Genomic DNA, 113,016 nt, shown 5'->3' with positions numbered 1-113,016 from the left:
TGGCATCAACATCATGCAAACGCGCGCTTTCCAACACCAGAAACCCGCGCAACCGTTTGCCGCCTTGCGTGGCATACCCCATCGCACGTGTCACATCGATATCGTCCAGCGCACCCAGAACCAGATCGAACTGGGCCTGAATACGCGCGGCATCCTGCGCCAGAATTTCACGAAACATTTACTGACCTTCGACAGGCGTTGTCCCGGTGGGCTGACCATCCGCGTCCAGAGTGATCGCGGCCACTTTCTCCTCGGCGCGCTTCAACTCATCCTCGCAGCGTTTCTTCAGCGCCGCCCCACGTTCATAAAGGGCAATCGACTGATCCAGTGCCACGTCGCCGCGCTCCAACTGGCCCACAACGGCCTCAAGCTCTTTCATCGCTTGTTCAAACGTCATCTGATCAACGGGGGTCTCGGTCATCTTGCTGCCTTCATCAGTTCTTCCACATGGGCGCGTGTCGCTTCGGCCAATGCGTTCAGATCATACCCGCCTTCCAGAGTCGAGACGATACGTCCCTGACACAGCTCATTGGCGATCTTGCACAGCTGGGCTGTGATCCAGGCAAAATCACCGGTGGACCAGTTCAGATTGGCCAAAGGATCATCCTGATGCGCGTCAAAACCCGCCGAGATTATGATCAATTCAGGCTTGAACGCTCGCAAACGGGGAAAGGCCTGCGCCTCATAGGCAGCACGCATCTCACCACCACCTGTTCCGGGGGCCAAAGGGATGTTCAAAACAGTTTCAAAGGCACCGGTCTCATCGGGCCGGCCCGATCCGGGCCACAGCGGCATCTGCTGGCTGGTGATCACCAAAGCGCGCCGCTCATCCCACAGCAGATCCTGCGTGCCATTGCCGTGATGCACATCGAAATCCACCACCGCTACACGGTTCAACCCGTGATGATCCAACGCGTGCTTCGCCGCCAAAGCCGCATTGCCAAACAGACAAAACCCCATGGGCGTCTCGGATTCCGCATGGTGCCCCGGCGGGCGAATGGCACAAAACGCATTCGTCGCCTCGCCGCCCAGAACCAGATCAACCGCACGAACCGCCGCCCCTGCCGCGCGATAGGCCGCATCCAGCGAGCCGGGAGACATGAACGTATCGCCGTCAATCTGGGCATAGCCCTCGGTTGGGCGCGTTGATTGTATATCGCGAATATGGCTTTCGGGATGCACCCTCAGCAAATCATCATCCGCCGCCATCGGCGCTGTGACCCGCTTCAGCTCCAACCCCTCCAGCGCATGCAGCACGTGCTCCAACCGTGCCACTCGCTCGGGGTGACCCTCGGGCGTGACATGGTTCAGGCAATCGGCATGGGTCAAAAGCGCTGTGGTCATCGGGATCCCATCTTCATCTGGCTAAAAATATCCTCGCCGAAGGCAAAAATCGCCGCACAGCGGCACACTCAATCCGGCGCCAGCATATAGCCCGCGCCACGAACGGTCTGCAAATAACGGGGCTGTTTCGGGTCCTGCTCGATCTTGCGGCGCAATCGGGTGATTTGCACATCCACCGCCCGTTCCTGCGCCTGCCCTTTGTCGCGGCCCAGATCCTCGACCAGTTTCGCACGGCTGATCGCCTCACCCGGCTGGGCCGAGAAGATCTTCATCAACTGGCTTTCCGTTGCCGTCAGACGCACCGGGTCTTCGCCCTGCCACATCTCGCCCCGTTCGATGTCGTAACGGATCGGGCCCAGGTTCAGGATCTTTGCAATGGCCTCTTGCGCGGGTGCTTCCGGCATACGCCGAAGGATCGCATTGATCCGCAGCAACAACTCCTTAGGCTCAAACGGCTTCGCCAGATAATCATCCGCACCGGCCTCAAGCCCCGCAATCCGATGCTCGGTCTCGCCTTTGGCGGTCAGCAACAGGATCGGTGTGGCATTTGTTTCCCGCAAAGACCGCGTCAGGCTGACTCCGTCTTCGCCAGGCATCATGACGTCCAGAACAATCAGATCAAAATCCAGCCCCGACAAGACCCGCCGCGCATGTGCGGCATCCCGCGCTGACGTCACCAGAAACCCGCTGCGCACCAGAAATTTCTTGAGGAGGTCTCGGATCCGCTCATCATCGTCAATGATCAGCAGATGGGCGTCCTGTTCGCTCATGAAGTCGTATCCCGCAATTTCGTGTAGGCATGACGCATATCAGCATCCATCATCGCTTCAAGCACTTTGCGAAAGCCCGCCACCGCATCCGGGCCTGCATCCTTATAGGCTGCCCGCATTCTCGCACGTTGCGCATCTGACAATTTCGCCTCCAACGCCTTTCCTTGTTCTGTTAGAAATAGGTGGCGTTCGCGTTTGTCCACTGTTCCGACCCGGCTTTCGACCAAACCATCATCGATCAGACTGCGCAGGACCCGGTTCAAGGATTGCTTTGTCACACCCAAAATCGCCAACAGATTGTTCACCGTTGTGCCCGGCGCGCGGTTGATGAAATGGATTGCCCGGTGGTGGGCGCGGCCGTAGGCCATCTCGGTCAGAATGCGATCGGGATCGGCGGTAAAGCCGCGATATGCGAAGAACATCGCCTCAATGCCCTGACGCAGCTGCTCATCCGTCAGAAACAAAAGGCTTTCACCGCCAAAGGCTGATGAGGGCCGGGTATCAGACATGGTTTGCCTCGTAGGTTTTGCGCCTCAGCTTATGTCAGTGATATTGACATTCCAAGGGCGCAGCGGTATCGAATCGCAGTTTTTGAGCAACATTATGTCCGAAACGGACCTAAATGACGCAACAATCGGAAAACGTGCCGGTTCAGGAGGATAGCATGGCGGGATATGACGATCGTGACGGAACCATCTGGTTGGATGGCAAGCTGGTACCCTGGCGCGACGCCAATGTGCATATCCTGACCCACGCAATGCACTATGCCTCTTCCGTGTTCGAAGGAGAGCGCGCCTATAACGGCAAGATCTTCAAAAGCCGCGAGCATTCCGAGCGCCTGATTGCTTCGGCCGAGGCACTGGATATGCCGATGCCTTACACGGTGGACCAGATCGAAGCCGCAAAAGAAGAAGCTTTGAAAGCCAGCGGTTTGCAGGACGCCTATGTGCGTGCCCTGGTTTGGCGCGGTTCGGGTGAAGATATGGGGGTGGCGTCGGCCAAAAACCCGGTACGGATGGCGATCGCCGTTTGGCCCTGGGGCGCCTATTACGGCGACGCCAAATTCGAAGGGGCCAAGCTGGATATCGCGGAATGGAAGCGGCCCAGCCCTGAGACCATTCCGGTTCACGCCAAAGCAGCCGGGCTTTACATGATCTGCACCATCTCAAAGCACAAGGCCGAGGCCAAAGGCTGCTCGGACGCGTTGTTCATGGATTGGCGCGGTTACGTGGCCGAAGCAACCGGGGCCAACGTCTTTTTCGTGAAAGACGGCGAGGTTCACACCCCCTTGGCCGATTGTTTTCTGAACGGCATCACCCGCCAGACCGTGATCCAGATGCTGAAAGACAAAGGCATCACCGTACATGAACGCCGGATCAAACCCGAAGAAATGGCCGATTTCGAGCAATGCTGGTTGACCGGCACCGCGGCCGAGGTCACCCCTGTGGGCCAGATTGGGGAGTATACCTTCGAGGTCGGCGACCTGACCCGCGAGATCGCGGAAGATTACGAAAAACTGGTTCGGTCGTAACCTTACCAGCCCCCGCTTCGGCGGGGGTTTTTGATTCTGGGCAACGCGTATCTTGTCGTGCCGACAGCGCAGACCGCTGGACGCGTTATCCACAACTGTCATAAGATCATTGTGATACTTTCACGAAACTGAGCCCAATGTTTTACAAATGGCGGCTCTTTTCCGCTCGCCAACCGCGTGACCTGCACCAAGGTCCCAACCCAGGAGAGCCCTCATGACCAAACTCATTCGCCCCTCACGCCGGAGCTTTCTGGCCGGAAGCACAGCATTTGCTGCGTCTCTGGCCCTGCCCGCCATCAGCCGCGCCGCATCGCGTCCGGTCTTCACTCATGGTGTCCAGTCGGGCGACGTAGATACATCTTCGGGTATGATCTGGACCCGCACAGACCGCCCTGCCCGTGTGATGATGGAAGTCTCAACCACCGAAAGTTTTGCGGACGCGCGCCAATTGCCACCGATGGACGCCATCCCCAACAGCGATTTTGCCGTCAAGCGGCTGATCGACGGACTGCCTTCGGATCAGGACATCTTCTACCGTTTCGTGGCCGCTGACCTGAGCGATATCAACACCGTATCAGAGCCTATTGTGGGTCAATTCCGTACTGCCCCCACCTCGCGCCGCAATATCCGCTTTGCCTGGTCGGGCGACACCGCCGGTCAGGGCTGGGGCATCGACGACGATGGGATGCGCACCTATGCCACCATGGCGCAGCACCGCCCGGATTTCTTCATCCATTCGGGTGACACGATCTATGCCGACGGTCCAATGCAGGATGAGGTGGAAAAAGACGGGCAGGTGATCTGGAAGAACACAACCCTGATCGATGAAAAGCGCAAAGTGGCCGAAACGCTGGACGAATTCCGCGCGCAGTGGAAATACAACATGATGGACGACCATGTCCGCGCCATGAACGCTGTCTGCCCGACCTTCTTCCAATGGGATGACCATGAGGTCGTCAACAACTGGTCGGACGCCAAAGATCTGATCTCGGATGACCGCTATAGCGAAAAATCCGTTCACGTGCTGCAAGCCCGTGCCGGTCGTGCGTTCCACGAGATGACCCCGTTGCGGATCACCCCGGCTGAACCCGGTCGCGTGTATCGTAAGATTTCGTACGGGCCGATGCTGGATGTCTTCTTCCTAGACCTGCGCAGCTATCGTGGCCCGAACGGCCCGGCGATGGAGGATGAGATCACCGATCAATCGCGCATTCTGGGTGCCGAGCAACTGGCATGGCTCAAGCAGGAACTGGCATCGTCGCAGGCCACCTGGAAAGTGATCGCCTCTGACATGCCTATTGGCCTGATCGTCTGGGACAACTGGAAGGAGCAAGCCGGGGCCGAGGCGATCTCGAATGGTGATAGCGGCCCGGCCAAAGGGCGCGAGCTTGAGATCGCGGATCTGCTGCGCTTCATCAAGACCGCCGGCGTGACCAACACGGTTTGGTTCACGGCAGATGTTCACTATACCGCCGCGCACTACTATGACCCTAACAAGGCCCAATTTCAGGATTTTGAACCGTTCTGGGAGTTCGTCTCAGGCCCGCTGCACGCTGGTACTTTCGGTCCCAACAGCCTGGATGGCACCTTTGGGCCCGAGGTCATGTTCGTCAAAGCGCCGGAAGAGGGTCAGGGCGTGAACCTGCCACCCAGCGAGGGGCTGCAATTCTTTGGTCTGGTCGATATCGACGGAGCGACACAGCAGATGACCGTGCGTCTGATGGACCGCGCCGATACCGAGCTTTGGTCAGTAACGCTGGATCCGCAAGGCCGCGCATAAGCCAAAACAGAACATCACATGGAATGCCCCGGACGGCCCGGGGCATTTTCCGTTTAATAGTCCAGACCGCGCTGCGCTTTAATCCCGGCTTGAAAAGGGTGTTTCTCTTCGGTCATTTCGGTGACCAGATCCGCATAGTCGCGCAAGGCCTGCGGCGCATCCCGGCCCGTCAGCACCACGCTGGTCTTCTCCGAACGTGCCTCAAGCCCCTTTATGACATCCTCGACCGAAAGGTATTCGTATCGCAGCGCAATGTTGATCTCATCCAGCAACACCAAATCATACTCACCGCTGGCCATCAGATCGCAAGCCTTGCCAAAGGCGGCTGTGGCGGCGGCGATATCACGGTCGCGGTCCTGTGTGTCCCAGGTGAACCCTTCACCCATCGTGTGCCAGGTGACCAGATCACGCTCTTGGAAAAAGCGGCGCTCACCGGTTTTCCATTTTCCCTTGATGAACTGCACCACGGCAACTTTCTGACCCCAGCCCAATGCCCGGACCACAACCCCGAAGGCCGCCGAGGATTTGCCCTTGCCCTTGCCGGTATTGACCAGCACCAGCCCTCGACCCGGATCCACGGCCTCGGACACTTTCTTGCGGTGCTTGGCCTGCACCTTCTGCATCTTTTCCTTGTGATCCTGCGCGTCGCTCATCGGGAACCCTCATTCTCTGTTCGGGCCAACCTAGGTGAAGTTGGCGAAAGGTAAAGTCACGGTTTGTGATCGGTCAAAGAACGCGCCTTGCCACGTTCAAGCCCCAGCTGGTGTTCACGCCAGACGACCACGATGTTGCCCGCAATCACCAGCGCCGCCCCCAATAGGATGGCCATTGTCGGCAATTCGTCGAACCAGACATAGCCGATGAAAATCGCAAACAGCATCGTTGCATAGTCATAAGGGGCCAGCATCGAGGCCTGACCAAACCGATAGGATGAGGTGACCAGAATTTGCGCCACTCCGCCGATCAAGCCCATTGTGACCAATATCAGAGCCTGTTCTGGTGTCGGCATGACCCAGCCCCAAAAGGCGGTCAGGCTGGCCAGAAGACTGGCGGTCATCGAGAAGTAGAAGACGATCGCGGCGGGGTGGTCGACCTTGACCAATTGCCGGATATGGATCTGCACAAAGGCCCGCGCAACGGTCGCGGTCAGAACACAAAGCGCGCCGATGGTTGCCGCAGCCTCCATCTGGGTGCTGCCCAACCGGGGCCAGATCATGATCAGAACACCCAACAGACCAAGTGCAACAGCCCCGATGCGGATCATGCGAATGCGTTCACCCAGGATCACGGCTGCAAGAATCAGCGTAAAGATCGGAGTGGCATAGCCAATAGCGGTAACTTCCGGCAGCGGAAGCAGGCTCAGGCCGGTAAAGGTCAACCCCATCGCGCTGGTTCCCAGCACGCCGCGCCAAAAATGGCCCATAGGTTTCTTGACCACAAAGCCCTGCACCAACTCGCCGCGCCAGATCAGCCAGGCGATGATCACAGGAATGGCGAAAAGAGAGCGGAAAAAGACCAGCTCACCGGCTGGAAACTCGTCGGACAGCGCTTTGACCAGGGCAGACATCGCCGTGAACAAAAGCAAAGCGGCCAGTTTCAGCCCCACGGCAAGCATGGGTCGATGCGATGTTAAGGATTGTGCCATTGAGCGCGACCCTGCGCCTTTGCTGCGGAAAGATCAACGACGGGATTGTACCAATCAGCCGGTTTTCCAATTGTCTGGTAGAGGGTGTCCGACCTCTTGGGCCAGCACCTCCAAAAAGCCGCGCATCTGGGCCACCCGCTTGCGCGCCAGATCGCGTCCACCTTCGGTCAGCATGTCATCGGGAAGGTTGAGCAGTTTGACCTTCCAGTGATCAATGGCAAAGCTCAAATCGTCCAACGCGCGCTCCTGGGCAAAAGGGTCATCCTGATCATAAAGCGCACGGCCCAAAGCCCCGGACACAGCGAAACACCGGGCAATGCCAATGGCGCCCAGCGCGTCCAGCCGATCTGCATCACGCAGGATACGCGCCTCGGTCGAGCGCGGTGGAATATTTGCGGAAAAGCTATGCGCCTCGATCGCATGCTGGACGGCGCGAATCCGGTGATCGTCCAAGCCCAAATCCCTCAGAATAGGCTCTGAGACTTGCGCGGATTGGCGCGAGGCAAGATGCCGGTCGGGATCGTTTTTGGGCAGGTTTATCAGGTCGTGCAAATAGCATGCTGACAATAACACCAGCAGATCGGCCCGATCCTCCGCAATCGCCTGTGCATTGGTCCAGACCCGGTCCAGATGGGCCAGATCATGGGCGGGGTCCGTTTGCATCCGCTGCGCAACGATTGCGCGCAAACGCGAGTGAAGATCAGCCAATCTGACCACGGTTCTCGCCAATCTGACCACGATGCAGCAGTAAATGGTCCAGGATCACGCAGGCCATCATCGCCTCACCCACTGGTACAGCCCGGATGCCGACGCAGGGGTCGTGGCGACCTTTGGTGATGATCTCGGTCTCTTCGCCGGATTTGGTGATCGTCTTGCGGGTGGTCAGAATAGATGACGTCGGCTTGACCGCAAAGCGCACCACGATGTCCTGACCGGTCGAGATGCCGCCCAGAATGCCACCCGCGTGGTTCGAGCTGTATTGCGGGCCGTCTTGACCCATGAAGATCTCATCTGCATTGGCCTCACCGGTCAGTTCGGCGGCGGCCATACCCTCGCCGATTTCGACGCCTTTCACAGCGTTGATTGACATCATCGCGGCGGCCAGATCAGTGTCTAACTTGGCGTAAATCGGCGCGCCCAGCCCGGCGGGAACTCCGCGCGCCACCACTTCGATCACCGCGCCGACCGAGTTGCCGGATTTGCGCAGCTCGTCGAGATAGGTGGCCCAGTCCTCGGCGGCTGTCGCATCAGGCGTCCAGAACGGGTTCTGTTCGATCTGAGACCAGTCGAAATTCGAACGATCGATGCGGCGCGGACCCATCTGGACCATATAGCCGGTGATCTGCACATTGGGTGCGATCTGCTTGATCGCCTCGCGTGCCAACCCTCCGGCAGCGACGCGTGACGCGGTTTCACGGGCAGAGCTGCGCCCGCCCCCGCGATAATCGCGAACGCCGTATTTCTGCCAATAGGTGATATCGGCATGGCCGGGGCGGAACTTGTCCATGATTTCCCCGTAGTCCTTGGAGCGCTGGTCGGTGTTTTCGATCATCAGCTGCACCGGAGTGCCGGTGGTCTGGCCTTCGAACACCCCTGACAGGATTTTCACCTGATCGGGCTCACGCCGCTGGGTGGTGAACTTGTTCTGCCCCGGTTTGCGCTTGTCCAGCCAATGCTGGATCATAGCCTCATCGATCTCCACGCCCGGCGGACATCCATCGACGGTGGCCCCCAAAGCAGGACCGTGGCTTTCACCCCAGGTGGTGACGCGGAAAAGATGTCCAAAGCTGTTCATCGACATGAGGCAGTGCTCCTTTGCGCGCTGTGATTACCGGTGCGCGCCTTTGGCCTCAAGCAGATTCCGGTGAGAAGGGGGGGAGGGGGCCAGCCCCCTCTTGAGCTTGCAGCTCAATTCACCCCCGAGGTATTTGCAAACAGAAGAAGAGATCAGGCTGCTTTCAGGGCCTGCCGGGTTTTTGTGATGCTGAGTGCGGCTTGGGCGGCCTCGCGCCCTTTTTGCACAAAATGGTCGCGGTAGATGGCGTTGTGATGATCGGTTTCTTGATACTGGTGGGGCGTCAGTGAGACCGACAGGACCGGAATGCCGGTATCCAGGCCCGCGCGCATCAGGCCATCGACCACGGCCTGGGCGACAAAATCGTGGCGATAGATGCCGCCGTCCACCACAAAGGCGGCGCAGGCGATGGCACCGTATTGGCCGGTTTGGGCCAGATCGCGGGCCAGCAGCGGCATTTCAAACGCGCCAGGGACATCAAAGACATCGACCTGATCTGATGGGATGAGTTCCTGGAACCCCTCCAGCGCGCAGTCAACGATGTCGGAATGCCAATTGGCTTTGATGAAGGCGAAGCGGGTGTGTGTCATGTGGACCTCCTGAGTTTGGCGACACGTCACCCAAGGCGATCACGAGCAGACGCGCCGCATCACCGGCCCGTTTGCGCGTTCTCTTTCATCCGGACTTTCACCGTCGGCTCTGGCCTCTCACCAGATCTGCTGACACCCCGGTCTGGGGCCGCTCGCGGGCTGGCGGGTCATGGCCCGCATACCGCCGGTGGGGAATTTCACCCCGCCCTGAGAACGTCGCGACCTTGCCAAGGCGCGCGCGGTTCTGCAAGAGCATTTGGCAGGAGGATTGCCATGCACCCGAACCCTGCCTTTCGCAAAGAGACAGACGCGCGCAATATTGCCTTTGCCCGGACACGGGGGTTTGGCGTATTGGCGCTGTCGACCGAGGTGGCGCCGTTGTTGAGCCACGTGCCATTTCTACTTGCTGAGGATGGCACTTGGGCCGATCTGCATCTGGTGCGGTCCAATCCGATCGTTGGCGCGCTGAAACAGCCTTTGACAGCGCGAATCGCGGTGTCAGGGCCAAACAGCTATGTCTCGCCCGATTGGTACGGGGTCGTCGATCAGGTGCCCACCTGGAACTATGTCGCCGTGCATTTGACCGGCGTCTTGGAACGGCGGCCAACGGAAGAGCTGCGGGACGTTCTGGATCGGCAATCGGCCTTCTATGAGGATCGCCTGCGCCCGAAACCGCCTTGGGTGACCGCAAAGATGAACGAGGAAGCGCTGGCTCGCATGATGCGGATGATCGTGCCCTGCCGGTTCCGGGTTGACGATATTCAAGGCACATGGAAGCTGAACCAGAACAAACCCGATGAAGTGCGCCTGCGGGCAGCGGATCAGATTGGTGCCCATGGGTTTGGCTCTGAACTATCAGAGCTGCAAAACCTGATGCAGGCGGTGAAGGAAGGCGAAAATTGACGGGTTTCGTTTCCACACCGCTCTTGTAAGGTCGCGTGTATCAAGGAGAGCGCCGATGAAACTCTATCACAGCCACACCTCGCCCTATGTGCGCAAGGTCATGGTTTTGCTACATGAAACCAACCAGCTTGAGGATGTTGCGTTGGAAACGGTGGCCGGTACACCGATTACACCCGCGGCACCTTTGCTGGGCAAGGCTCCTTTGACCAAGGTTCCGGCGCTCGAGCGCCCGGATGGCCCCACCTTGTTCGACAGTCGGGTGATCTGCGCGTTTCTGGACGCGCGGGCTGGCGGGCAGTTCTATCCCGAGGGCGCGCACCGCTGGGATGTTTTGACGCTTGAAGCATTGGCGGATGGTATCTTGGATGCAGCCCTGCTGATGACCTATGAAGATCGGCTGCGCCCCGATGACAAGAAATGGGAGCCCTGGGTCGAATCGCAATGGGTTAAGATCGACCGGGCTTGTGCTGTCTTGAATCAGCGGTGGATGGCGCATCTGTCGGGGCCATTTGACATGGGTCACATCGCGGTTGCCTGTGCGCTAGGGTATCTGGACCTGCGACACGAGGCGCGAGGATGGCGGAACGGAAATGATGCCTTGGCAGCTTGGTATGAAACAATCAGCCAGCGCCCCAGCATGATGGCAACAGTTCCGCCGCGCTGATCGGTCAACCCTTCAAGATCTCTGCAAACCTGCAGTCCATCGCCGAATCAACTGCGCTCGATTCGTCGATGAACCAAAAGATGTGGGGGCGAAACACCAAAAAACACCGCCGCATGGTGACAAATTACACAGATGCGGCGTATTGCGCGTTTATGACCGCTGGACGAAATCTATTTGCGTCGATAGACAGCGCGTTTAAGACACCGCCTTTGTGCGGTGCGCGAGCTATTTGCCCGTTCGCGGGCGCCAGACAATCGGAGAAAACCTCGTGTCCCACGCAGAAGACCACGAAGGCACCCGCAGAGATTTCCTGTATTACGTCGCTGGCGGTGCAGGTGTCGTGACTGCCGGTGCAGCCGTATGGCCCCTGATCAACCAGATGAACCCGTCGGCAGATGTTCAGGCTCTGTCCTCGATCCGCACCGACGTGAGCGGGGTTGAGCCGGGCACACAGTTGACCGTTAAGTGGCTGGGCAAGCCCGTGTTTATCCGTCACCGCACCGGTGCCGAGATTGCCGAGGCGCAAAAGCAGGATGAAGAGGCTGTTGGTGATCTGCCGGACCCTCTGGCCCGGAACTTCAACCTGAACGCCGATGCTCCTGCGACCGACGCCAATCGCGTCATGCCGTCGCCCGAAGGGGAAGCGCCCGGAGCTTGGATCGTTCAGATGGGCGTGTGCACGCATCTGGGCTGTGTGCCCTTGGGTGATGCCGGAGATTTCGGCGGCTGGTTCTGCCCCTGCCACGGGTCGCACTATGACCTGGCGGGCCGGATCCGCAAAGGCCCCGCGCCCGAGAACCTGCCTGTTCCGCCTGCGGAATGGGTCGACAACACCACTATCAAACTCGGCTAAGGGAGACCCAACTGATGTCCGGAATTCCCCACGATCATTACGAGCCGAAAACAGGTGGCGAAAAGTGGCTGAACAGCCGTTTGCCCATCGTCGGCCTGATTTACGATACCATCATGATCCCCACCCCCAAGAACCTGAACTGGTGGTGGATCTGGGGCATCGTTCTGGCGTTCTGCCTGGCGTTGCAAATTGTCACCGGTATCGTGCTGGTGATGCACTATACGCCGCATGTTGATCTGGCCTTTGCCAGTGTCGAACACATCATGCGCAACGTGAATGGCGGCTATATGCTGCGCTACCTGCACCAGAACGGCGCGTCGCTGTTCTTTGTCGCGGTGTATATCCACATCTTCCGCGGCCTTTACTACGGCTCCTACAAAGCCCCGCGTGAGATCACCTGGATCATCGGGATGCTGATTTACCTGATGATGATGGGCACGGCCTTTATGGGTTACGTTCTGCCTTGGGGTCAGATGTCCTTCTGGGGTGCGACCGTGATCACCGGCCTGTTTGGCGCGATCCCGTTTGTGGGTGAGGCGATCCAGACCTGGCTGCTGGGCGGACCCGCCGTGGACAACGCCACGCTGAACCGCTTCTTCTCGCTGCACTACCTGCTGCCGTTTGTGATTGCGGCGCTGGTGATCGTGCATATCTGGGCCTTCCACACCACTGGCAACAACAACCCGACAGGTGTTGAAGTGCGTCGTGGATCGAAAGCCGAGGCCGAGAAAGACACCCTGCCGTTCTGGCCCTATTTCGTGATCAAAGACCTGTTCGCGCTGGCCGTGATCCTGGTTGTCTTCTGGGCAATTGTCGGCTTCATGCCGAACTATCTGGGCCACCCCGATAACTATATCGAGGCCAACCCGCTGGTGACACCGGCGCATATCGTACCCGAATGGTACTTCCTGCCCTTCTACGCGATCCTGCGCGCCTTTACCGGTGAGGTTTGGGTTGTGCAATTCGCCAGCTTCATCACCGGTGGCATCATCGACGCCAAGTTCTTTGGAGTTCTGGCGATGTTCGGTGCGATCCTGGCCATGGCGCTGGCGCCTTGGCTGGACACCTCGAATGTGCGCTCGGGTCAGTATCGTCCGATGTTCAAATGGTGGTTCTATCTGCTGATCATCGACTTCTTTGCCCTGATGTGGCTGGGTGCGATGCCCGCGGAAGAGCCTTATGCAACCTTCTCGCTGATCGCATCGGCCTATTGGTTCGCGTATTTCTTCGTAATCCTGCCCGTCTTGGGCGTGATCGAGAAACCGCTGCCGCAGCCCGAGACCATCGAAGACGACTTCAACGCGCATTATGGCAAGGCTGATGCCGAAGCCACGCCGGCCGAGTAAGAAGAGGGACCGGAAACATGTTCAAGAAACTTGCAATCGGCGCCGCGTTTGCTCTGGCTCTTTCACCTGCTGCTTCTTTCGCGGCAGGTGCCGAGGGGCATATCGAGGATTTCGACTTCTCGTTCGAAGGCCCCTTTGGCACTTGGGATCAGAACCAGCTGCAACGCGGACTTCAGATCTATACCGAGGTCTGCGCGGCTTGCCACGGCCTGCAATACGTGCCTTTGCGCGATCTGGAAGCGCTAGGTTACAGCGAAGAGCAGGTCATCGTCTATGCAGCGGACAACTTCGAAGTGTTCGATCCCGAACTGGACGATTTCCGCCCGGCGATTCCAACCGACCACTTCCCGGCGAACACTGCTGTTGGCGCACCCGACCTGAGTCTGATGGCCAAGGCGCGTGCCGGGTTCCACGGGCCTTATGGTCTGGGTATCAACCAGTTGGTCAAAGGCATGGGAGGTGCGGAATACATCGCATCGCTGCTGGATGGCTACACCGGCAAGGAAAAGGAAGAAGCAGGCACGATCCTGTACGAGAACACCGCATTCCCGGGCGGTTGGATCTCGATGGGGCCGCCGCTGTCGGATGAACAGGTCGAGTTTGCTGACGGCCACTCGAATTCGGTCGAACATATGTCCGAAGACGTAGCGGCTTTCCTGATGTGGGCGGCCGAGCCCAAGATGATGGATCGCAAGAATGCTGGTTTTGTCGGCGTTATCTTCCTGTCTGTCCTGTCGGTACTACTCTACCTGGTCAACAAGCGCATCTGGGCGCCGCATAAGGGCAAAGCCCGCAAGGACTAGGGTCACCCGAAGCAGAGAAATCGAAACCCCCGCACCTGAAGGCTGCGGGGGTTTCTTATTCTATAATGGTCCGAGGTTCGGCCCTCTTCTTGGTCTGCGACCAACTCACCCACCGGATATGTTGGCCCGATGAAGCGCCGATCAAGCAGTCAGTTGGGTTTCGTTCTGCCCGATGATCTTTGTTGTTACGATCTGTCCTTCGGGCTGGGGCTCTGCAAAACTGACTTCGGTGAATTGTTCCGTTCGACCCATATGGGGGTTTTCCATCAGGATGTGATGGGTTTTACCGATTTGACCGGCGAGATGCTTGGCGACCTGTTCCGTGCCAGCGGCGCGCAAGCGCGCGGCGCGGGACTTGATAGTTTTGCCATTCACCTGCTGCGGGATCCGCGCGGCGGGTGTACCCTCGCGTTTCGAATAGGGGAAGACATGCAGCCAGGTCAGGTTGCAGTCAGTGATCAGGCGCAGCGAGTTTTCGAAATGCGCCTCGGACTCGGTTGGGAAGCCCGCGATGATGTCCGCGCCAAAGGTCATTTCGGGACGCAGTTTGCGGGCCTCTTCGGTAAAGCGGATGGCATCATCGCGCAAGTGACGGCGTTTCATCCGTTTCAGGATCAGATCATCGCCATGCTGCAACGACAGGTGCAGATGCGGCATCAGGCGCGGCTCGGTTGCGATAGCCTGCATCAGGTTCTCATCCACTTCGATTGAGTCAATCGAGCTGATGCGCAGGCGCGGCAGATCCGGCACCAGTTTCAGGATGCGCATCACCAGATCGCCCAACTTTGGCTGCGCGGGCAGGTCTGAGCCCCAGGAGGTCAGGTCAACGCCAGTCAGAACCACCTCGTTATAGCCCTTGTCCACCAGTCGTTTGATCTGATCCACGACAACGCCCGCCGGGACGCTGCGCGAATTACCGCGACCGTAAGGGATTATGCAGAAGGTGCAGCGATGGTCACAACCGTTTTGAACCTGCACATAAGCGCGCGAGCGGGTGCCGAACCCATCAATCAAATGGCCTGCGGTTTCAGTGACGGACATGATGTCATCAACCTGCACGGCCTCGGTTTCGCCGATGAAATCCGCGGCGAGGCCCGTCCAGGTGTCTGGCTGCATCTTCTCGGTGTTGCCGATGACCGCGTCAACCTCGACCATGGCCGCAAAGGTTTCGGGTTCGGTTTGGGCGGCGCAGCCGGTCACGATCAGGCGTGCATCAGGGTTTTCGCGGCGCAGCTTGCGAATCTCCTGCCGCGCTTTGCGGACCGCTTCGGCGGTCACGGCGCAGGTGTTCACCACCACAGCGTTTGACAGACCGGCCTGCTGCGACAGCTCTTTCATCGCCTCGGTCTCATACGCGTTCAGGCGGCAGCCCAGGGTGGTGAATTTGGGCGCGTTCATCCCAACGACCTCAGGAACTCGGGCGTCAGGCTGCCGGAGAAGACATGGCGCGTCGGGCCCGTCATCCAGACACCATCCTCACGCCAGTCGACCCAGATAGAGCCGCCATCCAGTTCAATACGTACATTCCGCCCTGTCAGGCCGCGTCGGGCGGCAGCAACCGCCGTCGCGCAGGACGACGAGCCGGAGGCCAGAGTGATACCCACACCGCGTTCCCAAACACGCATACGGATATGGTCCGGCCCGATAATCTGCGCCACCTGAACATTGGTGCGCTCGGGGTAGAGCGGGTGATGTTCATAGCGCGCACCAAATTCGGCCAGCGGAATCGCCTCGGCGTCTTCGACAAAGAAGGTACAATGCGGATTGCCCATGCCGGTGGCGGTCGGCGCGCCCTCGATCGGTAGCTCTAGCGTATCCATCTGTTCGGCCAGCGGGATCTGCTGCCAGTCCAGCTGTGGCGCACCCATATTGACCGCTGTAAGCCCATCACCTGCGTCGCGCGCATAGAGCGTGCCCCGTTCGGTGGTGAGCGTCAGCTCGGATTTGCCACTTTCAGTCATCAGGAAGCGCGCGATGCAGCGCGTGGCATTGCCGCAGGCCGCCGAGGTTGACCCATCGGCGTTGAAAAAGACCAGATGCGCGTCCGCGTCACCGGGTTCGATCACAGCAAGCTGATCAAACCCGACGCCAAATTGCCGATGTCCGATTCCCTTGGCCAGCGCAGGCGTCACGCCAACCGGATGCGCGCGCGCATCAACGACAACAAAGTCGTTGCCCAGCCCGTGCATCTTCATGAACGGCAAATTGTTTTCCATAATTCCTTGCATGGCGGCCATATAACCCTGCCCGAGAACGGAATCCACCCTGCCACGCAGATTCCTGAAAAAAGGGGTTGACCCCCCCGCGCCACCTGCCTAATTAGGCCGCCTATCGGGACGCCTGACACAGCAATGAGTTGGGCGAAACGAGGCGCAAAAATGGGTCTTGAACCTGCACAGGGAAATACCTTAGAGAGCGCCACGGATCGCACAGATCCAAACAAGAGTGGGCCGTTAGCTCAGTTGGTAGAGCAACTGACTTTTAATCAGTGGGTCGCAGGTTCGAATCCTGCACGGCTCACCACTGTTTCTCCAAAGAGATCAATATGATGAAGGCCGACCGACGCGACGGCCTTTTTGTTCTAGTGCAAGGTTCTGCAAACTTTCTGCGACATTGCATGGCTACGAACGATCAAAATGGACATTTCGCGTTGCCATCATCTTCCGGCAGAGCGAATGGATCATAGTCGAAACGAAAAATGCAGTCTTCACTTACTGTGGCGCCAAGCCTTCGGTTTTCATCGCGGGTTATGACGACTAAATTCGCAGGAACATGTAGCCCGCAGACGATGTGTTCGCCTGATTTTTCGCACAAGCCGTGCAATGCAATTTCATGGTGAACTTCATAAGGCTCACCTTGGACGACATTGTCATCATAACGCCGTACAACGCCCAAGTGTTTGAGATACAGCAGCGGCTACCGAACGCGCGAGTCGGAACCGTGGATAAATTCCAAGGACAGGAAGCCCCCATCGCCATCTACTCCATGGCAACATCAAGCCATGCTGATGCTCCGCGCGGCATGGAGTTTCTCTACAGCGCCAACCGCTTCAACGTCGCCATCTCCCGCGCCCAATGCATTGCGATCCTGATCGCCTCACCCGATGTTTTCGAAGCCGAGTGCAAAACCCCAAGACAGATGCAACTTGCCAATGGGTTTTGCCGCTATCTGGAATGCGCTTCTCAGTTAGAGAAAGTTTGAATCGAATGAGAGAGATGTCGCTGACAGGGAGAAGACTCTAGATATCTGGTGCAAACAGCCAGCACGGGTGGCCAGTCATTAACTTCCGGCGGCTGAGCGACTACGTTAACAGACACAAAGTTATTTTCTCAACAACTCACTGACAATCGGCCGGCTTGAAGTGCTAAGGGGTGTAGTCTCACCGCTGGGCCAAATAGTGAAATTTAGTGGCTTCTCATAGACAGAGAACGAAAGGATTGTCCGCTGCGAATTTCTACACGCTGGCCGATGAATCCCGTTCTCGCCGATGCCTTTGGATGGCAATAGCCATTTTTTCTAAAGCGCTGGCTTTCTCGATCCAGTCTTCTTCGTCACTAGCTGATTTATAGAAGTTAGCCGCGCGAGTGACGATCTGAAGATTTCCGCTGATGTAACCTAGCGAGGAGTCAATACGATCTAGGCTTGGTAAAAGGTGCTTGTTCTCAGTCTTCTTGCGAAAGTCGTAGTGAGTAAGAGCGCATCTGTGACGTTGGCTCACAAACAACTTCCCAATTTCTTCTTCAAGTTCGTCCCGAGTTAAGTCTGTGTTTTTCTCTTTTACGGTGGCCAATACTGTTTGGCCGTTGGCATACTGGACCGTTTTCATCGCCGTGCCTGCCATGCGCTTGACCTCTTCTTCGAAGTCATCGGCTACTTTGCGAACAGTAGGGGTAACAATTTTCTCTCGGTATAGCTTTTTGAGGTGAGCTACCGGTTTGGGATGCCAGCCTGACTTTTGGGCTGCCTCCTTCCAGTCCTGACGATCTGTCCACTCGTCCAATGGCTCGTCGCAAAGCAGTGCTCGGAAGAAATCTGCATCGGTTTGAACCAGGTTTATGGTTGCCATGTTGATGGCCAAGTTTCTCGCTTTGGGATGGATATTGCTCAATGGGACTTCGTGGATCGAAGTCGACTGCCACCCGTCCTTCAGCTTGCGCTCAAAGAAGTAGCCGGCTTGGCCTTGCACTGACTCTTCGTCGCGCAAGTATTCGATCGGATGTTGATCGATCACCCCCCAATAAAGCTGATCCCGTTTGGCTTCCCAATGGAGGACCAAAGAGTCTGGTTCTAGGTCCAAGAAAGTGCGGATGTTCGCCGCCCAAATCCCCCACGCACTCGGCGGGGCTCCTGCATCTGGGTAGTTCTCGGACTTTACGAGCGCACCAGCAGCAGCGATTTGTGGTTGGTCGCCAGTTAAAACTGCATCGTAAAGACGAGCTTCTGTCTGAAATAGAAGGGCGCCTCGCTCCAGCGCCTCTTCTTCATACGCGGCCGACTTGCCAAGAGACATTTTATAGATTGGAGCGGTATCAATAATGGAGCGCAGAGCTTTAGTTCGGAGCATGAAGTCTATTTCTGTCTGTTTTCTTGGATCATAGCATCCGGGTCGACTACGCCCAAGCTTGGGCAAGGCGGCTTGCACAACAGTTTAAATGGCGGTGTTGGCTCCTCTGTCTCGCCATTTGGTTACGGCGTTTTCCGGCCCAGACGTTGCAGAATTCTAATGACTCTGCGACAGGCGAGCTAATTTTCTTTCTAGTTCCCAAGCGGTTGTTTGTAGGACCAAACTGATTTTTGATCATTTGCTCCGCATCCAACCCGCAAACTCACGGGCATCCTGAAACGCATTGCGGAGAACGGGAGTATGGCGTGGTCAACCTTCCATGCCGCGTAGCCGTGGGATTACAGGCATTACAGGCAAACCCACCCGTTTCATACTTTTAGCGAAAATTAGTTGGTTGGTTGGACGACACCCGGCCAACCAACCAACTAATTTTTCCGAAACAATCTCGGCGTCGCCATCAGCCTGTATTGCCTGCAACCCAGGCCTCAGAACGCACTATGCTCAACTTGCATCGCGCCTTGCGTTGTCTTTGTCCGAGGAAGTCCTTGAGCACATGTCCTTCGATCAACCAAGGCTTGCTGCTGGTATCAGCCGCAAGTCCGTTGTTCCCAATCCAGCGAATGACGGTCTGGCGATGACAGCCCAAAACGTCCGCCACCTCCCAGACTGTGTAGACAAGGTGCGATTTGACTTTGTGTGAGGGGAAGGACTTTGCCACTACACACCCTCCCCGGAAATCGGTCCGCATGTATTCTGGCAGACCTGCGCCTCCTCAAAGGCTTCGATCACGCCTTCATCGTATAAAACGCGCGCGCCGATCTTCAAAAACCTGGGGCCGTTTCCGAGCCAGCGCCACTGCTCCAGCGTCCGCGGCGACATGTGCCACCGCTCCGCCAGCTGATCTTGTGTCAACTTGGGCATATCAACCTCAATTGCTCACTGCGGCACGAGGAAATTCGGTCCGCTTCTGTTGAACAACGTGAGGGATCGGATCTCTAAAATCTGTGGCCGCCGCCAATAAAGGCGTGACACATGCCAGGGCTAAATCATTGATATTATGTGACTTGAATCAGAAAGGTGTGACCCATCCGCAAAATGCGTAACCTTGCCACCCAAATCGCAGGGAGTCAGCGGCTGCAAACGACCCGAAAGCTGACGTTAATCAAAAATGCTTGGAAGACGGCTTCGAGCCCATTGTTGACGTTCCTAAGGTAAGTTTCCTCGGTCATGCAGGGCGATGAGAACGCACTCACTGCGTGAACCCACACATCACAAGTGTGGTCAAAATCGGAAGCTAGCTTTAAACACTCGCTGCAAAATCTGTATGACCGCTAGACAATCTGATTGCCCAGAACACATTCGCCAATTGGCGCAAGTATCAAGCTCCGCGCATTCGAAGGCTATGGATGAGCTTGCGATCTTCCTTTGAATAATGCTTGCAAAGGTGCTCCGTTTGGATCGCACTGATTTTGTCGCTATGCAAAAATCCTTGCGAAACAAGTGTTAGAGTGGTCAGACTTACATAGTCACAAAGAGGAAAAGCCGTACCGAGACCGGTTAAATCAGAAGATGCCACAATTAAGCGTGGCCGCCCTCACAGGTGACATGACAGTTCCCGGCTCAAAGCCGAAAGCTGGATAGTTATGGGAGGAAAGACTTTGAAGAAATTGACCAACACACTTGCTGGCTCACTGATCGCATTCGCCGCTTCCATGGGTGCTGCGCAAGCCGACAAGCTGACATTCTACTGTTCGGCGCAGGAAGACTGGTGCCAGCTTATGGCGCGCAGCTTCGAGGACGCCACCGGCATTGACGTGAACATGACTCGCAAATCCTCTGGCGAGACCTTTGCGCAAATCCGTGCGGAAAGCTCAAACCCAAAAGGAGATGTCTGGTGGGGCGGCACGGGTGACCCGCACCTTCAAGCGGCCGAAGAAGGTTTAACTATGGAATATGTCTCGCCCATGCGTGACCAGTTGCATGACTGGGCAATTTCACAGGCCGAAAGTGCTGGCAACAAGACCATCGGTATCTATTCGGGTGCGTTGGGCTATGGCTACAACTCTGACCTCCTGGCGGCCAACAACCTGCCTGAACCCGCTTGCTGGAAGGACCTGCTCAAGCCGGAATATAAAGGGCACGTTCAGATGGCGAACCCGAATTCGTCCGGAACTGCCTACACGACGCTGGCGTCGATGGTGCAGATCTTTGGCGAGGACGAGGGCTTTGAGTTCATGAAAGGCCTTCACGCCAACATAAATCAGTACACCAAATCTGGTTCGGCGCCCATCAAGGCCGCGGGTCGTGGCGAGAACACGATCGGCATTGTCTTCATGCATGACGCCGTCAAGCAGGCGGTGTCAGGCTTCCCTGTAAAGGTTGTCGCCCCGTGCGAAGGCACTGGTTATGAGATCGGTTCGATGTCGATCATTGAAGGCGCTCGCAACGAAGAAGAAGCCAAAAAGTTCTACGACTGGGCGCTGAGTGCCGAAGCCCAGAACCTCGCACTTGAAGTCAATGCCTTCCAGGTCCCGTCCAACAAGGGTGCGCAAACATCTGAAAGCGCCCCGGATATGAGCCAGATCAAGCTGATCGACTACGACTTCAAAAAGTACGGCTCCTCTGATGAGCGTAAGCGTCTGCTGCAAAAGTGGGACGAAGACGTTTCGGTGCTGCCGCAGTAGGTGACTGACAAAGCGAAAACCAGGACCCACCCGGTGTTGATCTTCTGGATCATTGTCGGTTGGGCCGGCTACGTCCTGCTGCCATGGTACATGGTTGAGGATGGCCTTTGGTCATTTGAATGGCTCTTTAACGGCTATCCGTTTGACGAAGATTTTGCGCCCGCTCTATTTCTGATCGGGCGGGGTGAAAAGCTCTGGCTTGCACCCTTGCTGATCCCGCTGGCATTGCCAATTCTGGTGCTGGGGAAACCTAAATCTGATCCGATCTACGCTAAGATCCTGATTCTTGCCGGTGCACTGGGCTTTGGCTGGCTGATTGCGCAAGGCTTCGGGATCGGCATTCGCGGCTTCAACTTCGACTGGCTCAAGGCCCTCTTTGGTGAGCCGAAAATCCGACAGTTCGGCATGGGGTATGGAGCGATGCTCTGTGCGTCGGCTTTCCTGTTCCTGCTCACGCAGGGCATCGCGGCGCGCGGTGCAGTCAACGGCGATGTGTTTGTCGTCAGCGCCATCGGCGGCGTCATTACAATCGTCACCGCCTTCGTGTTCTTTCCAATTGCCAACATGCTGTTTTCGGCCTTTATGACCGAAGACGGCGCCTATTCGGTATCTGTTTTTGCCTCAAAATTTTTTGATTACCGTCTCTGGGGATTGGGGTGTTTTTGGGGTGCTAAATGCGGCGCCGCGTGGAACTCCCTCTTTTTGGCCATTCTCGTCGGCCTGATCACCACGGTTCTTGGACTTTGTTTTGCACTTGTGGTCACCAGGTCAGGGTTTCGGTTCAAGCGTGGGATGCGCGCGCTGACGGTTTTGCCAATCATCACGCCCCCCTTCGTAATCGGGCTGGCCTTGATCCTACTCTTCGGTTTATCCGGGTCGGTCACAGTCTTTTTCGCTGATCTTTTTGGCGTGCAACCGTCGCGGTGGCTCTATGGAATGCCGGGTGTCCTGATCGCCCAGACGCTGGCCTTCACCCCCATCGCATTTCTGGTGCTGATTGGTGTCGTCGAAGGCGTGTCGCCGTCGATGGAGGAAGCCGCCCAAACGCTGCGCGCCAATAGGTGGCAAACCTTCCAAACGGTGTCGCTGCCCCTGATGAGGCCCGGTCTGGCGAATGCCTTTCTGCTAGGCTTCATCGAAAGCATGGCCGACTTCGGCAACCCGCTTGTTCTAGGCGGTAATTTTGACGTTCTGTCGACCGAGATTTTCTTTGCCATCGTCGGCGCGCAATATGATCAGGGTCGGGCCGCCGTGCTGGCCATGGTACTGCTCTTCTTCACGCTGTCTGCCTTTTACGCGCAGCGCGCCTGGCTCGGTAAGAAAAGCTACACCACCGTTTCCGGCAAGGGGGACGCTGGCGTGCATCCGCTGATGCCCAATGGGCTGGCAATACCCGTGTTGGCCATCGCGTCCATCTGGGCGCTGTTTACAGCGGTTGTGTACGGCATGATCATTTACGGCAGCGTCGTTGAGCTTTGGGGCGTCAACAACACGCTCACCTTCAAACACTATGTCACCGCCTTCTCAGTGCGCTTTGAAGAGGAAGGCATCCGCTGGACGGGTGCCGCATGGGACAGTTTCTGGACCACCATCAGCATTGCGGCCATAGCGGCTCCGCTGACGGCAGCTGTAGGACTGGTGACCGCCTACTTGCTCACGCGCCAAAATTTCGCCGGAAAGAACGCCTTCGAATTCGGAACGATGCTGTCCTTCGCCATTCCCGGTACCGTCATCGGGGTCAGCTACATCCTGGCTTTCAACGTTCCCCCGATCGAAATCACAGGCACTGGTGTGATCCTCGTGATCAGCTTCATTTTCCGCAACATGCCCGTCGGCGTGCGTGCGGGCATTGCATCCATGTCGCAACTGGACAGTTCGCTTGATGAATCCTCGCTGACGCTGGGTGCAAACTCGTGGCAGACGTTCCGACGCGTGATCCTGCCCCTGCTTAAGCCCGCCATCCTAGCGGCACTCGTTTACAGTTTTGTCCGCGCGATGACCGCGATCTCGGCAGTCATTTTTCTGGTATCGGCCGAATACGACATGGCGACCAGCTACATCATCGGGCGCGTCGAGAACAATGACTACGGCCTTGCCATCGCCTATTCCACCACGCTGATCTTCGTGATGCTGGCAGCTGTAGGGCTTTTGCAATTCACCGTGGGCCGCGTGCAGATCGGACGGCGCACCCAGATCGGAGCGGAACGAACGACATGACGGATACCAACATTGCTAGTAAAGCCGCGCCGGTTCGGTTCGAAGGAGTGTCAAAAGTATTTGGCAAAGATGTCGTGGCCGTCGACAACATCGACCTGCATGTGGAAGCAGGTAAACTGGTGACGCTGCTGGGGCCATCGGGCTGCGGCAAAACAACGACGCTGCGCATGATTGCCGGTCTGGAGATGGCCAGCTCGGGCCGGATAGTGATTGGCGATCGCGACGTGACCAAGCTGCCCGCGACCGATCGCGATGTGTCTATGGTGTTTCAGTCTTACGCCCTGTTCCCACATATGAGCGTGCTAGAAAACGTGATGTACGGTTTGACATTCTCCGGCTTTGATAAGAGCGAGGCTAGATCGCGCGCGCTCAAAGGGTTGGAACTGGTGGGCCTCAAGGGCTTCGACAACCGTTTGCCTAGCGAACTGTCAGGAGGCCAGCAACAACGTGTTGCAGTCGCCCGCGCGCTGGTGCTGGAACCGCAGGTGCTGCTCTTTGACGAACCCCTGTCGAACCTCGATGCCAAACTGCGTCGACAGGTGCGCGAAGACATTCGCTCCATTCAGCGGGACCTCGGACTGACGGTTGTCTATGTAACCCACGATCAGGAGGAAGCGCTTGCCGTGTCGGACGAGATCGTCGTCATGCGTAACGCCGCCATCGCCCAGATCGGCACACCACGGCAACTCTATGACGCACCAATCGACCGCTTCGTGGCCGACTTCATCGGTGAAGCAAACCTGATCGAGTGCAAAATCGTCGAAGTCGATGGCGATCAGGCGACAATCGACATCGAAGGACACCGCCACAGCTTGCACTCTCGCGATTTGCCCGTGGGTCCGGCAACGCTGGCGGTGCGTCCGTCCCGCATCCTGATCGGATACGAAACCGGCATCCCGGCAAAAGTCTCCAAGGCTACCTATGTCGGCGTGCGCATGGAATACACGCTGACCGGCGCATTCGGACAGGTGTTTGCCGTGCAGGACGACGTGGATGACCCGTTGCAACCGGGCGCTGATGTCAAAATGGCCTTTGCAGACCGGGGACCGGTTTTGCTGCCGAAGGGCTAACATTGCCGAAACTCGTTATCATTTCGCACCCGGAAGTGGTCGTGAACCCAGAGATCGCAATCACCAAATGGGAACTGAGTGAGGTGGGCCGCACCCGGGCCGAAGCATTTGCAAATGCGCCGATCATGGCCTCGGTCAGCGCCATCTGGTCCAGCACCGAACGCAAGGCAGAACAGACAGCTGCGATCCTGGCCAAACCGCACGGCCTTGAGGTGAAGTTAAACCCGGCGCTGGGCGAAAATGACCGCAGTGCCACCGGTTTCCTGCCACCGCACCAGTTCGAAGCCGCCGCCGATGCTTTCTTCGCTGCACCCGACGTGAGCTTTCGCGGCTGGGAAACCGCGACAGATGCTCAGGCCCGGATTGTCGGGGCAGTCACGTCAATCATGGACGCGCACGATGGTGGTGATCTTGCCATCGTAACCCACGGCGCGGTTGGGACGCTGCTATGGTGTCATCTCTCCGGAGTGCGGATTGATCGCCAGCACGACCAGCCTGGGCAGGGGCATTTCTGGAGCGCTGATTTGGACACGCTGTGCTGTAGCCCCGGCTGGTGGGCTATCGCCTGACGAAAATCAGACGTGCCATGCCTTCTCGCAAATTGCTTTGAGATCATCAAAGATCTTTGGCGTACCGGCAATGACGCGGCCACCATCGCGGATCATTTCATTGGCGTCCTGTTCTTCGACGACACCACCGGCCTCTGCGATCAACAGCTGACCGGCAAGACAGTCCCACGCGTTCATATGCTCTTCGACGTACCCCAACAGCCGGCCTGCCGCGACATAGGCAAGCGACAGCGCGCCGCTTGCATTGCGATGATACATGGCCCCGCGTTCGATGATGGCAGAAATGATTGGGATCACCTTTGCCGCTTCGATGCGGTTCGAATATCCGACCGAGACGGTCCCGCTTGCCATATCGACGCCTGATGCGACCTGCATTGGCTGCCCGTTGAGCGTTGCTCCCGCCCCGCGCATGGCGGCAAAGGTCTCAGCCACGTTCGGCTCGTGAATGACACCGATTTGTGTTTGTCCCTCTGAAACAACCGCCAGAACGATCGTCCACGCCGGAATGCCGTTTACGAAGTTCGTGGTGCCGTCGATTGGGTCGATCACCCAGTCAAACCCGCTGGACCCTAATTTCGCAGCGTGTTCCTCTCCGAAGATTCCATCATCGGGATAGGCCTCGGATATTTTTTCGCGAACATACGTCTCGACATTCCGGTCGGCTTCGCTAACCCAATCCTGAGCACCCTTTGCATCCACCACCAGAGTGTCTCTATTGCCAAAATATCTTATAGCCAACGCGCCTGCTTCTTCAGCCACTTTGGTGGCGAACAAACTTCGATCAGAGATGCTTTGCACTCGATCCTCCTGCCGTTAAAATCTGTTTCTGATTATGAACAATAGGCGGTGCCGGGGGTCAGCACCACCAAGCAAGATTAAAACCCGTTTCGTCGATTTCTTCAGATACAAATTACGACAACGAAATGAAGTCCAAAACTAATGGTGGACAGCGGACCTATGACTGCTTCGTCCGCAGAGCGGTCTTTCGCTGCAACTTGCTTGAACTTCTACTTTGCGGACGAAGCGTACTTTCGCCACAACTGCACCAACGTCTGCTTTCAGCGCCAGACGCAGCAAGTTTGCGATTGGATATCAACCTAACTGGGTTGTGGCTTCACACAGGAATGAGCGACGCGGGGATGCTATTTTCGTCCTGTTACGACATTCACCGCGTCAGGATAGACAAGTCTATCTCCTACAACATATGCGTCGAGCTTTTCCGCGACCTCCTGGATCAAGGCATTTTGCGCCTCTTCTCCGAGTGCGAGAAACGCGCCTGCAATTGGCATAGACGCCAGATGCATGGGCACAAATTCGGGCGCAAGCGGAACATCGATCATCAGTTCTTGCCGGTGAACGGCCACATCCGAAAACCCTTGATCCGCGACCTGCTGTTTTAATTTTTCCGCTGTTGGCGTCTGCCGTTGAGCCCTTTGCTTTTCTGCAATCTCGGGGGAGATGTGGTGGGCAACAGCAGAGCATAGGGCTTCAGTGTAAGCGCTATGCCCATCCCAGATTGAGAAGGCCAGGCGCCCACCTGGAACCAGAAGCCGCAAGAACTCGCTTAGAGCTTTGGGCTTTTCCGGAAAGTAATGGTAGCCATGCTGCGAAAGAATGACATCGTAAGACCCTGAAGGCAGTCCGCTCCCGCATACATCGCTCTCAATCCATCGAATATCGAGATCAACAGCTAATTCTTGTGCCTTGGTGAGCATTGGCGCGTTGATGTCCAAACCATCGACTTGGCCGCTAGTTCCAACCTTTGACTTCGCCAGTCGGGTCGTCACACCTGTTCCGCAAGCAACATCTAAGACACGTTCCGAAGAACCTAGTGAAGCCTGTTCAACAAGCGCTTCAGCCCACCGGCCAAACCAAAGGGGCACCATGACTTCTTCGTAAATTTTGGGTCCGTTACCTGCCAATTGAAATGTCATGAAAAAACCTTTGTCGCTTTTTTTGTCGACGACAGCGTATGCGCGTCCCGTTTCTCAGGTCAAACCGCCTTTAATTGTGTAGTGTTCAGGCTTGTCGCTTAATCCGGACATTCATGCGCCGTGCAGCATCCGTCAAAATGGGCTCGATGCGGTCATTCGCAAAGTACTCGTGAGCATCTGCTTTGCGGGACAAAACAGCCGTTCGCGACATACGATGCATCGGTTAAGGCGGATGCGAAGTTTGGAGAAGCTCGTCGCCGTTCACTCCTCCGTCTCCAATCACTTCAACCAGGGGCGATCCCTTCCCAACCGAAACACCTTCAAGCTGTCAAGGCACCGCCGCTCTTGCCGAGTGGCGTGAACTTGGTGCGTTATAAGCGACATCTCTGTTGGCCTAGCTGAGACTTGTTCGAACCGGCCTCACAGTATCCATCGATATTCTTATTGATCCTTGTCAAGATTGGCGCGGGCAAGAAGTGGTACTGTCAATGGTAATTCAGGGGGGCTCATGGAAGAGTTGATCGAAATCGGAAGATCATTCGCCCAGGCCATGCGTGAGCGCAGGGGCCTTGCAAGTGTTGATGAAATGTATGCCGAAAACGCACAGTCGATAGAGGCAGTCGTGCCTCCGGTTCGACAATTCCGCGTTTCAAAGGGGCGAGAAGCCATCAAGGGAAAAAGAGAGGATTGGTTGGCATCGCATGAAATCCAAGAACTAGAAGTGGATGGCCCCTACGTCCACCCACCCAACCGCTTTGGAGTGCGCTTCAGAGCCGAAGTCGTTCAGAAGGCCACGGGTGAGCGTAAGACCCTGCGCGAGATCGCGGTGTATTCGGTGGCGGAAGGCAAGATTGTGCTGGAAGAGTTTTTCATGCTGCCGAAATAAGAAGAGCGACCAACAACCCTGTCTCTTCGTTGGTTTAATCCGTGCGCACGGCACTTGGGCGAATTGAAATTCCGGACGGAGGTCGGGAATGCAACACAAAACAGTGGCATATTATGTAGGAGTTGATGCTGACGACGCGTCGATTTTGGAATGCGCTGAAACTGCTCGTAACCACAACATTCACTTGAATTGCGTGTTGATCGCGGACTTACCCAACCTGCCCTACCTAAAGTATGGATCAAACAGGTTCGTTGAGGCGGGTCTTCCTTCAAACTGGTTGGATGTTCTTAACGGAAAAAATGCCGCCTTGAAGTCCCGCGCCACAGAAGTTGAAGCGCTTCTGGTAGGGCAAGGCGTATCTGCAAATGTAATTGCCTTTATGGGATCTGGAGCAGAGTTGAAGCATCTTGTGGCTGGCCAAGCCAATCGCTCTGATATCGCCTTTCTAGACGCTGAGTTGCGAAAAGACCCCAATTTGTTTCATAAGATCGCGTACGGAGTATTGTTCCATTCGCCGGTAGGCCTGATGATAAATGGAAATCCGTTTGCCCAACGCGACTGCATTTTTTTGGCATGGAATGATAGCCTGCCTGCGTCTAGGGTTGCGCATTTAGCTTTACCCATTCTTTTGGCGGCCCACGAAGTTGTGATTGGGTGTTTTGATTTGCCGTCGCCTGATGACGTAGAAGGTCAAGCGCCCGGAACCGACCTAGCTGGATGGCTCAGCCATCACGGTTGCACTGTGACCGTGTCGCAGTTTCGGTGCGGCGGGAATTCAATTGAACACTGCATTCAGGAACGCGCAAGAGAACTGGGGGCCGACCTCGTTGTTATGGGCGCTTACGGGCATTCCCATTTGCGTCAGTCGGTATTTGGGGGAACGACACAAGCAATGTTGGAGCAGACGAGGTTGCCAGTGCTGTTCGGGCACTGATGAAGAGAACTGGCGACTGTGATTTGCTGGGATAAGTAGCTCTATACGTTCATCGGTTAATACGGGAACAGCCAGTTGTTATTGGGTACTCGCTTGAGGTTGAAGCTGATTTATCGGACCGGTTCCACCAAGAAAATCTATCACAATTGACGTCAGTTCATCCCAGTCAGTAAACTCCCTTGCCCCTTCTCGTGGATCGATTTTTCGACCGAGCAATACGACGTGCCGAAGAATCTCCCTCTCAAAATACCCGTAGTTTCCGGGCCTCATCGCGCCTGCGACCAAAGCCGTCGCATTTGGTTCAAAACCTGTTCGAAGAAGCATTTCGTCAAGATAGTCGCGTGCTTCTTCTCGACCTGACGCGAACGCAGCTTTTAGACCGACGGAAAGCACGAGAGACTTTCGCTTCATTAAGGCATCTCTATTTGAAGCGACAAATGCTTCGAATGACTTGGGGTGCTTACGCTCGTGGACAGGGGCCAGGAGAATAACCTTGACCACATCGTCAAGTGAAACGTGGCTGGGCATTTCATCGGTATTGATCAGCTTTGCGTCGAAGCCGGCATTCTTCGCGAGATCGGTGATGAAGCGCGCAATCTTTGCTGTTTGGCCTTCGACCGTGGCGAAGGCGATAAGTAAGGTCATTCCGATCCTCCCAAAAATCGGTCTGAATAGATTGCTTATTATGAATAAGTGACGTGCGTTGCCCTTGATCTCCATCAAAGGCGTTTCATAGGGGCATATCTGGATCGTTGCGGTATGCTCATTCTGTCCACGCGGAGCATGTTTTTAAGGAAGTTCGTGACGGCGGCCGCTGCGTTCGGTCTGGCTGATGCTGAGGTTGCATGATTGCGCAAGATCAACGTCCTTGACCGCTTTTCCTGTCATAGTGTTGCGCGTGTGAAATCAGGCCAAAGGAGGAGGCTCAAAATGTTAGAAGACAAAAAGTCCCCGCAACTTTTCACTGGAATGCATCCGCTCTCTGAAAACTTTCGGCGTGAAATGGAAACCCTGATGTCGCGGTTTTTTGGGGAAGGATCACCCTTCCTGCCGATGGAAACGGCTGCGCAACGCACGGGTTTTCCGTCTCTTGACATGACGGGTGCGATTTCACCGGCAATCGATGTCCAAGAAACGGATTCTACGATTGTCCTGACGGCTGAATTGCCGGGGCTCGAAGAGGATGATGTGGAAATTGAAATCAAGAATCGCAGGCTAATCCTGCGCGGTCAGAAGAAGGTTGCGCATGATGAAACGGGCGATCTTCGTGTCAGCGAAAGAAGCTATGGCAGCTTTTCCAGAGCCATGTCGCTGCCAGACACTGTGGAAATCGACAAGATTTCAGCAACATTCGACAAAGGCGTTTTGCATATCGAAATGCCGAAGACTGAGCCGCAGGATCCAAGCCGCAAGATCAAGGTATCGTCGAAATAGACGGTTTGGTGGATCGATACAGTGCTTGAAAAGTCCAAAGTAGAGGGTCGATCGTGGATCGACCTTATTAGAGTGCGTCCTGATAAGTGTCTTTGGTTGAATCCGCGCATGCACCGCAAGTATCTGTACAAATGTGTTTTTTGCACATTCGTACCAGGCCATGGGTTTGGCGTTGAAGCGTGGTAGAATGCCCTCATGCGTTTGGGTAGGGGGCCACAATGCGAAAACCAGAAGAGAGTGGCATGACACCCTCAGGATATGCTGGTGAAGGTGAGGTACGGGCCTTTCTGGAGAGCCTGACCGGACCATCGCGCGGCTACGTGAACTGGCTGGTCGATAAAGCCCTGACCGTTTCTGTTGACGATGGCAGGGTGTTAAGCCTTCGACCTAAAGACGACCTGCCTCCGCATGTCAACGATATTGCCACCTTAAAGTGGGCTGACGACGGTTACACGATAACCGCGTCAGCAGGGCGCAATGTATGGGTGAACGGACAAAAAGCTTTATCGGCGTCTCTTAACCATGGCGACATGATCGAGTTCAGCGAAAAGGGCCCTATGTCTCGGTATAGGTTGTGCGATCACTCATTTCCCGCGTACCATACAGTCGAGGATATCCTCAGTGATGCATATGCTTACACCCGAACGAGCCGTCGACCTTTCGCCAAAAAGATGTTCGGTGCTCTGCGCGACAGCGGGCGGCGGCTTGCCTCTCAAACCACGATATTGTTCAGGATCACAGTTCTTGCGACGCTTCTTGTGATCGCGGGGTTTGGGTACCTGCTTTACCAGAACGACCGGCGCTTGGCGGATAGTATCGAACAGGAGTCCCGCAAGATCGAAGCGGTCGCGGTTTTGCTCGCTCAGACGCGAGAAGACGTACTTACGCCTGATGACTTTGCTTCATTGCGTGACGCTTTTGAGAACCAGGTCTTGTCGACTGAACAACGTCTTGGAACCTTGGAACAGCGGGCGGGAGCACCCACGCGCGTAATCGCTGCCTCGATTCAATCCGTCGCGTTCATTCAAGGGGCTTATGGGCTGCGCCACGTAGAAAGCGGGAAGATTTTGCGGCACGTGTTGGGACTGAACGGAGAAAACCTGAAGACCCCGTTTGGCCAGCCTTGGATCGAACCGGACGGGACAGGCGAACCTGCAGAATTTCAATTCACCGGAACGGGCTTTTTGATCGCTGGGGTGCCGTTGATGGCCACCAACCGCCATGTTGCGTTGCCGTGGACATCAGGGGATCGAGAGAAGGCGCTGAGAGACGCTGGTCTCGAGCCTGAGATGTTGAGGCTGCTGGCCTATTTGCCTGATCAAACGGAACCAATAGAGGCGCGTTTGGTTCGGTTCAGTGAAGCGGCAGACTTGGCGATTTTAGCAGTTGAACCAAGCCGTGTTCACGACCTCGGCATTCCGTTGGCGGATGCCACGTCGCGCGTCGGTGAAGAGCTTTACCTGTTGGGATATCCAACGGGCTTGAAAGCTTTGATTGCGCAGGCTGGTCCGGGCTTTCTGAAGGAACTGGAGGCAGAAGGAACGCTGAACTTTTGGTCGATCGCGTCCCGGCTTTCTACTCAAAGCAAGATTCACCCGCTAGCAAGCCGGGGGATCGTTGCACGGACAAGTGAGAGCGCCATCGTTTATGACGCCGAGACCACGACCGGTGGGAGCGGGGGGCCAGCATTGAATCGGCGGGGAGAGGTCGTTGCGATCAATGCTGCGATCCTGCCCGAGTTTGGTGGCTCAAACATCGGCGTCCCGGTTTCACATCTCAGAGCTCTGCTCAGAGAGGTTGAAAGCCAGTGATCATTCACTCGTTCGGAAGCGCGAGTTTTGAACAAAAAACACTGTGGTCAGTGGAACGATCACCGAGATCACGGCTACGGAGATCAGCAAGTATCCAAGTTGACTGTAGTCCGCGGTAGACGTGACCTCACCGGTCTCTGGATATGTGACGGCGCGTGTGACGACGTATATTTGGTTGAGGTATTTGGTGCTGAGGCTGCTCGCCGACAAAGCCATGTTTGTAAATGATGCCATCACCGCAAAAAAGGTCGCCTTCAACTGAACAGGGGCATTGCGTGCAATCCAGGCCAACATCGGGACCATGGCAATCTGTCCAAGCGGCGACTCAACAGCTGTATCAAGAATGGCAATGAACCTTGCGTCGACAACTCCGCCGGTATGCGCCGCCGTCCATTCGTGCACACCGTAGTAGAGGGCAAGGTTAGGCAGGGCGAGAACGCCCGCCGCAATCGTTAGCAATACCACCACATGCGCAATCGAGCGGTTGGCCATAAATGGTCGAAGGACGATTAACCCGAGCAGGGCCAGCATCGAAGTCAACAAAGCCAGAATTGCCAGGAATTGCTCATCGAACCCCAGTTCATCGATTTCAAACCAAGTCAGGCCTGGTCCCGGCAGAGGAACGGCACGAAATACAAAAATGATTGTCGCTGTCCCGATCAAGGCTTTGGCTTGGGCTGGTTCCAACTCCTTCAGCAGACGCGACATGAGGTAAAGGATCACCGTCAGGGAAATCGCGAAAACGGTCTCTTGCGCGAATTCGAAATCTGCGGTTCCCAGCACGATGCTGAGCACAACGAATGCAAGGCCGCCGAGCAATATGGACCATTTGACTTCGGTGGCTTCATCCGGCGTATGTGGCGGGTGGCCGCGCTTAATAAGCTGACGCTGGATAAAGCTGTGAAGAGCGACTCCACTAACGGACAACACCGGGATGGTCAGAGCTATCAGGTATACTTGGCCATAAAGCGCAAGGCGTTCGGATTCTTGCAGTTCTTCGGTTCCAGAGAAAATCCAGATGTTTACAGCCGCAACCGCCGCAAACCCGGAAATGATCGAAACTCTGCCCAAGGTCTGCATCGTTGTGTGCTGTGCACGAGTTTCTTCCGGCGAAAATGGTGCGCCGTTCTGGTCAACCTTTGGCACCGCCTCAACCGTCATGGCGTCGGCAACAACGTCCTGAATTGCATAGCCCGAAGGCGCCAAGAGCAAGGCAACAACATACCAGTCTTCCAGCGGCATGAAACTGGACATCTGCGCAGGTGCGGTCACGAGCCCGTACATGGTGAGCAAAGACAACGTGATCAAGGACGCGCCGAACAAGATCAGCAGGGACTTCCAGCGCCAAAACAGGTCCACGACATGACCAAGCGGCATTTTTAGTATCCATGGGATACCAGCCCAAAATGCTAGCCCTGCAACGAAAGAGGCGGATAAATCGAGGTAGTCTTTTAGGAAAAAAGCACCAACGACCGAGGTCAGGCCGGACACGCCGGCCGCAAAATAGACCATCAATGGCGGCAGATAGGACCATTGCAGCTGCTGAACCAGATCCACAAACGTTCTATGCCACCAGGCCGAAAGTTTTGATCCTACGGAAGTTTGGTCAGTCGTCATATGCCGTGGCAGCTCGTTGAGGCCTTTGAGTCGTTGTATCAGTTAGAGAAATCCAGATCCGAAAAGCAATGCACTGGTGATCACCCCAAGGATCGGTATCACAAGAGGAACGCGGAAGTGCTTTGCGGACTCGTCCGGCTTCATCTTCAGCAGGATCAGCGAAATATTGACCAGTACAAAGACGCCGAGAACGATCTGAGACGTGCGCTCTGCCAGAATACCAAGCGGTATAGTTTGGGTCAGCAAAACGATGATCGCCACTACCAGCAAAGTAGCGATAACTGGTGTCTGAGTTGCTTTTGGGACAATCGCCAGAACCTTCGGTAAATGGTTACGATCAGCTAGACGTTTCAGCAAGTTGCAGCGAACGTCCGAGTTGCGGACAAAGCTGACTATGTCTTTATGGCCGCTCCGGCTTGGCCTACACTGACAGGACCTCAGAAATGGAGATCTCGGAAAGGTTATGCCATGACACGCTTCAAAAGGAACTGGACGCGCGAAGGTCATATTTTTCGAAGCAGTTTTCTGGCCGTCGACGCGACGTTCTGACATGAGAGATACTGTATGCCCCTCACCAGAACTGGCCGCTATAGTGGCACGATGGATCAACGCCTACGGTCGGGGCGATGGGGAGACGGTGGCAAATCTTTTTTCTGATGACGCTGCTCTGTCATACTTTGGCTCAGCACACGGAGAAGCCTGGAAAGGCGATGCGCTGCGTCGCGGTATGGAGGAATACATCGGTGAGGTTCCACGGTTCAAGTGGCACCCAAAAGACCTGAGAGGATTTGAATGCGGATCACTCGGTTGGGTCGAATGGGAAGCAAGCATTGAGGGTATTGAAACAGGACAGATCGCGCACCTACGTTCTACGGTCATTCTGAAACTCGACAAAGGATCCTGGAAGATTGTGCACGTTCACAATTCCCTACCGGTCAATAACGTAGAGGGATTTGGGTACGAGGCCAGAGGCTTTGAGGAACTGCTCGATGCCGCCCTCTCTACACCCCACGAACTCGGCCAAAGTGGTATAGCGACCATTATGTTCACCGATATCGCGGACAGCACAAAAATCGCTGAGGCTATAGGCGATACGCTTTGGAGCGACGCCCTCGGAAGACATCTGCGACTTGTTGAAACGCAGATCGTCGGGAGTGGTGGACGTACGGTGAAATCACTGGGAGACGGGGTGATGTCGTCTTTTGCTTCCGCAAGGGCAGCATTGCTGGCGGCTCAAAATATTCAACAGGCGAACGCGGCGGAAACAAACGAGCCAAAGTTGCGGGTTCGCATCGGCTTGCATACCGGCGAAGTGATAACTTCTGATGCTGATCACTTCGGGACTGTTGTCAACAAAGCAGCACGTATAGCCGCCCTAGCAGCACCAAGTGACATCCGCGTCTCGGATGCCACACGGATCATGGTGGGCGGATCACAGGAGTTTCAGTTTGCCGAGCAAATGACTGTTCCACTTAAAGGTCTCGAAGGAGAGCATACAATTTTCAAACTCAACTGGCTTGAGATAAATTGAGACCGTAAGCATGAAAACAGAAATCCCAATGCAACGAATAATGTACTCGAGTGAAGTCCCAATCTAGACACCCAAAGCTTATGTTAACACGCAATTTAAAAGCCTAATCGGGAAGCCGGGTTGCAAAGCGGAGCGGCGCCAACATGACTTCTGAAAGCAAAATAACTTATCTTTCTGACAAAGACTTGGAAGGTTTTGGTATCCAACCTTCGGAAGTTGCCGACGCGATTGAATCTGCGCTGATAGCCAAGGCAAGTAAGCAGCTTCATACGTCCCCCAAGACAGCCATTTTGCCCGGGGATGGACGGTACGCAATGTCGACCTTGGCAGTAGGAGATGATGGTTTCATCGTGACCAAACAGGTAACGGTGTGTCCGAACAATCCGGCAAAAGGACTCCCTGCGATTAACGGCGCTATCATGGTAATGGACGGGCAAACCGGGGTTCTCCGGGCAGTCTTAGGGGCAAATTGGGTAACGGCTGTTAGAACAGCGGCACTGTCAGTCGTCGCCGCGCGTCGACTTGCTGATCCAAATGCTGAGACAGTGGCTTTTGTTGGGGCCGGCGTGCAAGCTCACTCCCATTTGGTTGCGTTTTCCGAGGTTTTCCCCTTGAAAAGCATTCGTGTGTTCGGACGTGGCAAAGCGAATGTCGACAAGCTTTGTCGCCGGGCTCGGGACATGGGCCTCGAGGCCCAAACAGCCGCCAATGCCAAGGACGCCTTGCGTGATGCCGATCTGGTAGTGACATCAATAACTTTGGACTATTCCATCGAACCTTTTCTAGATGCCCGATGGCTAAAGCCGACTGCCTTCGCCGCCATTACAGATGCCTGCATTCCGTGGCTTCCAGAGGGTATGACCGCTTTCAAAACTGTTATTGTTGACGACCGAAAACAGGAATCTGAAAACGACAAACCAATGCTTCCATATCAGCGAGTAACAGGGGACTTGACGGAAATTGTCTCGGGAGCAGTCGATACCACTTTGAGCGAGAATCCGGCTGCATTCGCTTTCAGAGGGATTTCTTTGGGAGATTACGCCACGGCGGTACTCGCAGTTCGTCGGGCCGCCGAGGTACGAGCTCGACAAAAGTAGGAATCTTTCGGCTTTCGGCTCCGCGCTGCCATTTTCTGCGATGAGCATGATTGACCGCTCGCAGCCCAAACCAGACATGCCACAGCAACACGCGAGACGGGAACTGCCGTTCTTTGCAGTCGCAAAGTCATTCATGGGAAATTCAAAAAGCGGCCATTCAGGTTCAGTATGACGATCTCGACGATCCCGCGGCCGCACCTATGTCACCGAAGCGCCCTGTAGAACGGTCAGTCCACTGTAGCGTCTGTTCAGCGAGGAAAAATCGACTTCACCTCAGTTTTAATAACGCCTAACAAAGCCTTAGATAGTACAGGAGTAGACATCAACGTTTACGGATAAGCGGAGGGCGTTGCAACTCACAAACACACCTTAATCTGTATTTCGAGCAGTGCGAAAAGCAATCATGGTTAAGTCATCCAAACGTTCTTCATTCGTACTATAATCTTGAAAAACGCTGTGAATAGCCGACAATAGATCTTCCGAACACGACCACTCTTCCTGTTCAAATACAGATACAATTCTTTGAAAACCAAAAGCTAAGCGTTTTTCTCCACCTAATTGGTCAATCAACCCATCAGTTGAAACAAAAAAATCTGTGATTTGATCTATTTGAACTTCGTGCTCCAAGAACTTTGGACCAATAGGAGTGTCCACATACCCAATGCTCAGCTTATCACCTCGGATTCTGTCAATGCCGATCTTGGATTTGACCAAAAGAGACATACGCGCACCTGCAAACGTCGCCACCCCTTTTGCTGAATCGATCTGGCAAATCGCGGCGTCCATGCCGTCGTTGGAAGTCCCGTTTGCAGTATCCTGATTTAGAAGTGCACGCGTCAAATCGCTCAACTTGGACAGTGCCAGCGACGGGCAAAGCGTTTCATTTTCGAAGTAAAGCCGCTCGAGTGTAGCGATTGCCAACATCGTCATGAAGCCTCCGGGAACGCCATGTCCAGTGCAATCAATTAAGGCGAGCGTCGTAATTGGGCCGTCCGTTTTGATCCAGTAGATATCCCCACCAACCAAATCGCGTGGTTCCCATATGACAGCGAAATCAGCAAAGGCGTCCTCGCACTGGCTTGTCGTAGGCAACAAACCCTGCTGAATTCGCGTGGCATAATTTACGCTTGCGACGATCTGATGGTGCGCCTCTCGGATTTCATTGACACGTTCAACCTCGCGGTCCAGCATTGAGTTATAGCTTTGAACTACCTTGCCAATTTCATCTTCCGACTCGTATGGGACAGTTCTAGGGTCATCGTATTGCTCGAACCTTTCGATGGCTTTCAACATTTGGCCTAGAGGTCTGTTGATAAGCCATAAAAATGCAGCAGCGCCTGCTAAGATGAGCGCAAATCCCCCGAGGATTCCAAGAAGGACCACAACACTTACTTCTGTCTTTAACTCATTGTTCAATATCTCCTGATCAATTCGGACCAACATCGTGGCTGGCCCTGCGGCCGTAGGAACAGAAACGACGATGTCTAGACCAGATTTATTTATCTTGTCGCATCCAATTGCAGGCCAGGAAACCAGTGTTTCCAAGCTTCGCTCTAACCTCTGTTCAGCGCAAATAACGTAAGGAAAACCCGAGTAGACGGCGAGCAGACTCGTTGCTTGTGCAAAATTCCCTACTTCAACCAATTCAGCCAACGGGCGCGCTATACGATTGGCAATCGTTGCAACCTCTGCGGCAACCTGATCCGATTGAGCTTTCTTTTTGAATTCATAGTAAAAAAGAAGCACAATGGCATTTAACACGCCTCCGAGCAGGAGGGTCGCCAGAATATGCTTCAGAAATATTCGGCGCTTCAAGAATGCCCAGAGTTTACGCACTAAATGCCTCTATAGTGTCCGGCATCTAGTTCCCGATGTTCTTCATCGCGGCCTGAAGAGCGCCACGATTGTTGACGATCATCTGTACAACTTTGTAGTCCCCGGAAACTTCACGCACTAGAAAGTCTGCGGTCACGGTGTCGCCATCTTCGGTTATCATTTCAGAGCAGACGAAGTAGTCATTTCCCGCAAGAAGAACCATGGGATGAACATTTGCAGGGTAAACGGTTTCAAACGCGTTGGTGGTCGTGTCCAGATACGTGTAAGAACCGTCGACCATGACCCCATCGACATGCGAAATCATGGCGGATTGGAGCTTTGCCTTAACCTCAGTTGGAATGTCGGCCGCTGTAGCCGGGTCGGACGATATTACTACGGCGACCACACACAATAGCCTAATCATATTAACCTCCCCACTAACAACACTGCACGATTGATACACTAAAAATGCATAAATGTGTATCTTATGATATTAAGACGTGAATTGAACTTGGTGCCACCCAAGCATGACCAAGGGGAACAGATGCTTGCAAGCGAAGTCTACGAACTACGCGCCAACCTGCGTCGACAAGGCGTTGTCTTTGCATACAGTGGGTATGTAACCGAAGGTATCCTCAGTGGTGTTGGCGATGCGTTAAAGCAGAAATTAGTGTCTGAAGATGCCGACACCAAAACTCTCCGAAGCGTTTTCGCTGTTTTCGTAGAGCAAATGCAGAACATCATCAGATATTCAGTCGAACGGCTACCAGCCGACGATGAGACCGAGGTACTGGATATAAGTTACGGCATCGTGACCATAGGAAACGAGGCCGACGGCTACGTCGTTCATGCGGGCAATCTGATCCTTTTGAGTGACGTAGACAACATGCGAAAACGACTTTCCGAACTACGCGCCATGAATCGTGAGGAACTTAGGGCTGCGTACAAAGGCCAACTCCGGTCAGAAACTGACGCCGTCAGCAATAGTGCAGGTATCGGGTTAATTGAAATTGCGCGCCGAGCGTCAAAGCCAATCGAGTTTGATTTTATGCGGATTGACGATCAGCACGCATTCTTCGCACTCAAAGCGACGGTTTAAGAGGGTACGAATGCAGAAAATTGATATCCCGGCAACAAACCGCACCCCGGCCGTGGCGTTCGATTTTGACGTTGGCCACCTCAAACTAATTGGGGAATCCTACCCTGAGGATGTTACGACATTTTACAACCCGTTGTTTGATGCCTTAAAAAGTTGGTTGTCGGATGGTTCAATATCCAAATGTCGTTTTGACTTTGAACTCATCTATTTCAATTCGTCCAGCGCCAAGGCCATCATGTTGATCATGGAGCTTTTGGATTCCGCGGCTGAGGCGGGAAAAAGTGTTGACGTTTACTGGTTTCACGACCCCGAAGACGAAACCATGGAAGAACTTGGGGAGGAGTTTGGGGAAGACCTGAAACATGCCAAGTTCACACTGGAAAAGTTGTTGGATCGATGACTATCGACGATCTCTTTGTTCGCGAGAATGAGGCTTTGGAAGTCGCGGAAGCAGCTTTAAACAGTGGACAATTTCCGAATGATGAAACACGCAAATCAATTGAAAACCTTGTCGGAGAATACAGAAAGCTGCTCAGAACCACACGGCGCATGATGCGACTAAGTGATCGTAACGAGCGGGAACTGAATGCATTAGCCGAAAAACAGCGCATCGCCGCCGAAGAAGTTACCCAAAAAAACCAAGAGCTTGAGGCATTGTCAGGAAAGCTTGCCAAATACTTATCGCCTCAAGTCTACAACTCGATCTTTTCCGGTCGCCAAGAAGTTAAACTCGCGAGTAAGCGAAAAAAGCTGACAGTGTTTTTCTCGGACGTCGCCGGCTTCACAGAGCTTACGGATCAGATGGAATCGGAAGATTTAACAGAACTCCTGAACAGCTACCTGACCGAAATGGCGGAAGTCGCTCTGAACCATGGTGCGACGATAGATAAGTTTATCGGCGACGCAATCCTTGTCTTCTTTGGAGATCCGGAGACTAAAGGGGTGCGGGAAGATGCTATGGCATGCGTGAGAATGGCAATTGCAATGCGAGACAAGTTGACAGAGTTGCGGGCAAAATGGAGCCGTCAAGGAATAAGGCAACATTTACAATGCCGTATAGGTATCAATACAGGCTTTTGTACGGTTGGGAATTTTGGAAGTGACGACCGAATGGATTACACCATTATCGGCGGCGCTGTGAACGTAGCATCAAGGTTGGAGCATCAGGCCGAGGAAGGAGAGATTTACATCTCGTACGAAACCTGGGCGCACGTGAACCACGAAATAGAGACCGAAGAAGTCGGTGCTATCCAAGTCAAAGGCGTGGCTCAACCTGTCATGACATACCGCGTCTTGGGTCAAAAGAAATCGAGACCGCGCGCAGAAAAAGTTGTATATGAAAATCCGAATTTTCAAATGTTGTTGGACCCGAGCTCGATGACACCAGAAGAACGCGCTGCAAGCTTAGAGATACTAAAGACGGCGCTTGCGTCACTCCGCAAAGACGAACACTGAGGTCTCGCAGCCAGTGTTTGAACGTGTCTCGGCAAATTCCCACGAATACTCAAGAGTTGTTCCATGCTGTGGACAAGGTCGGTTTTGTTCATAGATCTGAATTAGATGTAACCAGCCTCAAGGGTAGCTTCGCCCGCGAACTCAACGAAAGACCCAGAAAGACCTTGAATTACTTCTCACCCGCAGAGAAGTTCCAAGAGTGTGTTGCGGCGATCAGTTGAATCGGCAGCGCATTGATGTCATTCGGGCATTGCGCAGCATCGGTCAAAGTGGGCTCGGTGCGGTCATTCGCCGAAATGTCGCGAGCGACCGCTGTGCGGACAAAGCGGGCGCTAAAGTGCCTTAGAATAAGGAACTAAATCATCCATGCTCAATTGAAGAACCACTCGGCTTTTCGCCGTTTTTGACTGTTAATCCGAGATCGATCTCGGAGGCTGTTCCAAATGCTCAAGTATTGGTTTCAAGCTATGAAGATCGAAAATGTACGGCTTACTGGTAGCGAACATCGGCGTTTGCCGCCCTACAGTCAGTGATGGAGTTTGCCTACCTTGAACGGGGCTAAGCTCTCTTGGAACTGCTCGATGAACTCTAGCGTCACCAATGACGGTTGCTTCAAAATCGGACGCACAAGGGAAAGCGTATGTGACAAGACCGGTTTGAACGGTCGGTAGCTCAATCCGTTGTCTGCGTATTGGACGGCGTCCAACTCGCTGACCACGGAAATCCCAACACCCTTTACAGCTAATTCACAAGCCGCCGTGAACTGCCTGACTTCGATGTGGGAATTGAGTTTGACGTTGGCGCATTGAAACGCTTTTGAAAGTTTCCCAAAAAAGTCGCTGTCGCGCCTTGTGTGAATAACCTTGGCATTCGCAAGATCCGTAGGTGACACCTCGCAGAGTTCTTCCAATTCATGTCCGGTAGGAAACACGCAAACTGTGCGGACATCGATGTCTCTGCTTTCGACGGCCGGATGCCCGTTAAAACTATCTGTGATTCCGAAATCATATTGCTCACCGATCATCCACTCGAGAATGCGTTCCGGTCTGTCTGGTTCGATCGTCATTGTTACACCTGGCCGATGTTCTAAAAACTTGGCGATGACGTTGGGAAGGTGACTGGTGGCGAACCCAGGCAAACATGCGATGCGGATGTGTCCCGCCTTGCGTTGGGTTATGTCTTGGCTAACGACCGAGATCTGCTTCATCAACTCCAAAACACGCTCTACGCTGGGTTGCAGATAACGCGCCTCCTGCGAAGGCACTAAGCGACCTTCACGGCGATCAAAAAGTTGAAAGCCAAGCGATTTTTCCAGATCAGAAAGCAGTCGGCTGACCGCAGGCTGGCTTATCCCCAGATCCGTAGCTGCAGCAGTGACCGACCCATTTGTAGAAACTGCCATGAGCGCTTCCAATTGGCGGATCCTCAAAGTTTGACTCATGTTTTGAACCAGGTTCGTTGTTTGCTTTGCAAGTTTATAATGTAATGTTATTTTTTTCTCAAAAACTAAATGCTTGAATTATAAAATTGTGACGTTAACGTCGGGAAATCGTCATGTGTGCTGATTACGCGTTGCGGTCGGTATTCAACGAAGCATCAACAATGATGCATGGGAGGAATCATGAATAAGCAATTTCTCGGCGCTCTCGCCGTAACTACTGCGTTGTCCCCCGTGGCGGCGATTGCCCAAACTGAAGTTCAGTTCTGGCACGCCTTCACCGGCCGACTGGGTGAGCTTGTTAAAGCGCAGGTCGAAGAGTTCAACGCCAGCCAGGATGAGTTCGTCGTTGTCGAAAGCCACAAAGGCAATTACTCAGAAACTCTGAACGCAGGAATTGCGGCTTTCCGCGCCGGTGAGCAGCCCCACATTCTAATGGTTTTCGAAGTGGGCACTGCAACGATGATGTCGGCCGAAGGTGCAATCAAACCCGTCTATGAAGTGATGGCTGAAAGCGGTGCATCGTTTGATCCTGACGCGTACATTGGCGCTGTCAAAGGTTACTATACTACAACGGACGGCGAAATGCTCTCACTGCCTTTCAACTCGTCCACACCGGTGCTGTGGGTCAATCGCGATGCCTTCGAAGCGGCGGGTGTTGATCCGGACACAGACCTATCGACCTGGGAAAAGGTTGGCGACGTACTTGAGCAGCTTAAGGCTGGCGGCGAGGACTGCCCACTGGTGACAGCCTGGCAAAGCTGGATTCACCTCGAGAACCTGTCGGCCTATCACGACGTTCCGTTCGCTTCGCAGGACAACGGTTTTGCCGGTCTGGATACCGAGCTGATGTTGAACGGACCGGCGCAGGTCGCACACCTGACAGCAATGGGTGACTGGGCCAAGGATGGCAAGTTCATCTATACCGGGCGCAGAAACGAAGGTGGCGCAAATTTCCGGGCTGGTGAATGCGCGTTGTTCACCGAAAGCTCGGCTGGTTATGCCGGTATCAGCTCTGAAGCTGAGTTCGAGTTCGACGTACGCCCGCTACCCTATTGGGAGGCAGTCACCAGCGAGCCGCAGAACACCATTATCGGCGGCGCATCGCTTTGGGTAATGGAAGGTCACGATCCCGAGGAATACAAAGGCGTTGGCGAGTTCCTGAGTTTCCTTTCGTCGTCGGACGTTCAGGCTGCTTGGCACCAGAATACCGGTTATCTTCCGATCACGTCCGAAGCTGGTGAAGCTACTCGTGCTGCAGGTTTCTATGATGAAAACCCCGGCACCGACATCGCGGTGATCCAGATGACTGCGAAGGAACCAACCGCAAACTCAAAAGGTCTGCGTCTGGGATCGTTCGACCAGATTCGCGGCATCATCGACGAAGAGCTTGAGGCTGTCTGGTCCGGTGAAAAGACCGCTCAGGAAGCGATGGACAGCGCAAAAGAGCGCGGTGACGCACTGCTGCGCCGGTTCGAATCCGCCAATCAATAAGTCTTAGTTTGATGCGGGCCTGTTAAGGGCCCGCATTTTCTTTTTTCGGTGGAATATCAGGATGGAAAAACGCGTCACCTTCCGCGGCTGGCTTTTGCCATTGGCGCTGATCGCTCCTCAGGTCATCATTTCCGCCGTTTTCTTCTTTTACCCCGCAGGCCAGGCCGTTTGGCAGTCTCTGTTCATACCTGATCCCTTTGGGTTGTCGTCCCAATTCGTCGGGCTCGGCAATTTTGAGTTCCTGCTGAGTGATAAATTCTACCGCGCCTCTTTTGTGACTACGGCGGTGTTTTCAACGCTCGTAACGCTTTGCTCAATGATCCCCGCCTTGTTTCTGGCGGTCATTGCTGATCGTCTAGTCAAGGGATCGGGCGTTTACCGGACGCTGCTGATCTGGCCCTACGCCGTTGCCCCCGCTGTTGCAGGCGTGCTGTGGCTGTTCATGTTCAACACACGCGTCGGCGTCGTCTCGTGGTACCTCGGCCAACTCGGCTACGACTGGAACCACGTCCTGAACGGAACCGAGGCCATGGGGCTGGTTGTTGTCGCCTCGGCATGGGGGCGCATCAGCTATAACTTCCTGTTTTTCTTCGCGGCATTGCAGTCAGTTCCAAGGTCCGTGATTGAAGCCGCCGCGATCGACGGCGCGCGTTTCTGGCGCCGGTTCTTCACCATAGTGCTGCCGCTCTTGTCACCAACCGCGTTCTTCCTGCTGGTGGTCAATGTTGTCTACGCCTTCTTTGAAACCTTCGGCGTGATCCACACGATTACCGGTGGTGGACCACAACAGGCAACGACCATTCTGGTCTACAAGGTCTTCTCGGATGGGTTCGTGGGACAGGATCTGGGTTCGTCTTCGGCGCAATCGGTCATCCTGCTGATCGTCGTCGGCCTGCTGACAGTCATCCAGTTCAAATACGTTGAAAAGAGGGTGCACTACTGATGGCAGCCCAACAACACGGAATGGTCGAAAAACGCGGGATGGGGATCTGGCTGACCCACGCATTGATGATCCTTGGAGTGCTGATCATCTTTTTCCCGATCTGGCTGGCATTTGTTGCCTCCACCGTTACCCAGCCGGAAATCGTGTCACCGCCTATGCCGTTGGTGCCGGGTGACCAGTTCTGGGAAAACTACAAGGCCGCGCTGTTTTCTGGTGTGAATGTCCCGGTCGCTACAATGTTGTTCAACAGCCTCGTGATGGCCATTGGTATTGCGGTGGGCAAGATCGTGATCTCACTATTGTCAGCCTTTGCAATTGTCTATTTCCGGTTTCCCGGGCGGACGACGTTCTTTTGGCTGATCTTCCTGACCCTTATGCTCCCGGTCGAGGTGCGTATCGTTCCGACGTTCGAGGTTGTTGCCGGGTTCGGTATGCTCAACAGCTATTACGGATTGATCTTCCCTCTGATCGCTTCGGCCACGGCAACGTTCCTGTTCCGGCAGTTCTTTCTGACGATCCCGGATGAACTGGCCGAAGCTGCCCGCGTGGACGGGGCCCGTCCGATGCGGTTCTTCATCGATATCGTGGTGCCGATGAGCCGGACCAATATCGCGGCCTTGTTTGTGATCCTTTTCATCTATGGGTGGAACCAATATCTCTGGCCGCTTTTGATAACCACCGACCCTGAAATGAACACCATCGTGATGGGCATCAAACAGATGTTCCCGTCCGGCGATGATGTGGCCGAATGGCCGGTCATCATGGCCACATCCATTCTGGCGATGATCCCGCCGGTCATCGTGGTGGTGTCGATGCAAAAGCTCTTTGTCCGCGGCCTTGTCGATAGCGAGAAGTAAGAAATGGCAACAGTAACCCTAGAGAACGTCAAAAAGAGCTTTGGCCCAACGGACGTCATCCACGGCATCGATATCGATATTGCTGATGGTGAGTTCATCGTGATCGTTGGGCCTTCGGGCTGCGGCAAGTCCACGCTTTTGCGGATGGTTGCGGGCTTAGAAACCGTGACATCCGGTGAAGTCCGGATCGGAGAGGAACGGGCCAACGACAAAGAGCCGATGGATCGTGACATCGCGATGGTCTTCCAAAACTATGCGCTCTACCCACATATGTCTGTGCGACAGAACATGGGATATGGCCTGAAAATCGCCGGGTTGCCGAAGGTTCAGATTGATCAGAAAGTGACCGAGGCCGCCAAGCTGTTGCAGCTGGAACCCTTGCTGGATCGCAAACCCAGACAGTTGTCAGGCGGTCAGCGTCAGAGGGTGGCGATGGGTCGGGCTATTGTCCGCGAGCCAGCAGTTTTCCTGTTTGATGAGCCGCTCTCAAACCTTGATGCCAAGCTGCGGGTCCAGATGCGTCTGGAAATTCGCGAACTCCAAGAAAAGCTGGGGATCACGGCGCTCTATGTGACCCACGATCAGGTCGAGGCCATGACGATGGCCGACAGGATGATCGTGATGAATGGTGGCATTGCCGAGCAGATTGGAACGCCGTTGGAGGTTTACGAAACGCCCAGAACTCTGTTCGCGGCACAGTTCATTGGCAGTCCTGCGATGAATGTGTTTGACGCCTTGCGTGAAAACGGGACGATCAAGATCGGTGAAATTTCAGTCGGCCGATCTGCAGGTCCTGATACCGCGTTGAATCTGGGGATTCGCCCAGAGCACCTGCTGTTGGATGATAATGGTCCGCTGGAAGCAGCGATTCAGATGGCAGAACCGTTAGGGGCCAACACTCTGTTGCACGGTCAACTCGCGGGCGTCGGCGGAGCGATCACGATAAGCCTTCCAGGCGTCCATCCGATCGAAGGCAGGCATCCGAACATGCGGTTTTCGGTCGACCCAGAAAACATGCATCTGTTTGACCAATCAACCGGCGAAAGGCTGGACGGCTAATGGCGTTTCCTCAAGGCGAAGCCTTCCGTGGTGGAGAAAACCTGATCCGGGTCGTGGGCCATCGAGGGGCAAGAGGCGTTTTGCCGGAAAACAGCATGATTGGTTTTGATTTCTCGCTGTCTATCGGTGTCCCGCTTCTTGAGTTTGATGTTGTCCTTACGGCGGATGACGTGCCGGTCATAACCCATAATCATCGTCTACACGCCCCCAGCTTTCGCGGCGCGGATGGCCTGTTTCTGACCGGGGAGGAACCGAAGGTTTCGTCACTGACTTTCGAACAGTTACAGCAATTCGATATTGGGCGGTTAGACGGGCTTTCTGCCTATGGCCAACGCTTTCCAGACCAGGCCCAATTGGATGGCGTCCGTGTCCCAAGGCTGATGGACTTGCTAGATTTGGTAAGTGAACCAAAATATGGCGATGCCTATCTGATGCTCGAACTGAAGTCGGATCCTGACTTGGCCCATGATCCGCTTCATAGGGAGAACTTTGTCGGGCGAGTTCTACAGGAAGTTCGCGCCAAAGGTCTTTCGTCGCGCGCGGTGCTGCACAGTTTTGACTGGAACCTTCTGGAGGAATGTCAGAGACAAGCTCCTGATATGCCGTCTTCTTACCTTACACAGCTTCCAAATAGCGCGGATGATGTTGGGGAGGATTCCTCGAAAGCGGTTTGCCCTGACTTTCGTGGTCGTCGTGATGGAATTCCAAATTTGGTCAAGCAAGCTGGCGGCTCGCTTTGGTGCCCGTACTACGCGGATGTAACGGCTGAAAATGTGGCGCGCGCAAAAGATCTGGGCCTATGCGTTGCCGTTTGGACGGTCAATGAACACGAAGAAATAGACAGGATGATCGATCTGCGCGTGGATGCAATCGTATCTGACTACCCCGGCCGGGTTCAAAGGCATCTGTCGGATTTAGGCATGGGATGGCATGTCGGCAACCAGTGAATTCTTCGTAGCTAATTCGTGACGTTTTTTTGTGTTTCTGCCAGTCACAATCGGAAAGGATCGGTCACATCATCACTTTAACCTGCTGTGAAGGGCGAGAACCATAGTGGATCAGCGTACTAAACAAGTTGCAGCACTGCCTCTGCAATTGTTCGGCGGCCGCCTCAAGGTGCTCCTTATCACGTCGCGTGACACAGGGCGCTGGATCATGCCCAAGGGCTGGCCGATGGACGGCGAGCAAGACTGGCGCGCGGCGGAAATTGAAGCGTTGGAGGAGGCTGGTGTAGAAGGTACAATTTCACGCAAGCCGATCGGTGAGTTTGAGTACGCCAAGGTTTTTAACGACGGTACCAGTGTCCAAGTGAAAGCCACGGTCTACCCTCTCTACGTCGATAAGGTGAAGCGCCGGTGGAAGGAAAGGCACCAAAGAAAAAGGCATTGGTTCTCGCCGAAAGGGGCTGCGAAAGCACTCAAACAGCCAGAGCTAGAAGACTTGCTCTTAGACCTAAAAAACGACCCTAGAAAGAACAAATCAATTCGCGAGTTGCTACCTTGAACCGATGCGTCGCAGTTACGCCAGACTTAGGTCGATAGCCACTTTGCGCTGAAAAAAACGACTTAACCCTTTCATTCAGAAATTTTTTTAGGCTTGAAGCCAGCGGAAATCCGATATTATGGGATTAAGTGACGAACTTCGACACCTCAGTGCTCAACGAAGGTTGAATGTCCGCATCGCAACTCGATGATACCATCTTGAGGTTCGTTCAAGTCAAAAACTTCTTCTGAGGACAAGGTTAAGTAGATCCCTCGAAAGACGCGCAGGGTTAAGCCGTGGCCAACAACTATGACAGCCCCCTCAAAAGACTTGCCGGAATACCACACAGAAACCCGGCTATGTACGTCAGCATAAGACTCTCCGCCCGGTGCGGGACAGTTCCAGCGGTCAGCGCAACGCGCCTCCCATTCCTGGGGAAAACGTCTTTTGATCTCGTTTTCCGCCAAACCCTCCCATTGACCGAAACTGCATTCCATCAAACTGGATTCATACTCGATGGTTTCCGGGGGTAGGCCAAGTTCCTCGACGACTATGGAAGCTGTCTGTGCCGCTCGACCAAGTGGGCTTGAAATTACCTTCAGTGGGTGACGGCTGGATAGGCGGTGCTTTAGTCTTTTTGCACTCGCCACTGCCTGAGCGACCCCTCGCTTGGTCAAGGGCGAATTCTGCCGACCTTGACGTCGTTTTTGAAAATTCCATTCGGTTTCACCATGGCGAAGCAAGAAAATAGTAGGGCTGAGTTTTTGGTTCAAAACGTATCGAAGCCTTCCTGTACTGCAGCAAACCGAATTACCTGATTTCTCTTCCACTCAGTGCCAGTTTACACGAAGGCCCAGAATTCAATAGAAGCTTCAGACTTGTGCGATTAAGTCTATGGCGTAAGACAACGTGTTCATGTAACCCTCGCGTCAAGTGCTTTATCGCTGCACTTGGTCCGCTTTGGGCTCGAAGCGGAAGATTAACGGGAGATTCCGAAAGTCTGCTTGGGAGCGGCGAGCGGACGATCCCGCCCGCCAAAATTGTTAAAGATCGATACGTTCGGCAATACTAAGGGCGTCTTCAAGCTCGACGCCAAGGTAACGCACCGTACTGTCCACTTTGCTGTGACCGAGCAGAAGTTGAACGGCACGTAGGTTTCCAGTCTTTCTGTATATCAAAGCCGCTTTGGTGCGCCTAAGCGAATGCGTGCCGTAGCTGGACGGATCGAGACCAATCGCTGACACCCATTCCCGGACAAGCCTAGCGTATTGCCGGGTCGAAAGATGCGGCAAAGCATGCATACGACTTGGAAACAGATACCGTTGTCCATGCATGTATTGAAAAGCGACCCATTGCGACACGACTTCACGTGTATTCTCCGTCACTTCAAATTGCACTGGCTTCGCAGTTTTACGTTGAACAACGGATACCCGATCGCGAACAGAACTGCCGACGGCGAGATCGTTAACCCTCAGGCGGACAAGATCGCACCCGCGCAACTTGCTATCGATGGCAAGATTGAACAATGCTAGGTCTCTCAGCTTGTTTGCAAGTTCGAGCCGGGCGCGAATGGCCCAGACCTGCTTTGGCTGCAACGGCCGTTTTTGCCCGACTAGTCTGCCTTTGTTCCAAGGCGGACGACGCGTTGTGACAACTGGAAGTAGAGATTTGGACATCTTATGTCTCCGTCCATTCCCTTCCGTCCCAAACATCGACACTGTGCCGACAGCTGAAGTCTAATTGCCGCTCGCGTGTCTTCAGCACAGGAAATACTCAGGTTTCAGGAACTGCCATCGCTAATCTTTTTACCCATCACGTCCGCTGCCTGCCGCAACGGGTCGTCTGCAAGATGGGCGTAGCGTTGGGTTGTGGAGGGGTTTGTATGTCCAAGCAATCGACCGACTATAGGCAGACTCAGACCGCTGGAAACGAGATGCGACGCATGCGTATGCCGATTGTCGTGGATACGGTAATCTTTAAGACCTGCAGATGTGGTGACTGAGCTCCAAAATTTCTTCAGATCCTTGTACGGTTGGTCCGGAGAGCGTCCCGGAAACAACCAACGACTTTCAGGAGATGCCCCTGCTTTCATTGCAGCAAGCAAATCACAGGTTGCTGACGAAATCGGCAGGTGCTCTCGTCGCTTTTGCTTTGTGTGGTGCGACGGCTTTGTCCAAACTGCTCGATCCAAATCGAAGTCTTCCCATTTTGCCGTTAGGACCTCGCCGATCCGTGCACCTGTCAGGAGCTGCAGGCGAATAGCGTTCGCTGCAACCTGATTTGGATGCTCTGACAGAGCCACCAACAGCCTTTGCAGCTCATCGTCTGACAGCCAGCGGTCCCGCTTTTCCTCAGGGAACTTTTGTATGCCGCGCGCAGGATTGTCAGAACGCTGACCCCAGCGCACAGACAGTTCAAACATTTTCGACATGAGGGCCAGAGTGCGATTGGCTTGATAGTGCGTATCACGCATTTGATTGTGAAGCTTCTGAACATGCTGATGCGTCACTTCAATGACTTTAAGATCCCCAAGCTTGGGGAGAATGTATCTGTCCAGCATTGACCGATCATTCCGAACGCTACCGGGACGTTTCTTCGGTTCCGCATGTTCGGTCATGTATTGCGTGGCAAGTGAGTTCACCGTTGGTGAATGCCTTAGGCTTTGAGCATCGGCGACAGGATCTGCGCCACGTACCACGTCAGCAAGAAGCGCGCGTGCTATTTCGCGGGCGGCGCCTAAAGACAAGGTCGGCCCATATCGCCCAAGTGTCTTGCGTTTCGACCGACCGGTTTGTTTGTTGCTGTATTGAACTAAGAAGCTTTTGACGCCGGTCGTTTTCACGCGGAGTCCAAAACCCGGCAGACCGTCGTCCCAATAGATCGTGTCCCGGTTTGTTGCTGAAAGGCGATCGACACTTGATTTTGTTAATCTGACGTTGGGCATTTTGGTCTCGGACGGATTGGGTAAGCACAAGGTAAGCAAAGTGCGGAGAGTTGGGAAGCGTCTTATAGAAACCTCTGCACGCTAAAGCTTCTGTTATTTAAGAGAATATACTGCCCAATCGAACTAGCTATAATGCTATCGAAAATGGGATAATAAGACTTTTAATCAGTGGGTCGCAGGTTCGAATCCTGCACGGCTCACCACTGCAAAATCAATCACTTACAAGGTCTCTTGATTCTTGTCCGTGCCGCCCGAATTAGCGCTGGGGGACATATGGGGGACAAAGCGCGCTTTTTTGAGTCAAATCAGACCTCAGGAAGTCTTGCTGTATTCTCACCCGCCATACTCAGCCAAATGACAGATTATCCATCGTAAAGTGGTACGGGGTCACATCGGCGCGAATGACCAGCTTGACGGATTTATCGTCAGGGGAGGTTTGTGGCGTGAGGAGCATCTGTGTTTCTACATTTAGTCGGGTTAGAAGCTCATCGTCCTCCATAAGAACATAGAACGGGTCCTCGCCATCCCCTGGTGTCATGTTGTCTGAGACTTGATTAGCATCCGGCAACCTGAGGGCATCAACTAGTGTTTTGATGCGATTATCAATGTCACCGTGCTTGGTGACTGGACCCGGTGGATCACGTCTGAGAAAAAGAATGTCCAAAGTGCAATTCAGATACCAGTGCTTCCGCGTCAACGGAGTAAACCGAAAACCTGCCATCCTATGGGCTTCGGGAACTAGTTTTCTCATATCGTGACGCTCATCGCCTGCAGCAATTCTGGGTGTTGAGCTAGGCCGGCGATGGTTTTCCCTATCAAAATCACTCTGCGTTGTTTTCCACTCGCTCAGAAACTTGTTGGTTTGCCAGTGCCTTTTTAGTTGAGGGTGAAACTGCTTGCGAATGTTATGCAGCAACTCATAGCCCTTCTTCCCTCTCTTGTTCTGCAATGATGGCAAATCGCCTTCGTAGGTCAAAATTAACTTCATAAAACCGCTGAGCTCCTATGATAACGTCAGGCAAACGGTTTTCCCAAAACGTGCAAATAGCAACGGATAACTCAGTCATTTAGTTCCAAACGAAACAACCGGAACATTCCTGGACCGGCTTGGATGTCAGGTTTTGTCAGGTTCGCCCAACAAACGCCCCTGCGATGTGTGATTGAATTTCAACATTCTTCAACAGCGCTTCGGTGTGAAAGTTGTAGCATTGGGCGAGACAAACAACCTAAGACATCAGCAGCGAGATGAACGCTGGTGGGGGGAGTGTCAAAGGCTTGGCTGGAGCCAGCAAACGGCCAATAGGAGATGCACCTTGCAAGAGCAGATGAAAGAACATGTCCAAGAGGTCGCCAGCTTCGCTAAGGCTATGGCTCATCCAGGGCGACTGCAGATACTCTTAAGACTAATGGAAGGTGAGAAAAACGTTTCGGACCTCTGCAGAGACTTATCGATGCCTCAGGCGGGCTGCTCCCAACAACTTATCCGGCTTCGTCTTGAGGGCCTGGTTGCCGCGCGACGGGACGGCAGGGAAATCTACTACAGTATTTCCGACGATAGGGTCCGGAGATTGATTGTTGCGATCCAAGACATTTTGCGAAACGAAGAAAGGACGCAATAGGGAGGCAACGATTGCGACCGTTCGATGAAATACTAGCACTCAAAATGCTAGATGTGGTTGAGAAGCACTCGTTCCCGCTCACTCCAGACAAGGTTGAGGATCGTGCCAAGGCTTGTCTTGATAGACTGGTCGCGGAAGGATTAGCGACGCGCGATGCGCCCAGTTCAGGTGTAGGGGCAACATACCGAATTACAGAGGATGGCGTCTTGGCACTTCGGGAATACGAAAACGCCGTCATCTGGGACTAAACAACGACAGCAAAAAGGGGCTTTGTTGGGAGTATCCAGAGTGTAATCCATGCTTTGGAGTTAGATTTGCGCGCGCCGATTGACGACCAGCGCTAAGGGCTCTCTGCAGACCTTCGCTGCTCTCAGCGTGAGTGACGGCTAAGCGGACAAAGCGGCTGCTGTTTGTGAAACGCGGTCGCTCTTGACTGTCTGCGTTGCAAAGTCATTCAATACGTATTGGCCAAATGCGTGAGACGGGATGGTGAAGATGCCACGTGATACGAAATTAATCCTATGGCCCGACATTGGGTGTCAAAGATGTCGAATGGTGGCGACGTGTCGATGGCGCCAATTGGCGTGACATCAACGGCACCGGCACCGGCACCATGGATGACGCGTGGCATCCAGATCATCCAGTTTCACATTTCTTGGAATGATGCCCAGGCCTACGCAAAATGGGTCGGCGGTCGCTTGCCCACCGAGGCAGAGTGGGAACAAGCAGCCCGTGCCAGTGGCAATAAACGGCAACTTTGTCCGCATGCCGGTCGTTCAGCAGATTTCTGCGAACGTCCGCTGTCGTTCAAATTCAGACTTTCTCCATCATCATTGAAGTGATAGCGAGCGACACTTGGAAAAAGGGCGACTCGGTTTGAACGCTCCCTAGTTGACAGGGAAGACAGTGAAAAAATCTCGCGCTCGCAACACAACACGAGCGCGAACTTTTTATGTTTCTGCTTGAAGCAACAAGAGATCAAGTCTGCATCAGCATGACCGACGACTATCACGGGAAAATGCTGCGTTCGATCGACGCCGGTGTTAGCGGCCTTACAGGTTCAGCGCCAAAGGCAGACATGCGAATGTTCTGGGTCGGCTATGCGGTGCTGGTCGACGAGCAAAAGCGCCTTGTGGAAGAAACGGCAAAAGCGTCGCGGGATGCGATGCCGAAGGCCGATGCGGCAAGTTAATTTTCGGCCAACCCTGTCCTTACAGAGCCGCCCCTTGAGTCGGGCGGTTTCTTTTTGCTGGGGCCGGCTCTGAGCCCAAGGCAGGCTATCGGCTCTTCTCGCAAATAGAAAAAAGTGAATATAATGCGTTCAGGCCATTAACGGAGTACAAAGGGGTACCTAGTGGTGTTTGACATACTGGCGCATCGTGTCAATGAGACAGGACAAGGTGATTTGGTTGTTCAAAACACCACAACGCCAGCGATAATCAGCGGGACAACAATATCTTTTGACGGCGGGCAAACTTTTCAATCTTACACATACTTAGGTCAGGGCAACTATAGGGGCACCGGAGAGTCAGGTGAATTCATCAGAGTCGGTGGACAAGTTTACGCTTATGACACCTTGAACCCTACTGGCCCCATGAGGACAGGCAATTGGCAGATTACGGAGAGCGACCTCGATCCCGACAATCCGCCATGCTTCGTTAACGGAACGCTAATACAAACACCGCAAGGAGAAGTTCCCGTTGAAGATTTGAAAGAAGGGGACTTAGTTACGACCACATCTGGCTTCAACATGCCCATACTCTGGATCGGCAGTCGCCAAATCAGGCCTTCTATGCTTCTTCGCAACCCTTCACTGCAACCTGTAAAAATAGAAAGAAGAGTTCTCGGGAACGTCCGACCGCTACTTATTTCCCAACAGCACAGACTGTTGATTGCGGGATACAAGTCGGAATTACTTTTCGGTGAACCGGAAGTTTTGATCCCCGCCAAGGCGCTTATTGGGCTCCCGGGTGTTGGTTTGCAAAATTCCGGTTCGACATTCACTTACTACCATTTTTTGCTTGAAGGACACCAAGTGGTGTACGCAAACGGTGTTCCTTCAGAAAGCCTGTTCCTCGGGGACCAACTTGGTCGCAGCGTGTCTCGTGAGATTGAACTGCTGTTTCCCGACATTTTAGTTCAACTCAGAAGAGTCAAAGTAGCAAGACCTGTGGTTTCACGTCGAGAAGCTCAGGTCTTACTTTATTAATCAAGACATTCGCGAGCAGGTTTTCCAATGAACTGCCTCCTCCAAACGTGCTCCGTTGCTGTGATCGGTCGGCACACCCAGCGCGCGCAGCCGCCGCAGCGCCTTGTCCAGCCTCAGCCTGCGCACAGGCAAATCCAGCTGGAACAGCGACATGCCGCAGCCGATATCGTTCCCAGCCAGTTGCGGATAGATCCGGTTTGCCAGAACGGCACAACCGATCGGCCCGAATTTACCGGGATGCAGATCCGGGAACGCCGCGATTTTGCGCACGCCGGGCCAACCCGCGATGTCCTCAAGTTATTGTTCGGCCCGACCATCAATCCAGGCCGCAGATGTATAGAATTTCGTGATGATGCCGTCGCTGATCACAGCGGACGCGCGACCATCCAAGACAGAATTGCCCATAAGACAGTACCCAAAAACGTATGTAGAAACGCCAGCCAAACGCCAGCGATTGGGATCAAACCTGATCTGATTTCAGCTTAGGTATTGATCGGCCCCGAAAGGGCAAAATTGCGAATAAGCATATGGTTCCCTTTCTTTGCTAGGGGTTACGGTTTGGGTCCGATGGACCGATGTGAGACCGCCGTTTAGTTGGGAACGCCGATTCACTCAAAGGTTTTAGGCGCGCCCTGCAAAGCATGTGACCAAAAGTCACTCTACCGTGTCCTGGCGGGCACTCCTTGTCACGTGAAAACCCGGACCCTATTGGGCTTCAAGTGAACAGAAAGCTTGGGAATTGAGTTCGCGCCCGGTCCGAGGAAAAAGCCTGTTGGACCGGCTGTTCCACCCCATCAAGGCTGCATCCGCCGTAGAACTCCAAATTCTTCGCAAGCTCTTGCAACGCTACAGCCCCGCCATCCTGCTCGACAAAAGGCGCATGGGTGGACAGGTAGAAAGCGGGGCGTTGTTGTTGCAACCAGGGGCGCAGATGGGGCACCAGCGCAAATTCAGCGCCTTCCACATCCATCTTGACCAAGGAAACATCGCTCAGATCCACCGCTTTTTCAAACGTCTCCCATGACAGGCTCAGCGCCTCGGTGCCCTTGCTGGTGTCGCCAAGCACGGACGTCATGGAATCCCCCGGCTCGCCGCCCAGGCTCGCCATGCGCATCACCCCGGTTTCTCCCCAAAGCGCGGCCCCAAAGGCCGATACATTGGTGATCCCGTTCAGCTCGAGGTTCCAGATCAAATAGCGATAGGCAACGGGATCGGGCTCAAAACACCACACATGGCGCGCACGGCGCGCGGCATAGAGTACAGTGGCCCCGGCCCAGGCCCCAATGTCGACATAGTCGCGATCAGGCGACAAATACTTGTCCAGCACAGAAAACGTTTCGGGCTCCCAATCCCCGGCGGTCGCTTTGCGCCAGAATTTGGAGTGATAGGGATCCAGCCGGAACGGATCCCCATTGAGGCGGCCATTGTAATAGCCCCGTGCCCGATAAAACATCTTGCGCAACTTGATAAGCATGGCCGGCCTTTGCTGAGGTTTGGTCTTTGTTTGCAACTGCTTGTGACACAACTTGGCGCGCCACCCAAGGGCGCGTGGTTCAATCCAGCTTGAGCGACAGCAGCTGAAGCTCGGTATAGAGGTGATCCAGCTCTGGCCCGTTCAGGCTCTTGGATTTCACAAAGCGCGGTGCGGGCAGTTTGATACGCGTCGCATCGTCTGGGTCACCGCCGCAGAACCGCGCATCTGCCGAAAGCACCGCGTTGTCGGCTGGCAATAGGGCGTCTGCGATCTCTTGCCCGAAACGGGTCAGAAACCCTTCATGCGCGTCACGAATATAGAGCACATCCCACCACGGCTGATCCGCCCCTTTTTGCGTCACCGAAAAGATGGCGAAGCTTTCACCTTCGGGGTGACGCATCAACACCGGGCGCACCCCATAGGGCAGCAGATCCTGCATATATCGCGCCTCATGCGGCTGAAGATGCGGCATCAGATCCGCAGGATCGGTGATCACGTCCAACACCTCCGACCCGGCGCTGCGCCGCTGCCAGTCCCAGCGATAATCGTCCAACGAGGCAAATCCGCAGGCGCTTAGCGCCGCCATTGTGCGCGGATTGCTGGTGCTGGTCATGCTGGTATAGTGTCGATCCGGGTCCGCTGTGGCCCGGACCATCATCAGCAGCCCTGCACTGCCACGGTATTCCTTTTCCACATACCACGCGCACATATTTGTCAGGTTCAGCACCCCTTGCGGCAACATGCGTTGGGAGTGAACGGCCCCCAGATAGCCCACAATGCGCCCATCGGCCTCGGCCACATAGCCATAGTTGGGCTTGGGCATGTTCCAGTCATAATCAAAGATGCCGCGCCAGCGTTCCGGTGACAGTTTCGAGTTCATCTTGCCATGCAGCAGCGCCACTGCGGCCTCGGTATCCTCTTTTTCGGCGGGTCGGATGATCATGACGCAAAAACCTCGCTGGGTGCGGGAAACCGGACAGCCGGATGCGCCGTGAGGTGCCCCAAAAGCGTTTCGCAAAAATCCCAGGTGGCGGCGTCGTGATCGATATGATGAGTTAGCAGCCCGGTGGGTTCAGCCGCATCGGCAGAACCGGTCCGACGCGCGATCAAATGGTCGGTGAGGAACGATATGGATTTCGCCGTGCCGGTAAACCGGGCACCGCCTTTCCATTTGATTGGATCGCAATGGCTGTTGACCAAGCGCAGCCCCGGCGCGGCCTCTGCCGCCGGCCGCGCATCACACAAGGACAGCGCGGTATAGCCCAACGCCGGAAGTTCCGCGACAACGCTCGGGTCAATGCGGTTCCAAGGGGGCACCATGACAGGCAGAAACCGGTCAGGCCCAAACAGCTCCGCCAGGACCCGGCGGCCTTGTTGCAGCTCGTCCAAAACAGTCTCTAACTGTCTATGACGGCCCAATTCCCACGCCCCTTTGTCACCGCTGCCCTTGGCGTGGTTAATATGCGCATACCCGTGCTGCGCGACATAGGCAGTTGGATGGGCCAGAACCGTGTCGGCAAAGGCAACATCCGCAGTCGCCGGAATCGAGGCCAGAACAACAGGTGTGCCGGTCTTGGCCGACAGCGACAGCAGACGCGACAGCTGTGGACCGGGGCGCGAGGCATCATCATCGCGCCACCAGAACGTGGCGATGCGTCCTTGAGCGTGCCATTGATCCAGCTCGGCGTTGAGCGCGTCCCAGGCTTCTGTATGTGCTGCCTCGGTCGAATTTGGCATGTCGCTATCTTGCGTCACCATAAGCCCCATCGTTTGTCTCGCCCCATGTGCTATTACAACGGGTCGCGCGATGCCATTGCCAAACGCATGAACACCAAATTGCGAAGTGATTTTACCAGGATACCGACCAAGACTATCCTCGTCACAAGAGTTTCCTTCCCCTCTTTGCAGGGATAAGAGTTGAAAACCACAATTCCTGACCTGTCACCTGCGCGCTCATGATCCTTCACGACCAAACCACCCCGGACTTTCTGCACGATCTTTCGCGGATGTGGCAGCCCGGCACGCCCAGCTTTGCCCTTCTGCCGCAGCGGTTTGATCAGGACAGCGCTTGGATCGAAAGCTGCATGCAGGCGCTGCCCGAACCGCTGCGCACCGATCATGTCTTGCTGGCCACGTCAGGCTCAACCGGGGCGCCCAAGCTGCTTGTGGCCAGCAGACTACGTGCCGAAGCCATCGCCGTTGAGATCGGTCGGATGCAGGGCGTGGCCCCCGGGGATACGGCGATCATGACCCTGCCGCTCAGCTATTGTTTTTCTTTCGTAAACCAATGGGTGCTGGCACAGAAACAGAGTCTAAATAGGATCTTCGCACGGCTGTCCGACCCGGACCACTTCGCAAAGGTTCTTGGAGAAAGCGAACGGGGTTTGCTCTGCCTTGTAGCGGCCCAAGTGCCGTTGCTGAGCGCTTTGGGTGAAGTCAGCTTTCCAAAAATCAAGACCGTGGCATTTGCAGGCAGCCCGTTTCCCTGGGCGCAGTCCCACACCCTTGCCCGGCTGTTTCCCAACGCCCGTTTCTTTGACAATTACGGCTGCGCCGAAGCCATGCCGCGCCTGACCATCGCGGACGTCACCGCGCATGTGCAGGCCGATACCACGCCGCCTTTGGGTCAGCTTGGTACTCCCTTGACCGGGATCACCCTGCGCAGCTCTGACAGCGGTGAGCTGCAGTTCCATAGCCCCTACGCCGCGCTGGGCTCTGTCGCGCCCGAGGGCTATACTCCCTTTGCGCCAGATGGCTGGATCGCGACCGGAGACCGCGCTGAGCAGGATAGCTCGGGTGATTGGCAGCTTCTGGGGCGCACAAGCGAAGTGTTCAAGCGCCATGGAGAAAAGATCTCGCTGCTGCGGCTACGGGAAACCATTGAAACCGTATGGGATCAGGAATTCGTTCTGGCACCTGCAAAGGATCGCTCTGGCGAGCCCGGGGTGCAGCTGTTCCTGGCAGGGTCGGCGGATCGTGCCGCCGCACGCACGATCCTGCAAAGGTTTCGCGCGGCCCATCCGCGGGCACATTGGCCGCTGCAAATCATTCGCGTTGACAAGCTGCCACGGCTGAGCAATTCAAAAATCGATCTTCTGGCACTGGAAACGCTGCCGGATCAGGAAATCCTCTGGGATCAGCGCGTGTAAAAGGAACAGATCTTCATGACCAATCTCGAAAAGCTGCAGGATCTGCTTGAGGACGTGCTTTTGCTCGAAGACGGGCAGTTCTCGCTTGATCTGACGCGGGACGGGGTCGAGACGTGGGATTCGATGGCAACGGTTGCAGTGGCGATTGGGGTCGAAGAGGTGTTTGGTCATCACCCGACCGAAGAAGAAGCCATTGCGCTGGCCAGTGTCACGGACATTATCACCTTCCTGAAAGCCAAGGGTGTCGCCTTTGATTGACCTGCCCCCGCGCATCGCCCTGACGGATCTGCCCGATCTGCTGTCGGGTCGACGCGCGGTGATCACCGGCAGGGTGGCGGCAGCGCAGGATGTGCCCTCTTTGGCCGCGCTTCCCGTTGTCGAGACACCGGCCAAGACCCCCTCAGATACAGATCTACTGGTGGTGCTGGGCGGCGGTATGCGGCTGGACGCGGCCAAAGCGTGGCGCGGTCGCAACCGACCCGACTGCGCCTTGCTGGCTATCCCGACCCGGTTCGGCAGCGGGGCCGAGGCAAATGATATCGCTGTTCTGGATGATCGCGGTGCCAAGACCATTCTGAAAGGCCCCGAGTTCCGGCCCGAATACCGCGCCTATCTGCCGGGTGTTTTGCAGACCCTGCCCGAGGACGCGCTTCTCTGGTCAAAAGGCGACGCGCTGACTCACGCTCTGGAAGGGCTTTTGTCCCCCCTGGCGACAGACGCGTTGCGCGCAGATCTTGCTGATGTACTACACACCATGCTGGGCCTGAGCGACCCCCGCGATGCCGAATGGTTCGAACCGTCTGCGCTGGCAAGTGCGGGTCAGGCGCAGGCCTCGGTTGGTCTGGTGCACGGGCTGGCACATGTGCTTGAGGCCCCCGCGCGGGCCCAACTGGCTGCAATGGGGCGAGAGGATCAGCTGGGTCACGCCCGCCTCTGTTCGGGCTTTCTGGCCCCGGTTCTGCGGTATAATCTCACCCGCTCAGACAAAGCGGCGGATCGCCTGAATACGGCGGGTATCGACCGCGATGCGGTGTTGGCGCAGGCCAATTCGATCTCGACCCCCGCGCTTGACCTGCCCCTGGATTGGCCCGATTTGATCGAGGCACATTGGAAATCCATCCTGCGCGACGTCTGCACCCGCACCAACGTCGCGACGGTGCGGCCCGGCACGCTGCCCGCGTTAATCGCTGAGGTCAGCGCGCAATGAACACGCTGCTCGACATGCCCGCCTATGGGCCACGCGACGATACAGCGTTCTTAGCCGAGATGAACCGGCTGACCCAATTTCACATCGACCATTGCCCGGAATACGCCCGGGTTTTCCCCGGTTTCACACCGGTCGCGCGCGTTGAGGATCTGCCCTTTCTGCATGTCTCGGCCTTCAAACACGTGTTGTTTCAAACCCAGGATGGGGCGATCCGCCATGAAAGGGTGCTGAACTCATCCGCCACATCGTCGAACCTCTCCAGCCAAATTGCGCTGGATCGGGACAGCACCGCGTTACAGGCCAAAAGCAGCCGGGCCATCCTGTCGGATTTCATTGGCGAGGCCGAGCAACCGCTGATCATCCTCGACGCGAAATCGGCACTTGTGCAGCGTGGCACGGTCAGTGCCCGAATCGCGGCGGGGCTTGCGCTGCGCCCGTTTGCGACGCGGCTGTATATCGGGCTGGCCTCGCAAGACCATGACAGTGCGGTCTTGTGGGATCACCTGCGCGATGCCCTGCACAGTAGCGATAGCGTTCTGGTTTATGGATTTACCTGGGTCTTGTGGCGCCTTTGGGCAGGCAGCGACATGCCCGCAGATCTGGCCGAACGCCTGCGTAATGTAAAAGTGACTTATGTGCACAGCGGCGGTTGGAAAAAGCTGGAATCCGAACGGGTTGCGCCCGCCGCTTTGAAAGACAAATTGCTTGGGATTTCAGGCCCCGGATCTCAGATCATTGACTACTACGGGCTGGTTGAACAAAACGGGTTGCTCTATCCCGAATGCGTGGCGGGGTGGCGCCATGTCCCGGTTTGGGCCGATGTGCTTGGGCGTGATCCGATCAGCCATGATGTGATCTATGACGCACCCGCTCAGCTTCAGTTGATGAACGTGACACCGCGCGGCGCGCCCTACCACAGCGTGCTGACCGAAGATCAGGGCGAAGTGCGCCGCGATCCCTGCCCCTGTGGCCGGTCCGGGCGTCGGTTCAAGCTGCTGGGGCGCTTGCCCAAGTCCGAGACGCGGGGATGCGCCAATGTCTGACACCTCCTCCGTCTACCACGGCTTTCGCGACGGCAACGGTGGCGTGGTTCAGGTTGCACTCCCCTTTGCGCTCGACGCTTTATGCGCCGAATATGACGAGGTGACAGCCCGCATGGCACGGCGTGCGGCCCCACCGGCATTCAGCCGCGACGAGTGGGGGTATCTTTTGGGTTTTATGCGCGGCTCAGCCCTGCGTGCGGTGTTCACCCAAGGTTTTGGGCCCGCATCCGACGAACTGGATTCAATGCCTGTGCGCATCGCCCGCCCGCGCGCACATGTTGCGATCTGGCTGCCCAATAATGTCAGCCTTCTGGGGCCGCTTACGACCACTCTGTGTCTTTTGACCGGCGCGCATGTTCGCGCCAAGGCCGGAACGGGTTCAGAGAACCTGACAGCGCATCTGCGAGATGAAATCCTGGAAAACGGGGCCGGGCCAATCCTGACACGGCTCTGGCAACAGAACCTGACCGTCGAACAGTTTGACCGCCACGACCCCAGAAATGCAGACTGGTCTTCTGCGGCTGATGCGCGGATCTTCTTTGGTTCTGACGCCGCTGCATTGTCGGTCGAATCTCTGCCACACAAGCCGGGCACACCCTTCTTTGCCTTTGCCGATCACAGCTCGCTGGTTTGGGCTGACCCCACAGCGCTTGATGACGCAGCGCTGACCACTTTGCTGCGTGTCTTCAGGATCTATGGCAAGGCTGGATGCACGTCGCCGCAAAGCCTTGTGCTGATCGACGCAGAGCCCAAAGACGCAATCGCTACCGCCAACCGGCTAAAGGATCTGAGCGATGCGCAGAAGGGTACAAACCCGCCCGTTCATATCGCATCTGACAGCTTCATGGCCGATCAGGTGGCCCGCGCCAATGGCTGGCATGCGGTGCGCACCGATAACGGGGATGCGGTATTCGTGGCCGGAGCGCCAGCATCCAAGGACTTGCCGGGGCTGATGAGCCTGAGCGTCATCGTACAGCCGCGCGAAGAGGCCCTCGCGACGTTGCCGGATGAAATACAAACGGTCGGGCATATCGCTGGTCCAGACAGGCTGCGAGATTGGGCGCTGTCCCTGACGGGCAGCCGGGCGTTGCGCTTTGTACCCGTGCAGCAGATGCATCATTTCGGTCCATTCTGGGACGGTCAGCCCTTCTGGCGCGGGCTTTTTCAGGATCTCGACATTCGTATCTGATCCCCAAAACCCCTATGTCCTAAGCATGAACCGTTCCGACAGTGGCAGGCTTGCTGCCCCCAAAGGGCGCGCGCGGGCGCCAAGGGTTCCGGCCTGAACATCGGGTCGGATCAAGCCAGAAAGAGGCATTTGGTCCAGCGCCGCGGATACGCGGGCCACGATCTTGTCGCGCAAAGTGTCCGGCATGTTGCCGTCGATCAGTATCGCGGGGAAATCGATGATCGAACACGCGCCCACAATCAACTGGGTCAAGGGTGGAATGGCATCCTCCAACCAGTCTTCGATCATCTCATGTTCGGCGGGTGACCACTCGGCGGCGACCTGAGACGACAGCTGCTCTTGTCCGGTACGGGCGAATAAGCGACGTTCCAGCCCGATCATCGAGGCCTTGTCGATAAGCTGCGAGGCCTCGCCTGTCTGGGACAGAATAGGAAAAGGCCCCACCGCACCTGCGTTGCCCGCGCGCCCGGCGTAGAGCGCGCCGTTCAACACCACACCTCCACCCACGAAATACCCGATATAGATATAGAGAAAATCGGGTGGGAGCTCGGACGTTCCAAAGGTGAGTTCGGCCCCGCAGGCGCTGGTTGCGTCATTCCCCAGGTACACGGGAAAATCGACAAGGGCATCGATTTCGGCGGCAAGGTCAAATCCCTTCCAGCCAACCATCTTTTGCGGCTCTATTCCGATGACATTCGCCCATTCCCATAGGAAATAGGGTGAGGCGACACCCATACCGGCGATGCGGGCTTGTTGTGCCGCAGGCAAGGTCGCACACAGCTCGGCGACCGCGTCTTTCACAAAGGCAAGCACCTCTTGCGGGGTCGGATAGGCATAGTCCTTGTGGATATGCGCCAGCTCTTGCCCAACAAAATTGACAAGGGTCAGTTCAGTGGACCTCCGCCCGACCTTTAGCCCCAGAAAATAAGCGCCATCTGGCGCCAATCGCATCGGGATCGAAGGTTGACCTACCTTGCCACGGATCTTTTCGCCCTTTTGCAGCAGCCCGTCTCGCTCCAGGGCACGCATGATAACCGACACGGTTTGAGCCGAAAGTCCGGTCTTTCGGGCCAGATCGGCCTTGGGCAGAGGTCCTTGGCGGCGCAGGATAGTCAGCACCAGACGCTCGTTCCGTTCACGCATGGCGATGTGATTCGAGCCCGAATTCTCAAATTTATCTACGTTTTCAGACAGTTTTAAATTCGGTCCATCCACGGCACGTTTTCCCTTCGGCACTAGAATGGCGGCAGGTCATATATCTCGTCAATACTAAATCAAGTTGATTTAATTATTGACCGCAGAGGCGAATCGCAATTACGATCCTGACAGCGCAACTCAATTGCGCGGGTGGGCCAAGCCTGCCCGATCTACTGGGAGGATATCATGAAGACATTACTGACAGCCGCTTTTGCGGCCACTGTGGCGTGGTCTGGCGCGGCGTTTGCAGAGACAAGCGTTTGCCTGATTACAAAGACCGACACGAACCCGTTTTTCGTGAAGATGCGCGAAGGCGCCGAGGCAAAAGCAGCTGAGCTGGGCATGACGCTCAAGTCTTTTGCAGGCAAGATCGACGGCGACCATGAAACTCAGGTTCAGGCGATCGAAACCTGTATCCTTGACGGAGCTTCGGGCATTCTGCTGACCGCTTCTGATACATCATCCATCGTTCCTGCCGTGAAACAGGCGCGCGATGCGGGGCTTTTGGTCATTGCTTTGGACACGCCCCTGTCTCCGATTGACGCTGCCGATGCGACCTTTGCCACTGACAACTTCCTGGCAGGTGAGCTGATCGGCAAATGGGCCGCTGGCACGATTGGCGATACATCTTCGGCCAAGATCGGCATGATGAATATCAACGTATCGCAGCCCACCGTAGGCGTTCTGCGCAATCAGGGTTTCCTCCAGGGCTTTGGCATCGACCTTGGTGATCCGGCCAAATGGGGCGATGAAACCGACGCGCGGATCGTGAACAACGAGGTGACAAACGCCAATGAAGAAGGTGGCCGCAAGTCGATGGAAAACTTGTTGACCATGGATGCAGGCACCAACGTTCTTTACACAATCAACGAACCGGCAGCCGCTGGTGCACATGAGACGCTGAAGGATTTCGGCAAAGTCGATGATGTGATCGTAGTATCCGTCGATGGCGGTTGTCCGGGCGTACAGGCCGTTGCCGATGGTGCGATTGGCGCGACCTCACAGCAATACCCGCTACTGATGGCATCTTTGGGTGTTGAGGCGGTGAAAGCCTGGGCCGATACGGGTGCGAAGCCTGAGAATACACCAGGCAAAGACTTCTTCGACACAGGTGTGGCCCTTGTCACCGATAACCCGGTCGACGGTGTTCCTTCGATCTCATCGGCTGAAGGGCTGGAGCTCTGCTGGGGCTGATCTGATCCCGAACACATCACGGAGGGCGCAGCCTGTGCCCTCCGTTCTGCCTCAGGCACCCAAAGCCTGAAACACCGCAATCCTGCATACGCGCCAAGGGGGGATCATGTCCGACAGCAAGGCAGAAAAGGAATTCGAATCGGGGCTGGTCGGCGCCGAAGACACGGTTGCCGAGTTTGAAGACACGCGGAAGGGCATCATCGGGCGCATTCAGCACTCTTTGCATGTCAATCCGGCTTTGGTGCCGCTGATCGTCCTTTTGGCCTCGGTCATCCTGTTCGGAATGCTGATTGGCCAACGGTTCTTTTCCCCCTTCGCCATGACGTTGATCCTGCAACAGGTGCAGATCGTCGGCATCGTGGCCGCAGCCCAAAGCCTGGTGATCCTGACCGCAGGCATCGACCTGAGCGTGGGTGCGATCATGGTGCTGTCGTCAGTTGTGATGGGTCAGTTTACCTTCCGCTATGGAATGCCGGTGGAGCTTGCCGTGCTGTGTGGCCTGTCTGTTGGTATGATCTGCGGGCTGATCAACGGTTGGTTGGTCGCCTATATGAAGCTGCCGCCCTTCATCGTGACCCTTGGTACTTGGCAGATCATTCTGGCGGCGAACTTCCTCTATTCCGCCAATGAAACCATCCGTAGCGCGGATATCGAAGAGGTGGCTCCTTTGCTGCAAATCTTCGGTACCAAGTTCAAAGTTGGAGATGCACAACTGACGCTGGGCGTGATCTTCATGCTCGCGCTGGTGTTCACGCTGGCCTATGCGCTGAAACAGACTGCCTGGGGAAGGCATGTTTACGCAGTGGGCGACGACCCGGATGCCGCTGAACTGGCCGGCGTAAACGTCAAGCGCACGCTGATTTCGGTCTATCTGCTGTCTGGTTTGATCTGCGCCTTTGCAGGCTGGGCCATGGTCGGACGCATCGGATCGATCTCGCCCACGGTCGGACAGTTGGCCAATATCGAAAGCATCACCGCCGTGGTGATCGGCGGCATATCGCTGTTCGGGGGGCGCGGCTCGATCCTGGGCGCGCTATTCGGAGCGCTAATCGTTGGCGTGTTCACCCTAGGGCTGCGCCTGCTTGGGGCCGACGCCCAATGGACCTTCCTTCTGATCGGCCTGCTTATCATTGCCGCCGTCGCCGTCGATCAATGGATCAGAAAGGTATCTGCATAATGGAACCGATCCTCAAAGCCCGAAACCTGGTCAAACGCTATGGGCGTGTCACCGCCTTGGATCATTGCGATTTTGAGCTTATGCCCGGTGAAATCTTAGGCGTGATCGGCGATAACGGGGCCGGTAAATCGACCCTAATCAAAGCCCTTTGCGGCGCCGTCATCCCTGATCAGGGCGAGGTGTTTCTGGATGGAACCAAAGTCGCGTTCTCATCCCCGATCGAAGCGCGCGAGCAAGGCATTGAAACCGTCTATCAGACCCTGGCCATGAGCCCTGCACTTTCGATTGCAGACAACATGTTCATGGGGCGCGAGTTGCGCAAACCTGGCATCATGGGCAAAGTCTTTGGCCAACTCGACAAAAAGAAGATGCAGGATTTCGCGCGCGAAAAACTCACCGAGTTGGGCCTGATGACGATCCAGAATATCAACCAAGCGGTTGAAACATTGTCGGGCGGGCAGCGGCAGGGCGTGGCTGTGGCACGCGCGGCTGCCTTTGGATCCAAGGTCATTATCCTGGACGAACCAACTGCGGCGCTCGGCGTCAAGGAAAGCCGCCGCGTGCTGGACCTGATCCAGGATGTCAAAGCGCGCGGTATCCCGATCATCCTGATCAGCCACAACATGCCTCATGTTTTCGAGGTCTGCGACCGCATCCATATCCACCGCCTTGGCAAGCGCCTGACTGTCATTGATCCGAAAGACCATGAAATGTCCGACGCCGTCGCTTATATGACCGGTGCGAAAAGGCCGGAAACAGCCGCTGCGTGACACCCATGGATCTCGAGGAACAGGTCAACCGCATTGTTGCATTGATTAAGCCGTCCAAGGTCAAAGACACACGCCAGTTGATCGCAATCGCCGGGCCACCCGCATCGGGCAAGTCCACGCTTGCCGAAAAGGTCCGCCAACGGCTTGAGCAAAACGGGATATCCTGCGGGCTGGTGCCCATGGACGGCTTTCATCTGGACAATGACACTCTGTCAAATCGCGGTCTTCTGGCCCGCAAAGGTGCACCTGAAACCTTTGATACCCAAGGGTTCAACGATCTTCTTTCGCGCGCATTACGAGAAGACGCAGTCGCCGTTCCGTTGTTTGATCGAAGCAGGGACTGCGTTGTTCAGAACGCCGCGCGCATCGACGCATCTCAAAGACACGTGGTCGTTGAGGGCAACTATCTCTTTCTAAAAGATCCAGCATGGCGCCCTTTGACCCAACACTGGTCTTTGAGCGTGTTTATTGAACCCAAGCTTGATCTGCTTAAAGAGCGACTGATAAACAGATGGCTCGATCATGGCTATCACCCAAACCAAGCGCTTGAAAAAGCAACTGAGAACGACCTTGTCAACGCAAGGCTTGTTCTTGAACAAAGCGACAGATCGGTGGTCGATCTGATCCTTTGAACGCTCTCCTTAAATTGGCCACCTGTGCGACAGTCAACACTTACGCTTGCAAGATTACCGACCATCAAGATACCAGATGCCATCGAATGTGCCGTTCCAACCATCAAAGAAATGATGCTCGATAGTGGTCACGTCGATCGCGCGCACGGCAAGCGTTGTTCGGCAAAAGCCCGCTGGTGTCTTCTCGGTGTCGGCAAGTCACAAATGGCACAGAGTTGCACAGGTCACACTCGATGTACTTTTGTGAGTTAGCGCGATTGGAACCATATGCTGTCGATCAAGCTATGCGCCAGCTTGTATCCAAACCGATGCGTAAACGGTCTTATTTCGAACGATCTCTCTTCATTCGTCGTCGGATTCGACCGATATAGATGAGACGAAGCAGTTTATGCGGATAGCGTATAGCCAATTGCAACATACTTCGCTCGTCTTCAAGCAGACTTGCAAAACGCCCTTCTTTCTTTAGCCACCTTGGGGCAATCGACTTGAATTTTTCTTCGAACGTGATCTCGTCAGAGTCAGCCGACCCGTTGGAATCTTTTGTCTGATTAGAATTAACTGACCGAATTCTTTCTGTCCGTACATACCGTTTCACAAATTGCTGACCAAAGAACCTTTCGATTACCTTCTCAGGCTGGTTTGAATATCTGCTGTAAACATCAGACCACTCGGCAACGCAGCGTGTTGCGTTTTGTGCGGAAAATCCTCCGCCATAGTACCTGCAGACAAACAGTTCAGCATGCTGAATTTGGTAACCCTTTGCATGCGCACGAAGCAGCAGATCGTGGTCCGCGACAATGCGTAGCTGAGTGTCAAAGGGTTCTTTCGCAAGCAACTCACGTTTGTAGAAGGTCGCCTGATGGCAGGGAAAACGACCGTGCCAGCCACCTTCTAAATTACCATCAGATAAACGTTTGGCGAGCTGATCCATTCCAGAAGCTCTTCGGAAATGATGAGCGCCGCCGGACACGTAGTCATGGTCACCATATAGAATATCGGGTTCTCTTTGCAGAAACTGTGAGACCTCTGTCAAAGTGTCCTGCTTGAAGAAGATGTCACCGGAATTCAGAAACACGACATATTCACCGGAAGCTTTTTCACACGCGGTATTCATCGCCGCGTACACACCCTCGTCAGGGCAAGACGCATAATAATCAAAGGCTTCTTTATACCGATTGAGATACTGGCGGCCAGGGTCAGACCAGCTGGACCCATCAAGAACGACCCATTCGACTTCTGTGTAATTCTGCGCGAGAACGCTTTCTGCTGTCTTGGCAAAGTCACTGTCAGGGTTAAGAACAATTGTGACGACCGAGATCTTCATTGACGAAGACCAGCTTGAATTGTCACTTGACGTTCAAACTCGGATCCGGGATCCGAGATGTTAGCGGTGTATCCCTGCGTGAGAACGTCTTCGAGCCGTTTCACGTCCTGCAGCCAATTCTTGCGACCGCGCGCTACGCTCTCGAGAATCCGGTCTGACATCTCCAAGAGACCATTTTCGGTCAGAGATGGAAGACTTTCTGAGCCATGGTTTTTTCCAAGCAAAAACCCGGTCTCTCCGTCCGAAATGTATTCGTTAAGCGTAGGTTTGTCCGGTCCAATGACAATTTGCCCGCTCGCCATTGCTTCAAGAAAGCTCATTCCAATACCTTCGGCTTCACGCGGTGCAAAATAGACTGCATGTTTACGCGCTTCTGCGATAGCCTGTGCTTTGCTGTCGAACCACTCGGAAAACGCAAGCTCGATCGCAGGCCCACTAGACGAAGCGGCGGCCAGCAATGTTGCTTTTCGCTCTTCGATCTCAGACGAAAAATCTCCGGCAAGATGTATTTGTAGTTTTTGGATCCCAAGAACGCGACATGCTTCGATTACAGTTTCTCCGTCATAACCTGAGCCCGGGCGACGTTCCCAAAAATATGCGGATAATTCTGCGTCAGATTGCCAGAGCCTTTTTTCAACCTCGGGATAATACCGAACCAGAACGCTATTGCAGCTTGCAGATTGAAGGATAGAGTGCATCCCAAAGCTGAACGAAACAAAAGTCGCCCTGGGAAATCTCTGCCAGAACTTTTCTTTCAATCGAGCAGAGCCATCAAACATCGGTACAATTACGAAATGCCCTGAAAAGTGATTGTAAAGCCGGCTTGCTGCCAATTCTGACTGCCAGAAAAAAAGAAAATCATATCTGTCATCAGGTATTGAAGAATAGTCAAACCCAAATGGATCTGCTGGATCAAAAAAGAAATTATCGACTTCAAATAATTCCGATACTATTTCTTGAAAAAATTTACTTGACCCTGTTTTTTCGTGAAATGTGTGTCCGATAAAGGCTGCGCGCTTTTTCATTTTCTCACTATTTCAATATCTTTGGCCAATTTCGCGCTTCTTGCGAGCAAATTTCGTCTACCTTCCTTATGGTTTTTTTGCTCAAAACGCGGCTGTCATAGCTCTTTGCAGCTTCACCATAGGTTGGCCTGTTGACAACGCGGTTTTGTGTCCAGAACCCTGTCAGCGCGTTATAGTCTTTGGGTCCCAGTGAAAGAAACCTGCTAATCTCTTCGACAACCTCTTCGGGCTTGTCTCTTAGATCGGGCTGATAGATTTCCATACGTTTCTCTTCGGGGATATGGTTTCGCATTCTGCGCCACGACTCCTGGCACTTAACCCAGCGGTTCGCTACCTCTAGCTCTTTTCCATCCAAAATATCTGGCCAGGTCGCGATGTTCGAGCGCACTGCTTCGCGGTGCCCTCTGTAAATATAGAAGAACCATGCTTCAGGGAACAACTCCATGAGTGCTGGTATTGCGTTCACTTGTTGAATACCGGGTGTTTTATCAATCCACTTTAGAGAATCTGCACCCAGCGCATCAATATATGTTTCATCAACTGCTTTGGCGATTGAAGAAAAAAGAGCAGCTTTGGGATTATCTTCTCGAACGATACAATTCGGGTTAACTCGATTGTCTCTGATGCGCAGTATTGCATCGGTAAAGAGGTACAAAAAATGCCCCTCCTTAGAGAACGGCGCGAACCCGTCCAAACAGCTTAATCCACTTGCCAGCCCAGTCGTTCCTGACCGAGGAAAGCCCAATACAAAGATAGGTCCGCATACTGATTTCAAGCCACTACTTTCCTCAACAGAGCCAAGTAAACTGTGTCTTGCAGGTGGAAAACTATTACCACCCGCAGAGATGGTTTCGGATAGATTGGTTTTGGCTCGAGTGCAATAGCTCACCACATCTAGGCTCGCCCATGTGCGTTGTCGCCTCAATACCGGTTGATCTTTTTGACGTGTGTGTCTGATCTCCGGTAAGGCACAGACCTTCTGAATGATGTTGACACTTCATTCCTACCCGCTCACGGGAGTGCTCGCAGTGATCAGAGCTTTTCGCACTCGGATTCTTGCGGTTGCCATCGACAATGAGATTTCGTGGGCCCGAACCGCAGCGGTAAAGCAGGTTCACACTGCGAAACAGGCGACGCGCCAACGACCAACGCATACGGACCCCAAGGCAAAGACACCACATAGTTTTGAAGATCACCTGGCGACCCCGGCAGGATTCGAACCTGCAACCTGCCCCTTAGGAGGGGGCTGCTCTATCCAGTTGAGCCACGGGGCCGCGCGTCGATGTCTGTAACCGGCTTTTTCGGCGATGTCATCGGCTTTGCTCGAGTATTGAACAGTTTGCCTTGTTTACGATAGCATCGGACAAAACAACGACGCAGGTCCTCCGGTGACAACAGACACAAAACGCCCGCTTACCCTTCGTGATGTTTCAGAAGCGTCCGGAGTATCCGAAATGACGGTCAGCCGGGTGTTGCGCAATCGAGGCGATGTGTCTGATGCCACGCGCACTCGGGTTCTGGCCGCGGCGAAAGAGTTGGGTTATGTGCCCAACAAGATTGCAGGTGCCTTGGCATCGAGCCGGGTGAACCTGGTTGCGGTTATCATTCCGTCGCTGTCGAATATGGTGTTTCCTGAGGTTCTGACCGGCATCAACCAGATTCTGGAAGATACCGAGCTACAACCCGTGGTCGGCGTCACCGATTATCTTCCTGAAAAAGAAGAGAAAGTTCTGTACGAGATGCTATCCTGGCGTCCGTCTGGGGTGATCATCGCGGGGCTGGAGCATACCGAGGCGTCGCGCGCCATGCTGGATGCGGCTGGTATTCCGGTGGTCGAGATCATGGATACAGATGGTAAGCCGGTGGATGCGATGGTTGGTATCTCGCACCGGCGCGCCGGGCGGGAAATGGCGCAGGCGATTCTGAAAGCCGGGTATCAGCATATCGGGTTCATGGGCACCAAGATGCCGCTGGATCACCGCGCCCGCAAGCGGTTTGAAGGCTTTACCGAAGTTCTGGGCAAGAACGGGATCGAAATCGAAGATCGCGAGTTCTATTCCGGCGGCTCGGCCCTGGCAAAAGGGCGAGAGATGACGCAATCCATGCTGGAACGCTCGCCTGATCTGGATTTTCTGTATTACTCGAACGACATGATCGGCGCGGGTGGGCTGTTGTATCTGCTGGAACAGGGTATTGATGTGCCCGGTCAGATTGGTCTGGCCGGGTTCAACAATGTCGAACTGTTGCAAGGGCTGCCGCGCAAGCTGGCCACAATGGATGCCTGCCGTCTGGAAATCGGGCGCAACGCGGCGCAGATCATCGCGGCACAGCTTGAGGATCCGGAGGCCGAGGTTGAAACCCGCGTGACCCTGACGCCCAAGATCAACTTTGGCGATACGTTGAAGCGGCGCTAGACGCTTGGCGCTACCGCGACTGGACAACCGGGCCGCACGGGCCCTTTTCATGCACCACCATGCGCTGGCCGAGCAACCCTCGGGCGGTGCCAAGGGTGCGGATCTGCTGGAAATGATCCACCGGTTGGGATTTGTTCAGCTGGACAGCATCAACACCGTCGCGCGCGCGCATGACATGATCTTGTTCTCGCGCCGCCCGTCCTACCGGCCAAAGAACCTAAAACGCCTGTACGAGAGCGACAAAGCGCTGTTCGAACACTGGACCCATGATGCCGCTGTCATTCCGATGGCGTTCTATCCGCATTGGCATTTACGGTTTCAGCGCGATGCACAAAAGCTTCGAGCGCGATGGAAAAACTGGCGTCGTGACGGGTATGAGGAACGCTTTCAGACCGTCTTGCGCCATATCCAAGACCACGGGCCCGTCTGTTCATCTGATGTCGGCAAGGATGAGGAAAAGACATCCGGTGGTTGGTGGGATTGGCACCCATCGAAAACCGCTCTGGAGTATCTGTGGCGGTCTGGCGCTCTGACCGTCGTGGGGCGGGTCGGGTTTCAAAAGCACTTTGACCTGACCGAACGAGTGATCGAACAGCATCTTTGTCCCGGTGTCTTGCCCTGTGATGCAGACCGAACGGTCGATTGGCTATGCAATGCGGCGCTGGATCGGCTTGGCTTTGCTACGTCAGGCGAGATCGCGGCCTTTTGGGACACGGTTACACCGGCTGAAGCGAAACTCTGGTGTGTTCAGGCTCTAACAAAGGGCGAAATTCAAGAGATCGAGGTTGAGTGCGCAGATGGTCGTCTGCGCAAATGCTTTACCAGACACAAGGCCGTGGCCACCGCGCAAGCGGTACCGACAGCGCCCGGGCGTATCCGCGTTCTCAGCCCCTTTGATCCGATGCTCAGGGATCGTCACAGGGCCGAGCGCCTGTTTGGCTTTTACTATCGCATTGAGGTGTTTGTGCCCGAAGCCAAGCGCACCTATGGCTATTACGTCTTTCCGCTTTTGGAAGGGGATCGCCTGATTGGGCGGATTGATATGAAAGCCCAGCGCGATGCTTCTGAACTGAGCATAAAAGCCGTATGGCCTGAACGGAAAATCCGCTGGTCTGACGCCCGCACCAAACGACTTGAGTCTGAGCTGGATCGGGTCCGGAGGTTTGCAGGCTTGGACAAGGTCGTATTTCAGGATGGCTGGTTACGGGACCCTGTTTAACGACATTTGAGGTTCGGCGGAACGCGTCCGCGACCCATTCGAAGCGCGAGATCAGCTTTCAAGCGTATTGAAATCACCCAGAAGATCCAGCAGCAATTCGTGTCGATCCGGGCCCAGCGCTTCGCGCACACGGTCAGCCTGCGCCAGGATTGCGGTCAGATTTGCTTCGATGACATTCAACCCCTTGCGGCTGATCTGGATCTTTTGCCGGCGCCGATCCTGCACGTCCGGGTGTCGGTCGATTAGACCTTTTTGTTCCAATTTACGCAGAATACGCGTCAGGCTTGGCAGCAAAAGACAGGCTTGTTCGGCAATTTGCGTGGGTTCCATCGGGCCTTGCTCGTTCAGAACGCGCAGGACACGCCATTGTTGCTCGGTTACACCCGCATCTGTCAGTGTTGCACGTATGGGACCCATCACCTTTTCCCGAGCACGCAGCAACGCGATCGGCAAGGATCGAGACGTCAGGGGCAGTTTACAGGCCATACGCGATTCTACATCACTCGGGGGTATCTTCAAAATCTCGAATTTGTGAAGAGAAGAAGCCCTAATTAGAGCCTATTTCGAGCGCATTTCAGCTGCGGCCTGTGCATATCCTCCAGACGCACCATCCACGAAATGAACGTGATCGTCGCGCATCGCAGACGGTACAAAGCAGGTCATCATTGCTTCGGTCTGGGCGTGCAGACCATAGGTGATTTTGCCTTCGGTTTTCGCGCGATCCAGCATCTGGGTGATCCGGGCCAAGGTTTCTGAATCGCAATCCAACGTCATCTTCAGACCGTCATCGAACTTACGGAAATCCGCGTTTTCGCTGACCATGCGTTGATACCGCACAGGCTCAAACGAACCCAGGCGGATTTTGAACTTAAACAACCCCCTGATCATCAGGTTTTCGAACAACAACCGCATCTTGTGGAGCTTTAAATTACGCCCAGCACGCGACACATGCGCGTCCAGCGTTACACCGGGCGGTGGCCACTTCATCGGCGGCCCCTGTTCGGCAACCGGATGTCCGGCACGTCTCAGACCTTCCGAGGCCGCAACGACGGACTGTGCCAGATCGGCAAAGTCGCTTTCGGTTGCTCTGTCTGTCGGCTGTATCACAACAGACACGATCTGTCCATTTTGCGCCGGACTGTTGGACCATCGGCACGACAGGCCAGTCAGGTCTGGCAGCGCATCGTCTTCGGCCGGTTGCACCCCGATTGTTCCAGCTTTCATCTGCTGCTCTGCCCAGGCCAGCCCACCCCCCGAAAACATGGCATAATCAACCCCGGAAGAGGGCGCATGACGCGCCACGCGCAAATCGCGCCCTGCAGATCGAATCTCGGTTACGGGAACCAGTGCCGCTCTTAGCGAAATACCGAATTCCTTTTGGGCCCAACTGCGCAATTTGGCCAATGTCTCGCGCGCGACCTCTGCATCAGAAGCAGGGATCGCAAACCCTGCACCATCGCCGCCAAACACGTAGGGAAACAGCTTTCCATCCATCGCATTGATCATGGCGGAAATCACGGCAGCCCCGACCATATTCACAACCTTATAGCGCCCGTTTGCGATCTCGCCGGTCGAGTTGACGATATCCGCGACACCCAGGACCCAATCGTCGGGCACAGGTGTAAAGGCCGCAGGGTTACTGAGACCCAGAAAGTCACGTGTCACGGGGACCGAGTCGTAAAAGTCTGAAATCGCGTTGGTCATGGGTCTCTCAACGGTGAGGTGTAAATGCTGAAAAAGCTAGAGCAATTGTGAATGTTGTCAGCCTCCGGCAGCAAACTGCACGCGCTTGTGCACGTTCCTCAGACATGCAAAGCATGCAGACAAGGAGGACAAAGATGCAGGCAGGTTTGATTGTATTATGTCTGGCTTACGTCCTCAGCCAGTTTTTTCGCGCGTTTCTGGCCGTTCTTACGGTGGATCTTGGCCGCGATATCGGCGCCACACCCGAGGATCTGGCTTTTGCCTCCGGGCTTTGGTTTCTGGTCTTTGCTGCTATGCAGATCCCGGTCGGATGGGCGCTTGACCGCGTTGGTCCCCGGCAAAGCTCGGCGGTTCTGCTCATGATCGGTGGTGCGGGGGGGGCAGCCTTGTTTGCCATGGCCAGCACACCGTTTCATGTCAGCCTTGCGATGGCCCTGATCGGGGTTGGATGCTCACCCGTCCTAATGGCCTCGTATTTCATCTTCGCCCGGGAATATCCTCCGGCAAAATTCGCCACGCTGGCAGCGGTTATGTTAGGAGTTGGCTCGGTCGGCAATCTGGTTGCCTCCTACCCGACCGCATTGGCAGTGGAGTGGATTGGCTGGCGCGGTACATTGACGGGGTTAGCTGTCATCTCGGCGATCATCGCCATCGCGATCTGGGCAACGGTGCGTGACCCCGAAAAGGTTGTGACCGAACATAAAGGCTCGCTGCTGGATTTGCTCAAGCAGCCCGTGCTTTGGACGATCTTGCCCTTGATGCTGGTCGCCTATGTGCCCTCTGCCGCGCTCCGAGGTCTGTGGATCGGGCCCTATTTGCGAGATGTATTCGCCCTCGATATCACCCAGATCGGTCAGGCCACTTTGGTCATGGGCGCCGCGATGATCGCGGGCACATTCGCCTATGGCCCGCTTGATCGCCTTTTACAGACCCGAAAATGGGTGATCTTTGGCGGCAACGCGCTGAGTGTCCTTGCCTTGGTGCTGCTGTGCCTCTGGATACAGAACGCTGTCTGGATTTCCATTGCGCTGGCCGCGGTCATCGGTTTCACCGGGGCGTCTTTCCCTGTCATCATGGCTCATGGTCGTGCATTCATCCCACCCCATCTGGTCGGGCGTGGTGTCACACTGCTGAACCTCTTTGGCATTGGCGGTGTGGGGATCGCCCAATTCGCAACCGGTCGCATCCATGCGGCAACGGTAGACATCAGCCCAACCGCACCCTACACAGCGATATTCGGCTTTTTCGCTGTCGCGCTGGCGATCGGCTGTTTGATATATCTGTTCAGCCGCGACAGCCTGGACTGATCATACTCAGGAGACCTGCGTGAAAGACCCGGTTGTCATTGCCCCCAATCTCAAGCGCAGACTGTCGGGCGTCACTGCAACGATTGCGCGGCTGGTGCCCCTCCAGGCGCAGTGGATCGACATCGCTGCCACCGGGCCCGGTCTGCCGGATGATATCCCGCATATCCCACTAAGCCGCCTGCCATTTCTGTCGCGCAAAACCCTGCGAGTTTGGCATGCCCGTCGCAATAACGAGATGCTGCTGGGCCTGATCCTGCGCGACGTCCTGCGATTGCGGCTCAAGCTGCTGTTCACCAGCGCCTCGCAACGGGCCCATACCGGCTATACCAAATGGCTGATCGGCAAGATGGACGCACTTGTGGCCACTTCGCGCAAAACCGCCGGGTATTTGGAGCGCGATGCTCAGGTCATCCTGCACGGCATCAACCTTCAAGACTTCACTCCGCCACAGGACAAAGCCGCGCTGCGTTCGCGGTTGGGTCTGCCGGATGGGCTTGTGCTGGGCTGCTATGGTCGCATCCGCCATCAGAAGGGCACGGACGCTTTCGTTGATACCATGATCGAGCTTTGTGGACGTTTCGATGATGTCTCGGGCATCGTGATGGGTCGCGCGACCGAAAAGCACACGGGCTTTCTGGCAGAGCTGAAAGACAAGGTCACCGCCGCAGGGCTTTCTGATCGTATCCTGTTCAAGCCCGAGGTCACAGTGGATCAGATCGCCGAATGGTATCAGGTGCTGGATCTGTTCATCGCCCCGCAACGCTGGGAAGGGTTCGGTCTGACTCCGCTTGAGGCCATGGCCTGCGGCGTGCCTGTGGTCGCGACCGATGTTGGCGCATTTTCCGAGATCGTAACAGACGTATCAGTGGGGCGCATAGTCGAACCCGGCAACATATCGGAAATGACCAACGCCACGGCAGAGATGCTGGAGAACCGCGATTCCCTTGCACTGTCCGGCCAGGCTTCCCGCGCCCATGTCGAAGAGAATTTCGACATCAATGGTGAAGCAAAAACGCTGGTGGCCCTCTATCAGACGCTGTTGGGCGAAAGAACCGGTTAAAATCGGCGTCAATTCGGCGAAATCCACACCGATTGCCCTTTTTTCTTTGCTGCAACGCGGCTATGAACGCGCGTCCTTAACTTTGGAGACATGAAATGGGCTATCGCGTCGTTGTCGCCGGCGCCACAGGCAATGTGGGCCGCGAAATGCTGAACATCCTGGCAGAACGCCAGTTCCCCGTCGATGAAATTGCCGTACTGGCAAGCCGTCGTTCGCTGGGAACAGAGGTGAGCTTTGGCGACAAGACACTGACGACCCAGGACATCGACACGTTTGACTTTACCGGCTGGGACATGGCGCTGTTTGCCATCGGCTCGGACGCAACCAAGACCTATGGCCCTAAAGCGGCTGCGGCGGGTTGCGTTGTGATCGATAACAGCTCGCTCTATCGCTATGACCCCGAAATTCCGTTGATCGTGCCCGAGTGCAACCCGCAAGCGATCCACAACTATAAGAACAAGAACATCATCGCCAACCCCAACTGCTCGACCGCGCAGATGGTTGTCGCACTGAAACCGCTGCATGACCGCGCCAAGATCAAGCGCGTGGTTGTGTCGACCTATCAGTCGGTTTCTGGTGCCGGTAAAGACGGGATGGATGAGCTGTGGGATCAGACCAAAGCCATCTACAACCCGACCACCGAAGTTGAACCCAAGAAGTTCCAGAAGCAGATCGCCTTCAACGTCATTCCGCAGATCGACGTCTTCATGGAAGACGGCTCGACCAAGGAAGAGTGGAAGATGGTGGTTGAGACCAAAAAGATCGTCGATCCGTCGATCAAGGTCACGGCCACCTGCGTCCGCGTGCCGGTCTTTGTGGGCCATTCTGAGGCCGTGAATATCGAGTTCGAGGAATTCTTGGACGAAGACGAAGCCCGCGACATCCTGCGCGAGGCCCCCGGCATCATGGTGATCGATAAGCGCGAAGACGGCGGTTATGTCTCGCCCATCGAAAGCGCAGGCGATTTCGCCACCTTCATCAGCCGCATCCGCCAGGATTCAACCATCGAAAACGGCCTGAACCTGTGGTGCGTCTCAGACAACCTGCGTAAAGGTGCTGCGCTGAATGCGGTACAGATCGCCGAACTTCTGGGCCGTGAGGTTCTGAAAAAGGGTTAAGGTTGATATTCTGCAACCCTCTTAAGCCGCTTCGCCTAGAAGCGGCTTTTTTGTTGGTCAGATTTGACCTTGGCATAGCAGCTCTAATGCAATTCTTGACAAACCCTTGGTGTCGCGTCACCTGACGGGTAAGGCAGACCATTCGGTTCCAAAAGCTCAATAACCCGCGTCATACAATCCAAGCGGGGCAATCGAGGCAGTATATGGCGGTTTTCACAGGCAATACCCGGTGGCATACCCTGCTTGTGGTTTTCTGCGTCTTGCTGATTGCGCTGGTGTTGGCCGGATTCACCGGGCGGTTTCTGAGTGTAGGAGACTCGCTGGCGATCTTGCGCCCGCAGGCCGGAGCGTTGCTTTTACTGTGCGCGCTTGCATTCGTGTTGCTTCGGTCGATACGTCTGGCCCTGGCTTCGGCTCTGTTCTCCGCGCTTGCTTTCGGCTCGATCCTTGGCGATCTCAGGGGGCCGTCCGGCGATTGCGATGACACCTGCCTGACGCTTTATCAAAAGAACCTGCTGCAAAAGGCCTGGCCGCGTTATTCTCTGGCCGATGACATCATCGCCTCAGATGCCGATATCGTCGCGCTGCAAGAGGTCTCGGCCCATAACCGCGAATACATGGCCAACATGTTCGCGTTTTTTCCAAACCGCGTATTTTGCCAGTTTCGCCCCGATCAGCACGTCGTTGTCCTGACGCAACTGCCTGTGGTCGAGGGGACCGAGTTCTGTACCGAGGGAAGTGGTTTGGCCGGGGTGAAAGTGATCGCACCAGACGGTCAGGAAATCTGGGCCGTGTCCGTACATCTGGACTGGCCCTTTCCCTTCGAACAATTCGAACAGACCAAAGAGGCGGTAGAGACCATCGCAGCCCTGGACGCGCCGGTTGTGATCGCCGGTGACTTCAACATGGTGCCTTGGGGCGCAAGCGTGCGCCGAATTGCCGAGGCCGCCGGGAACGAACTGTTCGGCACCATTGAGAACACCCATTACTTAGGGGGCACGTTCCTGCCCCTGTCGATTGACAATGTCCTACTGCCTGAAGGCACCCAGGGCACGATCGAGCTGCGCCCCTATATGGGTTCGGACCACTTGGGCAAACTCGCGCGCTTTAAGCTGAATTAGAGCCTTTTCGCGCCTTAACCCTGGCTTTCAACCATGGTTTTCAAGTTTTCCAAACCACGCTCATAATCGCCACCGACCCATCCATCCATCATGAGGCCCATCCAGCGCGACATCGGGTTGAGCCCCAGATCGGATTCGAAACCCCATGTCACGAGGGTTTCACTTCCTTCCGGCTGCAATTGAAACGAAGCCGTTGCTTTGCCCATCGGACCAAAATCCAGCGCGGTCTTGACCAGCTCGTTCTCGACGCTTTCGACGATCTCTTGCGAACCCGTGCCGACCTGAGGGTGTTCAGAGCTCCAGTTCAGAATGTTGCCCACGCCGGCCTCGGGGCCGCTATAGCTCAGTTGCGTTTCCGGGTCGCGTGACAACCAAGGTGACCATTTTTCCGTCTCTTGCATCGAGTTCACATACGGAAAGATCGCATCAGCAGGGGCGTTGATCGCTATGCTGCGCGACACTTCGGCCTTGCCGGGCAGCAAATAGGATATGCCCACAAGAGCCAGGATAAGAACCAAAAGAAAACCAAAAATTCGCTTAATCAGTCTCATGAAACCACTCCGAATCCGGTGTTATGCCGGGATGATACATGGACCGGGGGCGAATCCTACAGCCTAGACCGAGACAAAGGCCTTTTGCTGCGGGTCATAGCATTGCAAACCCCCTTCGCCGATATCGGTCCACAGACCATGCAGGCTCAGCTCACCCTCTTTCACCGCGTCCGCGACAAACGGGAAGGTCATCAGGTTTTCAAGTGAGGCGACGACGGCCTGACGCTCGAAGTTGCGGGCTTGTTCCTGAGGGTCTTCGATGTCCGAGACCAGATCGTATTTCGGCTTGAGGATATCCATCCAACGCCCCACAAAGCTTTCTTTCGCTTCCAGGTGCGGCGCATGGCCTTTGCACATGTCGATACAGCCCTGAATGCCGCCGCATTGCGAATGGCCCAACACGATCAGGTGCGACACTTTCAAAGCGGTCACAGCATATTCAATCGCAGCACTTGTACCGTGGTGATCCCCATCCGGAAGATAGGGCGGCACCAGATTGGCAATGTTGCGATGGATGAAAAAGTCGCCCTGATCCGCACCAAACATTGAGGTCACGTGCACCCGGCTGTCGCAGCACGAAATCACCATGGCACGCGGGCGCTGCCCTTCCGTTGCCAAACGTTTGTACCACCCCTGGTTTTCCGAAAAGGTTGTGGCTTTCCAGCCTTGATACCGCTTCGCCAGATAGGTCGGCAATGGTTTGGCAAATTCCATCTTGTCATCCTTGAACTTCGCACTAAGGGCCGCTGTAACCTGAATTCTCGCAAAATTCGAGACATTATCCGTATTCGCCGCAAGGTTTTGCAAACCCATTGCACTCAATATCGCCACTGTGCCGTGGGGGCATAAGACATTGGGGTGAATGTGGTGGAAAAGATTATCACACTTGAACAAAAGGAATCCGTACGCCTTGATCCGCATAGGCTAAAGGGGTTGTGCGCTCATCTGGGGGACACCAACGCGATTGATGTGCTGTGCCGCACCATCGAAGAGCTGGCCGTGCGGCTTTCCCATTGCGAGCGGTTTTGGCGGCAGCGCGACTGGACCGAGCTGCGCAAATGCGCGCGCTCGCTGGTCGCTATCGCCGACCAGGCTGGAATGACCGTGTTGGCCCGCGTTGCCAGCGACGTGGTACAAACGGTCGAAGCCGGGGATGCCGTGGGCACTGGGGCCACGCTCAATCGTCTGATCCGCGTGGGTGAAAAATCCCTGACAGCGGTTTGGGATCAACAGGACCTTTCTGTCTAACGGGGGTTGCCGATGCAGTGTGGGCGGCTAGTGTGAGCGCAGCACGAAACCAGCCGGATCCCCCATGCCCCTCACCTTCGCCCCCGCTTCAGACACGGCCATCGACCTTCATATCATTGCCCAATCGGAAATGGAGCGCTGGCTGGCCGACCAACCAGATCAAATCCGGATCTGGGTTGGCGCCAATGGGTTCTCAGGTGGTTTAGGGCAGGTTCTGTTGATACCGCGTGGCGATGGCGCGCCAAAATATGCGCTGGCCGGGTACGGAACAGCCGCAAGCCGGGCGCGCAAACGGTTCCCTCTGGCCGCTGCCGCTCAGGCCCTACCCGAAGGCACTTATCGGATTGCTTCGGGCCTGCCCACTGACGTCGCCGAGGTCGAGTGTCTGGGATGGTTGCTGACCGGTTATACCTTTGATCGGTATGCCGCCCAGTCGGCTGCTAATGCACGGCTGATTGCTCCGGATACGGTTGACTCAGACCTGATCGAAGCTTTGGCCGCAGCCGAGGGGCTGACCCGTGATCTGGTGAATACACCGGCAGCCGATATGGGGCCCGAGCAGTTGCAGAAGGCCGCCGAAGATCTGGCGCAAACCTTTGACGCAAGTTGCGGCGTGATCGCAGGTGAGGCTCTGATACAGCAGAATTTCCCGATGATTCACGCCGTCGGCCGTGCTGCGGATCAGGCGCCGCGCCTGATCGATATCCGCTGGGGCAATGCCGGTCCCAAGTTGACCTTGGTGGGCAAGGGTGTCTGTTTTGATACCGGCGGGCTGGATCTGAAACCGGCAGCAGCCATGGGGCTGATGAAGAAAGACATGGGCGGGGCGGCCAATGTTTTGGGGCTGGCGCGTATGATCATGTCGCTGAACCTGCCTGTGCAGCTTCGGGTGCTGATCCCGGCGGTTGAAAACGCGGTGGCCGGCGATGCCTTTCGCCCCGGCGATATCCTGACCGCGCGCAACGGGCTGACAGTTGAGATCAACAACACAGACGCCGAGGGCCGTCTGGTTCTGGCCGACGCGCTGACCCTGGCGTCCGAGGGTGACCCGGATCTGGTGATCTCAATGGCGACGCTGACCGGTGCGGCGCGTGTTGCGGTGGGCGCGGATCTGGCCCCGTTCTACACCGATGACGACGCTGCGGCCCAAGCCCTGAGCGATGCCGCAGCCAAGGCCGCTGACCCGGTTTGGCGGATGCCATTTCATACACCCTATGAATCCTTGATCGAGCCCGGGATTGCCGATCTGGACAATGCGCCCTCTGGCGGGTTTGCAGGTTCGATCACGGCAGCGCTGTTCCTGCGCCGCTTTGTGGGCGACTGTCGCTATATGCATTTCGACATCTATTCCTGGCAACGCAGCAAAGAACCCGGGCGCAGCAAAGGCGGATTGGGTCAGGGCCCCCGCGCGATACTGGCCGCCCTGCCGGAAATCCTGGACCTGTGATGGACAGGCGGCTTCTGCGTTCAAATGGCCGGGTCGCGCATAGCTCGCTGAAGGGTCAGGTTGAGGCCGAGCATTTCACCGAAGGCGAAGTGACGTATTTTCATCGCGTTGTAACCGACATTCTGGACGATCCCGAAGGCACACGGCAATGCCAGTTGCTGAGCGGCGAGGCCTTTGTTGTTCTGGACAAAACGCAGAAACACCTGTTCGGTTACCGCGAAAAAGATGGATATGTCGGGTGGGTGGACACCGATGTGGGACATGCAAAGTTCCATCCGACACATCGCGTCTGCGTGCCGCGCGCGGTCGCTTTGCAGCATCCAGATGTCACGAAAAACGCCAATGAACAGGTCCTGCCCTTTGGCTGTGGCGTGGAACACTGGCCTGAGCATGATGCGATGCCAAGCGCCTCAGGCTGGATGCCCATCAAACACCCTAGCCACATCACAACACCGCTTTATCTGCGCGACACGCAGTTGGCTCCGATCAACTGGCGCGCTTCTGACCCCGCGACCGTGGCCGAAAGCTTTCTGACCACGCCATATATCTATGGAGGCGACACGGCGCTGGGGATTGATTGCTCGGGCCTGATGCAAACCGCCTTCAACGCCTGTGGCCTTTCCTGCCCGCGCGACAGCGATATGCAATTAGCCTTCTTCGAACCTATCCAAAAAACCGATCTGCGCCGGGGCGATCTGGTGTTCTGGAAAGGTCATGTGGGCATGATGCTGGATCCGGGCACGCTATTGCACGCCAATGCATATCACATGGCCGTCGCCAACGAGCCTCTGGACCAAGCCATTGAGCGCATCGGTCAAAAAGAGTTCGGGGCAGTGATCGGTTTTGGCCGACACCCCAAGGTTTAGGCTCTAATCCAGGTCCACTGAGCGGATCAGCTTGCGCTCAAGCACGCGCAGAACGGCGGTCAGGTCATGGCCGCGCTTCAGGATACGACCGTCCATCCCCACCACCGAATACATCCCCTGACGCATGCGCAGGCGGGGGTGTTTCTCGACCCGATAGATCGGATGCTCTGCCGTGCGCCGAAAGATCGAGAATATTGCCACATCTTTGAGGTTGGATATCCCGTAATCCCGCCATTCCCCGGCGGCGACCATCCGGCCATATACGGAAAGGATCTGAGACATCTCTCGCCGGTCGAAAGCGACGGGCATCTGGGCCGGGCGTGAGGGAAACCGGCTGGGAGGCTGCATATTCATGACACAAGCCTTGCCGGAATTCACAAATGAATCAAGCCCGGCGGTAACAATTTGGGTGCAGGTGTCATCTGCGCCCGACCTGACGGCAAATCAGGATCACGGGCAGCAAACCGACAGCCAGAATGACCAATGACGGCACTGCCGCGCCCTCAAGCCGTTCGTCCGAGGCGAGACGATAGGCCTGCACCGCCAGCGTGTCGAAATTGAAAGGTCGCATGATCAGGGTCGCTGGCAGCTCTTTCATCACATCGACAAACACGATCAGCAAAGCGGTCAGAAGTGATGGCGTCAGGATCGGCAGGTGAACACGCCGCAGCGTGCCAATCGGCGATTGCCCAAGCGATCGGGCAGCAGCGTCCATATTGGCATGAACCGTGCTTTGACCACCTTCATACGCGCTGAGCGCGGCAGCCAGAAACCGCACCATATAGGCTCCGATCAGCAGCCAGATGGATCCGGTCACCAACAAGCCCGTCGACACATCAAAGGTCTTGCGCATCCAGGCGTCCAGCGCGTTGTCAAACCCGGCAAAGGGCACAATCAACCCCACCGCAATCACCCCGCCCGGTACCGCATAGCCCAGACGGGCAAGATAGGCGGCGGCAGAGGATCCTTTGCCCGGTCTGAGGCGTTGAAAGAACCCGATGGAAATGGCCGCCCCAACCGTGACCACGGCGGCAATACCAGCCAGCATCAAAGAGTTCTGGATGAACCCGATATAGCGCCGAGACAGCAAGTTCTGCTCGGACTCCAGCCCCATTTGCACCAGAATGATCACCGGCAGCACAAACCCCAGGAACACAGGTATCGCGCAGAGAAGAAACGCAAACGCTGCACCCCACCCCTTTAGGTGAGAGGCCGCGCCCGCCACGTGGCGTTTGCCTTGTTGGTAGTATTTCGCCTTACCGCGCTGCTGGCGTTCTGTCACCGCCATGATCAGCGCAAAAGCCAGCAAACACAGCGCCAGTTGCGCTGCTGCCGCGCGGTCTGCCAGCGAAAACCAGCTGGAATAAATCCCGGTGGCAAAGGTCTGAACGCCGAAATACGAAACGGTGCCAAAATCGGCGATAGTCTCCATCACCGCCAGCAGAACGCCTCCGGCAATGGCCGGTCGCGCCATCGGCAAAGACACCCGCCAGAACGCCGCCCACGGGCTGTTGCCCAAGGCCCGCGCGGCCAGAAACGCCCGGTCGCTTTGCTGCAAGAACGCGGCCCGCGCCAGCAGGTACACATAAGGGTAGAGAACCAGAACCAGCATCGCCGCTGCGCCCTCGGTCGAGCGGATTTCCGGGAACCAGTAGTCTCGCGGCCCCCAGCCGGTGACCTGACGCAGGGTTGATTGCACAATGCCCGGGTGATCCAGAATGAACGTATAGGCATAGGCCAGCACATAGGCGGGAAAGGCCAAGGGCAGGACCAGAGCGATTTCAAAGAAACGTACACCGGGAAACCGTGTCATCGTCACAAGCCACGCTGCGCCAACGCCGATTGAAAACGTGCCTATCGACACCAGAACAACCAGCACCGCCGTGGTCAGCGTATAGCCCGGCAACACCGTGCTGATCAGGTGTGAGACGGTATCTGTTCCGCCAGTGACCGCAGCAAGGGCAACAGCGACCATCGGCAGAAGACAGGCAGCAGCCACCGCATAGGCCACAAAGCCAAGCACGCGGGTGCCCAGCGCCCCGCGATTGCGGGTCCCGTTTTCTGAGTATTCGACTTCGGCCATGCGTCTTAGGCAGCCCCAATTCAGGTTGCTGCCTTTATTCGACGAAAACGGTCGGAAACACCAGTGGGGGCGCCAACAATTCTATGGCACCGTCACCCGTGCGCTATTCGTAAACGCGCTGATCTTCGATCACCAAACCGTCCTTGGGCAAGGATCCCGGGGCCACAACCTCGATCGCGCCTTTCAGTTTCAGCACTTCGGTGACCGATTTGGCATAGGCCATGTCATCACCACCGGGGCTTTCGATCTGTACCGTCATCGTGTCCATTTCGCCCTGACGCGCCGCGATGACGCGGGCTTTGACGATCTCGTCATGTTTGTCGACCAGCGCAGCCACCTGCTCGGGCCGCACGAACATGCCTTTGATCTTGGTGGTCTGATCCGCGCGTCCCATCCAGCCCTTGATGCGCAGATTGGTGCGCCCGCAGGGCGACTGCCCCGGCATCACGGCAGACAGATCGCCGGTTGCAAAACGGATGAGCGGATAGTCGGGGTTCAGCGAGGTGACGATCACCTCACCCACCTCACCCGGCGCGACCGGAGTGCCCGTGCCGGGGGTCACGATCTCGACAATGACATGCTCATCGATGATCATGCCCTCCATCGCAGGGCTTTCATAGGCCACGTTGCCCAGATCAGCGGTGGCATAGCATTGCAGGCATGAGATCCCACGATCCGCATATTCCTGACGCAGCGACGGGAACAGCGCGCCACCGCCCACGACGGCTTTTGAGAAGTTGAGCCCTACGCCCATCGCATCCGCCTTGTCCAAAATCACTTTCAGATAATCCGGTGTCCCGGCATAGGCGGTACAGGCGATGTCACGGGCGGCGGTAACCTGCAATTCCGTCTGACCTGTGCCCGCAGGCAGCACGGTGGCCCCGACCGCGCGCGCGCCGCTTTCAAAGATCATACCCGCAGGTGTCAGATGATAACCAAAGCAGTTCTGGACGATGTCCCCAGACCCTATGCCTGCCGCGTGCAGAAACCGCCCCATGCGCCACCAGTCATGGCTGATGCCACCGGGTTCATAAATCGGGCCCGGGCTTTGAAAGATATGCGCGACATTGGAGGTGAACACCCCGCCAAACGGAGGGTTTTCCGACTGCCACGCCGCCAGTTCCGACTTGCGCAGCACAGGCAGCTTGGCCAGATCATCCAGCGTTTCGACTGTGTGGTCCGTGATCCGGCAAGCGCCCGGAACGGAACTGGCCCGTTCGATCTGGTCTTTGACGCGCGTAAGTTGATCTGCCGCGCGTTCATCGGCAGAGCGGGTTTCCAATGCGTCGAAATAGGTCATTGCCATATCCTCCATCCGCTTACAGCCATCTCTTGCGGCGGCGGTACGAGCGCACGTCGCGAAAGCTTTTGCGGCCTTCATCCGACATGCCAAGGTAAAATTCTTTAACGTCCGGGTTTTCACGCAATTCAGCAGCTGGCCCATCCATCACAACGCGACCCGATTCCAGGATGTATCCGTAGTGCGCAAACCGCAGCGCCACGTTGGTGTTCTGTTCCGCCAGCAGGAAAGACACGCCTTCCTTTTCGTTCAGATCCTTCACGATGCCGAAAATCTCTTCAACCAATTGCGGCGCCAAACCCATCGAAGGTTCGTCCAGCAGAATGGTTTCGGGTCGTGACATCAGGGCGCGGCCCATGGCCACCATCTGCTGTTCCCCGCCCGAGGTATAGCCCGCCTGGCTTTTGCGCCGTTCTGCAAGGCGGGGGAAATAGCTATAGACCAGTTCCAGATCCTTCTGGATCGCGGTGGCCCCGTCTTTGCGCGTATAAGCGCCGGTCAGCAGGTTCTCTTCCACCGTCAGATGCTCGAAACAGTGACGGCCTTCCATCACCTGAATTACACCTTTTTCTACCAGAACAGCCGGATCGCTTTCATGAACGCTCTCGCCGCGATACTTGATCGAGCCTTTGGTGACTTCACCGCGTTCGGAATGCAAAAGGTTTGATACGGCTTTCAAGGTCGTTGTCTTGCCCGCACCATTGCCGCCCAAGAGCGCCGTGATACCGCCTTTGGGAACGGTCAGGCTGACGCCTTTCAACACGAGGATCACGTGGTTATAGATCACCTCGATATTGTTGACCTCAAGCAGGGTTTCCGCCTGCACGTCGGTGGTTTGTGCCGCATCAAGCATCAGCGCGTGTCCTTAAGCCTGCCCTGTTTGGGCCGATTGATAGGGGCGGCAGCTGCCCGCCGCCCCTGGGGTTTCATCAGTTGCAGCGTGTTTCGATGTTGTTCTCAGCCGCATAAGCTGCCGAGTCCTCTGCGATCAACGCGTTGATGACTTCGGCATCGGTTGGCTTGAAATCCTGGATCGAGTTCCAGGTTCCAGCTGCCGCATCCCACTGGACAACACCAACCAGACCGGGGCCACCGTGGTTTTCACAGGACACCGAGAACTCGGGGCCGAAACCTGCCATGCCCAAAGCTTCCATCTTGGCATTGGTCATCTCAAGCGCTTCCATCCCGTCGCGCATCATGGACGGGTCGATCTCGGCCGTGCCATGCATCTCCTGCGCGGTTTTCACGGCTTCAGCTGCCAGCATTGCAGCATAAAGACCACGGTTGTACTGCACCGAGCCCAGCTGATCTCCAGCACCCGCAGCCTTACCGGCATCAACGACGTATTTCTGAAGATCTTCATAAACCGGATAGTCCTTGCCCAGACCGGTAAAGGTCAGCGCCTTATAGCCGGTGGCCTTGTCACCTGCCGGTTCAACGTCGAATTCGGCACCCGACCACCAGACACCGATGAAGTTCTCCATCGGGAAGCGGATATTGGCGGCTTCCTGAACCGCGACCTGGTTCATTACGCCCCAGCCCCACATGATCACATAGTCAGGCTTTTCACGGCGGATTTGCAGCCACTGCGATTTCTGTTCCTGACCTGGGTGGTCAACAGGCAGCAGCGTCAGGTCATAGCCATGCTTTTCGGCCAGAGTTTCCAACGTGCGGATCGGTTCTTTGCCATAAGCCGAGTTATGATAGACCAGCGCAATTGTCTTGCCGCTCAGATCTCCACCGTTTTCGTCCAGCAGATAGTTGATCGCGCCCGATGCACCGTTCCAATAGTTGGCCGGATAGTTGAACACGTGGCTGAACACGTCGCCATTCGCCGCCGAAGTTCGGCCATACCCCATGGTGTGCAGCGGAATGCCATCTGCGGTCACTTTGGGGATGAGCTGATACGTGATCCCGGTCGACAGCGGCTGATAGACCAGCGCGCCCTCACCTTTGGTGGACTCATAACATTCCACACCTTTTTCGGTGTTATAACCGGTTTCGCACTCGATCACGCGGGCCGGAACACCGCCGATACCACCGTCACGTTCGTTCAGCAGAGTGAAATAATCGGCATAGCCATCCGCAAACGGAATACCGCCCGCCGCGTAAGGACCGGTGCGGTAGCTGAGCGAGGGGAACACAAGGTCGGCCATTGCCGGACCTGCGGCCATCAGCGCGCCCAGCGCCAGGGTTGCCATTTTCTTTTTCATCGGGTGTCTCCTCCCTTGATTGATCCGATGGTGAACACGGGCTTATGCCGCCCGTCTTGTCTTTGGGCCGGCCCCGTCAATGGGGGAACGGCCAGAGTCTGAGTTTCTCTTTCGCGACACGCCACAGCTGTGCCAGCCCGTGCGGTTCGAGGATCAGGAACATGATGATCATGGCGCCGACGATCACCAGGTTCAGATGCGCCACGATATCCGTCGGCCATCCAAGCAGATCGACCCCGATCAGTTTCAGAAGCACCGGCAACAGCACCAAGAACGCCGCCCCGGCGAAGGATCCAAAGATCGAACCCAGCCCGCCGATGATGATCATGAACAGCACCAGAAATGATTTCTGGATGCCAAACACTTCGCCCACTTCGACCGCGCCCAGATAGACCGCAAAGAACAACGCGCCCGAGATGCCCACAAAGAACGAGCTAACGGCAAAGGCAGTCAGTTTGGCCTTAAGCGGGTTCACTCCGATGATTTCAGCTGCGATATCCATATCGCGGATCGCCATCCAGGTCCGGCCGATGGTGCCCCGCGTCAGATTGCGCGCAATGATGGCACAGACAGTCAGGAACACCAGGCAGAACAGATAGGTCGCCCAGGCCGGCGCATTTGGGCCGGTGATGATAATGCCGAATACATCCCGCTCGGGCGCATTGATCTGACCCGAGGCGGAGTAGTTGTAGAACCACGGCACCCGGTTGAAGAGCCAAACAAGAAAGAACTGCGCCGCCAAGGTGGCAACCGCCAGATAGAACCCTTTGATCCGCAGGCTGGGAAGGCCGAACAACACGCCCACCAACGCCGTGATCCCGCCCGCAAGTATGACATGGATGAACATGCTGACATCGGGAAAGGCGGTCATCAGCTTGTAACAGGCATAAGCGCCTACAGCCATGAAGCCGCCGGTGCCAAGGCTGACCTGCCCGCAATACCCCACAAGAATATTCAACCCGATCGCGGCGATAGCATAGATCAGAAACGGCAGCAGCAGGGCATTGGCCCAATAGTCGTTGATTAGAAACGGAACGATCCCGAACGCGACCGCCAACACCACATAGTACCGATACCGGTCAAACTTGATCGGGAAAGTCTGACTGTCGGCGATGTAGGATGTTTTGAAATCCCCGGCCTCACGATAGAACATGTATTACTTTCCCCATTCCTGTTGCGCCCGGTTGCGGGCAGCAGCGTCCAGTTGATTGGACCCCTTGGCATATCCGCTCGCCTCCGAGGCGCGCACCAGTTTCATGTACGCCAGAACACCCATGATCAGCCCGGCAAAAGCCAAAATCGACGCAATTACCAACTGGCCCTGGGTCAGGTCATCGGATGTCAGCGCGATGTACCCAAAAGCCCAGAACCCGGCCCAAGCGACGACGTTGATGATGGCGATGAGTTTGGTCATGCCTACACTCTCTCGATGATCTTCTCGCCGAACAGACCCTGCGGTCGGAACACCAGGAAGATCAACGCCAGCACATAGGCAAACCAGTTCTCGGTCGCGCCGCCCAGCGCAGGGCCAAGAGCGAATTCGAACAGTTTCTCACCCACACCGATGATCAAACCGCCTACGATGGCTCCGGGGATCGAGGTGAACCCGCCCAGCATCAGAACCGGCAGCGCCTTGAGCGCGATCAGGCTCAGCGAGAACTGAACGCCTGATTTGGTGCCCCACATGATCCCCGCGACCAGGGCCACGAAACCCGCCACGGACCAGACCATGATCCAGATGAAGTTCAGCGAGATGCCCACCGACAGCGCCGCCTGATGGTCGTCGGCAACCGCGCGCATCGCGCGACCCTGCTTGGTGTATTGGCTAAAGGCCACCAGCGCGGCCACCAGCAGCGCCGCAATGATCGTCGCCACAATATCCAGATTGTCGATGAAGAACCCGTAGTCGAAGATCTGGAATGTCGTCTCGTCGATCCACAGGTTGATCCCCTGCGGCAGCCCCACATCCAGCGTCTTGATCTCGGACCCCCACATCAGGTCGGCCACGCCCTCAAGGAAAAACGCAAGCCCGATGGTCGCCATGAACAGAATGATCGGCTCCTGCCCCACCAGATGCCGCATGACAAAGCGCTGCACCGCCCAAGCCATCAACACCATCACCGCCATGGTCAGGAGGATCGCCAGCAATGCCGGCACGTTCCAGCCGAAATAATGCACATGAGTGCCGAAAATCGCATTGATCAGATGCGCAAACGGCACCTGCCCATTCATGATCCCAACCAGCGTCATCGCCGCAAACAGGGCCATAACCCCTTGGGCGTAATTGAAAATCCCCGACGCTTTGTAAATCAGCACAAAGCCGAGCGCGACCAGAGCATAAAGCACCCCGGCCATCAGACCGTTAAGGATCACCTCCATCGCGAAAATCAGTTGTTCAGGCATCAGCGCCTCCCCCAATTTCTGCCCGCACCTCAGTCATGGCTGACCCCCAGATAGGCGTCGATCACCTCTTGGTTGTTGCGCACCTCATCTGGCGTGCCATCCCCGATCTTGCGCCCGTAATCCATGACGACCACACGGTCGCTCAGATCCATCACCACGCCCATGTCATGTTCGATCAGCGCGATGGTCGTGCCGAACTCATCATTCACGTCCAGGATAAAGCGGCTCATGTCCTCTTTTTCCTCGACATTCATGCCGGCCATCGGCTCATCCAGCAGCAAGAGCTTGGGCTCAGCCGCCAGCGCCCGCGCCAGTTCGACCCGCTTCTTCAACCCATAAGGCAGACGCGACACCGGCGTCTTTCGGATGTGCTGGATCTCCAGGAAATCGATGATCTTCTCGACCGCCTCGCGGTTTTCCGTCTCTTCGGCCTCGGCTTTTCCCTTCCACCAGGCCTGTTGCAGAATGTTGGTCTTCATAAAGCTCAGCCGCCCGGTCATGACATTGTCCAGAACACTCATGCCTTCGAACAAGGCGATGTTCTGGAAGGTCCGCGCAATACCCTGTTGCGCCACCTCAAACGGCCGCATCTGCGGGCGCTTTGCACCATGGAACCAAACCTCACCCTCCTGCGGGACATAAAATCCCGAGATCACGTTCAGCATCGAGGATTTGCCTGCCCCGTTCGGCCCGATGATGGCGCGGATCTCGCCTTCGCGAATGTCGAACGAGATATCCTTGATCGCCACCACACCGCCAAAGCGCAGGGTGATGTTCTTCATCTCCATCACCACACCACCGATCTTGCGGCCGTCTTCGGTGACATATCCTTCGGAATTATCCAGCATCAGCCCCTCCCGGCGATACGTAAAAACGGGACGGTGGGCGGGGCGATGACCGCAGGTCGAGCGGCGCGCGACGGCCCATCATTCCGCCGCAACCTTGTGCTGTGTCACGGCCACAACCGGCGCGTCGATGATCTGCAAGGTTGCCGAAATCGACCCCTTGCGCCCATCCTCATAGGTCACCTCGGTTGTCGTCGACACGCTCTCGGACCCGTCATAAAGCGCGTCAATGATGTCTTGGAACTTCTCTTCCACAAACCGACGGCGCACCTTGCGCGTCCGCGTCATCTCGCCGTCATCGGCGTCCAATTCCTTGTGCAACACGACAAAGCGATGCACCTGACAGCCCGACAGCATCTCATCCGCCGCGATGGACCGGTTGACCTCTTCGACATGCCCCTTGATCGTCTCTAACACACGCGGATGTGCCGTCAGTTCCTGATAGGACGCATAGGCTACATTGTTGCGCTCCGCCCAGTTGCCCACCGCTGTCAGGTCGATATTGATAAAGGCCACGCAGCGATCCTTGCCGTTGCCGAACAGAACAACCTCAAGAATATCGGGATAGAATTTCAGTTTGTTCTCGACATATTTCGGCGCAAACATCGACCCGTCGGCCATCTTACCGACATCCTTGGCGCGGTCGATGATCCGCAGATGGCCCGAGCTTTCCTCGATAAACCCTGCGTCCCCCGTGGCCACCCAGCCTTCGGCATCTTTGGTCGAGGCGGTCGATTCCGGGTTGTTGTAATATTCCACAAAAACCCCTGGTGACCGGTAATGGATCTCACCACTCTCATCGATCTTCAGTTCAACCGCGGGGGCGGGCACGCCGACCGTATCAGCGCGCACTTCGCCATCAGGTTGCTGCGTGATGAACACCGTAGCTTCGGTCTGCCCATACAGTTGCTTCAGATTGATCCCCAGTGAGCGGTAGAAATCAAAAATCTCGGGCCCAATCGCCTCACCCGCCGTATAGCCTACGCGAAAGCGGCCATAGCCCAGCGTATCCTTGAGTGGGCCGTAGACCAGCAGATTGCCCAGCGCGTATTTCAGGCGGTCACCAAAACCCACTGGTTTGCCATCCAATAGCAACCCGCCCACTTTCTTTGCATGTGCCATGAAGTGACGGAACATGCGCTGCTTCAGCTTGCCCGCATCTTCCATGCGGATCATCACATTGGTCAGCTGCGTCTCAAACACGCGCGGTGGCGCAAAGAAATAGGTCGGTCCGATCTCGCGCAAATCGGTCATCATCGTGTCGGCGCTTTCGGGGCAGTTCACACAGAAACCACACCAATAGGCTTGCCCGATGGAAAAGATGAAATCCCCCACCCAGGCCATCGGCAGGTAAGACAGGATGTCCTCATCGCGCGTCAGATGATCGAACTCAGCCGAGTTTTTCGCGCTCTCAATCACGTTCCGGTTCGACAGCACCACGCCCTTGGGCTTGCCGGTGGTGCCCGAGGTATAGAGCATCACGCAGGTATCGTCATAGGTGATCGCCGCAATACGCTGATCCAGTTCCGCGTCAAACCGCGCGTGACCGGCGCGGCCTTCGGCCATGATGTCATCGAGCGCGTTCATCTGGGAATGGTCGTATTTCCGCATCCCGCGCTTGTCGGTATAAAGGATATGCTTGACCTGATGCAGGGTCTCCTGGATCTCGATAACCTTGTCGACCTGCTCCTGATCGCCGCAAACCACGTATTTCGCGCCGCAATGCTCCAGAACATAGGCCATCTCTTCCGCGACCGAATCCTGATACAGAGGCACCGGCACAGCACCCACCATTTGAGCCGCGACCATCGACCAGTAATGCGCCGGACGGTTACGGCCTATGACGGCGATATGATCGCCTTGCGCAACGCCCAGTTCCAGAAATCCCAGCGCGATGGCGCGGATTTCCTCGGCCGCTTCTGCCCAGGTCCAGCATTGCCAGATCCCGAATTCCTTTTCCCGGTATGCCGGGGCATCCCCGAACTGGGTCGCATTGCGATGAAGCAGCGCCGGCAGGGATTGCATCCCTTCCGCGCCTGACTGCGTCTGAGCCAATCTTTCTCTCCTCCCCATCCGACCCCTCCCCGGGCCGGAAATGGCGGGCCGGATGATCGCCCGGTCGCCAGTGCTCCGATTAAGAAGCACCGGAAAGATCAGCGTCAAGTTTTGCCTGATGTTTTCTCAATTCTTACGAATTGTAACAAAGAGATGGAAAAAGTTCCGATAACTTCAATTTTGCGGTGGCATTCAGAAAACAGTTGATAAACAGTCGATTGGAGGATCCAAAGCACGATGCTATCTGGGTTCTTTTTTTGTTAGATTAGGTTTTCACATAACATTCGATGATCGGTGAACAAATGAAAATTAAAACAAAAAGTATCACATTCTTAACTTGGTTTATGGCCCTAATGCTCTCAGCTGTCGTAAGCAGTGGTGCTGCGGCGAAGGTGTTTGTGGTAATCGACGACACATTTGAGGTAACAACCCATGGCGCGCAGATAAAAGAGTTGGGAAACAACTGGCATCAACTTGTCACATTTCACAAAGTGGTAAAGGTCAAAAACAGAGCGTATGCCTGCGTTGGTTATCTGGGTAACGTTCCGAGAAAAGAGTTCCTGCAAAAGGCCAGAATTGTTTCGGGTAATACAGAAGTCAAAACACAACTAGGCGGAGCAACTTGGTTGGTGAACGAACCAAAGGTGATTTCTGAACGAAAACGCTCTAACGTAAGCTTGTTGGGGGCCGTAGCTGCACCAGCGGATATCAGCTTAGTTACTGGCTCAAAAGTCAAATGTCTTAAGGGGGTGAAATGGCAAGACAACTTCACCTCGGATCCGTCTAGGCTTGAAATCCCTGATAAAGTGTGGGTCGAACAATGAAAACCGGTATGCTGATTCAGTTAAACTCAGGGCTCACCATCAATCCCTCAAAGCCGGAACCAATGTAACATCCGCTTCGGGCATCAGACAGTCTCGCCGACCATTCGCCCAAACACCCCTTTCAACGCCTGCCTCGGCTACAAACTTTTCCCACTGCAAACTGGCCGAAACTAAGAAGAAATTCGATTAACCCACAATTCATCCACAAGAAAAACCTACCTTTTTCAATAGCTTATCCACAAGAAATTTGCGGAACTGCGACATTTTTTCTTGATCGACTCACAGCGAATTCATAGCGTTTCTATACCGCAGCCGAAGATCTCGATCAGAGGATGCGGACGCAAAGACCCCGGTTGCTTTCGGGCACTCATGGACGGATCATTGATTTAGCTTTGAGTGTAACGGGTAGCTGGATGCGGATCGGATCGCGTGGGGGTGAAAGCCTCGTGGCGAATGGGTTTGTGTAAGCCGGAAGGTTTCTTACCGTGTGGGTGCATCAGCGCCGTGACGGACGAGACAGAAGGCAGGGTTGAGCGAGGAGGATCTGGTCTTCGGATCGATGCTCCGGTGTCGAATGGTAACGTTCGAACACAAACTGGGCCTGCTGTCGCCCTCTGGGGGGATGATGAGGTTCAATAGGGCGCCAGAAAGTGCGGGCTTATGTCCAACTTTCTGGCGCCTTTTTACTTCCGGATGGCAACGCCATTGCTCTGCTAGATCGCGCGCATCTGTCTCACCGCTATAGCCAATCCCGCAAAATCGGTATCAGTGGCACATCCGCTGCGGGCATCGGATAGTTCCGCAGATCATTTGCCCGGACCCATTTCAGGGTCTGACCCTCTTTCGACTGCGGAATGCCCTCCCATTTGCGGCAGGCAAAGAGCGGCATCAGCAGGTGAAAATCGTCATAGCTGTGGCTGGCGAAGGTCAGAGGCGCGAGACAAGAGGTCCAGGTGTTGATGCCCAGCTCTTCCTCAAGCTCTCGGATCAGCGCGGCTTCGGGAGTTTCACCGGGTTCGATTTTGCCACCGGGGAATTCCCAGAGCCCCGCCATGGATTTGCCCTCGGGCCGTTGCGCCAGCAGGACGCGGCCCTCGATGTCGATCAAAGCCACGGCGGATACCAATACGGTTTTCATGACCGGTAGTCCGCGTTGATCTCGATATAACCATGTGTCAGGTCGCAGGTCCAAACAGTGGATGCTCCGTCACCGATCCCCAAATCGACCGCAATCACTAGATCCTGACCTTTCATATAGGCCGCGGCGTCTTCCTCGCGATAGTCGGGGCTGACCCAGCCTTTTTCGGCGACCAGAATGTCGCCAAACGAGATGCTCAGCAGATCCCGATCCGCGGCGGCCCCCGATTTACCGATGGCCATAACCACACGGCCCCAGTTCGGGTCTTCACCCGCGATGGCGGTCTTGACCAAAGGCGAGTTGGCGATCGCCAACCCGTGCACCTTGGCGTCCGAATCCGAGGCGGCTCCGGTCACGCGGATTTCCACAAACTTGGTCGCCCCTTCGCCGTCGCGCACCACCTGCTGTGCGAGATCCAGCATCACCGACTCCAAGGCCCGCGCGAAAGCCGGGTCCCCCGTCGCATCGACGCCCGAGGCCCCCGTTGCACAGAGCAGCAGGCTGTCCGAGGTCGAGGTATCGCTGTCCACCGTGATGCAATTGAACGTCCGATCCGCCTGCGCGCCCAACATCTCTTGCAGCGCTGATTGTTCGACCATTGCGTCGGTAAAGATATAAACCAGCATCGTCGCCATATCAGGCGCAATCATGCCGGACCCCTTGGCAATCCCCGCGATAGAGACTGTTTTTCCACCAATCTCAACCTGCGCCGAGGCACCTTTGGGAAAGGTGTCGGTGGTCATGATCGCCCGCGCCGCGTCTTCGATGGCGTGACGGCTGAGGCCGGATTTCAACGCCTCAAGCTGCGCGACGATCTTGTCATGAGGCAGCGGCTCGCCGATCACGCCCGTCGACGACGTAAAAACCCGTTCCACCGGAACACCGGTGGCCGTCGCGACCGCTTGCGTCAGTTCGGCCACCGACGTCTGGCCATAGTGGCCAGTAAAGGCATTGGCATTGCCCGAGTTCACCAGAATAGCCGCCGGTCCATCGCTGGGTCCGCCGATCTTGTCCTGGCAATCCAGCACGGGGGCTGCGCGGGTGGCCGAGCGCGTGAAGACACCCGCAACCGAAGTGCCCGGATCCAACACCGCCAACATGACATCAGTGCGACCCTGATACCGCACACCCGCCCCGACTGTGGCAAACCGCACGCCATCAATCGCGGGCAGATCGGGAAACCCCGCCGGTGCCAGCGGAGAGACCTTGGTGAAATTGGCCACGCGGATTACTCCTGAATCAGAGTCGTCTGACGGATGATCTCGGGGCCGACCCCTTCCAGTTCAGAGCGCTCGATCTGCGCTTGTTCTGTCAGCTCTGCGATCTTGGCCTGAATGGCTTCTTGCTGCAGAGTTTGGGCCAGCTCATTGCGCACGGCGTCCAACGCAGGCGCTTCGGATTTGCGCTTGTCATTCAGGATCACCAGGTGCCAGCCGAACTGGGTTTGCACCGGCTCCGAAACCTGGCCCTTTTCCAAGTCGATCACGGCTGCTTCGAACTCGGGTACCATGCGGCCTTTACCGAACCAGCCCAGCGCACCCCCATTCGGGCCCGAAGGGCCGGTCGAATGCTCGCGCGCCATCTCGGCAAAATCGGCGCCATCATCCAGCAGCGCCTTTACCTCTTGGGCCTTTTCTTCGGTCTCAACCAGAATATGGCTGGCATCATATTCGTCTTCACCCTCGAAATTGGCGAATTGAGCGTCATAAGCAGCCTGGATCGCCTCATCCGTGACCTCTGCGGTCGAGATTGCCTCGACCGTTTGCACCGCTTGCAGCGAACGGGCTTCATTTTCCAATGCCAGCTTGTTGCGGGTGGTCAGGCCTTCTTGTTCCTGACTGAGCAGTTGTTGCTGCACCAATTGTTCGATGATGAAGTCGAACAGCACCGCGTCTTCCAGTTGCTGATACTGCGGCGGCAACACCGCGACGCTGGCGATAACGTGACCCAGTGTGATCTCGTCTCCGTTCACATTTGCCACAACGGTGTCGGCATCCGGGGTGGTCTGCGCCGCCAGCGGCAGGGCGAACACAGCGGCCAGTGCCATCGACGAGAGAAAAGTGAGGCCTTTGGGCATGGAATCATCCTATTTCTTTGCCACGACAGGGCGCGGCGTTGACACTTTAGAACCTGCCGCTTACATCGCTTTGAAGCCTTGGACAGGGCCGCCTTTCACCCCCCGTATCTATGGGTTGCGCGCAAGGGGGGCAAGCCTGTCGAAACCAAGACAAGAATAGATCCGCTGGAGTGAACATGCTGGGACTCGGAACGCTCGCCAAAAAGGTGTTCGGAACACCGAACGACCGCAAGATCAAGGCGACCCGCCCGCTGATCGAAAAGATCAACGCGCTGGAGCCCGAGTTCGAGAAACTGTCCGACGATGGCCTGAAGGAAAAGACCGAAGAGCTGCGCAAACGCGCGCTGGATGGCGAAAGCCTGGATGACCTGCTGCCCGAGGCCTTTGCGAATGTGCGTGAAGGCGCGAAACGGGCGCTGGGTCTGCGCGCCTTTGATGTGCAGTTGATGGGCGGCACCTTCCTGCATCAGGGCAATATCTCGGAAATGAAAACCGGTGAGGGCAAAACCCTTGTCGCAACTTTTCCCGCCTATCTGAACGCGCTGACCGGCAAGGGTGTGCATGTGGTCACGGTGAACGAATACCTGGCCAAGCGCGACTCGGAATGGATGGGCAAGGTGTTCGCCGCAGTAGGCATGACCACCGGAGTGATCTGGTCGGGCCAACCCGATGCCGAGAAGAAGGCCGCTTATTCCTGCGATATCACCTATGCCACCAATAATGAGCTGGGCTTTGATTATCTGCGCGATAACATGAAGGCCAATCTGGATGACGTCTATCAGCTGCACCACAATTTCGCGATCGTGGATGAGGTAGACTCGATCCTGATCGATGAGGCGCGGACTCCGCTGATCATCTCGGGACCGTCCGAGGACCGGTCGGAACTTTATACCAAGATTGACGCTGTGATCCCATCCTTGCAGGACGATCATTTTACGCTGGACGAAAAGACGCGGAACGTGACCTTCACCGACGAAGGCAACGAGTTTCTGGAGCAGCAACTGCACGCTGCAGGTCTGCTGCCGGAAGACCACTCGCTCTATGATCCCGAAAGCACCACAGTGGTGCACCATGTCAATCAGGGCCTGCGTGCGCACAAACTGTTCCAGCGCGACAAGGACTATATCGTCCGGGATGGCAATGTCGTTCTGATCGACGAATTCACCGGCCGCATGATGCCGGGCCGCCGATTGTCCGAAGGCCTGCACCAAGCGCTTGAGGCCAAGGAAAACGTACAGATCCAACCCGAAAACGTGACCATGGCCAGCGTGACGTTCCAGAACTATTTCCGTCTCTATGACAAGCTGAGCGGCATGACAGGGACAGCCCTGACCGAGGCTGAGGAATTCCAGGAGATCTATGGGCTGGGCGTGGTCGAAGTGCCAACCAACAAGCCGATTGCCCGTGACGACCGGGACGATCAGGTCTATCGCACGGCTGCGGAAAAATACAACGCGATGATCGAGCAGACCAAAAAGGCCACCGAAAAAGGCCAGCCGGTTTTGTTGGGCACTACGTCGATTGAGAAATCAGAACTGCTGAGCCAGATGCTGACCAAAGAAGGCATCGAGCATAACGTTCTGAACGCCCGCCAGCACGAGCAAGAAGCACAGATCGTCGCTGACGCGGGCCGTTTGGGCGCGGTGACCATCGCCACCAACATGGCCGGGCGCGGCACCGATATTCAGTTGGGCGGCAATGTCGAGATGAAGGTGCTGCAAGCACTGGCCGAGAACCCCGAAGCAGACCCCAACGAGCTGCGCGCCGCGGAGGAGGCCAAACACGCCGAAGAAAAGCAAAAGGTTCTGGATGCCGGTGGTCTTTACGTGATGGCCTCGGAACGGCATGAAAGCCGCCGGATCGACAATCAGCTGCGCGGTCGTTCGGGCCGTCAGGGCGATCCGGGCAAGACGGTGTTCTACCTCAGCCTCGAAGACGACCTGATGCGCATCTTTGGTTCGGAACGGCTCGATAAGGTTCTGACCACGCTGGGCATGCAGGAAGGCGAGGCGATCATCCACCCCTGGGTGAACAAATCGCTGGAGCGCGCGCAATCCAAGGTCGAAGGTCGTAACTTCGACATGCGCAAAAACGTCCTGAAGTTTGACGATGTGATGAACGATCAGCGTAAGGTGATCTTCAGCCAACGGCGCGAGATCATGTCGTCTGACGATCTATCGGATATCGCGTCTGATATGCGCGAACAGGTTATTGACGACCTGATCGATGAATACATGCCTCCGAAATCCTATGCCGATCAGTGGGATGTCGACGGCCTGCACGAGGCCATCAAGGACAAACTGACCATTGATGCCCCGGTTCAAGAGTGGGCCGCCGAGGAGGGCGTGTACGACGAACAGATCCGCGAACATCTGGTCAAGGCCGCGAATGAGATGATGGCGCAGAAGGCATCCGCATTCGGCCCCGAAAACATGCGCAACATCGAAAAGCAGGTCCTGCTGCAGACCATCGACAGCAAATGGCGCGAACATCTGCTGACTTTGGAACATCTGCGTTCGGTTGTGGCGTTCCGTGGCTATGCCCAGCGTGATCCGTTGAACGAATACAAGAATGAAAGCTTCCAACTGTTCGAAGGCATGTTGGACAGCCTGCGCGAGACGGTGACGCAACAATTGTCGCGCGTGCGCCCTCTGACCGAGGAAGAACAGGCGCAGATGCTCGCGCAAATGGCCGCGCAACAGGCGCAGGTTCAGAAAACAGTGGATCAGGCAACCGATCAGGCCGAGGCCAAGGCCGAAGCGGCAGCCTCTGGCGATGCCCTGCCCGGGTTTGACGAAAACGACCCGTCAACCTGGGGGAACCCCTCGCGTAATGACCTGTGCCCCTGCGGATCGGGCAAAAAGTTCAAACATTGCCACGGTCGGTTGACGTAACGATAGTTTATCACATGGACACAATGACTCCGTTAGGTGGTCACAGTTCCGCCCTGATTGCTTAACAGAGTACGACTCGCTCCTTCAACTGGGGAGGGTGTTTTGTTTGTCGTAAGAAACTATGTGACCATGGGCGGGACCGTCGCGTGCGCCTTGGCCATTGGCTACTTGATGCAATACGGTCCGGCCGCGCAAAAAAATGCGATGTCAGGCCAGGATGAGGTGATTGTCGCCTCGAATGCGGCTGTCGATCTGACCGGTATCAAGCGCGTTGTGTTGACGGCCTCGACCTCAGCAGCAAACACCAGCTTTTCTGAATCTGGCACCTCTGAAAATACCAGCCGTTTTCAACCCAGGGTCGCTCAGAAATGCGCCCTGAGTGCCCGGGCCAAACCAGCTCCTGACGCCACCGCAACGCTTTCCATCAAAGCTCCGTGCCACGAAAACGCGACCCTCGAAATTCACCACAATGGTCTGATCTTCAATACCGTAACCAACGAAAAAGGGGCAGCGCGCCTGACCGTGCCGGTGATGGCTGAATACGCGATTTTTCTGATCTCGATGGGTGAGGATGGTGGAACCGTCGCAACCACCCATGTTCCCGAGGTTCGAAATTTCGATCGCGTCGCGCTGCAATGGACGGGCGATACCGCTTTGCAGCTTCACGCTTTGGAGTTCGGCGCTAGCTATGGCCAACCCGGCCATGTGTGGGCCAATCCAGAAGCAAGCGGTGCAGGCTCGATGGTTGGTTTGGGGCTGCGCGGATTGTCTGAATCACGAAATGTCGAGGTCTATTCCTTCCCGAAAAGCTCTACCTCTAGCGGCACCATAGAACTGAGCATCGAGGCCGAGGTGACCGCGTCGAACTGTAACAGCGAACTGGCCGTGCAGTCGCTGGAATTGCGTGATGCGCTGCTGACCACTCGTGACCTGTCGCTGACACTTCCGGACTGTTCGCAGGCCGGACAGTTTCTAGTGTTGAATAATCTGCTGCAAGATCTGACAATCGCCGCAAAATAAATCGCAGGCGGGTATCAAACTTTCATGACCTTTTTCCGTATGGCGGCGGCCGCGCTGATCTGGCTGTCCAATTCGGTGATCGCGCAGGCCCAGGACATCACCCTGACATCCCATGATGGCAAGGTCGAAGTCACCGGCAACCTGCTGTCCTATGACGGCGAATTCTACCGGGTCGCCACCCAGTTCGGAGAGCTGACTGTAGATGGCTCGGGCGTGACATGTGAGGGGCTGGCCTGCCCCAACCTGATCGACTTTGTGGCCGAAGTTCGGTTTTCAGGCTCGTCAGTCATGGCGGAAACCGTGTTGCCCGCCCTGATAAAGGGGTTCGCAGATCAAGAAGGGATGACCGCGACCCGTACCCAGCTGGATGACTCAACACTTCAGTTCGAGCTGTCAAAGCCAGATCGCAACGCCCCGATGGCACGGTTCAGCTTTCGCACTGGCACAACTGATGATGGCTTCGCCGATCTAATCGCGGACGAGACCGATGTGGTGCTGGCCCTGCGCGCCGTGCGTGACGCCGAAAACGAAGCCGCGCGTGCGGCTGGGCTGGGTGATCTGACCCAAACGCGCCGCTCTCGCATCGTTGCACTGGACGCGATGGTGCCGGTTGTTGCCGATGAAAACCCTTTCCGCCAGATCTCATTGGTTGACCTGGCCCGCATCCTGTCGGGCGAAGTACAGAACTGGCTCGATCTGGGCGGACCGGATGCGCCAATTGCGCTGCACGTGCCGGGTGCCGGTACGGGGTTGCGCCAGGTGATCGAAGACCAGCTTCTGAGCCCGGCAAAGCTGCAGCTGACCGACGCCATCATACCCCATGATCAAAATGCTGACCTGATCCGCGCCGTGACCCGTGACCCGTTTGCCATCGGTATCACCAGCCAGGCCGGAACCGGCGAGACACGCGCGCTGCCCCTTGCAGGTGGGTGCGGTCATGCGCTGGCCGCCACCCGGCAATCGATCAAGACCGAGGACTATCCTCTGACGTCACCCATGTTCCTGTACCTGCCCGCACGCCGCCTGCCCCGCATCGCGCGACAGTTTCTGGCCTTCTCGCAAAGCCCCGCCGCCCAGGACGTGATCCGGCAAGCGGGTTATGTGGATCAGGCACCCGAGATGCTTGGGGTTAGCGCACAGGGGGATCGCCTGGCCAATGCCATCGCCTCGGGCGGGGCCGAGGTTGGACTGGAAGAGTTACAACGCATGATCGCCGTTATGCGCCCATCCGACCGTCTGTCTCTGTCTTTCCGGTTCGAGCCCGGATCCTCGCGCCCGGATGCACAATCGCGGGCCAATATCCTGCAATTGGCACAGGCGCTGGAGGCCGGAACATTTGAAGGACATCAGCTGACATTTGTCGGGTTCAGCGATGGCAGCGGCGCCGCTGCTGCAAACGCCCGGATCGCCCAACTGCGCGCGCGCACCGTCCGCAACGCAGTGCTTGCCGCCGTTGAAACTGAAATCCCCGAAACGGTCGAACTGCTTGTCGATGGGTTCGGAGAAGCCATGCCCATGGCCTGCGACGACAGCGAATGGGGCCGCAAGGTCAACCGACGGGTCGAGATCTGGGTGCAATAATCCCGAGCTTCTTCTTGTCAAAAATACGGTGGGGGTGAATTGGCCCTTGGGCCAAGAGGGGGCAAAGCCCCCTAAAGATACCCCTGCGCCCGAAAGCTGAGTTCTGTCGATTTTCCAATGATCAGATGATCATGCAACGTCAGCCCCAGCGCTAGACAGGCATCCTGAATCCGGTTGGTCATGTCGATATCCGATTGCGACGGCGTCGGATCGCCAGAGGGATGATTATGCACCAGGATCAGGGCCGAGGCGTTCAGCTCCAGCGCGCGTTTCGCCACCTCGCGCGGGTAAACCGGCACGTGATCCACCGTGCCCTTGGCCTGTTCCTCATCCGCGATCAGAACGTTTTTGCGGTCCAGATAAAACACCCGGAACTGCTCGGTCTCACGATGGGCCATTGTGGTGTGGCAATAATCCAGCAGCGCATCCCAGCCCGAGATCACATGCCGCTGCATCACGCGCGCGCGGGCCATGCGATGCGCGCAGGCCTCAAGGATTTTCAGATCGGTGATCACGGAATCCCCGACACCTTTGATCTGGCGTAGTCGCTCTTCGGGCGCGGTCAGCACCCGGTTGAAATCTCCAAACGCATCCAGCAAAGCCCGCGCCAAAGGCTTCACATCCTGCCGCGGGATCGCGCGGAATAGCACCAGTTCCAGCAACTCATAATCCGGGATCGCAGCCGAGCCACCCGCCATGAACCGTTCGCGCAGCCGCTTGCGGTGATCTTTGATGTAGGAGGGTAACCGACCACCGGGCAGCGGCTGCGCCGGCGCTTCGTCTGTGTCAAACAACATGGGGGCTTCGGCGAATGCATCCTGTGTCATGCCCCGACACTGGCCCAGAATCGGTTTCCGAAACGTTAACGCGTCTCACCCGCCATCCGCGCCGTGGCGCGTCGGATAACCATATGCAGAAGGATGGAAAACACGCCCAGTGTCAGCATGGCTGCAAACATCAGATCCGTCTTGGCGCGACCATTGGCCAGTAACATCAGATACCCCAACCCTTTCGAGGACCCGACCCATTCGCCAATCACCGCCCCAATCGGCGCATAAACAGCGGCCAGACGCAAACCCGAAGCCAGCGACGGCAAGGCCGCCGGAATACGGATATGCCACAGCACCGAGCGTTTGCTGGCCTGCATCGTGCGCGCCAGATCCAGATACCCCGGAGGCGTCCGCATCAGACCGTCAAAAAAGGACGAAGTGATCGGGAAATAGATGATCAAAACCGCCATGGCGACCTTCGACCACAGGCCATAGCCCAGCCAAAGTGTCAGCAACGGTGCCAGTGCAAAAACGGGCAGCGCCTGAGTAAAGACCAACATCGGTTGCACCAGCACACGTGCGGCACGTGAATTGGCCAGTTGCAAGGCCGTGATCACACCCAAAAGCGTGCCACAGGCTAAACCGATGATAACCTCAATAGCCGTAATCCAGGTATGTTCCGCAATCAGCCACCGATTCTGCCACCAGGTTTCGGCAACCACGCCGGGCCCGGGCAGGATGAACTTTGGCAACCCGGTCACCCAGACAATACCTTGCCACAAGGCAAGCGCAAACACGGTCGCAGCAAGGGCGGACAGGTACTTCACGCCACCCCCTCCCGCAGCAGGCGCAAAAGAGCGCCTTGCGTCTCGAGCGTCTCAAGATCGTCCACATGGCGCGGCGCGGGCGCTTTTGGCGGGGCGCAGGGTGTCAGGCCGTGTTGCGTCATTACGGTGATCGACTGACCCAAACGCGCAGCCTCGGCCGGGTCATGCGTGACCAGCAACACCGTCCGGCCTTGCAACGCCTCGGCTGCCAGATCCTGCATATCCGCACGGGTCCGGGCATCGAGCGCTGAAAACGGCTCATCCAGCAAGACAAAGGGGCGGTCTTCCATCAAGGTCCGAGCCAGCGCCACACGTTGCCGTTGCCCGCCGGACAGTTCCGCCGGTTTTTTGGCCATATGATCCTGCAACCGCATCCGCTCGATCAACCGATCGCGGCGATCCAGATCGACCTTTTCGCCCCGCAGTCGCGCGCCCAAAGACACGTTCTGCGCCACTGTCGCCCAAGGCAGCAACAGGTCGTCCTGCGCCATATAGGCCACCCGATCGGCCACCGGTTTCCCATCACTTGCAGTGATCTGGCCTTGGAATGCTGCCCCGGTTTCAAGCCCGGCGATCAAGCGCAGAACAGTGGTTTTGCCAACACCCGATCCGCCCAGCAAACAGGTCCATGCCCCAGACGCAAGCGTCAGGGTCAGCGGCGCGAACAGCGTCGCGCCGTCAATGGTGGCTTTGCCGTTGATGGTCAGATCGGGCGCTTGTGTCACGGGTTCAGGCCCATCTGCCAGAAGTTCACCTCCAGTTCGGTCGCGGTGCGGAAGGTCTGGCACAGCCGGACCCAACGGGGTGAGGTTTCAAAATCCGCCCCAAGACGCCGTGTTAGAGCCTGATCCAGCAACGCTCCAACCGCCTGACACGCGCCTTGATACTCGCCACCGGCATAGGTGTTGATCCAATCGGCATAAGTATCAGATGTGGCCTCGGCCTTCAGCCGCGCGCCGATCTCACCATAGCCCATCACGCAAGGTACGAGCGCCGCCAACAGATCAAGCAGATCACCGCTATATCCGGCCTCAAGCACAAAACGGGTATAGGCCAGATTCTCGGCGCGCTCAGCGGTCGAGAACAGCTCCTCCTGCGATATCCCCGCAGCCTCGCAAACACCAATATGCAGCTGCATCTCTTCGGTGATCAGAGCGTTCACCGTGCCCACCGCCGCCAGCATCTCGGAATGCGTTTCCGACTTGACCACCGCCAGCGCCCAGGCGCGCGAGAAATGGATCAGGAACACATAATCCTGGCGCAAATAGTGCAGGAACGCCGCGCGCGGCAGCGTTCCGTCTTTTAGACCTTCGACAAAAGTGTGATGGGTATAGTCCCGCCACGGCCCCGGTACGGCGTCGCGCATCAATGCAAAGGCCTTGCCATATCCGCTCATTGCGCGGTCACGTCGATGGCGATGTCGCTGACCGGGTTCAGGCTGTCGATCATGCCGCTGTCTTTCAGAAACTGCTCGAACCGGGCATAGCGTCCGGCGTCAAACCCTGCGGGACGCAAAGCAAACCGGGGCAGAGTATCCACCCAGGCGCGTGCGTTCAGCTCATCCTGCAACTCGGGCGAAGTGGCGGCAAAGATCTCCCAGCTTTTTTCGGGGTTGTTGACGATGTATTGCGTCGCCTTCTCGGTCGCGGCCAGGAAACGCGCGATCATGTCTGCATCCATCGTGTCGGGATTGGCCACATAGATCAGTTCGTCATAAGACGGGATGCCTTCTTCTTCGATATAGAAACACCGACCCGCGACACCTTCGATATCCATCTGGTTCAGCTCAAAGTTCCGAAACGCACCGATTACTGCATCCACCTGATTGGTCATCAGGGACGGGGACAGCGAAAAGTTGACGTTGATCAACTCGATCTCATCCAACCCGATATCATGCTGGCTTAGCAAAGTGGTCAGGATCGCCTCTTCCACGCCTGCAACCGAAAACCCGATCTTTTTGCCGCGCAGATCCGCCAGCGATTTGATCGGCCCGTCTTCCAGCACCAGCAGACAGTTCAGCGGTGTCGCGACCAGAGTGCCCACGCGTTTCAAAGGCAGACCTTCATGGATCTGCAAGTGCAATTGCGGCTGATAGGATACCGCCAGATCGGCCTGCCCCGCGGCCACCAGACGCGGCGGAGCCGACGGGTCGGCGGGCGGCACGATCTCGACCTCAAGCCCTTCATCCGCGAAATAGCCGTTTTCCTGCGCCACGATGATGGGGCCATGGTCGGGGTTCACGAACCAGTCCAGCAAAACGGTCATCTTATCCTCGGCCCAGGCTGGCGCGGCGGCGAGCAGGGCAATCGCTGCAATCAGTTTCTTCATATCTTGCGGTTCCTTTTCATTCACGAGGTTGCGGCCGCAACGAGCACAATCTCGCCCGGCCAATCCGGTTGAATTTGTTCAGCAGCACGCCAGGCGCGCAGCCCGGTGGCGCAACAGAGTGCCAGTCTTCTGTCCGTGTTAGGCTCTATTTTATGAAGGTTTTCGGGCAGTACGCGCATTGCGTCGGGATGCGCGGGTATGGGCGCCTCTTCGATACTGCGGAGATCAACGATGTGATCCTGGGCGGTCAACTGCCCGGCTGAGAGAAAGCGGAAACAGCTGTCTGGCTCAGGTGCGGTGTCAAATCTGAATGACGTGCTGCGCAGGGTCCGACCATCAAACTGAACCATCTGTCCCAGGGGCGATGGATCAATCTGCAGGGTCAGGTTCAACGCCATCTGCGCCTGCATCGCACCAATACTGGCCACGACCGGCCCCAAAACGCCCGCTGTTGCGCAGCTGGCGCTGCTGTCCGGCGCGTCCGGGAATAGCGCACGGAGTGACGGCGCCCCGCCGCAAAACCCGCCCACATAACCGGAAAGCCCAAGAACCGAAGCCGAGATCAGAGGCTTATGCAACGCCAGACACGTATCCGAGAGGACATAGCTGGCGGCATAACTGTCTGCGCAATCCAACACCACATCCGCCTGCGCCACCATCGTCTGCGCGTTTTCGGCGGTCAATACCTGCGCAAGATCTGCGACCTCAATGTCACCGTTCAAGGCACGACAACGCGCGGCAGCTGCTTCGGCTTTGGAACGCCCCTGATCGGCCTCAGAAAACAAGGTCTGGCGATGCAGGTTCGACAGATCAACCGTATCGCCATCAACAATGGTGATCAGACCGACCCCTGCCCCCGCCAGCAAAGGCAAAGCCGGAGCCGCCAATCCACCCGCCCCAACAACCAGAACATGGGCCGCCGCAAGACGGGCCTGCCCGTCCGCCCCAACCTCGGGCAGCAACAGCTGGCGGGCATAACGGCTCATCTGGTTGCCTCGATCCATTGACGCACCCTAGCCTCGGGGTCGGTGTTCAGGGTGATGTCTGTGACAACCGAGACGATATCGGCACCGGCCTGCAAAACACCCGCGGCACGCTCGACGCTCATCCCACCGATACCCACCAAAGGAATCTCACCCACTCGGGCCTTCCACTCGGTCACACGCGGCAGCCCCTGCTGATGCCATTTCATCTTTTTCAGGATGGTCGGGTAAACAGGCCCCAGCGCCACATAGTCGGGATCCATCGCCAGCACGCGCTCCAGCTCGTCATCGTCATGCGTGGAAACGCCCAGTTTTAGACCCGCTTTTCGGATGGCGTCCAGATCTGCATCATCCAGATCTTCCTGTCCCAAATGGATCCAGTCACAGCCCAGTTCAATCGCTATCTGCCAATAGTCATTCACGACAAAGATAGCGCCGTGCTGACGGCAAAGATCACGCGAAAGGGCAATCTGCTCGCGCACCATATCGTCCGGTTGATCCTTGACCCGAAGCTGCACCAGCTTCACGCCAAGCGGTAGCATCCGCCGTAGCCAGTCCGAGTGGTCGAAGATCGGATAGAAACGATCCAGCGTCATGACAGGAACGCCTTTCCGATAACAGGGGTCGAGGCTTCGGCCATATCGCGCGCCTCGATCGGGTCGGCCTGATGGGCCAGTTGACCGGCATGGATGGCCTGCATCATGGCTTTGGCCATCAAAACCGGATCACCCGCGCGCGCTACGGCCGTGTTAAGCAATACGGCGTCATAGCCCAACTCCATAGCCTGCGCCGCGTGGCTGGGCAGGCCGATGCCCGCATCGATCACCAGCGGCACGTCAGGAAACTCCGCCCGCATCGCACGCAGGGCATATGCGTTGTTTAGACCACGCCCGGACCCAATGGGCGCGCCCCAGGGCATCAACACTTCGCACCCAGCGGCCAATAGACGTTCGCCCACTATCAAATCATCGGTTGTATAGGGAAAGACCTGAAACCCTTCGTCCGTTAGGATGCGCGCGGCCTCAACCAGTTGGAACACATCCGGTTGAAGACTGTCCGTGTGCCCGATCAGCTCCAGCTTGATCCATTTGGTATCAAACACCTCGCGCGCCATCTGCGCGGTGGTCACCGCCTCTTTTACCGTATGACACCCGGCTGTGTTAGGCAGGATCAGGACCCCAAGCTCTTGAATCATCTTCCAAAACGTCTGCCCAGCCCCAGATTCGCGCCGCAATGAAACCGTCGCCACCCCAGCGCCGCTTTCGCGAAAAGCCTGTTCCAAAATCGCAGGGCTGGGATATTGCGCCGTGCCCAGCATCAATGGGTTCGGCAGTTCCGTGCCGTAAAACCTCTTCATCCTCAGCCCCCCTGCATCGGTGCAACAACCTCAACCCGGTCGCCATCAACAAGCTTGTGCGTGATGCGCAGGCTGGAGGGCACGAAGTTTTCGTTCACCGCCGTGGCGACACGGCCCGAATATCCGCACTCGTCCAAAAGGTCCGACAGGGTTTCGGCCTGCACCTCGCGCACTTCGCCGTTAAGCACGATCTTCATCGACCATCTCCGAATGTTTGTTCTCAAGCGCCAGATCCGCCACGCCCTGCGCCAGGGCGGGTGCCAGAAGGTATCCGTGTCGATATAGCCCGTTGGCATAGATCCGACCGCCCCGGCGGCGGATGCGCGGTAGGTTGTCAGGGAAGGTGGGACGCAGATCGACACCGATTTCCAGCACCTCCGCCTCACCAAAACCGGGATTCAACGCATATGCCGCGCTGAGCAATTCCAGCATCGACCGCGCGGTGATCCTGTCACTGTCCTCGGACTCGATCATCGTCGCGCCCAGCATATACACCCCGTCCCCGCGCGGCACGATATAAAGCGGCATGCGCGGATGCAGCAGGCGGACAGGACGGGTGAGCGTAACCTCCCGGCAGCGGATCACCAGCATCTCGCCCTTTACGCCCCGCAGGTCTTTCAAACTCTCTCGTGCATGCAACCCGCGGCAATCGATAACATTGTCCAACGCCTCGGGCGCGGGATCCTTGTGAAATACGACCCCCTGTTTCTTCAGGGTGTGATAGAGGTCATGCAAGGCGCGGCGCGGATCAAGATGCGCTTCATCCGTAAAGAACAGGCCTTTGCCAAAACCATGAAGATCAGGCTCTAATTGGGCGATATCGTCGGTCATAACCTCTTGGAATCCATGTGTGCGGCGCGCGAAACGGCGCAAGTCCGGCAGATCACGAGCATTGGCCACGACCAGCGTGCCCAAGCGATCCACCTTGGTGCGTGCAGCCCACCACCCCAGCGCCTGTTGGCCCAAGCGCAAGACCGGCTCTTCCGCGTTTTCGAACTCACACCACGGCGCCAACATGCCCCCGGCCCACCAGGAACACCCATGCGGCCCCGGAGGGCCACCGGGGTCAAAAACCTGCACAGTCGCGCCGCGCGCTGCCAGCTCGCTGGCCACCGCCAGTCCGGCAACGCCTGCCCCTATGACCGACCAAACTGTCACGCAGACCAAACCTTGTGAAAGTGATGCACGGGTCCATGGCCCTGCCCAATCTTCAGATCATCCGCCGCCCGTATCGCCCCTTGTAGATACGCATGCGCCTCAGCAACTGCGACCTCAAGAGCAAGGCCTTTCGCCAAGCCCGCCGCTATCGCCGATGACAGCGTGCATCCGGTGCCATGAGTGTTCTTGGTTGCCTGACGCGGTGCTTTGAATGCACTCAGCGTGCCTGACGCGTCGATCATCAGATCGTTGCACATGTCTCCTGACCCGTGACCGCCCTTCATGAGCACTGCCTTCGCGCCAAGGGCACAGAGCGCGCGGCCCTGCGCAGTCATGTTTTCCAACGTGTGCGCCTCTGGCTGATCCAGCAAGCGTGCCGCTTCTGGCAAATTGGGGGTCAGAACAGTTGCGCACGGTAGCAGGGCGTCACGCAGAGTCTGAACGGCCTTGCCCGCCAGAAGGGCATCGCCCGATTTGGCGACCATTACCGGATCCAGTACGATTGGCCCCTCAAAGCCCGAAATCGCCTTGGCCACTGTGTGAATGATATCAGGCGTCGCCAACATACCGATCTTGATCGCGCGCACGTCAAGATCATCCAGAACCGCAGCAATCTGGGCCGAGATTACATCTAGCGGGATGCCATGCACTGCGGTCACTGCTTTGGTGTTCTGCGCGGTCACTGCGGTGATCACGCTGGCTCCGTAAACACCCAACGCAGACATGGCTTTCAGATCCGCTTGAATGCCGGCACCACCGCCGCTGTCCGACCCTGCGATTGTCAGCGCAATAGGCGCCATCCGAATGCTCCATCAATTCTGGGGCAACGGGTTTGGAAAACGTCTGTAGTGTTAAGACCGTTCCCTCCGCCGGTATTGCCCGGATCAGGTTCGATGGGTTGATGCGCCAGCACCTCTCAGCCCCTTGACCAGGGCACC

The 113,016-nt window shown here is 56.2% G+C and carries 116 protein-coding genes, 2 tRNA genes and 2 riboswitches (2 of these 120 cut by a window edge); of the genes, 54 read left to right on the top strand and 64 right to left on the bottom strand.

Annotated elements, in window-relative coordinates:
• The 5 genes from GOV38_RS06710 to GOV38_RS06690 all read right to left on the bottom strand — a co-directional run.
• Positions 1-178, bottom strand: the beginning of a protein-coding gene (locus GOV38_RS06710; RefSeq protein ID WP_171208546.1) for a polyprenyl synthetase family protein. Its footprint begins 689 nt before the window's first position; only the first 178 of its 867 coding nucleotides appear in the window; its start codon is at positions 176-178; its stop codon lies beyond the left edge, outside the window.
• The gene (locus GOV38_RS06705; protein WP_171097642.1) at positions 179-421 is read right to left on the bottom strand and encodes an exodeoxyribonuclease VII small subunit; all 243 of its coding nucleotides are present in this window, start codon (positions 419-421) and stop codon (positions 179-181) included.
• Complete coding sequence (locus tag GOV38_RS06700; protein WP_171208545.1) at positions 418-1,344, bottom strand: histone deacetylase family protein; 927 nt, start codon at positions 1,342-1,344, stop codon at positions 418-420. Before GOV38_RS06700 ends, GOV38_RS06705 begins: the two co-directional genes overlap by 4 nt.
• A 68-nt stretch (positions 1,345-1,412) precedes the next feature.
• Positions 1,413-2,114 carry a response regulator gene (locus tag GOV38_RS06695; RefSeq protein WP_171097639.1) on the bottom strand — a complete coding sequence of 234 codons (702 nt, stop codon included), beginning with the start codon at positions 2,112-2,114 and terminating at the stop codon, positions 1,413-1,415.
• Complete coding sequence (locus GOV38_RS06690; RefSeq protein ID WP_171097637.1) at positions 2,111-2,623, bottom strand: MarR family winged helix-turn-helix transcriptional regulator; 513 nt, start codon at positions 2,621-2,623, stop codon at positions 2,111-2,113. The genes GOV38_RS06695 and GOV38_RS06690 overlap by 4 nt, the downstream gene beginning before the upstream one ends.
• Before the next feature lie 155 nt (positions 2,624-2,778).
• Between GOV38_RS06690 and GOV38_RS06685 the strand changes: the two genes are divergently transcribed.
• Both GOV38_RS06685 and GOV38_RS06680 read left to right on the top strand, forming a co-directional pair.
• Positions 2,779-3,645, top strand: coding sequence for a branched-chain amino acid aminotransferase (locus GOV38_RS06685; RefSeq protein ID WP_171098140.1), 867 nt, complete (start codon positions 2,779-2,781; stop codon positions 3,643-3,645).
• A 214-nt stretch (positions 3,646-3,859) separates the two neighbouring features.
• The gene (locus tag GOV38_RS06680) at positions 3,860-5,425 is read left to right on the top strand and encodes an alkaline phosphatase (protein WP_171208544.1); all 1,566 of its coding nucleotides are present in this window, start codon (positions 3,860-3,862) and stop codon (positions 5,423-5,425) included.
• A gap of 53 nt (positions 5,426-5,478) precedes the next feature.
• Here GOV38_RS06680 and cobO read toward each other — a convergent pair whose 3' ends face one another.
• The 5 genes from cobO to GOV38_RS06655 form a co-directional block, all read right to left on the bottom strand.
• Positions 5,479-6,078, bottom strand: coding sequence for a cob(I)yrinic acid a,c-diamide adenosyltransferase (gene cobO / locus GOV38_RS06675; RefSeq protein ID WP_171208543.1), 600 nt, complete (start codon positions 6,076-6,078; stop codon positions 5,479-5,481).
• A 56-nt stretch (positions 6,079-6,134) separates the two neighbouring features.
• Positions 6,135-7,070 (bottom strand): DMT family transporter, encoded by a 936-nt coding sequence (locus tag GOV38_RS06670; RefSeq protein ID WP_171208542.1) that lies wholly within the window; start codon positions 7,068-7,070, stop codon positions 6,135-6,137.
• Positions 7,071-7,124: 54 nt separating this feature from the next.
• Positions 7,125-7,787 (bottom strand): HD domain-containing protein, encoded by a 663-nt coding sequence (locus GOV38_RS06665; RefSeq protein ID WP_371808511.1) that lies wholly within the window; start codon positions 7,785-7,787, stop codon positions 7,125-7,127.
• The gene (gene aroC / locus GOV38_RS06660; RefSeq protein ID WP_171208541.1) at positions 7,771-8,871 is read right to left on the bottom strand and encodes a chorismate synthase; all 1,101 of its coding nucleotides are present in this window, start codon (positions 8,869-8,871) and stop codon (positions 7,771-7,773) included. The genes GOV38_RS06665 and aroC overlap by 17 nt, the downstream gene beginning before the upstream one ends.
• Positions 8,872-9,017: 146 nt before the next feature.
• Positions 9,018-9,485, bottom strand: a complete 468-nt coding sequence (locus GOV38_RS06655; RefSeq protein ID WP_371808510.1) for a 6,7-dimethyl-8-ribityllumazine synthase — start codon at positions 9,483-9,485, stop codon at positions 9,018-9,020.
• Positions 9,486-9,528: 43 nt separating this feature from the next.
• Positions 9,529-9,674, bottom strand: a riboswitch (FMN riboswitch).
• A gap of 54 nt (positions 9,675-9,728) precedes the next feature.
• On the opposite strand from GOV38_RS06655, the gene GOV38_RS06650 reads away from it, so the two are divergent.
• From GOV38_RS06650 to GOV38_RS06630, 5 genes are all read left to right on the top strand, one after another.
• Positions 9,729-10,358, top strand: a complete 630-nt coding sequence (locus tag GOV38_RS06650) for an FMN-binding negative transcriptional regulator (RefSeq protein WP_171208539.1) — start codon at positions 9,729-9,731, stop codon at positions 10,356-10,358.
• 55 nt (positions 10,359-10,413) lie between these two features.
• A complete protein-coding gene (locus tag GOV38_RS06645) occupies positions 10,414-11,022 on the top strand; it encodes a glutathione S-transferase (protein ID WP_171208538.1) in 609 nt (202 codons plus the stop codon).
• A gap of 268 nt (positions 11,023-11,290) precedes the next feature.
• Positions 11,291-11,875 (top strand): ubiquinol-cytochrome c reductase iron-sulfur subunit, encoded by a 585-nt coding sequence (gene petA / locus GOV38_RS06640; protein WP_171097619.1) that lies wholly within the window; start codon positions 11,291-11,293, stop codon positions 11,873-11,875.
• A gap of 14 nt (positions 11,876-11,889) precedes the next feature.
• Positions 11,890-13,221: a cytochrome b gene (gene petB / locus GOV38_RS06635; protein ID WP_171132445.1), complete on the top strand. Its 1,332-nt coding sequence runs from the start codon at positions 11,890-11,892 to the stop codon at positions 13,219-13,221.
• 17 nt (positions 13,222-13,238) lie between these two features.
• Positions 13,239-14,024, top strand: a complete 786-nt coding sequence (locus GOV38_RS06630; protein WP_171097615.1) for a cytochrome c1 — start codon at positions 13,239-13,241, stop codon at positions 14,022-14,024.
• Between the two features lie 141 nt (positions 14,025-14,165).
• Here GOV38_RS06630 and mtaB read toward each other — a convergent pair whose 3' ends face one another.
• Together mtaB and dapF are read right to left on the bottom strand one after the other, a co-directional pair.
• Complete coding sequence (gene mtaB, locus GOV38_RS06625) at positions 14,166-15,422, bottom strand: tRNA (N(6)-L-threonylcarbamoyladenosine(37)-C(2))-methylthiotransferase MtaB (protein WP_171208537.1); 1,257 nt, start codon at positions 15,420-15,422, stop codon at positions 14,166-14,168.
• Positions 15,419-16,261, bottom strand: coding sequence for a diaminopimelate epimerase (gene dapF / locus GOV38_RS06620; protein ID WP_171208746.1), 843 nt, complete (start codon positions 16,259-16,261; stop codon positions 15,419-15,421). Before dapF ends, mtaB begins: the two co-directional genes overlap by 4 nt.
• A gap of 210 nt (positions 16,262-16,471) precedes the next feature.
• Here dapF and GOV38_RS06615 point away from each other — a divergent pair.
• Both GOV38_RS06615 and GOV38_RS06610 read left to right on the top strand, forming a co-directional pair.
• A tRNA-Lys gene (locus tag GOV38_RS06615) sits at positions 16,472-16,547 on the top strand.
• Between the two features lie 333 nt (positions 16,548-16,880).
• On the top strand, positions 16,881-17,225 hold the full coding sequence (locus GOV38_RS06610; protein WP_254430506.1) for an AAA domain-containing protein: 345 nt from the start codon (positions 16,881-16,883) through the stop codon (positions 17,223-17,225).
• A 253-nt stretch (positions 17,226-17,478) separates the two neighbouring features.
• Here GOV38_RS06610 and GOV38_RS06605 read toward each other — a convergent pair whose 3' ends face one another.
• The 3 genes from GOV38_RS06605 to GOV38_RS06595 all read right to left on the bottom strand — a co-directional run bounded on the left by GOV38_RS06605 (position 17,479) and on the right by GOV38_RS06595 (position 19,509).
• On the bottom strand, positions 17,479-18,588 hold the full coding sequence (locus tag GOV38_RS06605) for a hypothetical protein (protein ID WP_171208536.1): 1,110 nt from the start codon (positions 18,586-18,588) through the stop codon (positions 17,479-17,481).
• 457 nt (positions 18,589-19,045) lie between these two features.
• Positions 19,046-19,336, bottom strand: coding sequence for a helix-turn-helix domain-containing protein (locus tag GOV38_RS22545; protein WP_371808509.1), 291 nt, complete (start codon positions 19,334-19,336; stop codon positions 19,046-19,048).
• Positions 19,306-19,509 carry a DNA-binding protein gene (locus GOV38_RS06595; protein ID WP_171208534.1) on the bottom strand — a complete coding sequence of 68 codons (204 nt, stop codon included), beginning with the start codon at positions 19,507-19,509 and terminating at the stop codon, positions 19,306-19,308. Before GOV38_RS06595 ends, GOV38_RS22545 begins: the two co-directional genes overlap by 31 nt.
• A 722-nt stretch (positions 19,510-20,231) precedes the next feature.
• Between GOV38_RS06595 and GOV38_RS06590 the strand changes: the two genes are divergently transcribed.
• Genes GOV38_RS06590 through GOV38_RS06575 form a run of 4 tightly spaced genes read left to right on the top strand, consistent with a single transcriptional unit; the run spans position 20,232 to position 25,128 of the window.
• Complete coding sequence (locus GOV38_RS06590) at positions 20,232-21,272, top strand: extracellular solute-binding protein (protein ID WP_371415275.1); 1,041 nt, start codon at positions 20,232-20,234, stop codon at positions 21,270-21,272.
• 33 nt (positions 21,273-21,305) lie between these two features.
• Entirely contained in the window at positions 21,306-23,489 is a 2,184-nt protein-coding gene (locus tag GOV38_RS06585) for an iron ABC transporter permease (RefSeq protein ID WP_171208533.1), read from the top strand.
• Positions 23,486-24,559, top strand: a complete 1,074-nt coding sequence (locus tag GOV38_RS06580) for an ABC transporter ATP-binding protein (protein WP_171208532.1) — start codon at positions 23,486-23,488, stop codon at positions 24,557-24,559. The genes GOV38_RS06585 and GOV38_RS06580 overlap by 4 nt, the downstream gene beginning before the upstream one ends.
• Before the next feature lie 2 nt (positions 24,560-24,561).
• Positions 24,562-25,128, top strand: coding sequence for a histidine phosphatase family protein (locus GOV38_RS06575; protein WP_170637220.1), 567 nt, complete (start codon positions 24,562-24,564; stop codon positions 25,126-25,128).
• 6 nt (positions 25,129-25,134) lie between these two features.
• Here GOV38_RS06575 and GOV38_RS06570 read toward each other — a convergent pair whose 3' ends face one another.
• Both GOV38_RS06570 and GOV38_RS06565 read right to left on the bottom strand, forming a co-directional pair.
• Positions 25,135-25,926 carry an inositol monophosphatase gene (locus tag GOV38_RS06570; protein ID WP_371808486.1) on the bottom strand — a complete coding sequence of 264 codons (792 nt, stop codon included), beginning with the start codon at positions 25,924-25,926 and terminating at the stop codon, positions 25,135-25,137.
• A gap of 344 nt (positions 25,927-26,270) precedes the next feature.
• Positions 26,271-27,062 (bottom strand): class I SAM-dependent methyltransferase, encoded by a 792-nt coding sequence (locus GOV38_RS06565; RefSeq protein ID WP_171208531.1) that lies wholly within the window; start codon positions 27,060-27,062, stop codon positions 26,271-26,273.
• A gap of 508 nt (positions 27,063-27,570) precedes the next feature.
• On the opposite strand from GOV38_RS06565, the gene GOV38_RS06560 reads away from it, so the two are divergent.
• Together GOV38_RS06560 and GOV38_RS06555 are read left to right on the top strand one after the other, a co-directional pair.
• A complete protein-coding gene (locus GOV38_RS06560; protein ID WP_171208530.1) occupies positions 27,571-27,948 on the top strand; it encodes a SnoaL-like domain-containing protein in 378 nt (125 codons plus the stop codon).
• 88 nt (positions 27,949-28,036) lie between these two features.
• A complete protein-coding gene (locus tag GOV38_RS06555) occupies positions 28,037-28,882 on the top strand; it encodes a universal stress protein (protein WP_171208529.1) in 846 nt (281 codons plus the stop codon).
• A gap of 78 nt (positions 28,883-28,960) precedes the next feature.
• Here the strand turns inward: GOV38_RS06555 and GOV38_RS06550 are convergent, their stop codons facing one another.
• Positions 28,961-29,527 (bottom strand): flavodoxin domain-containing protein, encoded by a 567-nt coding sequence (locus GOV38_RS06550; protein WP_171208528.1) that lies wholly within the window; start codon positions 29,525-29,527, stop codon positions 28,961-28,963.
• 204 nt (positions 29,528-29,731) lie between these two features.
• On the opposite strand from GOV38_RS06550, the gene GOV38_RS06545 reads away from it, so the two are divergent.
• Both GOV38_RS06545 and GOV38_RS06540 read left to right on the top strand, forming a co-directional pair.
• Entirely contained in the window at positions 29,732-30,316 is a 585-nt protein-coding gene (locus tag GOV38_RS06545) for an Hsp20/alpha crystallin family protein (RefSeq protein ID WP_171208527.1), read from the top strand.
• A gap of 242 nt (positions 30,317-30,558) precedes the next feature.
• On the top strand, positions 30,559-32,127 hold the full coding sequence (locus GOV38_RS06540) for a serine protease (RefSeq protein WP_171208526.1): 1,569 nt from the start codon (positions 30,559-30,561) through the stop codon (positions 32,125-32,127).
• On the opposite strand, the gene GOV38_RS06535 is transcribed toward GOV38_RS06540, so the two are convergent.
• A complete protein-coding gene (locus GOV38_RS06535; protein ID WP_171208525.1) occupies positions 32,128-33,744 on the bottom strand; it encodes a hypothetical protein in 1,617 nt (538 codons plus the stop codon).
• 42 nt (positions 33,745-33,786) lie between these two features.
• Positions 33,787-34,101 carry a hypothetical protein gene (locus GOV38_RS06530; protein WP_171208524.1) on the bottom strand — a complete coding sequence of 105 codons (315 nt, stop codon included), beginning with the start codon at positions 34,099-34,101 and terminating at the stop codon, positions 33,787-33,789.
• Positions 34,102-34,294: 193 nt separating this feature from the next.
• On the opposite strand from GOV38_RS06530, the gene GOV38_RS06525 reads away from it, so the two are divergent.
• The gene (locus GOV38_RS06525; protein WP_254430505.1) at positions 34,295-35,275 is read left to right on the top strand and encodes a nuclear transport factor 2 family protein; all 981 of its coding nucleotides are present in this window, start codon (positions 34,295-34,297) and stop codon (positions 35,273-35,275) included.
• 143 nt (positions 35,276-35,418) lie between these two features.
• Complete coding sequence (locus GOV38_RS06520) at positions 35,419-36,372, top strand: ornithine cyclodeaminase family protein (RefSeq protein WP_171208522.1); 954 nt, start codon at positions 35,419-35,421, stop codon at positions 36,370-36,372.
• 369 nt (positions 36,373-36,741) lie between these two features.
• On the opposite strand, the gene GOV38_RS22275 is transcribed toward GOV38_RS06520, so the two are convergent.
• Positions 36,742-38,208 (bottom strand): SpoIIE family protein phosphatase, encoded by a 1,467-nt coding sequence (locus GOV38_RS22275; protein ID WP_171208521.1) that lies wholly within the window; start codon positions 38,206-38,208, stop codon positions 36,742-36,744.
• Positions 38,209-38,233: 25 nt separating this feature from the next.
• Positions 38,234-38,611, bottom strand: coding sequence for a hypothetical protein (locus GOV38_RS06510; protein ID WP_145974863.1), 378 nt, complete (start codon positions 38,609-38,611; stop codon positions 38,234-38,236).
• Between the two features lie 120 nt (positions 38,612-38,731).
• Between GOV38_RS06510 and GOV38_RS06505 the strand changes: the two genes are divergently transcribed.
• The 3 genes from GOV38_RS06505 to GOV38_RS06495 are packed head-to-tail and all read left to right on the top strand — an operon-like array spanning position 38,732 to position 40,741.
• Positions 38,732-39,286 (top strand): SiaB family protein kinase, encoded by a 555-nt coding sequence (locus tag GOV38_RS06505; protein ID WP_109313324.1) that lies wholly within the window; start codon positions 38,732-38,734, stop codon positions 39,284-39,286.
• Between the two features lie 10 nt (positions 39,287-39,296).
• Positions 39,297-39,686 (top strand): DUF1987 domain-containing protein, encoded by a 390-nt coding sequence (locus GOV38_RS06500; RefSeq protein WP_058276474.1) that lies wholly within the window; start codon positions 39,297-39,299, stop codon positions 39,684-39,686.
• The gene (locus GOV38_RS06495) at positions 39,683-40,741 is read left to right on the top strand and encodes an adenylate/guanylate cyclase domain-containing protein (protein WP_171128220.1); all 1,059 of its coding nucleotides are present in this window, start codon (positions 39,683-39,685) and stop codon (positions 40,739-40,741) included. The genes GOV38_RS06500 and GOV38_RS06495 overlap by 4 nt, the downstream gene beginning before the upstream one ends.
• A 526-nt stretch (positions 40,742-41,267) precedes the next feature.
• Here the strand turns inward: GOV38_RS06495 and GOV38_RS06490 are convergent.
• Complete coding sequence (locus GOV38_RS06490; RefSeq protein WP_170708232.1) at positions 41,268-42,182, bottom strand: LysR substrate-binding domain-containing protein; 915 nt, start codon at positions 42,180-42,182, stop codon at positions 41,268-41,270.
• Between the two features lie 180 nt (positions 42,183-42,362).
• On the opposite strand from GOV38_RS06490, the gene ugpB reads away from it, so the two are divergent.
• The 6 genes from ugpB to GOV38_RS06460 all read left to right on the top strand — a co-directional run bounded on the left by ugpB (position 42,363) and on the right by GOV38_RS06460 (position 48,035).
• Complete coding sequence (gene ugpB, locus GOV38_RS06485; RefSeq protein WP_171208520.1) at positions 42,363-43,673, top strand: sn-glycerol-3-phosphate ABC transporter substrate-binding protein UgpB; 1,311 nt, start codon at positions 42,363-42,365, stop codon at positions 43,671-43,673.
• Positions 43,674-43,734: 61 nt separating this feature from the next.
• On the top strand, positions 43,735-44,616 hold the full coding sequence (gene ugpA / locus GOV38_RS06480; protein ID WP_170426879.1) for a sn-glycerol-3-phosphate ABC transporter permease UgpA: 882 nt from the start codon (positions 43,735-43,737) through the stop codon (positions 44,614-44,616).
• A 20-nt stretch (positions 44,617-44,636) separates the two neighbouring features.
• Complete coding sequence (gene ugpE / locus GOV38_RS06475; RefSeq protein ID WP_170427154.1) at positions 44,637-45,473, top strand: sn-glycerol-3-phosphate ABC transporter permease UgpE; 837 nt, start codon at positions 44,637-44,639, stop codon at positions 45,471-45,473.
• 3 nt (positions 45,474-45,476) lie between these two features.
• Positions 45,477-46,532, top strand: a complete 1,056-nt coding sequence (gene ugpC / locus GOV38_RS06470) for a sn-glycerol-3-phosphate ABC transporter ATP-binding protein UgpC (protein ID WP_171208519.1) — start codon at positions 45,477-45,479, stop codon at positions 46,530-46,532.
• A complete protein-coding gene (locus tag GOV38_RS06465; RefSeq protein ID WP_171208518.1) occupies positions 46,532-47,479 on the top strand; it encodes a glycerophosphodiester phosphodiesterase family protein in 948 nt (315 codons plus the stop codon). Before ugpC ends, GOV38_RS06465 begins: the two co-directional genes overlap by 1 nt.
• A 106-nt stretch (positions 47,480-47,585) precedes the next feature.
• Positions 47,586-48,035, top strand: a complete 450-nt coding sequence (locus GOV38_RS06460) for an NUDIX hydrolase (RefSeq protein WP_170426882.1) — start codon at positions 47,586-47,588, stop codon at positions 48,033-48,035.
• Positions 48,036-48,181: 146 nt separating this feature from the next.
• On the opposite strand, the gene GOV38_RS06455 is transcribed toward GOV38_RS06460, so the two are convergent.
• The 4 genes from GOV38_RS06455 to GOV38_RS06440 all read right to left on the bottom strand — a co-directional run bounded on the left by GOV38_RS06455 (position 48,182) and on the right by GOV38_RS06440 (position 51,946).
• Positions 48,182-48,787, bottom strand: coding sequence for a histidine phosphatase family protein (locus GOV38_RS06455; RefSeq protein WP_171208517.1), 606 nt, complete (start codon positions 48,785-48,787; stop codon positions 48,182-48,184).
• Between the two features lie 270 nt (positions 48,788-49,057).
• Positions 49,058-49,690, bottom strand: a complete 633-nt coding sequence (locus GOV38_RS06450) for a tyrosine-type recombinase/integrase (RefSeq protein WP_171208516.1) — start codon at positions 49,688-49,690, stop codon at positions 49,058-49,060.
• A 104-nt stretch (positions 49,691-49,794) separates the two neighbouring features.
• A complete protein-coding gene (locus GOV38_RS06445) occupies positions 49,795-50,958 on the bottom strand; it encodes a site-specific integrase (RefSeq protein WP_171208515.1) in 1,164 nt (387 codons plus the stop codon).
• 346 nt (positions 50,959-51,304) lie between these two features.
• Positions 51,305-51,946 (bottom strand): hypothetical protein, encoded by a 642-nt coding sequence (locus GOV38_RS06440; protein ID WP_171208514.1) that lies wholly within the window; start codon positions 51,944-51,946, stop codon positions 51,305-51,307.
• 337 nt (positions 51,947-52,283) lie between these two features.
• On the opposite strand from GOV38_RS06440, the gene GOV38_RS06435 reads away from it, so the two are divergent.
• The 4 genes from GOV38_RS06435 to GOV38_RS06420 all read left to right on the top strand — a co-directional run bounded on the left by GOV38_RS06435 (position 52,284) and on the right by GOV38_RS06420 (position 54,786).
• The gene (locus GOV38_RS06435) at positions 52,284-52,577 is read left to right on the top strand and encodes a metalloregulator ArsR/SmtB family transcription factor (protein WP_171208745.1); all 294 of its coding nucleotides are present in this window, start codon (positions 52,284-52,286) and stop codon (positions 52,575-52,577) included.
• Between the two features lie 545 nt (positions 52,578-53,122).
• Positions 53,123-53,419, top strand: a complete 297-nt coding sequence (locus tag GOV38_RS22540) for a formylglycine-generating enzyme family protein (RefSeq protein ID WP_371808508.1) — start codon at positions 53,123-53,125, stop codon at positions 53,417-53,419.
• Positions 53,420-53,571: 152 nt separating this feature from the next.
• Positions 53,572-53,769: a hypothetical protein gene (locus tag GOV38_RS06425; RefSeq protein ID WP_171133920.1), complete on the top strand. Its 198-nt coding sequence runs from the start codon at positions 53,572-53,574 to the stop codon at positions 53,767-53,769.
• 165 nt (positions 53,770-53,934) lie between these two features.
• Positions 53,935-54,786, top strand: coding sequence for a Hint domain-containing protein (locus GOV38_RS06420; RefSeq protein WP_171208513.1), 852 nt, complete (start codon positions 53,935-53,937; stop codon positions 54,784-54,786).
• Here the strand turns inward: GOV38_RS06420 and GOV38_RS22265 are convergent, their stop codons facing one another.
• The 4 genes from GOV38_RS22265 to GOV38_RS06400 form a co-directional block, all read right to left on the bottom strand.
• Positions 54,787-55,074: an RtcB family protein gene (locus GOV38_RS22265; protein WP_371808513.1), complete on the bottom strand. Its 288-nt coding sequence runs from the start codon at positions 55,072-55,074 to the stop codon at positions 54,787-54,789.
• Between the two features lie 427 nt (positions 55,075-55,501).
• Positions 55,502-56,260, bottom strand: coding sequence for an FkbM family methyltransferase (locus GOV38_RS06410; protein ID WP_171208512.1), 759 nt, complete (start codon positions 56,258-56,260; stop codon positions 55,502-55,504).
• 79 nt (positions 56,261-56,339) lie between these two features.
• Positions 56,340-57,203, bottom strand: a complete 864-nt coding sequence (locus GOV38_RS06405; protein WP_171208511.1) for a GNAT family N-acetyltransferase — start codon at positions 57,201-57,203, stop codon at positions 56,340-56,342.
• Complete coding sequence (locus GOV38_RS06400; protein WP_171208510.1) at positions 57,200-57,997, bottom strand: polysaccharide deacetylase family protein; 798 nt, start codon at positions 57,995-57,997, stop codon at positions 57,200-57,202. The genes GOV38_RS06405 and GOV38_RS06400 overlap by 4 nt, the downstream gene beginning before the upstream one ends.
• Before the next feature lie 218 nt (positions 57,998-58,215).
• Between GOV38_RS06400 and GOV38_RS06395 the strand changes: the two genes are divergently transcribed.
• From GOV38_RS06395 to GOV38_RS06375, 5 genes are read left to right on the top strand one after another with little or no spacing between them, the layout of a single operon-like run.
• The gene (locus GOV38_RS06395; protein WP_171208509.1) at positions 58,216-59,409 is read left to right on the top strand and encodes a class I adenylate-forming enzyme family protein; all 1,194 of its coding nucleotides are present in this window, start codon (positions 58,216-58,218) and stop codon (positions 59,407-59,409) included.
• Positions 59,410-59,424: 15 nt separating this feature from the next.
• The gene (locus tag GOV38_RS06390) at positions 59,425-59,667 is read left to right on the top strand and encodes a hypothetical protein (protein WP_171097575.1); all 243 of its coding nucleotides are present in this window, start codon (positions 59,425-59,427) and stop codon (positions 59,665-59,667) included.
• On the top strand, positions 59,660-60,616 hold the full coding sequence (locus GOV38_RS06385) for an iron-containing alcohol dehydrogenase (protein WP_171208508.1): 957 nt from the start codon (positions 59,660-59,662) through the stop codon (positions 60,614-60,616). Before GOV38_RS06390 ends, GOV38_RS06385 begins: the two co-directional genes overlap by 8 nt.
• Positions 60,613-61,659 carry a hypothetical protein gene (locus GOV38_RS06380; protein ID WP_171208507.1) on the top strand — a complete coding sequence of 349 codons (1,047 nt, stop codon included), beginning with the start codon at positions 60,613-60,615 and terminating at the stop codon, positions 61,657-61,659. The genes GOV38_RS06385 and GOV38_RS06380 overlap by 4 nt, the downstream gene beginning before the upstream one ends.
• Positions 61,652-62,848 (top strand): acyl-CoA reductase, encoded by a 1,197-nt coding sequence (locus GOV38_RS06375; protein WP_171208506.1) that lies wholly within the window; start codon positions 61,652-61,654, stop codon positions 62,846-62,848. Before GOV38_RS06380 ends, GOV38_RS06375 begins: the two co-directional genes overlap by 8 nt.
• Positions 62,849-62,860: 12 nt before the next feature.
• Here the strand turns inward: GOV38_RS06375 and GOV38_RS06370 are convergent, their stop codons facing one another.
• The gene (locus GOV38_RS06370; RefSeq protein WP_171208505.1) at positions 62,861-63,991 is read right to left on the bottom strand and encodes an ROK family transcriptional regulator; all 1,131 of its coding nucleotides are present in this window, start codon (positions 63,989-63,991) and stop codon (positions 62,861-62,863) included.
• Positions 63,992-64,231: 240 nt separating this feature from the next.
• On the opposite strand from GOV38_RS06370, the gene GOV38_RS06365 reads away from it, so the two are divergent.
• The 4 genes from GOV38_RS06365 (at position 64,232) to GOV38_RS06350 (ending at position 67,818) form a co-directional block, all read left to right on the top strand.
• On the top strand, positions 64,232-65,239 hold the full coding sequence (locus GOV38_RS06365; protein WP_171097565.1) for a substrate-binding domain-containing protein: 1,008 nt from the start codon (positions 64,232-64,234) through the stop codon (positions 65,237-65,239).
• 106 nt (positions 65,240-65,345) lie between these two features.
• Entirely contained in the window at positions 65,346-66,416 is a 1,071-nt protein-coding gene (locus GOV38_RS06360) for an ABC transporter permease (protein ID WP_171097563.1), read from the top strand.
• Positions 66,416-67,186 carry an ATP-binding cassette domain-containing protein gene (locus GOV38_RS06355; protein WP_171097561.1) on the top strand — a complete coding sequence of 257 codons (771 nt, stop codon included), beginning with the start codon at positions 66,416-66,418 and terminating at the stop codon, positions 67,184-67,186. Before GOV38_RS06360 ends, GOV38_RS06355 begins: the two co-directional genes overlap by 1 nt.
• A gap of 5 nt (positions 67,187-67,191) precedes the next feature.
• Positions 67,192-67,818 (top strand): hypothetical protein, encoded by a 627-nt coding sequence (locus tag GOV38_RS06350; RefSeq protein ID WP_171208504.1) that lies wholly within the window; start codon positions 67,192-67,194, stop codon positions 67,816-67,818.
• A gap of 322 nt (positions 67,819-68,140) precedes the next feature.
• Here GOV38_RS06350 and GOV38_RS06345 read toward each other — a convergent pair whose 3' ends face one another.
• The 4 genes from GOV38_RS06345 to GOV38_RS06330 form a co-directional block, all read right to left on the bottom strand.
• Complete coding sequence (locus tag GOV38_RS06345) at positions 68,141-69,142, bottom strand: glycosyltransferase (protein WP_171208503.1); 1,002 nt, start codon at positions 69,140-69,142, stop codon at positions 68,141-68,143.
• Complete coding sequence (locus tag GOV38_RS06340; protein ID WP_171208502.1) at positions 69,139-70,167, bottom strand: glycosyltransferase; 1,029 nt, start codon at positions 70,165-70,167, stop codon at positions 69,139-69,141. Before GOV38_RS06340 ends, GOV38_RS06345 begins: the two co-directional genes overlap by 4 nt.
• A gap of 7 nt (positions 70,168-70,174) precedes the next feature.
• Positions 70,175-71,056: a sulfotransferase gene (locus tag GOV38_RS06335; protein ID WP_171208501.1), complete on the bottom strand. Its 882-nt coding sequence runs from the start codon at positions 71,054-71,056 to the stop codon at positions 70,175-70,177.
• A 308-nt stretch (positions 71,057-71,364) separates the two neighbouring features.
• Positions 71,365-71,441: transfer RNA gene (locus GOV38_RS06330), tRNA-Arg, on the bottom strand.
• A 114-nt stretch (positions 71,442-71,555) separates the two neighbouring features.
• On the opposite strand from GOV38_RS06330, the gene GOV38_RS06325 reads away from it, so the two are divergent.
• Positions 71,556-72,581 (top strand): LacI family DNA-binding transcriptional regulator, encoded by a 1,026-nt coding sequence (locus GOV38_RS06325; RefSeq protein WP_171132546.1) that lies wholly within the window; start codon positions 71,556-71,558, stop codon positions 72,579-72,581.
• 4 nt (positions 72,582-72,585) lie between these two features.
• Entirely contained in the window at positions 72,586-73,800 is a 1,215-nt protein-coding gene (locus tag GOV38_RS06320) for a winged helix-turn-helix domain-containing protein (protein WP_171212976.1), read from the top strand.
• A 51-nt stretch (positions 73,801-73,851) separates the two neighbouring features.
• Here GOV38_RS06320 and hpaR read toward each other — a convergent pair whose 3' ends face one another.
• Complete coding sequence (gene hpaR, locus GOV38_RS06315; protein ID WP_171208499.1) at positions 73,852-74,286, bottom strand: homoprotocatechuate degradation operon regulator HpaR; 435 nt, start codon at positions 74,284-74,286, stop codon at positions 73,852-73,854.
• Positions 74,287-74,358: 72 nt separating this feature from the next.
• Complete coding sequence (locus GOV38_RS06310) at positions 74,359-75,504, bottom strand: DUF3095 domain-containing protein (RefSeq protein ID WP_171208498.1); 1,146 nt, start codon at positions 75,502-75,504, stop codon at positions 74,359-74,361.
• 134 nt (positions 75,505-75,638) lie between these two features.
• On the opposite strand from GOV38_RS06310, the gene GOV38_RS06305 reads away from it, so the two are divergent.
• The 4 genes from GOV38_RS06305 (at position 75,639) to GOV38_RS06290 (ending at position 80,110) form a co-directional block, all read left to right on the top strand.
• The gene (locus GOV38_RS06305) at positions 75,639-76,811 is read left to right on the top strand and encodes an MFS transporter (RefSeq protein WP_171208497.1); all 1,173 of its coding nucleotides are present in this window, start codon (positions 75,639-75,641) and stop codon (positions 76,809-76,811) included.
• 19 nt (positions 76,812-76,830) lie between these two features.
• Positions 76,831-77,871, top strand: a complete 1,041-nt coding sequence (locus GOV38_RS06300) for a glycosyltransferase family 4 protein (protein ID WP_171208496.1) — start codon at positions 76,831-76,833, stop codon at positions 77,869-77,871.
• Positions 77,872-77,966: 95 nt separating this feature from the next.
• Positions 77,967-78,989 (top strand): aspartate-semialdehyde dehydrogenase, encoded by a 1,023-nt coding sequence (locus tag GOV38_RS06295; RefSeq protein WP_171208495.1) that lies wholly within the window; start codon positions 77,967-77,969, stop codon positions 78,987-78,989.
• Positions 78,990-79,192: 203 nt separating this feature from the next.
• Positions 79,193-80,110: an endonuclease/exonuclease/phosphatase family protein gene (locus tag GOV38_RS06290; RefSeq protein ID WP_171208494.1), complete on the top strand. Its 918-nt coding sequence runs from the start codon at positions 79,193-79,195 to the stop codon at positions 80,108-80,110.
• A gap of 14 nt (positions 80,111-80,124) precedes the next feature.
• Here GOV38_RS06290 and GOV38_RS06285 read toward each other — a convergent pair whose 3' ends face one another.
• Positions 80,125-80,661: an SRPBCC family protein gene (locus tag GOV38_RS06285; protein ID WP_171097533.1), complete on the bottom strand. Its 537-nt coding sequence runs from the start codon at positions 80,659-80,661 to the stop codon at positions 80,125-80,127.
• Positions 80,662-80,724: 63 nt separating this feature from the next.
• Positions 80,725-81,375 carry a carbonic anhydrase gene (locus GOV38_RS06280; protein WP_171208493.1) on the bottom strand — a complete coding sequence of 217 codons (651 nt, stop codon included), beginning with the start codon at positions 81,373-81,375 and terminating at the stop codon, positions 80,725-80,727.
• Positions 81,376-81,519: 144 nt separating this feature from the next.
• Here GOV38_RS06280 and GOV38_RS06275 point away from each other — a divergent pair, with 144 nt between their 5' ends.
• The 3 genes from GOV38_RS06275 to GOV38_RS06265 all read left to right on the top strand — a co-directional run bounded on the left by GOV38_RS06275 (position 81,520) and on the right by GOV38_RS06265 (position 84,222).
• Complete coding sequence (locus tag GOV38_RS06275) at positions 81,520-81,909, top strand: hypothetical protein (protein WP_171208492.1); 390 nt, start codon at positions 81,520-81,522, stop codon at positions 81,907-81,909.
• A 64-nt stretch (positions 81,910-81,973) separates the two neighbouring features.
• Positions 81,974-83,356: a M17 family metallopeptidase gene (locus tag GOV38_RS06270; RefSeq protein ID WP_171208491.1), complete on the top strand. Its 1,383-nt coding sequence runs from the start codon at positions 81,974-81,976 to the stop codon at positions 83,354-83,356.
• On the top strand, positions 83,356-84,222 hold the full coding sequence (locus GOV38_RS06265; RefSeq protein WP_171208490.1) for a C40 family peptidase: 867 nt from the start codon (positions 83,356-83,358) through the stop codon (positions 84,220-84,222). Before GOV38_RS06270 ends, GOV38_RS06265 begins: the two co-directional genes overlap by 1 nt.
• A 3-nt stretch (positions 84,223-84,225) precedes the next feature.
• Here GOV38_RS06265 and GOV38_RS06260 read toward each other — a convergent pair whose 3' ends face one another.
• From GOV38_RS06260 to GOV38_RS06215, 10 genes are all read right to left on the bottom strand, one after another.
• On the bottom strand, positions 84,226-84,576 hold the full coding sequence (locus GOV38_RS06260; RefSeq protein ID WP_171208489.1) for a DUF2794 domain-containing protein: 351 nt from the start codon (positions 84,574-84,576) through the stop codon (positions 84,226-84,228).
• Between the two features lie 64 nt (positions 84,577-84,640).
• The gene (locus GOV38_RS06255; RefSeq protein ID WP_171097523.1) at positions 84,641-86,305 is read right to left on the bottom strand and encodes an iron ABC transporter permease; all 1,665 of its coding nucleotides are present in this window, start codon (positions 86,303-86,305) and stop codon (positions 84,641-84,643) included.
• A 103-nt stretch (positions 86,306-86,408) separates the two neighbouring features.
• Complete coding sequence (locus tag GOV38_RS06250; RefSeq protein WP_171208488.1) at positions 86,409-87,605, bottom strand: phenylacetate--CoA ligase family protein; 1,197 nt, start codon at positions 87,603-87,605, stop codon at positions 86,409-86,411.
• Between the two features lie 19 nt (positions 87,606-87,624).
• On the bottom strand, positions 87,625-88,458 hold the full coding sequence (locus GOV38_RS06245; RefSeq protein WP_171208487.1) for an ABC transporter ATP-binding protein: 834 nt from the start codon (positions 88,456-88,458) through the stop codon (positions 87,625-87,627).
• Between the two features lie 76 nt (positions 88,459-88,534).
• A complete protein-coding gene (locus tag GOV38_RS06240; protein WP_171132577.1) occupies positions 88,535-89,818 on the bottom strand; it encodes an ABC transporter substrate-binding protein in 1,284 nt (427 codons plus the stop codon).
• A 76-nt stretch (positions 89,819-89,894) separates the two neighbouring features.
• Positions 89,895-90,971 carry a branched-chain amino acid ABC transporter permease gene (locus GOV38_RS06235; protein WP_171132580.1) on the bottom strand — a complete coding sequence of 359 codons (1,077 nt, stop codon included), beginning with the start codon at positions 90,969-90,971 and terminating at the stop codon, positions 89,895-89,897.
• Positions 90,972-90,974: 3 nt separating this feature from the next.
• Positions 90,975-91,232, bottom strand: coding sequence for a hypothetical protein (locus GOV38_RS06230; protein WP_171097514.1), 258 nt, complete (start codon positions 91,230-91,232; stop codon positions 90,975-90,977).
• A gap of 2 nt (positions 91,233-91,234) precedes the next feature.
• Positions 91,235-92,221, bottom strand: coding sequence for a branched-chain amino acid ABC transporter permease (locus GOV38_RS06225; RefSeq protein WP_171097513.1), 987 nt, complete (start codon positions 92,219-92,221; stop codon positions 91,235-91,237).
• A 29-nt stretch (positions 92,222-92,250) separates the two neighbouring features.
• On the bottom strand, positions 92,251-93,069 hold the full coding sequence (locus GOV38_RS06220; protein ID WP_171208486.1) for an ABC transporter ATP-binding protein: 819 nt from the start codon (positions 93,067-93,069) through the stop codon (positions 92,251-92,253).
• Between the two features lie 78 nt (positions 93,070-93,147).
• Positions 93,148-95,091: an AMP-binding protein gene (locus tag GOV38_RS06215; protein WP_171208744.1), complete on the bottom strand. Its 1,944-nt coding sequence runs from the start codon at positions 95,089-95,091 to the stop codon at positions 93,148-93,150.
• Positions 95,092-95,423: 332 nt separating this feature from the next.
• Between GOV38_RS06215 and GOV38_RS06210 the strand changes: the two genes are divergently transcribed.
• Positions 95,424-95,945: a hypothetical protein gene (locus tag GOV38_RS06210; RefSeq protein WP_171208485.1), complete on the top strand. Its 522-nt coding sequence runs from the start codon at positions 95,424-95,426 to the stop codon at positions 95,943-95,945.
• A gap of 739 nt (positions 95,946-96,684) precedes the next feature.
• Here the strand turns inward: GOV38_RS06210 and mutT are convergent.
• Genes mutT through GOV38_RS06195 form a run of 3 tightly spaced genes read right to left on the bottom strand, consistent with a single transcriptional unit; the run spans position 96,685 to position 99,160 of the window.
• A complete protein-coding gene (mutT, locus tag GOV38_RS06205) occupies positions 96,685-97,083 on the bottom strand; it encodes an 8-oxo-dGTP diphosphatase MutT (protein ID WP_171132588.1) in 399 nt (132 codons plus the stop codon).
• A complete protein-coding gene (gene argJ, locus GOV38_RS06200) occupies positions 97,080-98,306 on the bottom strand; it encodes a bifunctional glutamate N-acetyltransferase/amino-acid acetyltransferase ArgJ (protein ID WP_171208484.1) in 1,227 nt (408 codons plus the stop codon). The genes mutT and argJ overlap by 4 nt, the downstream gene beginning before the upstream one ends.
• Before the next feature lie 5 nt (positions 98,307-98,311).
• On the bottom strand, positions 98,312-99,160 hold the full coding sequence (locus tag GOV38_RS06195; protein ID WP_171132592.1) for a peptidylprolyl isomerase: 849 nt from the start codon (positions 99,158-99,160) through the stop codon (positions 98,312-98,314).
• 176 nt (positions 99,161-99,336) lie between these two features.
• Here GOV38_RS06195 and secA point away from each other — a divergent pair, with 176 nt between their 5' ends.
• From secA to GOV38_RS06180, 3 genes are all read left to right on the top strand, one after another.
• Positions 99,337-102,054 (top strand): preprotein translocase subunit SecA, encoded by a 2,718-nt coding sequence (gene secA, locus GOV38_RS06190; protein ID WP_171208483.1) that lies wholly within the window; start codon positions 99,337-99,339, stop codon positions 102,052-102,054.
• A gap of 102 nt (positions 102,055-102,156) precedes the next feature.
• On the top strand, positions 102,157-103,074 hold the full coding sequence (locus GOV38_RS06185; protein WP_171208482.1) for a hypothetical protein: 918 nt from the start codon (positions 102,157-102,159) through the stop codon (positions 103,072-103,074).
• A 24-nt stretch (positions 103,075-103,098) separates the two neighbouring features.
• The gene (locus GOV38_RS06180; protein ID WP_171208481.1) at positions 103,099-104,655 is read left to right on the top strand and encodes a substrate-binding domain-containing protein; all 1,557 of its coding nucleotides are present in this window, start codon (positions 103,099-103,101) and stop codon (positions 104,653-104,655) included.
• Between the two features lie 71 nt (positions 104,656-104,726).
• On the opposite strand, the gene radC is transcribed toward GOV38_RS06180, so the two are convergent.
• The 11 genes from radC to thiD are packed head-to-tail and all read right to left on the bottom strand — an operon-like array spanning position 104,727 to position 112,878.
• Positions 104,727-105,482 carry a DNA repair protein RadC gene (gene radC / locus GOV38_RS06175; RefSeq protein WP_171208480.1) on the bottom strand — a complete coding sequence of 252 codons (756 nt, stop codon included), beginning with the start codon at positions 105,480-105,482 and terminating at the stop codon, positions 104,727-104,729.
• 35 nt (positions 105,483-105,517) lie between these two features.
• Positions 105,518-106,252, bottom strand: coding sequence for an ABC transporter permease (locus GOV38_RS06170; protein ID WP_171132601.1), 735 nt, complete (start codon positions 106,250-106,252; stop codon positions 105,518-105,520).
• Entirely contained in the window at positions 106,249-106,977 is a 729-nt protein-coding gene (locus tag GOV38_RS06165; protein WP_171208479.1) for an ATP-binding cassette domain-containing protein, read from the bottom strand. Before GOV38_RS06165 ends, GOV38_RS06170 begins: the two co-directional genes overlap by 4 nt.
• On the bottom strand, positions 106,974-107,648 hold the full coding sequence (gene tenA / locus GOV38_RS06160) for a thiaminase II (protein WP_171208478.1): 675 nt from the start codon (positions 107,646-107,648) through the stop codon (positions 106,974-106,976). Before tenA ends, GOV38_RS06165 begins: the two co-directional genes overlap by 4 nt.
• Positions 107,645-108,580, bottom strand: a complete 936-nt coding sequence (locus GOV38_RS06155; RefSeq protein WP_171132605.1) for an ABC transporter substrate-binding protein — start codon at positions 108,578-108,580, stop codon at positions 107,645-107,647. Before GOV38_RS06155 ends, tenA begins: the two co-directional genes overlap by 4 nt.
• 20 nt (positions 108,581-108,600) lie before the next feature.
• Positions 108,601-109,566, bottom strand: a complete 966-nt coding sequence (locus GOV38_RS06150; RefSeq protein WP_171208743.1) for a ThiF family adenylyltransferase — start codon at positions 109,564-109,566, stop codon at positions 108,601-108,603.
• Positions 109,563-110,159, bottom strand: a complete 597-nt coding sequence (locus GOV38_RS06145; RefSeq protein ID WP_171208477.1) for a thiamine phosphate synthase — start codon at positions 110,157-110,159, stop codon at positions 109,563-109,565. Before GOV38_RS06145 ends, GOV38_RS06150 begins: the two co-directional genes overlap by 4 nt.
• Positions 110,156-110,920: a thiazole synthase gene (locus GOV38_RS06140; RefSeq protein WP_171208476.1), complete on the bottom strand. Its 765-nt coding sequence runs from the start codon at positions 110,918-110,920 to the stop codon at positions 110,156-110,158. Before GOV38_RS06140 ends, GOV38_RS06145 begins: the two co-directional genes overlap by 4 nt.
• A 2-nt stretch (positions 110,921-110,922) precedes the next feature.
• On the bottom strand, positions 110,923-111,117 hold the full coding sequence (gene thiS / locus GOV38_RS06135) for a sulfur carrier protein ThiS (protein ID WP_171208475.1): 195 nt from the start codon (positions 111,115-111,117) through the stop codon (positions 110,923-110,925).
• Positions 111,101-112,078, bottom strand: a complete 978-nt coding sequence (locus GOV38_RS06130) for an FAD-dependent oxidoreductase (protein WP_171208474.1) — start codon at positions 112,076-112,078, stop codon at positions 111,101-111,103. Before GOV38_RS06130 ends, thiS begins: the two co-directional genes overlap by 17 nt.
• Positions 112,075-112,878 carry a bifunctional hydroxymethylpyrimidine kinase/phosphomethylpyrimidine kinase gene (thiD, locus tag GOV38_RS06125; protein WP_171208473.1) on the bottom strand — a complete coding sequence of 268 codons (804 nt, stop codon included), beginning with the start codon at positions 112,876-112,878 and terminating at the stop codon, positions 112,075-112,077. The genes GOV38_RS06130 and thiD overlap by 4 nt, the downstream gene beginning before the upstream one ends.
• A 44-nt stretch (positions 112,879-112,922) precedes the next feature.
• Positions 112,923-113,016: riboswitch (TPP riboswitch) on the bottom strand; it runs 13 nt beyond the window's last position.

This window comes from Ruegeria sp. HKCCA5839, assembly GCF_013035585.1.
Classification (GTDB): Bacteria; Pseudomonadota; Alphaproteobacteria; order Rhodobacterales; family Rhodobacteraceae; genus Ruegeria.
Note: the sequence above shows the minus strand (reverse complement) of the source record. Positions and strands in the feature narration are given on the sequence as shown.

What these genes read in the sequence shown, in the direction of transcription:
- ugpE (WP_170427154.1), top strand. Translation starts at nt 44,637, where the DNA reads ATGGTCGAAAAACGCGGGATGGGGATCTGGCTGACCCACGCATTGATG.
- GOV38_RS06425 (WP_171133920.1), top strand. Translation starts at nt 53,572, where the DNA reads ATGACCGACGACTATCACGGGAAAATGCTGCGTTCGATCGACGCCGGT.
- GOV38_RS06495 (WP_171128220.1), top strand. Translation starts at nt 39,683, where the DNA reads ATGACTATCGACGATCTCTTTGTTCGCGAGAATGAGGCTTTGGAAGTC.
- GOV38_RS06410 (WP_171208512.1), bottom strand. Translation starts at nt 56,260, where the DNA reads ATGCTTATCAAGTTGCGCAAGATGTTTTATCGGGCACGGGGCTATTAC.
- GOV38_RS06150 (WP_171208743.1), bottom strand. Translation starts at nt 109,566, where the DNA reads ATGAGCCGTTATGCCCGCCAGCTGTTGCTGCCCGAGGTTGGGGCGGAC.
- GOV38_RS06280 (WP_171208493.1), bottom strand. Translation starts at nt 81,375, where the DNA reads ATGGAATTTGCCAAACCATTGCCGACCTATCTGGCGAAGCGGTATCAA.
- GOV38_RS06380 (WP_171208507.1), top strand. Translation starts at nt 60,613, where the DNA reads ATGAACACGCTGCTCGACATGCCCGCCTATGGGCCACGCGACGATACA.
- petB (WP_171132445.1), top strand. Translation starts at nt 11,890, where the DNA reads ATGTCCGGAATTCCCCACGATCATTACGAGCCGAAAACAGGTGGCGAA.
- GOV38_RS06235 (WP_171132580.1), bottom strand. Translation starts at nt 90,971, where the DNA reads ATGTTCTATCGTGAGGCCGGGGATTTCAAAACATCCTACATCGCCGAC.
- GOV38_RS06270 (WP_171208491.1), top strand. Translation starts at nt 81,974, where the DNA reads ATGCCCCTCACCTTCGCCCCCGCTTCAGACACGGCCATCGACCTTCAT.
- aroC (WP_171208541.1), bottom strand. Translation starts at nt 8,871, where the DNA reads ATGTCGATGAACAGCTTTGGACATCTTTTCCGCGTCACCACCTGGGGT.
- cobO (WP_171208543.1), bottom strand. Translation starts at nt 6,078, where the DNA reads ATGAGCGACGCGCAGGATCACAAGGAAAAGATGCAGAAGGTGCAGGCC.
- GOV38_RS06465 (WP_171208518.1), top strand. Translation starts at nt 46,532, where the DNA reads ATGGCGTTTCCTCAAGGCGAAGCCTTCCGTGGTGGAGAAAACCTGATC.
- GOV38_RS06225 (WP_171097513.1), bottom strand. Translation starts at nt 92,221, where the DNA reads ATGCCTGAACAACTGATTTTCGCGATGGAGGTGATCCTTAACGGTCTG.
- GOV38_RS06440 (WP_171208514.1), bottom strand. Translation starts at nt 51,946, where the DNA reads ATGAAGTTAATTTTGACCTACGAAGGCGATTTGCCATCATTGCAGAAC.
- GOV38_RS06285 (WP_171097533.1), bottom strand. Translation starts at nt 80,661, where the DNA reads ATGAGACTGATTAAGCGAATTTTTGGTTTTCTTTTGGTTCTTATCCTG.
- GOV38_RS06680 (WP_171208544.1), top strand. Translation starts at nt 3,860, where the DNA reads ATGACCAAACTCATTCGCCCCTCACGCCGGAGCTTTCTGGCCGGAAGC.
- GOV38_RS06360 (WP_171097563.1), top strand. Translation starts at nt 65,346, where the DNA reads ATGTCCGACAGCAAGGCAGAAAAGGAATTCGAATCGGGGCTGGTCGGC.
- GOV38_RS06220 (WP_171208486.1), bottom strand. Translation starts at nt 93,069, where the DNA reads ATGCTGGATAATTCCGAAGGATATGTCACCGAAGACGGCCGCAAGATC.
- GOV38_RS06215 (WP_171208744.1), bottom strand. Translation starts at nt 95,091, where the DNA reads ATGCAATCCCTGCCGGCGCTGCTTCATCGCAATGCGACCCAGTTCGGG.
- GOV38_RS06445 (WP_171208515.1), bottom strand. Translation starts at nt 50,958, where the DNA reads ATGCCCAACGTCAGATTAACAAAATCAAGTGTCGATCGCCTTTCAGCA.
- GOV38_RS06435 (WP_171208745.1), top strand. Translation starts at nt 52,284, where the DNA reads ATGAAAGAACATGTCCAAGAGGTCGCCAGCTTCGCTAAGGCTATGGCT.
- secA (WP_171208483.1), top strand. Translation starts at nt 99,337, where the DNA reads ATGCTGGGACTCGGAACGCTCGCCAAAAAGGTGTTCGGAACACCGAAC.
- GOV38_RS06560 (WP_171208530.1), top strand. Translation starts at nt 27,571, where the DNA reads ATGGAAGAGTTGATCGAAATCGGAAGATCATTCGCCCAGGCCATGCGT.
- GOV38_RS06250 (WP_171208488.1), bottom strand. Translation starts at nt 87,605, where the DNA reads ATGACCTATTTCGACGCATTGGAAACCCGCTCTGCCGATGAACGCGCG.
- GOV38_RS06490 (WP_170708232.1), bottom strand. Translation starts at nt 42,182, where the DNA reads ATGAGTCAAACTTTGAGGATCCGCCAATTGGAAGCGCTCATGGCAGTT.
- thiS (WP_171208475.1), bottom strand. Translation starts at nt 111,117, where the DNA reads ATGAAGATCGTGCTTAACGGCGAAGTGCGCGAGGTGCAGGCCGAAACC.
- GOV38_RS06155 (WP_171132605.1), bottom strand. Translation starts at nt 108,580, where the DNA reads ATGAAGAAACTGATTGCAGCGATTGCCCTGCTCGCCGCCGCGCCAGCC.
- GOV38_RS06705 (WP_171097642.1), bottom strand. Translation starts at nt 421, where the DNA reads ATGACCGAGACCCCCGTTGATCAGATGACGTTTGAACAAGCGATGAAA.
- GOV38_RS06685 (WP_171098140.1), top strand. Translation starts at nt 2,779, where the DNA reads ATGGCGGGATATGACGATCGTGACGGAACCATCTGGTTGGATGGCAAG.
- ugpC (WP_171208519.1), top strand. Translation starts at nt 45,477, where the DNA reads ATGGCAACAGTAACCCTAGAGAACGTCAAAAAGAGCTTTGGCCCAACG.
- GOV38_RS06505 (WP_109313324.1), top strand. Translation starts at nt 38,732, where the DNA reads ATGCTTGCAAGCGAAGTCTACGAACTACGCGCCAACCTGCGTCGACAA.
- dapF (WP_171208746.1), bottom strand. Translation starts at nt 16,261, where the DNA reads ATGGCCGCCATGCAAGGAATTATGGAAAACAATTTGCCGTTCATGAAG.
- thiD (WP_171208473.1), bottom strand. Translation starts at nt 112,878, where the DNA reads ATGGCGCCTATTGCGCTGACAATCGCAGGGTCGGACAGCGGCGGTGGT.
- GOV38_RS06310 (WP_171208498.1), bottom strand. Translation starts at nt 75,504, where the DNA reads ATGACCAACGCGATTTCAGACTTTTACGACTCGGTCCCCGTGACACGT.
- ugpB (WP_171208520.1), top strand. Translation starts at nt 42,363, where the DNA reads ATGAATAAGCAATTTCTCGGCGCTCTCGCCGTAACTACTGCGTTGTCC.
- GOV38_RS06245 (WP_171208487.1), bottom strand. Translation starts at nt 88,458, where the DNA reads ATGCTTGATGCGGCACAAACCACCGACGTGCAGGCGGAAACCCTGCTT.
- GOV38_RS06525 (WP_254430505.1), top strand. Translation starts at nt 34,295, where the DNA reads ATGAGAGATACTGTATGCCCCTCACCAGAACTGGCCGCTATAGTGGCA.
- GOV38_RS06500 (WP_058276474.1), top strand. Translation starts at nt 39,297, where the DNA reads ATGCAGAAAATTGATATCCCGGCAACAAACCGCACCCCGGCCGTGGCG.
- GOV38_RS06255 (WP_171097523.1), bottom strand. Translation starts at nt 86,305, where the DNA reads ATGGCCGAAGTCGAATACTCAGAAAACGGGACCCGCAATCGCGGGGCG.
- GOV38_RS06555 (WP_171208529.1), top strand. Translation starts at nt 28,037, where the DNA reads ATGCAACACAAAACAGTGGCATATTATGTAGGAGTTGATGCTGACGAC.
- GOV38_RS06370 (WP_171208505.1), bottom strand. Translation starts at nt 63,991, where the DNA reads ATGCGTGAACGGAACGAGCGTCTGGTGCTGACTATCCTGCGCCGCCAA.
- GOV38_RS06645 (WP_171208538.1), top strand. Translation starts at nt 10,414, where the DNA reads ATGAAACTCTATCACAGCCACACCTCGCCCTATGTGCGCAAGGTCATG.
- tenA (WP_171208478.1), bottom strand. Translation starts at nt 107,648, where the DNA reads ATGAGCGGATATGGCAAGGCCTTTGCATTGATGCGCGACGCCGTACCG.
- GOV38_RS06290 (WP_171208494.1), top strand. Translation starts at nt 79,193, where the DNA reads ATGGCGGTTTTCACAGGCAATACCCGGTGGCATACCCTGCTTGTGGTT.
- GOV38_RS06405 (WP_171208511.1), bottom strand. Translation starts at nt 57,203, where the DNA reads ATGATCATCCGACCCGCCGAAAAAGAGGATACCGAGGCCGCAGTGGCG.
- GOV38_RS06695 (WP_171097639.1), bottom strand. Translation starts at nt 2,114, where the DNA reads ATGAGCGAACAGGACGCCCATCTGCTGATCATTGACGATGATGAGCGG.
- GOV38_RS06550 (WP_171208528.1), bottom strand. Translation starts at nt 29,527, where the DNA reads ATGACCTTACTTATCGCCTTCGCCACGGTCGAAGGCCAAACAGCAAAG.
- GOV38_RS06535 (WP_171208525.1), bottom strand. Translation starts at nt 33,744, where the DNA reads ATGACGACTGACCAAACTTCCGTAGGATCAAAACTTTCGGCCTGGTGG.
- GOV38_RS22540 (WP_371808508.1), top strand. Translation starts at nt 53,123, where the DNA reads ATGTCGAATGGTGGCGACGTGTCGATGGCGCCAATTGGCGTGACATCA.
- GOV38_RS06345 (WP_171208503.1), bottom strand. Translation starts at nt 69,142, where the DNA reads ATGAAGATCTCGGTCGTCACAATTGTTCTTAACCCTGACAGTGACTTT.
- GOV38_RS06180 (WP_171208481.1), top strand. Translation starts at nt 103,099, where the DNA reads ATGACCTTTTTCCGTATGGCGGCGGCCGCGCTGATCTGGCTGTCCAAT.
- mutT (WP_171132588.1), bottom strand. Translation starts at nt 97,083, where the DNA reads ATGAAAACCGTATTGGTATCCGCCGTGGCTTTGATCGACATCGAGGGC.
- GOV38_RS06195 (WP_171132592.1), bottom strand. Translation starts at nt 99,160, where the DNA reads ATGCCCAAAGGCCTCACTTTTCTCTCGTCGATGGCACTGGCCGCTGTG.
- GOV38_RS06365 (WP_171097565.1), top strand. Translation starts at nt 64,232, where the DNA reads ATGAAGACATTACTGACAGCCGCTTTTGCGGCCACTGTGGCGTGGTCT.
- GOV38_RS06295 (WP_171208495.1), top strand. Translation starts at nt 77,967, where the DNA reads ATGGGCTATCGCGTCGTTGTCGCCGGCGCCACAGGCAATGTGGGCCGC.
- GOV38_RS06375 (WP_171208506.1), top strand. Translation starts at nt 61,652, where the DNA reads ATGTCTGACACCTCCTCCGTCTACCACGGCTTTCGCGACGGCAACGGT.
- GOV38_RS06305 (WP_171208497.1), top strand. Translation starts at nt 75,639, where the DNA reads ATGCAGGCAGGTTTGATTGTATTATGTCTGGCTTACGTCCTCAGCCAG.
- GOV38_RS06700 (WP_171208545.1), bottom strand. Translation starts at nt 1,344, where the DNA reads ATGACCACAGCGCTTTTGACCCATGCCGATTGCCTGAACCATGTCACG.
- GOV38_RS06630 (WP_171097615.1), top strand. Translation starts at nt 13,239, where the DNA reads ATGTTCAAGAAACTTGCAATCGGCGCCGCGTTTGCTCTGGCTCTTTCA.
- GOV38_RS06350 (WP_171208504.1), top strand. Translation starts at nt 67,192, where the DNA reads ATGGATCTCGAGGAACAGGTCAACCGCATTGTTGCATTGATTAAGCCG.
- GOV38_RS06565 (WP_171208531.1), bottom strand. Translation starts at nt 27,062, where the DNA reads ATGACATTTCAATTGGCAGGTAACGGACCCAAAATTTACGAAGAAGTC.
- GOV38_RS22545 (WP_371808509.1), bottom strand. Translation starts at nt 19,336, where the DNA reads ATGCGGACCGATTTCCGGGGAGGGTGTGTAGTGGCAAAGTCCTTCCCC.
- GOV38_RS06690 (WP_171097637.1), bottom strand. Translation starts at nt 2,623, where the DNA reads ATGTCTGATACCCGGCCCTCATCAGCCTTTGGCGGTGAAAGCCTTTTG.
- GOV38_RS06395 (WP_171208509.1), top strand. Translation starts at nt 58,216, where the DNA reads ATGATCCTTCACGACCAAACCACCCCGGACTTTCTGCACGATCTTTCG.
- GOV38_RS06240 (WP_171132577.1), bottom strand. Translation starts at nt 89,818, where the DNA reads ATGAAAAAGAAAATGGCAACCCTGGCGCTGGGCGCGCTGATGGCCGCA.
- GOV38_RS06390 (WP_171097575.1), top strand. Translation starts at nt 59,425, where the DNA reads ATGACCAATCTCGAAAAGCTGCAGGATCTGCTTGAGGACGTGCTTTTG.
- GOV38_RS06145 (WP_171208477.1), bottom strand. Translation starts at nt 110,159, where the DNA reads ATGACGCTGGATCGTTTCTATCCGATCTTCGACCACTCGGACTGGCTA.
- GOV38_RS06400 (WP_171208510.1), bottom strand. Translation starts at nt 57,997, where the DNA reads ATGCCAAATTCGACCGAGGCAGCACATACAGAAGCCTGGGACGCGCTC.
- GOV38_RS06340 (WP_171208502.1), bottom strand. Translation starts at nt 70,167, where the DNA reads ATGAAAAAGCGCGCAGCCTTTATCGGACACACATTTCACGAAAAAACA.
- mtaB (WP_171208537.1), bottom strand. Translation starts at nt 15,422, where the DNA reads ATGAACGCGCCCAAATTCACCACCCTGGGCTGCCGCCTGAACGCGTAT.
- GOV38_RS06595 (WP_171208534.1), bottom strand. Translation starts at nt 19,509, where the DNA reads ATGCCCAAGTTGACACAAGATCAGCTGGCGGAGCGGTGGCACATGTCG.
- radC (WP_171208480.1), bottom strand. Translation starts at nt 105,482, where the DNA reads ATGACACAGGATGCATTCGCCGAAGCCCCCATGTTGTTTGACACAGAC.
- ugpA (WP_170426879.1), top strand. Translation starts at nt 43,735, where the DNA reads ATGGAAAAACGCGTCACCTTCCGCGGCTGGCTTTTGCCATTGGCGCTG.
- GOV38_RS06590 (WP_371415275.1), top strand. Translation starts at nt 20,232, where the DNA reads ATGGGAGGAAAGACTTTGAAGAAATTGACCAACACACTTGCTGGCTCA.
- GOV38_RS06140 (WP_171208476.1), bottom strand. Translation starts at nt 110,920, where the DNA reads ATGAAGAGGTTTTACGGCACGGAACTGCCGAACCCATTGATGCTGGGC.
- GOV38_RS06260 (WP_171208489.1), bottom strand. Translation starts at nt 84,576, where the DNA reads ATGAATATGCAGCCTCCCAGCCGGTTTCCCTCACGCCCGGCCCAGATG.
- GOV38_RS06510 (WP_145974863.1), bottom strand. Translation starts at nt 38,611, where the DNA reads ATGATTAGGCTATTGTGTGTGGTCGCCGTAGTAATATCGTCCGACCCG.
- GOV38_RS06540 (WP_171208526.1), top strand. Translation starts at nt 30,559, where the DNA reads ATGACACCCTCAGGATATGCTGGTGAAGGTGAGGTACGGGCCTTTCTG.
- GOV38_RS06520 (WP_171208522.1), top strand. Translation starts at nt 35,419, where the DNA reads ATGACTTCTGAAAGCAAAATAACTTATCTTTCTGACAAAGACTTGGAA.
- GOV38_RS06670 (WP_171208542.1), bottom strand. Translation starts at nt 7,070, where the DNA reads ATGGCACAATCCTTAACATCGCATCGACCCATGCTTGCCGTGGGGCTG.
- GOV38_RS06355 (WP_171097561.1), top strand. Translation starts at nt 66,416, where the DNA reads ATGGAACCGATCCTCAAAGCCCGAAACCTGGTCAAACGCTATGGGCGT.
- GOV38_RS06265 (WP_171208490.1), top strand. Translation starts at nt 83,356, where the DNA reads ATGGACAGGCGGCTTCTGCGTTCAAATGGCCGGGTCGCGCATAGCTCG.
- GOV38_RS06650 (WP_171208539.1), top strand. Translation starts at nt 9,729, where the DNA reads ATGCACCCGAACCCTGCCTTTCGCAAAGAGACAGACGCGCGCAATATT.
- GOV38_RS06210 (WP_171208485.1), top strand. Translation starts at nt 95,424, where the DNA reads ATGAAAATTAAAACAAAAAGTATCACATTCTTAACTTGGTTTATGGCC.
- GOV38_RS06580 (WP_171208532.1), top strand. Translation starts at nt 23,486, where the DNA reads ATGACGGATACCAACATTGCTAGTAAAGCCGCGCCGGTTCGGTTCGAA.
- GOV38_RS06230 (WP_171097514.1), bottom strand. Translation starts at nt 91,232, where the DNA reads ATGACCAAACTCATCGCCATCATCAACGTCGTCGCTTGGGCCGGGTTC.
- GOV38_RS06605 (WP_171208536.1), bottom strand. Translation starts at nt 18,588, where the DNA reads ATGCTCCGAACTAAAGCTCTGCGCTCCATTATTGATACCGCTCCAATC.
- GOV38_RS06450 (WP_171208516.1), bottom strand. Translation starts at nt 49,690, where the DNA reads ATGTCCAAATCTCTACTTCCAGTTGTCACAACGCGTCGTCCGCCTTGG.
- hpaR (WP_171208499.1), bottom strand. Translation starts at nt 74,286, where the DNA reads ATGGCCTGTAAACTGCCCCTGACGTCTCGATCCTTGCCGATCGCGTTG.